Source organism: Paenibacillus sp. FSL E2-8871 (assembly GCF_038000345.1).
Taxonomy (GTDB): Bacteria; Bacillota; Bacilli; order Paenibacillales; family Paenibacillaceae; genus Paenibacillus_AQ.
Genome location: NZ_JBBOBV010000001.1, coordinates 3,690,551 through 3,805,893, shown reverse-complemented (window position 1 = coordinate 3,805,893; position 115,343 = coordinate 3,690,551). Strand labels below are relative to the sequence as shown.

The following is a 115,343-nucleotide window of genomic DNA, read 5'->3' as shown; positions in this document are numbered from 1 at the left end:
CACAGCTTGAGGATCAGCTATTAAGTCGTTCGTATGGACGAGATTGCTGTATTATTGCGATTGGAGGCGGAGCGGTAACGGATTTAGCAGGGTTTCTGGCAGGGACATTTGGCCGGGGAGTGCCGAGTTTGAACTATGCAACTACTTTATTAGCGGCAGCAGATGCATCCATTGGCGGTAAAACAGGCGTAAATACACCAGTCGCTACCAATCTAATCGGTGTATTTCATCAACCCAAAAAGGTGTACATCGACTTAGCGACTTGGAGAACTCTTCCGGTTCGTGAGTTTCGTAGCGGCTTGGCTGAAACGATCAAACATGCCTGCATCGCCGATGTAGGATTTTTCGAGTTTTTGGAGCGAAATATGGATAAAGTAGTTTCCGCCGAAGATGGACTTGTATTAGATCGCGAAGTTTGCGAACGGATTGCACTTTACAATTGTGAGATCAAATATGGTGTGGTGGAGAAGGACGAATTGGAGAGTAACCTGCGTCAAATTTTAAATCTGGGGCATACCGCAGGTCGTGCACTAGAGGCTTTAAGTGGTTATGAATTGTTACATGGCGAGGCCATAGCGATTGGACTTTCGATTCAGGTGCAGTTAGCAGAGCACTTGGGGTATGTAACTCCGGACCAAGCTCAGCGGGTGATTGCTTTGCTACAGAAGGCAGGTCTGCCAAATGAAATCCCAGCAACCATTACAGACCGAATGTTAATCGATAAAATGTACACTGATAAAAAAGTACGCAAAGGGCGCATACGTTTTGTATTCCAAGAAGGAATCGGCTCGATGAAACGTTTTGAGGATGGATCTTATTCAACTCCAGTTGAGGAACATGTCCTAACAGAGCTTTTAGATAAAATTCGCCACTAAACGGGCAGCTAACACATATTCTGAAATAAATGGCGGTTAGCTGAATAGATAGGCTTTACTTTTTAATTCCTGGTGGTATGATTAAAATATAAGTTGCACTAAGGAAATATAGTTGTACTATTGCAACAATGATTATCATTCTCACTACCTATAGTTTTCAATCATGCTGTCCCGGCTAAGCCGGGGCAGCATGTGTCATTTTAGGGGTCTTAATAATGGCTCTCATTCTCACTTGGCAGAAGTAAAACTCCACAAAACAAAGCGTATGCTCACGAAGCAAGTTTTGTTGCGAAGTAGAGTCAATGAAGTAAAACTCCACAAAACTTTAAAGGACGGCGATTATTATGCAAGCAACATCAAAACATTTACCCAAGCAGTCATCTATCTCTGGCAGCATGAAGAAGCCAGGCGCTCCAAAGCGCCGGTTCGATCCGCGTGCCATGCTCAGCAATTCTGAAATGCAGGCTGCTCTGGGCAGCGGACTGCTTATGCTTTTTGCTTGGTCAGTTAGTGGATGGTCAGAAATTCTTTCCATAGCGCTCTATGTCATTTCTTATACGATTGGTGGCTGGAACAAGGCAAAGGAAGGCGTAGAAACGCTCGTCAAAGAACGAGATCTCGATGTGAACCTATTAATGATTGCAGCCGCACTAGGCGCAGCTTCCATTGGATACTGGAATGAAGGTGCTATGCTTATTTTCATTTTTGCACTCAGTGGAGCATTAGAGAGTTATACGATGGAACGTAGTAAAAAGGATATTTCCTCGCTGATGGCACTCAAACCGGCTACGGCTATGCGCATTGAAAAAGGAAGTATGAATGAGGTTAATATTGACCAGTTGGTGATCGGAGATCTGCTGCTTGTGCGCCCGGGAGATTTAATTCCGGCAGACGGCAAGGTATATCGGGGGGAATCGGCAGTAGATCAGGCTTCCATTACGGGAGAATCGGTTCCTGTAGAGAAATGTGCCGGTAGCGAGGTTTTTGCAGGCACTGTTAATGGAGAAGGCCCCCTTTATATTGAGGTAACGAAAGCAGCTGAGAACACCCTTTTTGCTAAAATCATCAAAATGGTAGAAGAGGCAGAGACGGAAGTTCCTAACTCCCAGCGTTTTATTAAAAGACTAGAAGCCATCTATGCACGGGTTGTCGTAGCCTCGACAGTGGCGCTGATTATCCTTCCACCGTTTTTGCTGGACTGGAGCTGGAGCGCAACCTTCTATAAAGCGATGGTCTTTCTAGTAGTAGCATCACCTTGCGCTTTGGTCTCTTCCATTATGCCAGCGATGCTGTCAGCCATCTCCAAAAGTGCGCGAAAAGGGGTTCTGTTTAAAGGCGGGGTCCATCTGGAAAATATGGCTCGCACAACGGTTGTGGCATTCGATAAGACAGGGACGCTTACAGAGGGAACTCCTCAGGTAACTGATTTTATTGCAGGTGAAGGCTACAGTCGGCAAGAGTTGCTAACGGTTAGCGCATCCATTGAGCATATGTCCCGTCATCCACTGGCGGAAGCGATTGTGCGTAAAGCAGAAGAGGAAGGTTTAGCGCTACAGGGAGTAGAAGACAGTAAAACCATCACAGGTTGGGGAATTGAAGGTCAAATCGACGGACATCTCTGGAGAATCGGAAAGTCTAATTTGCTCGATGAGCTGACTCCATCTGCTATGAATCCTGAACTAGAGCATTGGAAACTTAAGCGGCAGCAGTTGGCTGAAGAAGGGAAGACCGTCTCCATCATTCTGGACGGTGAGCAAATTGCCGGAATGATTGCTTTACAGGATACGGTTCGCCCACAAGCAGAAGCCGCAGTGCGTAAGCTGCAGGAGCTCGGGATTAAAGTGGCAATGCTTACCGGTGACCGTGACGCTACAGCTCAGGTTATTGCAGGTACTACTGGAGTGGATATGGTATTTGCCGATCTATTACCGGAGGATAAAGTAAAGCATATCAAAGCACTACGTGAAAAGTATGGTCACGTTGTTATGGTAGGTGATGGTGTGAATGATGCACCAGCTTTGGCGACAGCAACCGTAGGCATGGGGATGGGCATGAAAGGAAGCGGCGCAGCACTTGAAATAGCCGATGTAGTGCTTATGAATGATAATATAGAAGAGATCGCTTCAACGATATCATTGGCGCGTCGTTCGCAGCGAATTGTGAAGCAAAATATGATTTTTGCTGTGACTGTGATTGCAGTGCTTATGATCAGCAACTTTGTGCAAGGGATCGCACTTCCTTTTGGCGTGATAGGGCATGAAGGCAGTACGATATTAGTGATTCTAAATGGACTAAGATTATTGAGATAATATTTTTTGAAATTAAATTGTTCACAAAATAGTTTCGGAACTTGGGAGTCTGGCATATTGACATATTTGCTTTCAGTTATCATAATTAACACTACATTATAATTATTTTAAATAAGAAGCGACGTCAATGCCGTTTAGCTCAAGGAGGACATAGATATGTATAAATCAATAATTGTTGGTACTGGACCGGCAGGATTAACCGCCGCTATCTATTTGGCTCGTGCCAATTTGAACCCACTAGTCATCGAAGGACCTCAACCCGGTGGACAATTAACCACAACTACAGAAGTGGAGAATTTCCCTGGATTTCCTGAAGGAATCATGGGCCCTGACTTGATGGATAATATGCGTAAACAAGCTGAACGTTTTGGTGCAGAATTCCGTACGGGCTGGGTGAACAGTGTAGAACTTGGAGAGCGCCCTTTTAAGCTGAATGTTGAAGGAATGGGTGTTCTTACTACAGATACATTGATCATTTCCACAGGCGCTACAGCGAAATACCTCGGTATCCCAGGGGAGCAAGATAACGTAGGACGCGGTGTGAGCACCTGCGCTACCTGTGACGGATTTTTCTTCCGTAATAAAGAGATCGTGGTTGTTGGTGGCGGAGATTCCGCACTTGAGGAAGCGGGTTTCTTGACTCGTTTTGCTTCCAAAGTGACTTTGGTGCACCGTCGTGGAGAATTGCGTGCTTCGAAGATCATGCAGGATCGTGTACGCGCTAATGTTAAAGTAGATTGGAACTTGAACCGTACTCCTCTGGAAGTGACTTCGAGCGAAAGAGGCGTCAATGGACTAAAAGTGCTTAACAATGAGACTGGTGAAGAAGAAATCATCGAAGCAAGCGGCGTGTTTGTTGCGATTGGCCACCACCCTAATACCTCTTTCTTAGGTGGACAGATCACAACCAATGCGGATGGCTATATCATGACGAACCCAGGCACTTCCGAAACTAATATCCCAGGTGTGTTCGCATGTGGTGATGTACAGGATACTCGTTACAGACAAGCGATTACTGCAGCAGGTAGTGGATGTATGGCAGCTATGGATGCTGAGAAATATATCGAAAGCTTGGAGCACAGTGCAGTTATTCTATAATTTGGTTTGAAAAACCCTCAATGCTACAATTGATATCATCACTGTATATCTTTTATAGGAGGTCATACCATGGAGAATGTAATTGTATATACCTCAACAAATTGCCCGCATTGCCGTCAGGTGAAGAGCTTTTTAAGCGAAAAAGGCGTATCCTACGAAGAACGCAATGTCGAGCAGAACGATGATTTTGCTCAGCAAGTATGGGACATGGGAGTGAGGGCTATTCCTGTAACTGTAATCGGTGAGCATAAAATTGTTGGCATGAACAAAACTCAGTTCGACAAAGCACTCGCGACTGTTTGAAAATATAAGAATTTATATGCTGTACAACTATAATATTCTTATATTTCTACGAGGAGCCGATGTCGTCTTAATAGGACGATAAAGTCGTTTCTTCTTGTTAAATAAGATTTCCATAAGGAAATTGTAATGGGCCGCTTCCGATCAGGAGGCGGTCTTTTTTGAAATATAAGAAAGTATAAAATACCTGCGAGCTTTAAGCATACAAAAAATAGTCTGACGCATCTGTGCGCAGACTATTTTTATGAAAGTAGATCTAGAAGTAGAGTTTAGGTTTGAGTGAAAGATGTAATGAGCTGAAATAGTACATATACAGCAGCGCCGCTGCCAATAAGAATAAATCCTGATTTCTTTTTAGCTTGAAAAAAACGGAGCACGCCGAGGCTGATCAAAGGGGCAATAATGAGCAGAAAAAGCAACACAGTGATGAACATCTGTGCCGAGATATCAGACGTATCAACATAGGTCATGGACTCGCTCTCCATTTCAAAAAAGGGGTTGTAGTGATAAATGTCACACTAGCTTGACCTTTATTATATAGGATTTCTGTTCTTTTTACTGCACTTTTGATTCACTCAAATGCGTCAATTTTACGTCAATTATTTCAAAATATAAGAATGTATATGTTCCACGCTATAAATTATTCTTATATTTCTCATATAAACGCTTCGCTTACCGTTATGGATTATAGGGTCACCCGAATATCGCCCAGGAAATGCATAACAGCAGAGAAACCTGCGCCGATCATCGTTCCACGGCTGCCGAGCTTAGAGAATGTAATTTCGAGTTGCTGCTTATGGTAAGGAAGAGTACGCTCAGCTACAACCCGACGCAGCGGTTCGCCTAGCCATTCTTCAGCCTCAGACAATGCCCCACCGATCACAATAAGCTCTGGATTGAAGCTATTGATTAGATTGGTCACCCCGATACCGAGATATTCACCCATCGTTGAGAAGTGATGCAGGGCGTCTTCTTGCCCGCCGGCTGCATAGCGAACCAGCTCTTGCGTAGTATGGGCAGGGAGGGAGAGATCGGGATTATCATAAGTTTTCTCAGAGGCATATAACTCCCAACATCCACGACTCCCGCAACTGCAAGGCTTGCCTTGGGCTTCAATCGTCATATGTCCGGTTTCGCCGGCATATCCTCTTGCACCCTTGTATAGTTCTCCACCAATAATAATTCCAGATCCGATCCCTGATCCCGCACTGATGTAAAGGAGATGCCTTACCTCTCGTGCCGCTCCAAAGTTGAGTTCACCCTGTGCACCCGCGTTCGCTTCGTTATCAATGGTGACAGGAACGGAAAATTCAGCTTCGAGGATCGCTCGCAGCTCGACCATTTCCCAGCCAAGGTTGGGAGCGAAGAGTACAACACCATTTTCATCCACCATCCCGGGGACACCTACTCCGATGCCGACGATGCCGTAAGGGGATTCTGGAGCGTTGATAATCAAGCCTGAGATAAGTTTTTTCATTTGTTCCAGAACGTAAGGGAAATCATGGTTTTCTAAAGAAAAGTCGCTTTCGTAAAGAATGCCCCCGCTCAGATCACATAAGACCGCTGTTAGCTGCTTTACCCGTAATTCTATGCCGATTACACTACCAGCCATCGTGTTAAAATGCAGCATTAACGGTTTGCGGCCACCGCTTGATTCCCCAGGTCCGACTTCAGTTACCAATTCTTGCGTGCACAGCTCGGCTACCAAATTGGACACAGTAGCTTTATTCAGTCCGGTCATCTCTGAGACCTTCGCGCGCGAGAGTGGAGAGTGTCTTCGAATGGTATGTAGTACAATCGATTTATTTATTTTTTTGACCAGCGCTTGGTCTCCAGTAACCTTCACAAATCACACATCCTTCTTAAATTATAAGAAAGTATAAGCTTCTCGGTATACTTTCTCCTTATAATTCTCGCATAAACGCTTACCGTCCTTAAAAGGACGCTAAAGGCGTTTTAGCTTGGCATAGTTCCCATTTGTTGTATGCCACTTAGTCTAGAGTGATGTGCTGCAAATTGCAATACGTAGCGTCCAGAGGAAATTTTCCAACAGGGATCTCCTATATTTGGGAAGAGGAGAGAGGAGGCTAGACAGGGTCCCAAAAAATGGACAAAAAAACTTATCAAAACTTTGTTTAACCAATATACAAAGTCTAAAAGATGTGTTAAGATGATCCTGTAAACGCTTGCGGGCGAAGCACAAATTGAGGAGGATTACACAATGGCTTATTTTGAGACAGTGAACAAAATCTCTTACGAGGGAAGCCGTTCCACCAACCCTTTCGCATTTAAATTTTACAATCCTAAAGAAGTCGTAGCCGGCAAAACTATGGAAGAACATCTGAAATTTGCAATGGCTTATTGGCATACATTAACTGCTGGCGGTTCTGATCCTTTTGGCGCTGAAACAGCAATTCGCAGCTGGAACAAATTGAACGGTCTGGACAAAGCTAAGGCTCGCGCTGAAGCAGCATTTGAATTTATGGACAAGATGGATCTGCCTTACTTCTGCTTCCATGATGTAGATATCGCACCTGAAGGCGCATCTTTGCGTGAATTCTACAGCAACATCGACACTATCGTTGATATCCTTGAACAAGGCATGAAGACATCCGGCAAGAAATTGTTGTGGAATACAGCTAATATGTTCACTAATCCACGTTACATGCACGGTGCAGGTTCTACACCTAACGCTGATGTTTTCGCACATGCAGCAGCACAAGTGAAGAAAGGTCTGGAAGTTGGTAAACGTCTGGGTGCTAGCAACTATGTATTCTGGGGCGGTCGTGAGGGTTACGAAGAATTGCTGAATACAGATATGGGTCTTGAACAAGACAACATTGCTCGTCTGTTCAGCATGGCTGTAGATTACGCTAAGGAAATCGGCTTTGACGGTCAATTCCTGATCGAGCCTAAACCAAAAGAGCCTACGAAACATCAATATGATTTCGATGCAGCAACAACGATCTCTTTCTTACAAAAGTACAACCTCGACAAGCACTTCAAGCTGAACCTTGAAGCTAACCATGCTACGCTTGCAGGTCATACTTTTGAACATGAGCTTCGTGTAGCTCGTATCAACGGCATGCTCGGATCGCTTGATGCTAACCAAGGTGATACATTGCTCGGATGGGATACAGATGAATTCCCAGTTAACATCTACGATGCAACACTTACACTGTATGAAGTACTCAAGAATGATGGTCTTGGCAAAGGCGGAATCAACTTTGACTCTAAAGTACGTCGTCCTTCCTTTGAGCCTGAGGATCTGTTCCTAGCACATATCGCTGGTATGGATACTTATGCAAAAGGCTTGAAAGTAGCTGCTAAATTGATCGAAGATCGCGTATTCGAAGATTTCGTTGAAAAACGTTACAGTAGCTTCAATGAAGGCGTTGGTGCGGACATCGTATCCGGCAAAGCAACTTTGGCTTCCTTGGCTGAATATGCTTTGAACAATGAGAACCCACGCCCTAACCAATCCGGACGTCAAGAATACCTGAGAGCTACCCTTAACCAATACATCTTGGCAGAGTAGTCTTTACAGGGAGCTTGAAGCTTAGGCTTTGAATCCAGTTTGAACAAATGCAACGGGGGTTGCTGAAGAGAGCATTCTTCGGCAGCCCCCTTTTTGTAGTAAAAACTAAGCGGATGCTTACGAAGTAAGTTTTATTGCGAAGAGAATCAAGTAGCTAAGCTCCATAAAACTAAGCGGATGCTTACGAATTAAGTTTTGCTCGAAGTAATTCAATGAAGCCTATGCTCACAAAACTAAGCAGGATGCTTTCGAAGCGAGTTTTATTCGGAGTATTTCAACGAAGTAAGCGCTCATAAAACTTTTAGGAGGTCAAAAATGAAATACGTTATAGGTGTAGATTTGGGCACTAGCGCAGTGAAGACTGTTCTAGTGGACCCACAGGGCAAGGTGGCTTTTGAGCATTCCGAGTCCTACCCGCTAAGCAGACCGCAGCCGAACTGGAGCGAACAAAATCCTGAGGACTGGGTAAAAGGCACGCTGGTCAGTCTTCGTCGTCTGATTGAAGTATCGGGCATAGACCCATCACAAGTTGATGGTCTTAGCTTCTCCGGGCAAATGCACGGATTGGTACTAGTGGATAAGGAAGGGCAAGTGCTTCGTCCGGCCATTCTTTGGAATGATACTCGTACTACTGCACAGTGCAGAAGAATAGAGAAGACGCTCGGAGCAAAGCTTATTGAGGTTGCTAGAAACCGTGCACTGGAAGGCTTCACACTTCCTAAAATTCTATGGGTACAAGAGAATGAACCTGAGGTATTATCACAAGCGTATCAGTTCCTGTTGCCAAAAGATTATGTGCGTCTCCGGTTGACCGGTGATTATGCGATGGATTATTCCGATGCTGCAGGAACGCTTCTATTAGATGTAGGTTCTAAAACGTGGAGTGCTGAAATTGCTGAAGCTTTTGAACTGCCGCTTTCCCTTTGTCCTAGACTGGTAGAGTCCTTTGAACAGACAGGAACGTTATTGCCGGATATTGCGGAAGCGTCCGGTCTTTTATCTTCAACAAAGGTATTTGCTGGTGGTGCGGATAATGCATGCGGGGCTCTTGGAGCAGGTGTCCTTGGTGAAGGCCGGACGATGTGCAGTATTGGTACATCTGGTGTAGTTCTTTCCTATGAGAGCAACAAAGACTTAAATCTCGAAGGCAAAGTTCATTTCTTCAACCATGGTGAAAAAGATGCCTACTATATCATGGGCGTTACTCTAGCGGCTGGTCATAGCCTTACATGGTTCAAAGAAACCTTTGCGTCAGACAAAAGCTTTGATGAATTGCTAAGTGGAGTAGCTTCCATTCCAGCGGGTAGCGGCGGACTGCTCTTTACACCTTATATCGTAGGGGAACGTACACCTCATCCAGATGCGAATATTCGCGGAAGCTTTATTGGTATGGATTCAGGGCATACGTTGACACATTTTACACGTTCCGTATTAGAAGGCATTACCTTTTCGCTACGTGAATCTATCGAGATTGTACGTGATTCAGGCAAAGAGATTACAGAAATCATTGCGATCGGTGGCGGGGCTAAAAATGAGGCATGGCTCCAGATGCAAGCAGATATTTTCAATGCATCCATCGTGAAGCTTGAAAGTGAGCAAGGTCCGGCTATGGGAGCAGCGATGTTGGCAGCTTACGGTAGTGGCTGGTTCACATCACTTAGTGCATGTGCAGAAGCTTTCATCCGTCCTGCGGATGTATATAAACCGGATCCGAAGCAAGCGGCAATCTATGACGGCTTATTTAACCTCTATCAGGAAGTCTACGGTCAGACCCGTGAACTGAATAACAAGCTGGCAGCGTACCGCCAATAATTATGGACGCCGAAGGGTTTATGCTTGATATGTCTGATAAAAAAGGTCTTTCGCATATGGCGAAGGACCTTTTTATGACCATCTCGTTTATTGATCTGAGGATAGGCTGTATTCGAAGTTGTTGCCGTTCCTATTGTTCTTCTGTAAAGTATGGGGTATCTCCAGGGCAGCGTTAAACTCTGCATGAGATAGTGAAGGTTTCGGGGGGCGGAAGGCCATGTTCCAATGGATTGTTAAGCTGTTGAATGACATCAAAATCCGCAATAAGCTGTTGCTTGCTTTTTTACTTACTACGTTACTTCCGGTATTACTGGTAGGCGGTTATCTTACGTTTGAGATGAGGACCATGGCGTTTCAGAGCGCACTGGAACAAGCTTCAATCAACGTAGATCGGGTAAAGAAAAGAACGGAAGAAGTCATCGGTGTATCTCAAGATATCGCATATCGCTTGAGCAATGATGCACGGTTGAAGAGACTTGCCATACGTCAGTATGTTAGCACTTATGATGTGGTGGAAGCTTACCGCGATTATTCGGATATGCGTGAGTATCTAAGGTTGTATAAAGATATATCCAACATTCGCTTATACACTGACAACGCTACGCTGCTTAACAACTGGGAGCTGATCAATCCTTCACCTGAGATTAAGGAGAGCCAGTGGTATCAGAGAGCACAGCGGTACGATAGTCTTGTCGGTTGGGAATATATCGAAGATGAGCGTGATAAGCGGAATTATTTAAGTCTTGTCCGCAAAATCGAGCTGGAGGGCTCCAGTAAGATCGGTGTACTCGTTATTAATGTGAACAGTCAGCAGCTTGCATCCATTCTAAGCCAGGAATCTTTTGATACCATGATCGTCGATGATCAAGACAATATCATTGCAGCGAACCGGAAAGATCGGACAGGTAAAAAGCTGGTGGATGTTTCTTTTGACACGAAGCTCTTGGGGCAGGGAAGTGGAAGCTATGAAGCAGTAGTAGATGGTGAAGCTTCCAAAATTGTGATCGAGGAGCTTAAACCACAAGCCAGCCGAAATGCACTACGAATTATATCTGTTTTTTCGATTGAAAGTATAGTTAAAGAACCCAATCAAGTGATTAAGCTTTCGATTACTGTGGTTGCGATAAGTGTTCTATTGGCCTTTTTAATTATATATAGCTTCTCCTCGTTGTTTTCACGACGATTGCTGCATTTAAGCAGACATATTAACCGAGTCAGTACTGGGGATTTTGATACGACATTAAAGATTGATGGCAAGGATGAAATCGCCCTGTTAGCTCGTCAATTCAATTCCATGGTACGCAGCATTAATGATTTGATGTATGAGGTACAGGAATCCAATGCTCAGAATAGTCTGCTGGAACAGAAACAAAATGATATACGATTCAAAATGCTGGCCAGCCAGATTAACCCGCATTTCTTATTCAATGCACTAGAAGCGATTCGGATGGAAGCTCACATGAAGGGGCAAATGGAAATTGCCCGTGTGGTACGTCTTCTAGGTAAAATGATGCGCAGTAACCTGGAGGTAGGCCGAAGTAAAATTTTGCTTAGTCAGGAATTAGAAGTGGTACGTTGTTACTTGGATATTCAGCAATTCCGTTATGAGGAGAGGTTGAAATATCAATTTACTGTAGACCCTGCCGTTGAATCTCTTTATATGCCCCCGCTTCTTATTCAGCCACTTGTTGAGAACGCAGTAATCCACGGACTGGATAATAAGATGGAAGGTGCATTTGTGACGGTGGAAGTTGTACAAGTTGGGGATCATGCTAAATTTACGATTACAGATAACGGAGTAGGAATATCTCCAATTCAGCTGGAGGAATTACTGAACACGCTTGAGCGTAAGGAAGAGCGTGAAGGTGAGCGAATTGGACTTCGTAATGTACATGACCGGCTAAAACTATCCTACGGCGCAGAATATGGGCTAACGATTGAAAGTAGACCTAATGTAGGAACGGTTATTTTCTTCTGCATACCAATGGAGGACAACAATCTATGATAAAAGTGATGATTGTCGATGATGAGCCGAAGCTACGGGAAGGACTTCGAAGTCTGATCCCATGGGAGAAGCTCGGTTATACGGTGGTAGCTACAGCAGCTAATGGCTTGCAAGCACTTGAAAAGTATCATACCTTCTACCCGGAGCTGATCGTTGCTGATATTCGTATGCCTGGAATGGATGGTCTGGAAATGATTAGTGAGCTTCGCAAAGAAGGCTCAGAAAGTCATGTGCTCATTTTGAGTGGACATGCTGATTTTGAATATGCTAAGCGGGCGATTGGTTATCGGATCGACGGCTATTTGCTGAAGCCAGTGGATGAGGATGAAATGATCGTATGTCTGGAACAGCTACATGAAACGATCGAGCAGGAGCAGCGGTTCAGTGACTGGAATGAGGAGGAGCCCGCTCGCAATAGGGAAACTTTACTCCGAGCGCTTCTGCAGCCAACCTCAGAGGAAGAACTGGAGGAGGGCCTTAGCAGACATGTGGATGCGCTAGGACTCGATCAGGGGAATTATGAAGTCATTCTCATTGAATTAAGAAAAACAGCTGGTGCAAATGATGAGGATCTCCGGGGAATCAAAACAGTAATGGAACAGCATTTTAGTAATCATCCTAGTGCATCATTCTTTACATTGTCACAGTATTTGGGCATTCTCATGAAGGATCCGGACCAGAGTGCGAGCAAGCGGGAAGAATTATATAAGGGATTATCTGCAGTGATAGAACCAAAGGGTTACGACTTCATTGTAGTAGCGGGGGGAGTAGTACCTCGACCTGAAATGGTGGGAGAATCGTTTAATTCAGCACGTGAGCTGTTAAGACGTTCCTTCTTCTTCAAGAAGGGGATCATCATCAGTACAGATCCTTCAGGATTTCTGATGGAGATGAAGGAGAAGACTGAAGAGGATCAGGAGACGGAGAGTCGTCTGCTGCTTGCAGTAGAAACCGGAAGTCTGAGCGCGATTCGACCGATAGTGCTAACTATCTGTGCTGAACTTATATCTGCGGGCAGTGATGAATTGCGAATTAAAGAGACCTTTGTGAGACTCCTTAGTACTGTTCTGGCTCGTCTGGAGCCTACGTATCCGGAAATTCGCACCTATGCAGCAGAGCATTCCCCTCCAATAGGGGAGCTTTATCAAAGTTATTATTTGTCTGATTTGCAGGATCAGGCTGTCTCATTTCTCGAAGAAATTGCGGGTCAGATGACCAGTGGGCGTGGAAATGAAATTAAGAAGATCACAGAAATAATCAACCGTCGCTACAATGAGAACCTAAAGCTGGAGACCTTATCCGAGTTATTCTGCTACAACAGCGCTTATCTCGGTAAAATGTTCAAGAACACCACAGGAGAATACTTCAATACGTACGTGGACAAAGTGCGGATTGAGAAGGCTAAGGAATTTCTGACGCAAGGGATGAAAGTATACGAGGTGGCCGAGAAGGTAGGGTATATGAACCCCGATTATTTCAACGCTAAGTTCCGTAAATATGTAGGAATCTCACCAACATCTTATCGAAAAAGCATCTAAGGATGGTGTGGTATTCTTGTCTTGTCTGTTATACCCGTGGCTGAGTTCAGGTGGTTTTCTGAACTTCAGTCCACGGGTCTTTTTTTTGTTTTCCCTACTCCCACCAATTGTACGTGGTGAAGTATTAATGTAGTTAAATAGACACCTGCTTAAGCTTATGCGGGTGAAGGGTTAATGCAGTTTCTTTTGATTTTTGGTTCAATAAAATCTGCTGGGAAAGGAGTTAAGAGGAATTTTTGAAACTGTAGAAGCGTTGAAATCTTCTAATTTTAAATTGGTGACTGGTAGAAGAACGAAGAGGAATATTTGGAACTGTAGAAGCGGAGCGTTCGCCTTTATCCTCGGATTTCTACCGCGAGAAGCGGTTCAAATCAGGAAATCTGAGGATAACAGCGATCGGAAGTCCAAATATTCCGCGTAGTGGCTGGTTACCAGAAGCCTAGTTAGAAATTTCGAAGAACCAGCGATCAAAAGTTCGAACATTCCTCGTAGTGACTAAAATCCAGCAAGCAAAGTGTTTTTAGGAGTCCAATCCAAAGAATAATGCAGACGCCAGCAGCATTAGCCTCTCTGTGTCGATGAGCCGAAATGAGAATTCACCCCGGACAAAAATCTCTAATTTTCACCTGATTTTAAGTCGAATTTATAGGGTACTGCAATCGCTTACAAAGTTTTAGAATTAAGGCATAGAGAGGAGGGGCTTTATGAAAGCGGACACAGTAACTGCTCAAATCCCGCCGGACACCCGAATGCGCAACAAAAAGCCTGCTTCAGGAGGACGGTTTTGGAGAAGCTTTAAGAATCAAAAGTATTTGTGGATGATGTCGATACCTTTTGTAATCTGGGCATTCGTCTTCAGTTATCTCCCATTATGGGGCTGGACGATGGCTTTTCAAAAGTACAAGCCCGCACGTGGCTTTTTTGAACAAGAATGGGTAGGTTTTGAACACTTTAAGACACTGTTCAGTGACTCGCAATTTCTTCTGGCGCTGCGTAATACGCTGGCGATGAGCGGAATGGGCTTGGTCGCAGGCTTTATCTTTCCGATAACGTTTGCAATATTGCTCAATGAATTGCGTCTTGGATTTTTTAAACGTTTTGCTCAGACCGTCTCGTATTTGCCTCACTTTGTATCATGGGTGGTTGCAGCAGGAATTGTAACTAAAATGTTATCTAGCGAAAATGGTCTTGTAAACGATCTCTTGTTAACAATTGGATTTATAGACTCACCTATCCAGTTCATGGCTCAGGGCCATCTCTTCTGGGGAATCGTTACTTTATCAGATGTGTGGAAAGAAACCGGATGGAATGCGATTATCTACCTTGCGGCCATCTCGGGTATTGGACCTGAACTGTACGAAGCGGCCCGAGTAGACGGTGCCAGCAGGCTCCGCCAGGTATGGCATATCACCCTTCCAGGTATCCGGCCGACCATTACAGTGCTACTCATTATGTCGATTGGTAATTTGCTGAATATCGGCTTTGAGAAGCAATTCTTGCTTGGAAACAACCTCGTTACCGACTATTCTCAGGTGCTGGATCTGTACTCTCTGAAATACGGACTAGGCATGGCGAGATATTCCTACGGTACCGCGATCAATATATTCAACTCAGTGATCAGTGTAATCCTGCTGTTTACGATTAATGGAATCTTCAAGCGTACAACTAAAGAGAGCCTTCTGTAACACAGAAGGCCCTTCTACCAATCGTGGCTGCAATATTGCCCTTTTCATGAAAGGAGAGCGTTACAGTGGGAAACACAGCTATCACCGGAAAGTCGTGGTCAGACCGGATCTTTGACTTCATAGTGTACTTTGTAATACTGTTCGTGGTTGTAATCACGATCTATCCGTTTCTGAATGTGCTTGCTATCTCGCTGAATGATTCAGTGGATAGTGTGCGCGGCGGCATCACCATTTATCCTCGGGAATTTACCTGGGACAATTACTTAAAAATCTTCAGTTTCGCAGGGCTGATCACCGGGTTTAAAATATCCGCTTTGCGGACAGTCGTCGGTACTTTGTTCGGTCTGATCAGTGCCTCGATGCTAGCATTTACGATCAGCCGTCCTGATTTTGCAGGCCGCAAGTTCGTCTCCACATTCTTGGCGATGACCATGTATATCTCTGGAGGAATGATTCCAATATACATGCTGATCAAGGATCTCCATATGATGAACAGCTTTGCAGTCTACGTATTGCCTGGATTGGTTAGTGCTTTTAATGTCTTCGTTATCCGCTCCTTTATTGACGGCCTGCCGTATGCACTGCAGGAATCGGCGAAGCTTGATGGAGCTAATGACTTTACCATCTACTGGCGTGTCATCCTGCCGCTGATGAAGCCGGCTCTAGCAACAATCGCGTTGTTCCTAGCGGTAGGTCAATGGAATGCATGGTTTGATACGTATTTGTATAATGGTTCAAGCCCTCATCTGACGACATTGCAATATGAACTGATGAAGGTTCTGCAGAGTACAACCAGTGGTAATGGTGGCGATTATCGCTCCAACATTGCTTCTCTAGCTTCGAATCAGGTCTCGCCAGAGTCTATCAAGATGGCGATTACGATTGTCGTAACCGTGCCAATTTTGTTGGTGTATCCGTTCATTCAGAAATATTTTGTTCAAGGTATGACACTTGGCGCTGTGAAGAGCTAATCACAGCTAACAGGGGAGCATAGTCTCCCCTAAGCTTTAAGAGTATTTTGTATCCGTTTTCTCTTCTTGTGGGAAGTTTTGGGATAAGTATTAACAGGATTTATCTGTGATACGATAGATAAACAATTTTAAGGAGGGTTTATGTAATGGGGAATAATAGAAAAATAAAAGCTAAAGCAACGGCACTTACACTTACTTCTATTATGATGCTCGGCATGCTCGCAGGTTGTGGTGGAAACAACGGCAATAACGCAGCTGGAGATGCAGCTGGAAATGCAACAAATAAGGGGAATGCAGCTAATTCGGCCAATGCGGTTGAGGATACTTCTCCGCTCACGATGACTTTCTTCAGTGCTGACCCTAACCCGAACTGGACAGGCATGCAAGATGAAGTAGGTAAAGTGATTACGGAAAAAACGGGAGTTACCTTGAATGCTGAATACGCGGTTGGTGACCCTGCTCAGAAAGTAGCGTTGATCGCAGCAAGCGGTGATTATCCGGATCTGATCAGTGCCAAGACCGACGTAAGCAAGCTGGTGGATGCAGGCGCAATGCTTGATCTGACAGATCTGATTGAAAAATATGCTCCGAACATCAAAAAAGTATTAGGCGAAGAAGGCATGAAACGCTCACGCTACAGTGACGATGACCACGCGATCTATGCTATCCCTACGTATGCAGGTGTGGATAACAAATACTTTGATGCTGGCGGCGGATTTGAATTACAGCACCGTGCTGTTAAAGAAGCGGGATATCCTGCAATTAAAACTGTCCAAGATTATGAGAACGTAATCAAGGCTTACCTAGAAAAACATCCAACCGATGAAAATGGTAACAAAAACATCGGTCTGACCCTAAATGCAGATGATTGGTACATGTACATTACAGTAACTAACCCAGCATTCACTACTACAGGATCTCCTGATGATGGTGAATATGCAATCGATATCGACACACAAGAAGTAACTTATCACTTCCGTCGTCCTGCTGAGAAAGAATATTTCCGCTGGCTCAACCATATGAACGATATCGGATTGCTTGACCCGGAAAGCTTCGTTCAAAAGTATGATCAGTACAAAGCTAAAATCGCTACCGGCCGTGTTATTGGTTTGATCGACCAAGACTGGGGTTATGGCGATGGAGAAAGAGCATTGAAAGCTGAAGGTAAGCTGGATCAAGGATACGGACACTATCCAGTAACCCTGTCTGAAGAGTACAAAGAAACTTCCTTCTGGCCTACAGGCTTTATGGGTGGTAACGGCATTGGGATCAGTGTAGATGCTAAAGATCCAGTACGTGCAATTAAATTCTTAGACTACTTAGCTTCCGATGAAGGTCAAGTATTGGTTAACTGGGGTATCGAAGGCAAGCATTACAACGTAGTTGACGGCAAACGCGTCATTCCTGAAGATGTGAACAACCGTAAATATAATGACACTACCAATTTCCAAAAAGAAACAGGACTTGGCAATGTCGGATCAAACTACGCTCTGCTTAGCGCTCACTATGGTGACGGCGTATTGGATCCAACTGGAAACTACTATACAACTCGTTTCCCTGAGCAAGTAACAGTAGGCTACAATGCAGTTGAAAAAGAAACACTTGCTGCTTATAAAGCAACAACTTGGAAAGACCTCTTCCCAAATGAAGATGAATTCAAAGTTAAACCTTGGGGCGCGGCATGGAACATCACGATTCCTGGGGATAGCGAAATTGTCGTTCTCGACAACAAGCTGAAGGATATCAGTTGGAAACGGATTCCTGAAGCCATCTTGTCCAAACCAGCTGATTTCGACAAAGTTTGGGATGCTTACATGGCTGAACTGGATAAAGCTGGTGTGACGAAAGCTGAAGATTTACGTGAAGAGCTGGTTAAACAACGCGTGAAACTTTGGAATGAGTAATTATTGAATTAAGGTTAATAAAATAAAAGCATGAAGATGGCGGGAAGTCCGAACGAAAGTCCGGGCTTCCCGCCGATTTCTTTTCATCTGTAATTATAGGATAGGAGGAATATACGTGGAAGAAAGTAAGAACACTGGGGTGCATGATCTCTGGTATAAGCAGCCGGCGGCTGAATGGGAAGAGGCACTGCCCGTGGGTAACGGCCGTTTGGGCGGTATGATCTTTGGTGGAACGGAAGAAGAACTAATTCAACTAAATGAAGACACCTTGTGGTCGGGCTTTCCGCGGGATACAGCTAATTATGAGGCGCTGCGCCATTTGACTCCGGCCAAACAATTAGTGGCAGAGGGGAAATACAAGGAAGCGGAAGCACTGGTAGATTCCAAAATGTTAGGCAGACGGACTGAATCCTATCAACCGCTCGGAGACTTGCGAATGAAGTTCAATCTTGGTGGTCCTGTAGAGGATTATCAGAGGGGGCTTGATTTGGATCAAGCGCTTGCTACGGTATCCTATACTGCTGGGGATGTAAGGATTGTGCGCGAAGTTTTGGCCAGCAGACCAGACGAACTTATGGTCATTCATATCCGTGCAGAGGGGAAAGAGGGGCTGGGTATTTTGCCGGATTTCTCAGTGGCTCTGACTTCGCCGCATCCTTTCCGACTAGAGATCACTCCGGATGGCTCGCTGATGATGACCGGTCGTGCTCCATCGCATGTGGCTGATAATTATGTAGGAGATCATCCGCGTGCCGTATTATACGAAGAGGGGCTTAGCATAAGTTTTGCCGCTGCAATGGAGATCCGTACAGATGGCGGCAAATGTAATGCTGAGAACGGCATGTTGTCGGTTTCAGGTGCGCGCTCCATTACGATCCGCCTAGCTGCAGCAACCGATTTTGTCGGGTATGACCGGATGCCAGGAAGCGGCGGTAAGCTGCCTTCGGAGTTGTGCCTAGAGCAATTGGCTTTGTCCTCTAATGGATATGCAGAGCTGAAGCAGCGCCATCTAGAGGATCATCAGTCCTTGTTCCGCCGCGTGGAGTTGACGCTTGCACCTTCGTCCTCCCGGATAGAGCTTCCCACGGATGAGCGACTAGCACGGTACCAGGAGGGGCAGGCAGATTCTGCGCTAGAAGCGCTGCTGTTCCAGTATGGCCGCTACCTGATGATTGCTGGCTCACGACCGGGGACGCAAGCTCTGAATTTGCAAGGGATCTGGAATCCCTATCTTCAGCCGCCATGGAACAGCAATTATACGACTAATATAAACACTGAAATGAATTATTGGCCAGCCGAGTTATGCGGGTTGGGTGAATGCCATGAACCTCTAATCGATTTTATTACGGAGCTTAGTATGGCTGGCAGCCGTACAGCAAATATTCATTATGGCGCACGTGGCTGGACGGTGCATCATAATACAGATTTGTGGCGTATGACGTCTCCGTCAGACGGCAAGGCGATGTGGGCATTTTGGCCAATGGGAGGCGTTTGGCTCTCTCGCCAATTGTGGGAGCGTTACGCTTTCCGTCCAGATGAGGAATATTTGCGAAACACAGCTTATCCTTTGTTAAAGGGAGCCGCGTTATTTTGTCTGGATTGGCTGGTAGAACTGCCTGATGGAAGCTGGACAACGGGTCTGTCTACCTCACCGGAGAATGTATTCTTGACTGCTGATGGCACGCCATGCAGTGTTTCAGCTGGCTCAGCTATGGATTTATCGCTGATCGCTGAGCTGTTCAAGCATTGCATTCAGGCTGCTGAGATTTTGAATACCGATGCCCAGCTGAGGCAGGAGCTACGCCAGAAACAGGAACGACTCGCTCATCCTGGGATTGCACCGGACGGACGTATTCGTGAATGGAACGAGGATTTTGCTGAACAAGAGCCTGGGCACCGCCATGTCTCTCATTTGTATGATTTATATCCCGGGAATGTAATTAGTCCTTCCTCCACACCAGAGCTAGCAGAGGCGGCAGCGTTATCGCTTAAGAAGCGCTTGGAAGGGGGGGGCGGACACACGGGCTGGAGTGCAGCCTGGCTACTTAATCTATATGCGCGTTTGAAGGATGGAGAGAGTGCGTATAGCTGTTTACGTCGTATTTTGCAGGATTCAAGTCTGCCGAATTTATTCGGTAATCACCCTCCATTTCAGATTGACGGTAACTTCGGAACTACGGCCGGAGTTGCTGAGATGCTCTTGCAGAGTCATCAGGAAGGGCTTGAATTATTACCCGCTCTTCCAGAAGAGTGGTCTGAAGGAAGTGTGAAAGGCTTGGTAGCCCGAGGCGGCTTTATCACAAATATAGAATGGCGTGAGGGACGCTTAACGAAGGCGGAACTGACCTCGACGCATGGACAAATATGCAGAATTTACAGTCACCAGCCTTTGCTCATTCAAAGTCCCGATGGTTCACGAATAGGGATAGAGATGGAATTTGAAACCGTTATAGGAGAGACCTATATCATTACACCGCAAAGCGAATAAAACACATCGTTCTAGCATATAGGCTGTTCTCAGAGTAGAATTATTCTACAGGGAGCAGTCTTTTTTTGCCTAAACGCTCATTATCTATTAAATGGTAGGGTTCATTACAAGTCTATAGGAGCCGGAGGAACGGAATATATATGTGGAAAAAACGCTTCACATTAGTAAAGATCATTCTGGGAGGAGTGATTATATTCGCTGCTATTCCACCGATGATTTATTGGGGCTGGGGTCATGCTTATGCGGCTTCGAGTTCACCCACCCTTCGTTCTGTAAATGAAGTAGCGCAGAAGCTAACGGGTGCAATGAACAACCGCAGGGAGACCATTACTTTTACTTATGAGAGCAAAGCTTCAAATTTGAAAACGAAAATACAAGCGGCTCTGGATCAAGCGATGGCTAGTGACCCTTATTTGTATTACATTATAGACAGCTACGGATATACTTATCGAGGAAGCGCAAGCTCTGTAAAAGTTACGGTGGAAGTGAAATATTTGGAGACGCTGGAGCAGACGGCTTTTGTAAACAAAGAAGTGAAGGCTGCGCTGAAGAAGATCATAACGCCGGGCATGAACAATCATCAGAAGGTGAAGGCTATCCACGATTGGGTTGTGCTTCATCTGAAGTATGACACTTCGTATCGTAAATATACGGCTTATGAAGGATTGAAGAGTGGCAGCGCCGTTTGCCAAGGGTATTCGCTGTTGACCTATAAGCTGTTAAAGGAGGCTGGATTCACGAATAAAATCGTTGAGGGTACAGCCAAACAGCCTGGAGGACGTAGCCAGTTGCATGCCTGGAATCTTGTGCTGTTAGATGGACGGTGGTATCATCTCGACACGACTTGGGATGACCCGACACCTGATAAAGCAGGTGTGGTTAGCACTGCATACTACTTGAGAACGGATGCGCAGATGCGTCAGGACCATAGCTGGACGAAGTCTTATCCGGCAGCTTCTGTAGGTTATCATAAGACCTTGTCTGCGCTTGTGGAGCGTGGAGGACAGAATGCGGCTGTCTATAAACAGCTTCAGAAGGATCTCAATTATGAGCTATATGCCGAGGAGCTAATTGTACGTTCGGTAGGAGATCTGACTCGGCTAGCAAATAAGGCAATTGCCTCCGGTGAGGTGTCTATATTATTCCGTTATCAAGGGAGTGGGACCAAGCTTAAGAATGACCTGCAGGAGCTATATAAGCTTGGACTAGAGGATGTATCTTACTCCAGTTCTGCTTTTGACAATACGGGCGATCTCAAAGTGTTTGTGACTTGGGAATAGATTTATATAATAAAAGGAATATCCCAGAAGCCTGAATGGCTGCGGGATATTCCTTGATTTTTAATGGTTCTTGTTTGTGAGTTTCTTTGTGTGTTACTTCATTGATGCCTACAAACTGGATTACTACCGATTAACAATTGGGGAAAATATCCCTAAAATTCAGCGATTTCAGCTCTTAAGACTAATAATCAGGGAATTCCTCCCTGAAATTCACCCTATTCGGTGGTAAATATAGAATTCACCCAATTATTAGGGAGGAATTCCCTAATTCCATTCAATTAAAGAGCTTTCCATCTACTTTTAGGGATATTTTCCCTAATTCCTCTCACCTAGCTTTGCTGCAGGGAACGCCAAAAATGAAGGAGCTAAGCGTCTACAGACTGCTTAGCTCCTTCATTTGCATTTTAACAATATTTTACCACTCAGGTTGCTCAAAGTTACTTTTGGGTCTATTTTATTCTGGGTGAGTACTTAGGTCGCATTTATCCAAAGGAATAATATTACTCTTCTGGAACCAGCGATAGCCGACCCAGATCAAGACAAACAGCGGCAAGCTGATATAGGAAACGGCGATACCATACCAGTCGATATTTCCACCTGAGAAGGCGCCCATATTCTGACCGAGGATAGCTACAATACAAAGTCCTAAGGCAAAGATAGGTCCGAATGGGAACCATCTAGCTCGGTAAGGTAGTTCATCTAGCGAATGCCCTTGTGCTATAAAAGCACGTCTGAAACGGTAATGGCAGACCGCAATACCCAACCAGTTAATAAATCCGCACATACCAGAGGCGTTCAGTAGCCAGTTATATACGGCACCGTCACCAAAGAATGAAGCGAGAAAGGCGAGCATTCCGACAGCCGTAGTTACTAGCAAAGCGCCAACAGGGACACCACGGCGATTGAGCTTACCCAGTGCGCGCGGAGCCATGCCATCCTTAGCCATTGCATACAGGACACGGGTGGAAGCATACATTCCAGAGTTCCCTGCCGACAGTACAGAGCTGAGAATGACGGCATTCATTACGGATGCAGCAATTGCAAGCCCGGCTTTATTGAACACGATCGTAAACGGACTGACTCCGATGTCATCGATGCCTCCACGTAGAAGATCTGGATTCGTATAAGGAATCAACATTCCGATTACAAATATAGCAAGGATATAAAAGATTAATATACGCCAGAATACTTGGCGGATCGCAATAGGGACGTTGCGGCGTGGGTTCTCGCTCTCACCAGCAGCAACGCCGATTAGCTCGGTACCCTGGAAGGAGAATCCGGCTGCCATAAAGACCCCGACGAAGGCGAAGAAGCCACCGTGGAAGGAGCTGCCCCCGATTTGGAAGTTACTGAAGCCTACGGCTTCTCCACCCATAATGCCGAATATCATGAGGACACCGACAACGAGGAAGGCGATAACGGTAATGATTTTGATAATGGCAAACCAATATTCTGATTCCCCGTAGCCACGAGCAGATAGGAAGTTTAGGCCGAACATCAGCAGTAGGAACACCAGACTCCAGAGAAAGGAAGGGCTGTCCGGGAACCAATATTTAATGATGACGGTAGCCGCTGATAGCTCTGCTGCAATCGTAACCGCCCAGTTATACCAGAAGTTCCAGCCGATGGCGAAGCCAAAGGCGGGGCTGACGAAACGAGTGCCGTAGGTACTGAAGGACCCGGAGTCCGGTAAATAGGTGGCGAGCTCCCCAAGACTAGTCATGAGAAAATAAACCATTACACCCACTGCCGTGTAAGCTAGAAGCGCTCCACCAGGTCCTGCTGAAGCGATCGCGCCGCCACTGGCTAGAAACAGACCCGTACCAATAGATCCGCCAAGCGCGATCATGGTCAAATGTCTTGCTTTGAACGATTTTTTTAGCGCAGGCTGATTTATGTTGCCTTGCGCTGGGTTTTGCTGATTGCCCTGCATGAATATGACACTCCTTATGATCTAATCTTACTGTTCATGAACGGGGAGTGCTGAGCTGCTGACTCCCGCAAGGCGGGAGGTATACTTCGTGATTTCCAGAAGGTTATGGATGACTGTACGAAACATACAAATTCTGTAAACGCAAAGAAGCCACAAACTATGTCTGCGGCTTCCATCTATACAGCTCCGCATCATACTCCCTGTGAAGATAGCGCAACACACTGCAGTCTGCTACTTACGCAGGCTGTACAATGTGACAGTTCCGTGCCTTTCGGCAACGGCCCCAGCCTGCACCGCTGTAAGAGCTACAGCGCAAGCTTCGGCGGATATTCCTTTCGTCGTGATTCATAGACGGCTCTAACGTCTCCACACGCGTACTCTTTATATCCGCGACCTCTACCTCATCTTAGTATGACGAGGCTATCTTTACTTCATTCATTTATAAACAACAGGAATTAGTATAAAGCAAGTTTACTTCTCAAAGCAATGACAAAATCAGGTACTTCCATGTTAATTACGACGGCGTTCTGACATCTGCTGCCATACGGTGCCTGCTGCGGCTTCACCTGAGGCGATACGCTCCAAAGCCATCTTGGCCTGAAGGCCAACCTCGAACTCTGGATCATCTGCTGCAAGTGTGAGCGCATCTTGAGCTTCGGATGTGCCAACTTCATAGAGAAAACGAGCTGCGCGCCAGCGGACAAGCTTGCTCTTATCTGTTAGCGCCGCCGTCATCACTGGCGTGGCGGCAGGATCGCCGATGTCGGATAGCGTATCGCCAGCCGTACGTCTTACGGCTGGGGCGCTGTCAGCCATCGCCTCATAGAGCAGCTCCATCGCCTCAGGCGTGCGAAGGTCGCCTAGATACACGACCGCAAGCCTGCGAATATGCAGCTTGGGATCGTGTAGCGCCGCCTTAAGCTCCGGCAGGAGCTCCGCCGTCGGCGTAAGATCCTCTAGCGCGGCGTAGCGCACGCGCCAATCCTCATGCTTCAGGTCTCGCAGCAGCTCATCCTGTGTGCGAGTTCGTCTTTGCTCGACGAACTCACCTTCGGCTCCGTGCGCAATGGCTTGCTGCACGAGGGAGTCGAGGCGTTCCTGCGGATACGCTGCCTCGATCTCTTGCTCGACCTCGCGTGCAATGTCCGCGGGCTCGCCATAACGCACACCGTAATCAGTGAGCTTGCGCTCTTTGATCATCACGGCGCTAGCCACATCCATAACCGCTTTAGTAAAGCGGTTAGCTAAGGATATGCGCTCTTCATTCGCGCCCGTTTTGACGCGAATTTGCATCGGAATTCCGCGGAATAATTGGACGAAGACTTGCGCTTCCCCAAAATGAGCACCGGCATTCTCGTCAGCTAGGCTCCAATCTCCAGTTACACCTTCGCTGTTAGCGAAGCGGCTTTGAACTTCTCTTAGAATGGCTGCCCAATCGGCATTGCCTTTGCGCTCAAGTGCTGCGAAGTCAGCAGCATGATAAATGCTAATAACGCCCGGTATCGTTAACATTTCACGTGCCCAGGCAGGTGCGGAACGCTCACTTTCTGGAGTATAGGTTCTGCGAATTCCGGGTTCTAAACTTTCGTCCAAATGTAGCTTCATCGTATTTGGACTTGGAGTCGGTTCAATAAAAGTAATCTTCATACGTAGCTCCCCCTTGAACGGTATATGCACCGCCATACTTTATACACATATTATCTCATTTCTGGTGTGAAACCAAAAGAACTCTTCTATTATTTCGCTAAAGTCTGCAATTGTGAGGAATAAAAGGGCGAACCTTTACCATGCTATTTGTATATTTTGCAAAATACGCTGCTGTTCAATATAGTTGTAGTATATTCGCTAAAGAAAGGTTTGCTCGGTAAACTTCTGTAGAAGAGGTGTTGTATGCCTAAAACTCGTTACCATAACGTCGATAATGTAAGTACCGATAAATCATTAAAGGAATTTCGCCAGTGGCGTGAGGAGCGTCGTCGCAAGAAGAAGGACTATTCATATGTTGTACCGAATACGCCGCCCAGATTATCTTATCTGTCTGAGAATCGATTGGAGTCTACCATTACGTGGATTGGGCATTCAACATTTTTCCTTCAATATGAAGGGATGAATATCATTACAGATCCCATCTGGGCGAGAAGGCTGGGCTTTGAGAAAAGACTGGGACAACCTGGGATTCCACTTAGCGAAGTGCCACCGATTGACCTGATTCTGATTTCGCACTCTCATTATGACCATTTGCATATTGCCTCTATCCGCAAATTATATCGGGCAGGGACAACGCTTGTAGTTCCAGTTGGTCTGAAGCGAAAAATGCTTCGCAAAGGGTTCCACAACTGTGTGGAAATGGAATGGTGGCAGGAGATTAAGCTAGGTAAGATCAAGCTTAGTTTTGTGCCTACCCAGCACTGGACGCGGAGAACGCCATGGGATACGAATACTTCTCATTGGGGTGGGTACATCTTGGAGCCCGCTGATTCCGGAAATCAGAAGTCTTCTCCGAATCTTTATTTCGCTGGGGACAGCGGTTATTTTCCTGGCTTTAAGGAGATCGGAAGTCGTTATAAGATCGATATCGCGCTTATGCCGATTGGGGCCTATGAACCGGAATGGTTCATGACCTCTCAGCATGTAAATCCTGAGGAAGCCATACAAGCTTTCCTAGATGTAGGGGCGGAGACCATGATTCCGATGCATTACGGTACCTTCAGACTTGCTGATGATACCGCCCGGGAAGCACTGGATCGCATGGAGAACGCCCGAGTTAAACACGCGATTTCGGAGGAAAGAATTCGTACACTCGGTTATGGAGAAACACTGGTCGTACAAAAGGAGAATCGCACATCTGGGGAATAATTGAAAAAATTCCTCCTTAAAAGTTGTCGCCGTAAAACAGTTGGAATAAGTTTCGTAGGAGAGAGATCAGCTTAAATGCCTATTTCACGGGATTTTTGCACTGATTTTATGCTATAATGAGCCGAAACCCTAAAGTGAAAAGGATGGTAATGCGTAATGATTAGCACAAGCGGCGTAACACTCCGCTACGGAAAACGCGCTCTCTTCGAAGATGTAAACATAAAATTCACCCCTGGTAACTGCTATGGTTTGATTGGTGCCAATGGTGCTGGTAAATCAACCTTTCTGAAAATTCTGTCTGGGGAGATTGAAGCGAACACGGGTGATGTTCATATAACACCAGGTGAACGCCTTGCAGTTCTGAAGCAGAATCATTTCGAGTACGATGAATTCCCAGTACTTGAAACAGTAATTATGGGTCACACTCGTCTTTATGAAATCATGAAAGAAAAGGACGCGCTTTATGCGAAGTCTGATTTCACGGAAGCAGATGGTCTACGTGCCGGTGAGCTTGAAGGCGAATTTGCAGAACTTAATGGCTGGGATGCAGAGCCAGATGCGGCGGCTATGCTGATCGGTCTTGGCATTATGCGTGAACTGCATGATAAGAAAATGGCCGAACTGAGCGGCAATGAGAAGGTACGGGTACTCTTGGCACAAGCCTTGTTTGGCCGTCCAAACAACCTCCTGCTCGATGAGCCTACCAACCACTTGGATCTAGAATCGATTGGCTGGTTAGAGAACTTCCTCATGGATTATGAAGGTACTGTTATCGTCGTATCCCATGACCGTCACTTCCTGAACAAAGTATGTACGCATATTGCGGATATTGATTTTGGCAAAATCCAGATGTACGTTGGTAACTACGACTTCTGGTACGAGTCCAGTCAGCTTGCTCAAGCTTTACAGCGTGATTCGAACAAGAAGAAGGAAGACAAGATCAAGGAACTGCAAGCCTTTATTCAGCGTTTCTCGGCCAATGCTTCCAAGTCTAAACAGGCGACTTCTCGTAAGAAACAACTCGAGAAAATTACGTTGGATGACATTCGTCCATCTAACCGTAAATATCCGTTCCTCAACTTCAAACCTGAACGTGAAGCAGGTAAGCAGCTTCTGACGATCAGCGGATTGACCAAATCGGTTGAAGGTGAGAAGGTTCTTGATGAAATCAGCTTTGTAGTTAACAAAGGTGATAAGATTGCTTTCGTGGGTCCTTACTCCCAGCCTAAATCACTTCTATTTGATGTGATCATGGGTGAGCAGGAAGCGGATGCGGGTGAATATGCGTGGGGCGTCACTACAACTCAAGCTTATTTCCCAAAAGACAACTCCAGCTATTTCGATGGCGTGGACTTGAATCTCGTAGAATGGCTGCGTCAGTATTCTAAAGATCAGGATGAGACGTTCCTGCGTGGATTCCTTGGACGGATGCTGTTCGCCGGAGAAGAAGCACTGAAGAAAGCGAGTGTATTGTCCGGGGGCGAGAAGGTTCGCTGTATGTTGGCGAAGATGATGCTGAACGGTGCGAACGTGCTTGTATTCGATGAGCCTACCAATCACTTGGATCTGGAATCCATTACGGCACTGAATAACGGACTGATTGATTTTGACGGGACTATTCTCTTTACTTCCCATGACCATCAGTTCATCCAAACGATTGCTAACCGTATCATCGAGATCACACCTACAGGTGTAATTGATCGCACGATGACTTACGATGAGTATTTAGAGAATCCTGAAATTAAGGAAATGCGCCAACGCATGTATCCTGTAGAAGTATAATATTTACTTTCCGTTATGCGGAAGGAACCCGTTAAGCAGCTACTCTAATCCTGATAGGATTAGGGTAGCTGTCTTTATAATTTCGATTTTGAAAAGGTAACGGTAGGTGAAGCATGTGGACAGAACTATTTTTATTATGCGGCATGGGGAGACCGAGTTTAATACGCAAGGTCGTTACCAAGGCCAATTGGACTCACCTCTGACTGAGCATGGAATGGATCAAGTCAGACAAATGGGTAGGCTGCTTCGTTATTCGGTGGAGCATCCCTCCGAATGGAAGGTGATTTCAAGTCCACTTGGGAGAGCGCTGCAAAGCACACAAATTTTGTGTGAAATCTTAGGTTATGATTTCAATGAAATAGAAACGGATTCTAGGTTAAGTGAAGTTTCCGTTGGTTCTTGGTCAGGGCTAACGCTCAAGGAAATTGAGCAGGGCTGGCCAAATAGTCTTGAAGATACGACTATGTATGATTGGTATTTTCGTTCACCAGATGGAGAGAGCTATGAAGTGGTTCAGGAGCGTGTCACAGACTGGCTGGATAGCTTGTCCTCCACTCCGCGGGTCATTGCGGTTACACATGGATTAACAAGTAGAATTCTACGGGGAGTATACGCTGGGCTTACAAGACAGGAAGCCTTATCACTTGAGGTTTCCCAAAGCGCATGTTTTCAGTTGTCTAATTGTACAATAAAGAGAATCAGTTATGAATTTGATGAGTTCTAGCCCATCCTTTAAGGCAGACGAACGCATAAAAGGCTGCGTTGTCCCTGAGGGATGCGCAGCCTTTAATGTTTATAAAATAGTACTAGGATCCGCCGGTACGACGGCGTTGGTTGTTAGGCTTTTTGTTATTCTGACTTTTTAGTGGTTTAGCGGATCCGGCCTGAAAAGTTGATCCAGGTTTGGAGGAAGATTGTTGTTTCTTCTGCTCCAGCTTTTGCCGGATAGCTTCAGCTAAATTGATTTTTCCTTTTTCATTGTTTTCGCTCATTATGATAACCTCCTTTGAAGCAAGTCCTTCACTTTATTCTAATTGTTTTTAAATGCTGCTACAAGGGCAAGAATAATTGAAAGAATTCTTTTCTAACAAAACAGAAAACGAGGAGATAGCCAAAATGGTTGATATTTACGAAGATATACGTAAAGGCGAGCGTGGCGCTTGGGTTAGCATAGCGGCTTACCTCATTTTATCGACTTTCAAGCTGGTTAGCGGTTATCTATTCGCCTCTAGTGCATTGGTCGCGGACGGAGTCAATAATTTAACTGACATCGTAGCATCTGCAGCCGTGTTGGTTGGTCTAAAGATTTCGCGGAAGCCACCTGACTCTGACCATGCTTATGGACATTTTCGGGCAGAGACAGTAGCTGCATTGTTGGCTTCTTTTATTATGGCGGTAGTAGGTATTCAAGTGATTGTGGAGGCGGTGCGGTCCTTTTTCGATCGTGCAAAGGAAACCCCGCAGCTATGGTCTGCTGGTGTGGCTCTAGTGTGTGCAGTAGCAATGATGGGAGTATACATATACAACAAAAGGCTGGCTAAGCAGATAAATAGTAGTGCACTCATGGCAGCGGCGAAAGATAATTTTTCCGATGCTATGGTTAGTATAGGTGCGGCTGTTGGGATTGTAGGTGCCCAGTTCGGACTGCCATGGATTGATTCTGCGGCGGCAGTAGTTGTCGGACTGATTATCTCTAAGACGGCATGGGATATTTTTCGTGACTCGACCTACCGGCTTACGGATGGCTTTGATGAAGATAGATTGATGGATCTACGTAGTACGATTGCTCGAACACCGGGAGTAGAGGGGATTAAAGATGTGAAGGCACGGGTTCATGGGAATCATGTACACGTGGATGTTGTAGTGGAGGTAGACGCGAATATTACAGTGGTGGAAGGTCATAGGATCAGTGACTCCATTGAAGAGAGAATGAGCAAGCTACACAATATTATGAATGTACAGGTGCATGTGGAACCTAAAGATTAAATTTGAAAAATTCTATTTTAAGGAAAAAACAAACATATTTAAGGAGGATTCAAGACTTTAGTCCTGTATTTTACCATAAAGTGGCATGATTATATGTGCAATTTGGAGCATGTTCCAAATCCCGGGCAAGCCTATAATGAGGGCATAAAGGAATGTAGTTCACACCTTTGTTGAAATCTCATCATGGTATTGGGGGAACGTATGATTAAATCACATAAGCAATTAACAGCATCCTTATTGGTTTCAGCTGCAATTGTTGCAGGTTTAGGAGTATCTGCTCCTGGAAATGCAGCAGCAGCCTCAAGTCCATCGAATTCAGTTATGGCAGCAGCAGCCGGTCAAACAGCGGTCATCGAGGCAAGTGTTCGCCTTCGCAGTACACCTTCTACAAGTGGAGAAGTAGTGAAGTATTTGCAAAAAGGAGATCAAGTGCAGATTGTGGCACAACCGAATAGCTATTGGTATCAGGTGAAAGCAGCGGATGGATCCGTAGGCTATACTAGTACAGATGATAAGTATATCAGCGTAAATTCATCTTCAGTAGGTACACCAACAGCACCATCAGCACCATCAGCACAAACGGGAACCATAAAGTACGGAGTGAATCTTCGAACTGCGCCTTCTACAAGCGGAAAAGTACTGAGACTTCTGAAGAAGGGGGAACAAGTACAGCTTCTGGCACAGCCTAACAGCTCCTGGTATCAAATTCAAACCTCTGATGGTAGCATTGGATATATAAGTTCAAGTGATCAATATACTTCGTTCGCTAATAATGGGGGGACTGGGACGGTAACGCCGACACCAACGCCGCCAGCACCAGTACCACCTATTTCTACACCTGGGGCTTCTGCCCAAATCGAGAGCGTAATCTCAGCAGGTATGGGCTATCTGGGTACACCTTATGAGTTTGGTTCCAGCAGATATGATACAAGCACTTTCGATTGTTCTGATTTTATCCGGCAAATTTTCATGGATGCTGTGAATTTGAAACTGCCTGCTGATTCCCGTCAACAGGGAGATTGGGTGAAATCGAATAGTACGGTAGTTACGTCTACTTCCGGTTTGAAGCGCGGCGATCTAATGTTCTTTATGGATTATAAAGGGAACTCCGCTTCAGCGTATGAAGGGATCGACAAATCTAAGGCAAGAATATCGCATGTTGCTATGTATCTAGGAGATGGACAAGTTCTCCATACGTATTCCGTAGCTTCAGGCGGGGTGAAAGTAGATAAATTAAGCGCTTCTTGGACGAATCGTTTCCTCTTCGGGGGATCGGTCATCCGATAATTATATAGGTATACAGAAGCGGCAGCATCGCATGTTTGTGACGGGTGAACAAAGGCGGCGTAAGCGCAAAAGCTACCCCCTCAGTAGAATGATCTACTGAGGGGGTAGCTTTTTGTAAATATAAGAATTTATATGTTCCGTTCTATAAATTATCTTTATATTTCTCGCTTAAACACTTGCCGTCCTTATAGGGACGCCGAAGGCGTTTATGCTTGTTATCATCTTTTTTATACTAATTACATAGTTACATTGGCAGCAACAGGAACCTTTACCCACGCTTTTCCTAGCCAAGTGTAGATTTCTCTCCATTCATTGCCCCAAGTATCCGTAATCACTTCACCTGTGGTATCAAGCGTTTGAGCGCTAAGCCAGCCTGCGGGAATCATACTGCCAACTGAAAAGTGGAAAGCTGTTTTTTCGGTTAGAACAATTTGTGGTGTGGCTGGAGTAATATCCGATGGGGTAATGATCGTTTCAAAAGATGTTGTGTAAGTGCTTCCAGTTCCGGGCGTAGAATCTGTAGTTGTCCCTGTTACCTCAGCGGCTGATGCTGTAGCTGCTATTGAAGCCATAAGTCCCAAGGCAAGTGTAATGCTGGCGAATTTTTTCATGTTAAGTTCCTCCTCATTATGATCTAACTTCAAAACTTTTTCTTATTTTCTCAAGTGACATCTGTGTGGGAATGACCTATACTTTCTGCATGATGAATAAGATATATGGATAGATATGGGAGGAGGCTACATCGATCTACCTCTGCGTCCCGTGAAGAGGGAAACAACAAACAGAACCAAGAATACGAAGAATAGTATCTTTGCAAGACCAGCAGCGGCTGCTACAAGATTGAAGAAACCAAAGATACCAGCGATTACAGCTACAACTAGCAGAATTGCGGACCATTTTAACATTACATATCACCTATCCTTTTTTTGATTTGTAGTCATTGTATAAACGGGGACTTTGATTCTGAAACAAAGGGGAGCAGGGAGTTTTGACAACGCTCGACAGATTGTTTCGGCATATGGTAGTAGGGGTAACTATGCAGTATACAAGGCTGATTAGCCACTATTTATGAGATTTGGAAGGGGTTATGAATATGATCATTGAACTTAGTGTAGCTCTCGTTGCTATCGCATTCGCAATACTTGTTTTCTTTCTAATTAAGACTTTGCAGTCAGCGAAGCAATCCCTCGACAAAGTAAGCCAGACCTTGGTGGAAGTGCAGAAGACGATGGATGAACTGACTTATGAAGTGAAGACTACAGTCAGACATGCAAATGAAATTACCGCTGATGTACAGAATAAAATTCAGAAGATTGATCCTGTCATAGATTCTGTGAAGAATTTGGGAGAAGTTATGAATGAGTTAACCTTAACCGTTAAGCAAGTTTCAGTAACTGTGATTGAGAGATATCGTAAATCACATGAACTGAGGGAGAAGCGTAAGGGGGTATCCATAAAAGAAGCTCCGCTGACTCCAGCTGAGGAACGTACGGTAAACTCTTATGATGCTGTTAATAACGAGAAAGCACCGGGGAAAATAGCTACTGTGTTAAAAAGTGTAGATGTAGCTGCAACTCTTTGGAAAAAATTCCGTCATTAAAGTTAAGGCAGCAAGTCCTCTGTAAATGGCGGCTGCAGATAAGAAAGGTGGGATAACAACATGAACATTATCATACTCTTGTTTAGTCTACTTTCCCCATACTTTGATGCGTCTCCACAGTTGACGCCTTTCTCGACTTTTAGTGATCAGCCTAAGACAGTTCTTACATTTGAACATTCCTCAGAAACGAGCCCTGCTATAAATCAGTTTGATTCACTGCAAGGTGTTGCTTTATATGCTACGAAGGAAGAATTGCTTCTGGCCAAGGGCAATCCGCTGGCGGTAACAAATGATCCATTGCAAGGGACAGAGGAGTACCAATACGCAGATGTAACAGTGGGTGTTGGTGAGGGGTTTGTACTGTATGTGCATGTCTCACCTTCTCAAGCACAGCAGTTTGGGCTACAGGTAAATGGGGTGGGAATTGATCCCGTGAAGGATAATGTGCAATCGACCTTGGGTAAACCGTATTTTATTGCCGAAGATGGTGATGTATATATGAGAGGAAACAATGCGCTCAAAATATATCGAAATTTGGCAGGTGAATTTGAAGGTATTGATTTATTTGATAGTATTTCTTCTTAATATGTTTCACTTTTGATCATTTTGGTTAATAAACAGAGGCTGTCTTTACCATAGAGTAACCTCCCGAACCACTACATGTAGTGGTTCGGGAGGTTACTTTGCTGAAGGCGTAAATGAACCTATTACTATATTTACATATATTAAAAATAGAAATAACACATTTAAATAGCGTATGATATAGGTAATGAGTCGCAGAATTTTACGTTCGTAATACTATTCGTGTGAGGTGAAGATGATGAGAATCTTAATCGTAGATGACAATCCGACTAATGTTATCATTATCCGTGAAATCCTGAAAAAAGAAGATTACCGAAATTTCGTAACCGCATCCTCTGCAAAAGAGATGCTTACACGGTTGGGTATCGGTTCTGTGAGTGAAGATGGACGTCCTCGGATGTCAGATATCGATCTGATTTTACTGGATATGATGATGCCGGAAATGGATGGAATCGAGGCATGTCGTGTTGTACAGCAATACGAACACCTAAAGGATATTCCAATAATAATGGTTACAGCTGTTGGCGATTCCAAGAAGCTGGCAGAAGCACTGGATGCAGGTGCAGTAGATTATGTTACGAAACCCATTAACAAAGTGGAGCTGATGGCCCGAATTCGGCTCGCGCTGCGGTTGAAGCGAGAGAAAGATTGGCATAAGGAACGAGATCAGCGAATTCAAGAAGAATTGAGACTGGCCGCACTTGTTCAGAATGCTGTGTTGAGCTTGCCTCTTCAGGAAGAGAATTTTGAGGTCAATGCCATCTATCAGCCATCCTCTGAGCTTGCCGGTGATTTATACGCGTGGTACCCCCTTGGTGATGGCCGATATGGCGTGATCCTGCTGGACATTATGGGACACGGAATATCGTCATCTCTTTTTTGTATGTTTCTTGCTTCTGTGTTGAAGGACACGGTAACTACGTATGTAGAGCCGGAAAAGGTAATTCAGGAGCTCAATCGAAGGTTTAATCAGCTCTATATTGAGAAAAAGCTGATCCAATACTACTTTACGACCATTTATCTTGTGATAGATACCCGTATGAAACGTATTGACTACGTCAACGCCGGGCATCCACCTGCGCTATTTTTTGAAGGTGTGGCTAAGACTCCAGTCATGCTGGAAAGTAACTGTCACCCAGTAGGTTTGTTTGAACGGATTGATATTCAGCCACAGAGCTTAACCTATGAAGATGAAGGGCATCTAGTTCTTTATACAGATGGTCTATTGGAACTGGTTGAGGGCGAACAAGAAGAGCAGCTGAAATTTATGATTCAACATTTAAATGTTGAACATGAGTGGAACGAAGAAGCTATTCGAGCTGCTTTTTTCAATGTTGAGGTTCCTAAAGAGCGTGATGATGATAAGTGTATTGTGTGGATCTCACTGAAGAAGGGAACAGATAGAGAATGAAGATAAAGGCTAAACTCTTAATTGGCTTCAGTGCCATGTTAGCGATTATGCTTGCACTTACGATGATAGGATACGACCGCTTAAATTATATGAATAACCAACTGGAAGGGTATCAGGATAGATATATGAAGGGGCGATCTTCTTCGGGGATGCGTGGAGAAGTCAATGATATGGCGCGAATATTGACCACGACCATGTTAAGTGCAGATGCATCATCGGTAGAATCTCAAAAGAATGAGATTAATAAAAAGATTACTAAAGCGAATGAGCACTACGAGAAAATAAAAGCATCGATGACTAGCGCTGAAGAAATGCAAATGGTTGGTCAAATAGATGATGCGTACACCACTTATTTAAATTATCAGGAAAAGGTATTGAAACTGCTATCGGCTGGTTATTTTCAGAATGCTAGCACGTATTCCAACACAGAGGGACAAGCGATTCAGAATGCCGTGTTAAACGCTCTGAACAGTCTCTCTGATTATAATGCTTTTATTATGAATGAAGAGAGTACGAAGGCCAACGAAGCTTATAAAAGTTCGACTCAGATGGTAGTTCTAATGATGATTATGGGCTTACTTCTCGGACTTGGAGTGGTTCTATGGATCATCCCAAGCATCACTCGGGGGCTTAATGTCGTTTCGATGATGATTACCAGCTTTGGCAACGGTAGAGTGAGGGCCATACGGCGTATAAAGGTTACTACTAAAGATGAAATTGGTGAGGTTGCTCTTGTCTTTAAGAAAATGGCTTTAGATCTTGAACAGAAGCAGGAAATGGAACAGGCCTATGCGCAAGCGCAGAATGACCAATCCTGGCTGAATGCGAATGTTGCTCGGGTGACGGAACTATTGCGAGGTGTTAGCTCCTTGGATCAGGTCTCACAGACCTTCATCAATGAGTTTACCCCTGTGCTGGGAGCACAGTTCGGAGCTGTATATTTAAAAGATGCCAATCGTCCTGATTTTTTACGAAGCAGTGGATATTATGCAGTAGATAATGATAAGAAACCTAAGGACGGGTTTGTGATTGGTGAAGGGCTTGTAGGGCAAAGTGCGCTCGATATGCACCCGATCAGACTGGAGAAAGCTCCTGAAGACTATTCATCCGTTAAGTCCGGATTCGTGGATGCACAACCTGGATATATTTCTATCCATCCGCTTATTTTTGAAGACGAACTGCTAGGCGTAGTAGAATTTGCTTCATTCCAACCTTTTAGCAGTTTGAAAAATGATTTGCTGCAACAACTCGCTAATAATTTAAGTATTATTTTTAATAATATTAGCCGTCGTTTGATCGTGGAGAAGTTGTTGCGTGATTCACAAGCTCTTACGGAAGAGCTGCAGTGTCAGTCGGAGGAATTACAGACTCAGCAAGAGGAATTGCGTCGTTCCAATGAGAACTTAGAAGAGCAGACGGATGCGCTTAAACGTTCGGAAGAACTACTCCAGCGTCAGCAGGAAGAACTGGAGCATTATAATACGGAACTTATTGCCAAGACCCGCGCTTTAGAGGAACAAGTGCAGGAGGTTGAAGAGAAGAAAGACGAAATTGAACATGCAAAAATTCAATTAGAGAAACAGGCCAAGCAATTATCCGTTACTAGTAAATATAAATCAGAGTTCTTAGCGAATATGTCTCATGAATTGCGAACTCCGCTCAACAGTCTCTTGATTCTGTCGCAGCTACTTACGGAGAATAAGGATGGCAACTTGTCAGAGAAACAGGTTGAATTTGCACATACGATTTATATGTCAGGTGCAGACTTGCTTAAGATGATTGATGAGATTTTGGACTTATCCAAGGTTGATGCTGGCAAAATGGAACTGAACCAAGAAGAAATTAAATTAACGGAGCTGAAGAGCTTTGTGAAGCAGAATTTTGCTCCGCAAGCGCTCAAAAAGGGACTTTCTTTAAAAATTACCTTTAACGAGCCACTGCCAGATAGTGTCATTGCCGATGGTCATCGGTTGAAGCAGGTGTTAAGAAATCTGCTTTCTAATGCCTTTAAATTTACGATGGAAGGATTTATTGAGTTCTCGGTTAGTCAAGCAGATGACAATCTTATTCCGCTAGATCTGCCAGGTGAAGTTGAATATATTGCTATTGCTGTAAAGGATAGCGGAATTGGTATTCCGGCAGACAAAACTGATATTGTGTTCGAAGCCTTCCAACAGGTGGATGGAACTACCAGCCGTAAATTTGGGGGGACAGGCTTAGGTTTGTCCATTAGCCGTGAGTTAGCACGTTTAATGGGTGGAGCTATTGTACTGGAATCCCGTGAGGGCCAAGGTAGTACCTTTACTATGTATTTGCCAGTTATAGGGAATTATATTAAGCAGCAACCTGCAGTAATAGAAGCTGCTGCTTCTAGAGAAGATGCAACCTTCGAGGGGTATATTGGAGATATACTTCCAACCCTTGTACCAACGCAGGCTCATGCACCTATCCCACAATTGGTGATCGATGATGATCGTGATCAATTAACTGCAAATGATAAGGTTTTACTTATTATTGAAGATGATGAGAGCTTCGCAAAAATACTGCTGGATATGGCTCATGGCCGCAACTTCAAAGGACTGGTAGCCCTCCAAGGGGATACCGGATTGCAGATGGCGAAGACTTATTTACCAGATGCGATTATTCTTGATATTCAGCTGCCGGTTATGGATGGCTGGACCATCCTTAGAGAACTAAAGAGTGCATCACAGACTCGCCATATCCCTGTCCATGTCATCTCTGTAAATGATGAAGTGAAGCAGGGGCTTATGATGGGGGCAATGGCTTATTTAAGAAAACCTTCTTCTAGAGAGGCGCTAGAACGGGCTTTCTCGCAAATCGAGAACTACACCTCCAGTACGTTGAAGTACTTGCTGATTGTAGAGGATGATGAGATTCAACGTCGATCGATCATGGAGTTGATCGGTCACGACGATGTGGCCATAACCGCAGTTTCAACTGGCGGGGAAGCACTGAATGAGCTGCGGAAGCAGAGATATGATTGTATGGTTCTAGATTTGATGCTTGAGGATATGACAGGCTTCGATCTGCTGGATCAGATTCGTGATGATGAGGAATTAAATGATCTGCCTATTATTATTTATACGGGTAAGGATTTGGATGGCAAAGAAGAGACGCAGCTGCGTAAATATGCGGAATCAATCATTATCAAGGATGTACGTTCTCCAGAGCGGTTGTTGGATGAGACAACATTGTTCTTGCACCGGGTAGAAGCAAATCTTCCGGAAGATAAACGTAAGATTCTGCAGAAGCTTCATAATAAAGAAGAATTGTTCGAAGGAAAGAAAATACTGCTCGTCGATGATGATATTCGCAATGTCTTTGCGCTCTCCAGTGTACTCGAAGAGTATCATATGGAAGTGAAGTTTGCGGAGAATGGACGCGAGGCGCTGGAAATGCTGGTAGAGCAAGAAGATTTCGATCTTGTATTAATGGATATGATGATGCCGGAGATGGACGGATATGAGGCTATGCGCCGGATCCGCGAGATGCCGCAGTATCAGAAACTCCCTATTATTGCGCTCACCGCCAAAGCTATGAAAGAGGATCGTGCCAAATGTATTGAAGCTGGAGCCTCCGACTATATGAAGAAGCCAATCGCAACAGGTCAACTTCTATCTTTAATGCGAGTCTGGCTGTATTCGTAACCTCAATATTGGGGTAATACTTTAAAAGAACTAACAAAAAGCCATTCTTCAAAAGTACGGCGTGTTGATAAGGGAGTCGGGATAACAATGAAAGCAATAGAACACGGATATGAGGAGCAGCCCGTTCTGGCGGGAAGTGACGAACTGGAGCAAATTGAGATTGAGCTGCTTCTTGATGGAGTACACCGTTTATATGGCTATGATTTCCGGAATTATGCGTTGCCTTCATTAAAACGACGCATCTGGCATCATGTTCATGCGGAGAATGTACTCACCATATCCGCGCTGCAAGAGAAGGTTCTGCATGATCGGGCTTGTTTTGAACGATTTGTTTACAGTCTCTCTATTCCTGTTACTGAAATGTTCAGGGATCCAGGATTATTTCTAACTTTTCGCCAGAAGGTAGTTCCTTTGTTAAGAACCTATCCCTATATTCGTATCTGGCATGCCGGATGTTCCACTGGGGAGGAAGTTTATTCTATGGCCATCCTGCTACATGAAGAAGGGCTTTATGATAAAGCTCGAATTTATGCCACAGATATGAATGAGCGTTCTTTACAGCAGGCTAAGGAAGGCGTTTATGATATTAGCAGAATGAAGCAATACACAAAGAATTATTTGGAGGCAGGAGGTACTCGGGCATTTTCCGAATACTACACTGCGAAGTATAACTCAGTCATTTTACAACCGTATTTACGCAAAAATATTATTTTTGCTGAACATAATTTAGCTACTGACACTTCTTTTAATGAATTTAATGTTATTTTCTGCCGAAATGTAATGATTTATTTCAATGATGAGCTTCGTGATCATGTTCACGGGTTGTTTCATGAAAGTCTAAGTCGCTTTGGAATCCTTGTTCTGGGCTCTAAAGAGTCTATTCACTTTACGAAATATAGCGATTGCTATGAATCTTTAGACAGAGTGGAGAAAATATACCGTAACATAAAATAACGCATGAAGGAGGGTGGTCCTATGGGGTTTCAAGAACCAATTCATATACTACTAGTCGACGACCGTCCTGAAAACTTGCTGGCGCTGGAGGCGGTACTTGAGAGCCAGCATTATGAGCTAGTCAAAGCCACCTCCGGTGAAGAGGCACTGCGGTGTTTGTTAAGGTATGATTTTGCTGTCATCGTACTGGACGTACAGATGCCAGGTATGGATGGAATCGAAACCGCAAAATTGATCAAAGCCAGAGAAAAAACAAAGGATATCCCCATTATTTTTATCTCTGCGAACAGCAAGGAAGCGGAGCACTTATTCGCTGGTTATTCGGCAGGGGCTATTGATTATATGGTCAAGCCTTTCATACCACAAATTTTGAACTCTAAGATACAAGGCTTTGTCGAAATGTACATCACGAGTAAGAAGCATCAGACTCAAACCATGCTGCTGCAGCAAAAGACGAAAGAACTGGAAATTATTAATAGTGAGCTTATTAAGGCAAAAGAAGAGGCGGAGATTGCCTCTAAAGCAAAGTCGGAATTTCTTGCTATGATGAGTCATGAGATTCGTACACCTATGAACGGCGTAGTTGGCATGATCGATCTGTTAATGGAGACGGATCTTACTTCTGAGCAAAAGGAATATTCGGAGATCATTCGGAAAAGTGCCGACACGTTGATTACGGTAATTAACGACATTCTTGATTTTACTAAAATGGAATCCGGAAAAATGGAAGTTGAAGAGCACTTATTTGAACTTCGAAATTTAATTCAAGAGATATTCAGCCTCTTCTCGATAGAAGCGGGAAAGAAGAACCTGGAGCTCGCTTATTTTATTGATCAGAAATTGCCTCGGCTTTTATATGGGGATATGGCTCGTTTACGCCAAGTTTTAATTAATCTGATCGCTAACGCAGTTAAATTCACAAATCAAGGTGGGGTCTATCTAGTCGCCTCGATCAAGAGCGTTGCGGATCATAAGATGGAAGTTGAATTCACAATTATGGATACGGGGATTGGTATTTCTCCAGAGAAATGTGACCGATTATTTGAGCCCTTTTCGCAGCTTGATTCTTCCATGACACGAAAATATGGGGGAACAGGTCTGGGACTAGCTATATGTAAATCTCTTGTCGGAATGATGGGCGGAGAAATTCGGGTAGAATCGATGGAGCAAAAAGGAGCCACGTTTATCTTTACGATTCAGGCATCTATGCCAGGAGAAGATTTGATAGGTGGATATCAAGAAGAGGAATCCACGCATCTTGTTCCCAATCAAGAGGGGAGAAGTAGAATCCTTGTTGTGGATGACCATCCGATTAATCAGCGTCTAATGGTCAGCATGCTGGATAAGCTGGGCTATGCGGCCGATATGGCTGAAGATGGTCAACAGGCTGTGGAGATGGCGATTAAACATCCTTATGATTTTATCTTTATGGACCTTCAAATGCCAGTGATGGATGGCTTGGAGGCGACCGCTCAAATTCGTCGAGAGGGTGGTCCTGCTGCGGAGAAGACCGTTATCATTGCAATGACGGCGAACGTTATGGAAGGGATTCAGAATCGCTGTAAGGCCTCTGGAATGGATGATTACATCAGCAAACCGCTGAAGATGAGTAATATAAAACAAATTATTTCTCGATATTCTAGCAACGACAATGTATTAGTAGAACCTGATATATCTATTTTCCAAGCGTAATCTAGTATTTACCAATCCGTTTTTTAACGTTATCTGATTCAAAGGTATATCATTAAGGTTATTAATATAGAAAATATTTGTTCAGGAGAGATCGTCTAATGAATACGCATAAAAGTAACAAGTTCCATGCTAAGACAGAAACCAAAGGGAATGTATGCACAGTTTTCCTGAGTGGTGAACTTGATTTATCAGTTGCTTCCGATTTCCGCCTGGTTATGGAGCCACTTGTGGGAGATACCAAACTAGATCTAGTTATTAATCTAAAAGAATTAAAATACATCGATAGCACAGGGATTGGTATTCTACTTTCGATCCTGAAATCAAGACAAGGAATGGACGTTAAGTTTATGGTTGAGGATGTTCCTCCACAAATTCAGAAGCTGTTTGACATGACTGGTATTTCCAAGTTTTTTGCCTCCCAAGAGAATTCCCACTAGGAAAGGATAGAACAAAGAATGAGTGATGATGTGCAAAAAGTAATTCTTCAGTTGCCTGCTAGCGCAGAGTATGTGGATATTGTTAGGTTGAATTTATACGGCATTGCCTCGAAAATGGGTTTCACCTATGAGGATATAGAAGACATGAAAGTGGCAGTGTCAGAGGCGTGTAACAATTCAGTATTATATGCTTATGGCCAAAAAGACGGAGTAGTAGATGTTATTTTTGAGGTAGAAGAAAGCTCCTTATCCATTACAGTCAAAGACGAAGGGGAGAGCTTTGACGGCTTGGACAAGTCTAATGAACGTATGACACTGCATGATAAGGAGTTAAGTGACGTTCAGGTTGGCGGGTTAGGGTTCTACTTAATGCAAGCGTTGATGGATGACGTTAGTGTCGTAAGTGAAGCCGGAAAAGGGACGGTGGTAACTTTGAAGAAGCACCTTAATTTTAGCGAGGAGAAAGTATGAGTGACAAAGTGACTCCCCCCGAGTCCATGAATGAAGCAGTCACTCAAATTTGGGAGTATCAGCAGACCAAGGATAACGATCAGGCGACGTTGCTGATACAGAAATATGAGCCTATGGTGAAAATGGCTGCTGGGAAAATTTCCCGTAATCGCCCCGACTTGTATGAGGATTTATATCAGGTCGGGCAAATGGCGCTCATCCGGTTACTGCAGCAATATGATATCAGTCTCGGAATCCCTTTTGAGCCCTATGCGATGAAAAGCATGATTGGACATATGAAGAATTATTTGCGTGATAAATCTTGGTACATACAGGTTCCTAGACGGATTAAAGAAAAAGGAGCGCTTGTTCAACACGCGATTGATGAACTTACAGTGAAGCTTGAGCGTTCTCCTGCGGTCGATGAGATCGCTCATTATCTTGATCTGTCTGTTGAAGAAACTGTAGAAGTACTGGCAGGCAGAGAATGTTACCATTACGTATCTCTAGATTCACCGCTTTCCCAAGAGGAGACTGGAGCTACGCTAGGGGAGCTTATCAGCTCTGATGCGAACGATTACGAGACTGTAGAGAAACGAATGGATCTGCAGCAAGCACTAGGACAATTGAAGGAGCAAGAGCAGCAAGTGTTGCTGCTAGCCTTCCAAGATGGTCAATCCCAGCGGGCAATCGCTCAGAAGCTGGGGGTTTCACAGATGAGCGTTTCACGGATACAGAAGCGGGCCACTGAGAAGTTAAAGCAGATTATGGCCAACTCATCCTATTGAGCTCCTTTATGTGTAATATACATTACTTGGATTTGAATTCTATTGTTCGACGATAAGGACATGCCTCTCTCCGTGTGGAGAATAGCATGTCCTTTATTTGTGTTCCGCAACGCTCTTACCCCGCTTGTCCGGCTAACCTTGAAGGATTAGCCGGACAAGCGGGGTAAGGGGGAGCGGTGATAGATGGGCGATAGGTAGCCCAGTTGTTAGCTGTTCGCATCGATGTATTTTTTGATCTCGCCAAGGTACTCACCAATCACGGGAACATCAAGAAATAGGCTAAGAATGTAGCCCAGAACACCAAGGACTACGAACGTTCCGAGAGATAGGCCGAGACCTCGGGATATACCGGCCATCAAGTTTGTGATAATTCTTTTTTTTGGATCTGAGTAGTTATCAAGGATGTCCTTAAATTCTGATTTTTCTAGTGAGTCAGCAATCTTATCCAGACGATTGTTTAAGCGTTTGACCTCATGCCGTAATTCGAAAGGATGTTCATCAATTTCATATGCTTTTGTTTGGCGATTTGATTCTCCCATGGCGCACCCCTGCTTTCTGTAGCCCGAACGGGCATTCATTAAGGATCTATTCAATCAGATGAAACTTTATAGAGGGTATAACTAAACAACAGCCAGCTGCGGACAGCTGGCTGTTGTCGGATGAAATGATAGCTGTATTATGCCGCAGATTAGTAACTGGATTTATAGGAGGATTTAACATCCTCTTTCGCATCTTTAGCCTCATCGGCGACTTCTTTAGAGGATGCTTTGGCTTCGTCAGCCACTTCTTTAGAAGCGTCTTTAACATCAGAGGCTACATTATTTGAGGCTTCACTTATAGTGTCACCAATTTTGCTGCCTGCGTCTTGAAGGGTAGCGGCAATTTGCTGCTTGCTGTCACTGACAGTAGTGTAGATATCAGAGGCTTTGACTGAAACCGTACTAGCCAGATCGGTTGCTTTTTCACCTACCGTTGTGGCAATGGCTTTGGTCTTGTCAGTTACGACACCAGCAACTTCTTTGGTTTTGTCAGTAGCAAGCGTAAGTTTATCGGACAGATCACTGCGCATTTCACGACCAGGCTTTGGTGCAAATAACAGGGCTGCTGCAGCACCTATTAAGCTACCAATAAAGATGCCTTTGAAAAAGTTGCTACCGTTTTCTACTTCATGCTCTACTTTATGTTCTACGTTACTCATCACCAATCACTCCTTATAAGTTATCTTACTTCGTATTTAAACTTTGGCGTATAGGCTGAAACAATTGATGAGCAAGGCGTAGATGGCGAGGGGCTCTTGTTATGGACTATTTATTAACAGCTTGGAATACCGCATAGCCGAATTCGGACAGATTCAGATGTAGTAATGATGTGAATTTTTCTGTTCGCTTCTGCGTCTCTAGGTTTACCCATATAGCATCCATCCCGGGTACAGGAATGGTGGCGTCGACTAACACCTCTTCATTGTTGAGCACGATTAAGAAGCGGTTATGTTCGTCCCACCGTTCATATACAAGCAGACTTGGGTGGTCCGGGATCTCCAGCGATTTAAAGCCGCTACTACGGAACGCAGTATGCGACTTACGAAGACCGATCGTCCAACGATAGTATTCGAACAGTTCCCTGTTCTGTTTCCGGATGTCCCACTCCATACATTTACGATTATCTGGGTCATATTCACCTTCCATACCGATCTCATCGCCATAGTAAATACATGGTGCTCCCTGAAAGGTCATTTGGAACAAAACGGCCAGTTTTAATCTTCGGATGTCACCACCGCAAAGGGTCAGGAAACGAGTTGTATCATGGCTGTCTAATAGATTAAAAGTGGCCTCTGTAATTTGCTGCGGGTAATCCGCTAGCATAGAAGCAATCGATAGAGAGAATTGTGAAGCATTAATTTGTCCGTGAGCGAAGAAATTAATCTGAATATTGGTTAGTGGGTAATTCATAACGGCATCAAATTGATCGCCAAGTAGCCACGGCAAGGAATCATGCATAATTTCGCCTACAAGATAGGCTTCTGGATTAATGCTTTTGATCGTATTACGGAATTGTCGCCAGAACGTATGAGAGACTTCATTCGCCACATCAAGCCGCCAACCGTCTACACCGATTTCCTCAATCCAATAACGACCAACGTTCAACAGATAATCTCTAACTTCAGGATTCTCAGTGTTGAATTTTGGCATGATAGGCTCGAATGCAAATGTGTCATAGGTGGGAATTCCGTCGATGACTTGTGGTGGCCACTCACGCACATGAAACCAATCGGCATAACGGGATGAGCGCCCGTTGGTGAGCAGATCAACAAATGGCGGAAAGGTATGGCCGCAATGATTAAAGACACCGTCTAGAATGACGCGGATACCTTTGGAATGACAGGCGTCGACAAGTTCTTTTAGCAAAGCGTTGGTTCCCAAATGAGGGTCCACCAAGAAATAATCCTTTATATCATATTTATGATTGGTGGTTGCCTCAAACAGAGGATTGAAATAGATGGCGGTAATGCCCAATTCACAGAGATAATCCAAATGATCTAGTACACCTTGCAAGTCTCCTCCGAAGAAATTCCGGGGACTCGGCGTACCGCCCCAATCTAGCACATCTGCCGGATCGTTAGTAGGATCGCCATTTGCGAAACGCTCCGGAAAAATTTGATAAAATACTGCATCCTTCACCCATGCTGGAGGGGAGTGTACATCTTCACGGTTCAAGAAAGGAAAGTCGAATAAGCCCTCATATATTATGACTGGAGGCTCTGAGAAGAAGCCTTTTTCCAAATAATAAAGGACCTCATCTTTGTTATAAAGTGCAAAATAGTAAGTGAGTCTGCGATAAACAGGACGGACCGCAGCCTGCCAATAATCGAATAAGCTGTCAGAAGCCATGTGCTGCATGGGAATAACCTCATGGGTTTTGTCCCAACCGTATTTATCTCCGCAAAAAAGATCAATCTTTGACACGTTATCCCGTTTAGTTCTTATGCGAATATGCAGTGTAGACTCATCGTAGGCATATGACCAATTCTGCCCCATGCGATGATAAACAGCTTCTTGTTGAATCATAATCAATTTCCATCCCTTCGCGGCATGTAAACGCAAAAAAGGGCCAACCTCATGATAATCAGAGGTTGAACCCTTGGCGGTTTCATTGCCTTTAAATTTTGTCTGAATCTTAACATACCCCTCAAGATTAAAGCAAGAGATTATTTCACATGAATTCACAATATGGAATATTTAGTATGTAGCTAAAAAAAGGAGAAAATATAAGAAAAAACAAGAAAAGTGCTATTAAATCACCCCGTTTGGATCTATACTCTGATTGCAATCCAAATTATGGGTATTATAGAATGAGGGCGAACGAACTTGATTTTTCTTAATACGCAAACAAATTAAAGGCACTGTTACCTAAAAGGTACAACCTCGGCACTTTGTGCAAATGAGGTTGTACCTTTTTTGCATGCTCTTTTTCTATGCGTGTTAGGTCTAATCACTTATGAATAAAGGGGAGATGAGCAAATGAAGAAGAGTAAACGATTTAAAATGCAAGCGGTATCATTTAGTTTGACCCTAAGTATGCTGTTGGCATTGACCGTTACGGCTTGCGGTTCAGGCAATGGGAACTCTACGGCTCAGCCGAATTCAAGCCCGAATTCCACAGTGAACGAGCCGGGGGGAACTACAAATGAGACGAATCCCGCCGAAGAGGAGCTGAAACCGGAAGCTGGGGCCGAATTAACGGTCTGGGAAGCCAAGGAGCAGGTTGAGTACATGAAGCAGGTAGCCGCTGAATTCGAAAAAGAATACGGCGTTCCTGTCACGGTTGAGGAAATGGCGGGCGGCGATCAGGGAACAAGGTTGGCGACAGATGGCCCGTCCAAACTAGCCGCCGATGTGTTGACTCTCCCGCATGATCAGATCGGTCAGGCTGTCAAAGCGGGATTGCTTTTGCCAAATGATGTGTTTGAGGAAGAAACGAAATCAACTATGGTGGAGACAGCTATTCAGGCATCGACTTATGACGGTATCCTGTACGGTTATCCTAAATCGGTGGAGACCTATGCGCTGTTCTACAACAAGGATCTGATATCCGAAGCTCCAAAAACCTGGGATGATGTGATCGCTTTTGCCAATACGTACAATAAGCCGAAAGAGAACAAATTTGCGATCATGTGGGAATTCGTCGGGTATTACAGCTATCCATTCATTGGCAGCTTCGGCGGATACATTTACGGTGACAACAATACGAATGTCAAGGATATCGGCTTGAATAATGAAGGCACCGTCAAAGGATTTACTTTTCTCCAGAGCTTAAAAGGAATTCTGCCATTGAATGCAGGAGATATCACCTATGACGTTAAAACCCAATTGTTTCAGGAAGGCAAGCTGGCAATGAACATCGACGGGCCTTGGTCCATAGCGATGTTCAAGGATCATGTTAACCTTGGAGTGGCGCCTCTTCCTAAGGGACCTGATGGTCAAGACAGCATTTCTTTTTCCGGTGTTAAATCGTATTATGTCAATTCCTATACGGTATATCCGGTCGCTAGCCGCTTGTTCGCACATTTTGCAAGCAGCAAGGAGAATCAGCTAAAGAACTTTGAAATGACGGGTGCGATTCCTGCGAGCATTGAAGCCGGAGAAGCGCCGGTAATCAAAGATGATCCGATTATAAGTGGATTCTTCGAGCAGTTCCAACACTCCGTGCCGATGCCTTCTCTATCGGAAATCAAATCCGTCTGGGAACCGCTAAAGGCAGCTTTTGTATCCCTGTGGAACGACCCGGGTCTTGATGTTAAGCAGACGCTCGATAAGACTGTATCAACGATTCAGGCCGATCTGGATTCGAAGTAAAGGACAGGTGACTTGAGCTATGCACAAAAAAACAGGTGCAGCGCTACTCTCGGCTATTATTCCGGGACTGGGCCAGTTCTTCAATCGACAGTGGCTGAAAGGATTAGTATTCCTGCTGGTGGGGTCTGCTGGAATCTATTTTATTGCTCATGATCTAATGGGTTATTTGCGGGGATTGATCACACTTGGTGAATTTCCAAGCCGTATGGTCAAGGTAGGTAAATTAACCCGGATGGTGGAGGGCGATCACTCCATTTTTATGATGATCAATGGTCTGATGTCATTGCTGGCGCTGCTGTTTTATACAGCTTTTCATTTACTGAATATCAGGGATGCCTTTCTAGTTGGAGCTGCGCGGGACCGGAATGAGCCCATTCATTCATTCGGTGAATCGCTCAGACATATGGGGCGTAGAAACTTCGCCTATCTTGTACTAGCGATTCCTTTTGTGGCAGTGGTTTTTCTGACGATATTGCCGCTTGTTTTTTCGGTGCTACTGGCGTTTACGAACTATGCCGACCCGATTTTACCGCCTGCGCATCTAGTAGAATGGGTGGGGTTCGGTAATTTTAATAAAATGCTAAGTTTGGATGTATGGAGTTCAACCTTCGGCGGAGTGCTGACTTGGACACTGATCTGGGCGATTATTGCTACTGCGACGACTTACATTGGAGGTGTGCTCATCGCTGTACTTATTCACCAGCCCCGTGTTCGGTGGAAAAAGCTTTGGCGTACACTGCTGATCGTTCCCTTTGCTATTCCTAATATGATTTCTCTGCTCGTCATGCGTAATATGTTCAATAATCAGTTCGGACCGATCAATAGTTATGTAAGAGCTTTGGGATTGGAGGGGGTGGCCTGGCTGACTAATCCTTTCTGGGCAAAGGTCACCGTAATTCTGGCTAATATGTGGATCGGAATTCCGGTTACCATGATTCTGGCCTTTGGGGTACTGACAACGATTCCAAGGGATATGTACGAAGCTGCTGAAGTGGACGGTGCTGGGGCATTCTACAAATTCCGCATGGTTACACTGCCTATGGTACTGTTCGCGACTGCTCCAATCCTGATCATGCAGTTTGCCGGTAACATTAATAGCTTTAACGTCATTTACCTGATGACCAACGGAGAACCGGTTAATCCGGATTACCAGTACGCGGGCCATACCGATCTGCTGGTGACTTGGCTCTACAAACTGGCGCTTAACCAATCGCAATACAGCTTTGCTTCCGTAATCGGGATTGTCATCTTCCTGCTGGTCGCGACCTTCTCCATCTGGAGCTACCGCCGAACGCGATCCTACAAAGAGGAGGATATGATTGCATGAAGCCAAAACTGACAGAAGCGTTTAAAACGATTGGAAGCCATTTGCTACTGATTGTGCTCAGTTTTATTAGTCTTTTTCCAGCGTTTTGGATTATTATGTCTTCATTCAAGACGGGAAACAGTTTGTTCAGCGACTCGTTGATTCCTAAAAATTTCACGTTCATTCATTACAAGGAACTGTTTGAGCAAACTAAATATTTGATTTGGTTCATGAATACACTAAAGGTTGCAGCGCTGTCTACGCTACTTGGCACTTTTCTGCTGCTGTTGACTTCGTATGCCATCTCTCGCTATCGGTTCACGGGCAGAAAAACGACACTGACCGCGCTTCTAGTTCTGCAAATGTTTCCGGGATTCATGGCTATGATTGCAGTTTACGTGCTGCTGAACACGCTTGGGCTACTGAATTCCCATTGGGCACTTGTGCTTGTATACAGCAGTGGCGCCATTATCACCAATGTGTTTGTGGCTAAAGGTTTTTTTGATACTATTCCTAAAAGTCTGGAAGATGCTGCGCGGATGGACGGGGCGAGTCATATGAAAGTTTTTCTCTCTATAATGATCCCGCTGTCCAAACCGATGCTTACCTATGCCAGTCTTATGATATTTAATGGCTGCTTTGTGGATTTCATATTCGCGGACCTTGTATTGCGTACGGAAGAGACGAGAACGCTCGCTGTCGGGCTTTTCCGGATGGTGAATCAAAGCAATTCGACCGAATTCACATTGTTCGCCGCCGGAGCGGTGCTGGTTGCTCTCCCGGTCACGCTACTGTTCATTTTCCTTCAGCGTTTTCTGGTGGACGGTCTGACCGCGGGTGCAAGTAAGGGTTAATTCGATTTGCGCTCCCACTCTACAGCAGTCCTGAATTCCATAAAAACCACTTCCTTTTCAGAAGAGCAAGAATCTGAAGCGGAAGTGGTTTTTTAATTTAAAAGCTTCATTTATGTTCCTGTCATTCAGGATTTATTGCTGATGGAATTGTTTTTGTGTGGTTTCTAAAATCTTCTTGGTGCGGAGAGGATTGAAGAATGATGAAAATAGGAGTAGAATTCCTCATGGAACTAACACTTAAGGGAGTTTGTGATGTATAAAAAATCCCCGGAGCACGGGGTTATTTTCTAGCATTTATTAAATGTAGAATCCTAATAAATCCTTGTGAGTTATAGAGCAGCAAAGAGAAAAGAGGAGAGTTACCATGGAAACAGTATTAGTACGAGAATATCGGTCAGATTTGCTGGAATGTGTCCATAGCGGACATATTGCTATCGTAGGAGAAAACGGGAACGTAAAGGGCTATGCAGGTGATCCTGAGTTTGTATCCTTTACCCGTTCTGCGGCCAAGCCACTTCAGGCTATCCCAGGCATTCGTGGAGGAATCGTGGAGCATTATGGTTTTACACCCGCAGAGGTTGCCCTAATGACTGCTTCTCACCGAGGAGAGAGCTACCATGTTGCCGCGCTAGAGAGTATTTCCACCAAGATTGGAATCGATGAGCAACAAATGATATGTGCCACTAGCTATCCACTGGATTATACGAGTAGAGAGAATGCCATTCGCGGCGCGGGCAAAAGAAAGTTCTATCATAACTGTGCGGGCAAGCACATGGGGATTTTATCGTATAGTAAGCTCAAAGGACTACCACTTGAAGAATACTCTCAGCCGGAGCAAACGGTTCAGCGTGAAATTATAGATACGATTGCTTATATGTCTGGTGTAGCACCAGACAGTATTGGTCTAGGTACGGATGGATGCGGTCTGCCGGTATTTGCCATGCCTTTGACAGCCTTGGCGACTGCGTATTTGAAATTAGCCAATCCTGATTTAATTGCTGACGAGGCAACTCGTAGAGCGGTCACTACGATCACTGCGGCCATGAATGCTCATCCGGAGATGGTTTCTGGGTCTGGACGCCTTGATTCAATCCTTTTGGAAGATGAAAATATTATTGCTAAGGGTGGATTTAAAGGCGTATATTGCTTCGGGTTGCGCCGCGAGCGACTGGGCATTGCCTTCAAGATTCTGGATGGATCAGAAGAAGAGTGGGGACTTATTGTACAGGGGATTTTAAATAAGATTGGATACAGTCAGAAAAATACTTTGGAAAAGCTGCGTAATACATTTTCAGGTGTGATCTACAATGATGGTGGTACACGGGTAGGTCATGCAGATACAGAATTTCAGCTTCATTTCATGAAATAGGAACTTAAAAAGGAGCCCCTCGCTGCGCATCCATCTCGGATTCGCAGCGAGGGGCTCCTTTTGTAAACGAAGAACAATTATTTCTGACGTAGACGGCCGAGTTCGGAGACGAGCGCTTCTACCTGAGAAATACTGAGTCTATCGCTGCCCATGGCTACCTCATAGACATCGAAGATATCTTCATATTTATCTACTGAAAAAGCGGAGGCTTGCATTGCAGCAGCACTTGCCATCTTCAGTTTGTTCTTGATGGCCTCGATCATATATTCAACATTTTCCTGACTAGGTTGTGTTAAATCCATAGGGTTATTAACATCCTTTCTGTACACTGATTCATGTATTTTACCATGATTGTGAGCTTGATCACCATTTTTTTGTCGAGCTCACAGAAATCATGTTAAATTAAAGGCATGAAATCAAAAATATCATCGAAAGGAGGAAAGGTATTGGCAATTAGAGAACAGGGAAGCGGTAAACGAAGCAAAATGGACGATGTAGGATTGGTGTCCTTTTTTATGGATATTGCAGCGCTGCATTCAGCTAAGAAAGTTACCTTTCTGTGTATCGGAACGGATCGATCTACAGGTGATGCTCTCGGTCCACTAACAGGCAGCAAACTTCTGGAATATGGCTTCCCGCACGTAATCGGTACGTTGCCATCTCCTTGCGATGCAGATAATTTGGTGGCCAGAGTCGCTGAGATTCCATCTGAGCATATCATTATTGCTGTGGATGCTTGCCTAGGACCTCCAATAGCTCTTGGATATTACTTCGTTTCGAATGAGCCGCTTCAGCCAGCACAATCGGTGGGGGTATGGCTTCCTGCAGTGGGGCATTATAGCTTGGCGGCGATTGTAGATATCAACGGTCCCAAGCCCTATCGGACGCTGCAGACGACTCCACTACATAGAGTTATGGTTATGGCTGAACAAATTGCCGCCGCAGCAGCAAAAGGGTTTGGAATTGGGCGTTAAGAATAGGATGCCGGTTTCAAGGAGAGCTGTTTTGCTTAATAATAGATATTAGTTAATATATCTTAGTATTTTGGAAAGAGGGAAGCAGCCATGGAAAGAGTACGTTGTGACGGAAGCAATATTTGCTACAGTGATCAGGGGAAAGGCGAGGTTATTGTATTACTGCATGGCTTTTGTGGAAGTGCTGAATACTGGGAACAAATCATTCCCATCTTAAGCAGCGACTACCGAGTGATTGCTCCCGATTTACGTGGTCATGGAGCTTCAGAGGCTCCACTAGGCCCCTATACTATTGAACAAATGGCAGACGATGTTCTGGGCTTGTTAGATACACTAGAAATTTCTGAATGCACCATGCTGGGACATTCTCTTGGTGGGTATATTACACTTTCGTTCGCGCAGCGGTATGCCTCTCGATTGAAGGGCTTCGGATTAATCCATTCTACTGCATATCCGGATAGTGAAGAAGCTCGGGAGAATCGATTGAAAAGTGTCAGCAGGATTCAAAATGAAGGCATTACTCCTTTTGTGGATAGCTTCGTCCCAGGAATTTTTGCTAAAGCAACCGCTTCTGCATCACCGCAGCTGCTGGAGCGAGCTAAAGAAATTGGTTACAAAACGCCTCCACAAGGAGCAGCGGGAGCTGCACTGGCGATGCGCGAGCGTCCGGATCGGCGTGATGTGATCACAGCTACCACGTTGCCGGTACTACTTGTTGCTGGCGAGCAGGATGAACTGATTCCTGCGGAGCGCATCTTTACTTCGGATAAACCAAATATAACGCAAGCTACGATTTCTGGAGCGGGCCACATGAGCCTCTTTGAAGCTCCTGAACGGTTAGCTGAGGTTATCAAGGAATTCACCCAAGCTACGGTTAGTATTAACAGCCATTCGTGATCGCTGAAATAATAATTCAAAAAGAGGCAGCTCCGCGTCAAAGTAACGCGTGGGCTGCCTCTTTTTTAGGAGCCTATTGAAACTTGCGGATTCCCAATCCGGCAAAGATAGCTATGGTTGTTACGCCGCCAATGAGGAAAGGCATTTAATGTCAATAAGTAGAAGGATTCTAGTCATTATTTTTCCCGGAATTGCTTTAGTGGCATAGCGTAGTGCAATGGTTTAAGATAAATGAATAAAACACATATAATACCTAGATACAAAAGCTTCACAGTTACAGTATGGAAAAGGGGGAAGTTCATGTTCCGAAGAGACTATATTGTCCGAATGATCGAAGATATGACGGCGATGGTTGCCAAGGTTCTAACGCTGAAGCAAGAGCGAAAGACAACGGAAGCCTTATGGGAAATTGATGAGCTATTGAACCGACATTTTCCGCTGAACTCACGTCTTTTAAATTCACTATCTGTAGAAGATATTATAGATATGTTCCGGTTTAACGGTGTATTGGAGTCAGATAAGCTTCAAGGTGTAGCTAAGCTGCTTAAGGAAGAGGGCAGCATTTATGCTGCAAATGGCGATCATGACGCGGCACTATTCAGAAGTATGAGAGCACTGCATTTATATTTGTACGCAGATTTGTGCGGCGCTGATCGAGAAATGCTGCAGATGACGGAGGATATTAATGAACTTCTGGAGGAAGTCAAAGCGTATCGGCTTCCAGCCAAGACGGAACGGCTGCTTCTAGATTATATGGAGTCAATCGGACATTATAGTAAAGCGGAGGACAGTCTGTATCGACTATGGGAGCAGGGAGAAGATGTCTCACTGGAAGGTGATGAATTGTACAGACGGCTGCTGCTTAAATCGCCAGAAGAATTGGAACAAGGCTCGCTTCCTATCCATGAAGTGGAACAAGGATGGAAAGAGTGGCGCCGGATCACAGAAGTTCGGAGGGAGTCGGAAGCCTAATGAATACCCCTTTATTTATTATCGATGCCTTTGCAGGAAAAGCATATTCAGGAAACCCGGCAGCAGTATGCTTGCTGAAGCATCCAGTCGACGAGGCATTTATGCTTAAGACAGCAGCAGAAATGAACTTGTCAGAGACGGCATTTCTCTGGCCGGAGAATGATGGATATCGTCTGCGCTGGTTCACGCCCAAGGTTGAGGTTAATTTATGTGGCCATGCTACTCTAGCGAGTGCACATATATTATGGGAGGTGGGATTGCTGGATCCAGAGGTGGAAGCTAGATTTTATACACGCAGTGGGTTGCTTAGAGCTTCTCGTGCGGATGACCTCATCTCACTGTACTTCCCGCCTTATGAGCTTAAGTCTTCTCCTACAATTCCGGCTCTTATAGAAGCACTTGGTATTACAGAAGCAAATGTGGTAGAAACTATGCTCTATGCTGACAATGTACTTGTACGGCTCGATCAGGAATCCCTAGTTCGCGAACTTAGTCCAGACTTCGGGGCTTTATCCCGGCTTGAAGAGCGAGCCTTTGCGGTTACTGCAGAAAGCTCCATCGAAGGCATTGATTGTGTGTCACGGTTCTTTGCACCGAAGATGGGGGTAAATGAGGATCCGGTCACAGGCTCAGCGCATACTGCGCTAGCACCTTTCTGGGCTAGTCGACTTAACCGTACGCAGTTGACCGCTTATCAAGCTTCCGAACGAGGAGGCTTACTTCAACTTGAGGTAAGCAAAGATCAGATTAAGATGTCTGGCCGGGCAATAACTATTGTTAGTGGAGAGCTGCATGTGAAGCCCTGATAGGCTACCTCTTGTAGAGCCGTGATATAATGGAACGATGATGGTTAGGAGACATAGATTCTCCATTTTTAATCCCGAAAGTGAGATGTGCGTTGTGGAATCTTTAAAAGCTCTTATTGAACAACTGATTAATGACCGTACCTTGATTATGGCTACCTTAAGCCAAGTACGTAACAAAGGGGAGACCTGTACGAAGGTACAGATTAAACCTGTCGAACTAAAAGGTAAGTTGCATTATCAGTTTGCGTCCTATATTGGTACAAAGGTTGAACATCGCAACGTACCGGCAGAATTAGCAGCGGAGGACATGACTCTTTTATTTAGAGAATCATATCGCCAAGGCTTGTTATGCACGGTGGAAGCGGATTATCAGGTGCTGATTAGCAAAAAATTCAAAGTATCCATCCTTACCAAGTCTCCAAGTAAAAAAGAAGAGCCGGATCTGGCACACAACCGCCGCAAGCGTTATGTGCTGGAGGATGGAGAACCTGTGCCATTTCTTGTGGAGCTTGGCATAATGAACAGAGAAGGAAAAGTGCTGGCCAAGCGATACGATAAGTTCCGGCAGATCAACCGTTTTTTGGAGATGGTTGAGGATGTGCTTGCCGATCTGCCAACGGGACGGCCATTAACGATTGTTGATTTTGGATGTGGTAAATCGTATTTGACCTTTGCTCTTTATCACTATCTGACCGTCCGCAAGAAGCGGGAGCTTAATATTATTGGACTTGATTTGAAAGCGGATGTAATTGAGCATTGTAATGAGCTTGCTGCGAAAATCGGTTATGATCACCTGAAGTTCCTTGTGGGTGACATTGCCGAGTACGATGAGCTGGATCAGGTAGATATGGTTATAACGCTTCATGCTTGTGACACAGCTACAGATGCTGCACTCGAAAAAGCAGTACGTTGGGGCGCCTCCGTCATTTTGTCTGTGCCTTGCTGTCAGCATGAATTGTTCGCGCAGATTGAGAATGAAGTAATGAGTCCGATGCTTTCACATGGGATACTTAAGGAACGTTTCTCTGCCTTGGCTACGGATGCTATCCGTGCCAAATTGCTCGATATGATGGGTTATAGCAGCCAGCTGCTGGAATTTATCGACCTGGAGAATACACCGAAGAATATTTTAATCCGCGCCGTTAAAAGCTCGGGTGGTGATAACTCCGTCAAATGGCGTGAATACACCGCATTTCGTGATTTTATAGGGGCGAAACCTTACCTTGAGCGCGTATGTGCTGACCTGCTTCCGAGTGGAATTTCGGTGGAGGGATAATAGCACGGCATTTTAGGAGCGGTAAGTTGCTTTAGTAGTATCTTGTGCAGCTATATATGCTTTGAAGATGCTTTTTTTGGACTTAATTGTACTCTGTACACTTAAAAATGAACAATTCTCCGCATATGGCGGAATTCTCGAAAAATAGTTGTACATTATGCAATTACATTAGGACGCAGTAGCGAATATCAGAGGTTAGTTGCACTTTTTGCAACTATAAAGCTTTTTTGATGAGAATTGGGACGGTACAGCTCCTTCGTGGAGAGGTATCGTCCTTTTTGCATTCTAGTTTTGCGAAGGGGAAATGTGGAAAGGATAGATATAACTTAACGAATATAGGGGTATCTAAATGGGGAGCGTTAACAGAGAGCGGAGTCTGGATTCAATAATCGTATATTTTAGTGCAGCCTTAGTCATCACAGCCGGAGTAGGAGCTTGTTTGCTGCGTGGATTTTTTTTTACAGAGGAGATGTATCTCTTTCTGACCCTATGGTTTGTGATGTGTTCTGCGGCTTTGCTTTATTTGTACATTGGAGTAGGCAAGTGGAGAAGTAGCGCAGGGGGAGCAAGTGGAGTACGTAGAGCTTTGAAAATAATGTTGACTGCACCTTTAATAGTTCTATCACTCTATCTGATTCATTGGCTAAGAGATCCTCTTTCGGCACAGGGAACAATGAATGAAATATTACGGTGGGGCTTGTATGCTAGCTTTGCATTTTTGGTTTGTTTTTGCGCGTTGAATCGGGTGGGGCGTCAGCTTATCATTGCTGCGTGGTCTATTTTGGGCATATTCTTAAGCATAAGTGCTTTGCTGGCAGTGTGCGGGGTGGTAGAGTTACCTTTCGCTATAGCCTACAGTAATTCATCGGAAGTAAGCATTACAGGTGCCAGATTAGCAGGGGTGATGGAATATCCTAATGCCTTTGGTGCTGTGATGGCTGTTTTTCTACTGGAGCGGCTGTTTGCTGTCGCTGCTTATTATGTAAGACCTCAGAAGAGTGTGGATGGATGCGATAGATTGGAACGGCGAGAACCGCGCAGCACGGCCGCCGCGCTGCTGCGCTTGCTGCCGCTGTTCCCGTACGCCGCCGCGCTGCTCCTCAGCGAGTCGCGCGGCGCGTGGCTGACGGCGGCTTGCGCCTGCGCCGCCGTCTTGCTCTGGAAGCGGCAGCTCATCGCGCCGCTTCTTGCCGCTGGCGCCGCGCCCGTGGTCGCCGCGGCGCTGATCTACCGCCAACTGGCCCGTGCCGGGTTGGCGGTAGAGCCTTTGCCCGGCCTGCTGTTGCTGGCCGGGCTTTGGGCCGGCGCGTTGCTAGCCGGCCTATGGCTGTGCCGCCGCCAGCGCAGCGCGGCGGGCATTGCCCGAGCCGCCATGCTAACATTGGCGGCAGCAGGTTGGACGGCGGCGGGCACCGCCGTCCTCCTGCACGTGCGCGAGCGGATCACCGGACCGTCATCGACGGTATCCGCGCGTGGTCTGTTCTACCGCGACGCCTGGCGGCTGGCGGTAGAGGCACCTTGGCTGGGGCGCGGGGGCGAGACTTGGCGGAGTTCATACCTCGCCGCCCAATCTCGCCCTTATGTTGGCAGCCAAGTGCATAACGGTTATCTCGACATCCTGTTGAACCTAGGATTTGTCGGCCTGGCAGCCATACTGCTTATGCTGCTAGCAGCAGGCTGGCTGCTGGCTCAGAGATCGCCGCGTCTGCTGCCGCCATTTTTGGTTATCGTTATGCATAGCGCAGTCGATTTTGACTGGAGCTACGGATTAATCTGGCTGCTGCTTTTTTGGCTGCCAGCACTTGCCCTGTCTGAATATGAGCAGAAACATCAATCTGCGAATACTCGCTTTACGTCCATAAGTTTGCTCACAACTCATTTCGCGTCCGCGAACCTCAGCGCCCCTATCCCTGCATTCGCGAGCATGTCACCCCCATATTCCCGCCGACTATTCATCACTGTCGCCTGCTGCCTTTGTCTCATGCTATCTGTATTGTCCCTTCACGCCGCACAAGGAGAGAGGTACTACCGGCAAGCAGTTCAGACGGTTGATCCCTCGGTGAAGGTAGATTTGCTAGAGCAATCACTAGCGTGGAATCCCCAGTCTCCCAAAACAGCTGTAGCATTATCCAGGCTACTTACGGGTGAACAAAGCGTGAGTATACTCCAGCAGAGTTTGCAATATTCTCCGGATAATGCAAGTTTAAACTGGGAAATGGCTAGACGATGGATGTACAGTGATGATCCGGGAGCTGCATTATATTGGATACGTCGAAGTATTCAGCTTGATAAATACAACTCTGTTAAGTGGGTCAAAGGGATTGAAGGCATGCTTATGATGGGCCGGAAAAAGTTAGCGGAAGGGAATCGAATGGAGGCCATAAGCTGTATTGCCTCAGGGAACGAGCTTCTGCGGGAGTATAGAGTGTTGGCAGAATACGAGGGAAGTAAAGGTGAGCAGCATAATGACCGGAAGTTCCAAATAACAGAACAAGCCGACGACCTGAGTCGACGGCTTAGTGTATTGGCTTCACGATTTTAACTGACGTGAAATGATCCAAGAGTATAGAACAGGAACGAGAATAACAAGTACAAGAGCTGTAATAATAAGGGTCTGAGACAAGACGCCGCTCAAAAAGGCTCCCCCAAAAATAAGCAACCCGCCGATCATCCACATTCTTCCGGAAAGACGATGTGTTTTTCGCCACACCTCTGGGCTAGAGAGCGTCCATGCTGTGCGAACACCGAACAAATAATTATCTTTTACCTGTGGCATGTAGTTGCCGAGCGCAATAAACATCACTCCTATGGCTCCTATAGCAATTTTACCCACATTGATATCTTTACCCAGACCGTAAGCAACCGTGAGCACGAGCATGAGATTAAAAAGCACCCCAATGGCGAGTCTGCTCATAGCATAGGCATTTTCGAACTTCTTATAATTTTCCCGTTTAGGATCGATGCTACGTGTGAATTGCATGATCAGCGGAAGCACAATACCCAGGATTCCGAACATAAAAATAGCTATGTTTTTATCCCAATACCGATTGACTTTACCCGAAATTCCCCACTGCGCGGGCAGCTCCTGTGGCAGCTTGCCATAATTGATTAAAGCATAAACTAATGAAGCTAAACCTAATATCACAATCAGTGTATCTTGCCATCTCCATTTAAAATCCTTCATCTTCAATCAGCCTCCTTCTCAGAATCCATACCACGGCTTTGTTTTCCGTCCAGTGATTTGCTTTCCGTCTCCGTTTGCTTTCCCGTACCTGCAAGCTCGAGCAACCAGCCAAGAACCTCTTCGAGAACCGTCGTATTTAATGAATACATAATGAATTGACCTTTTCGTTCATCCTGTACGAGATCGGCATGCTTCAGTGCATTCAGATGGTGAGAAATGCTTGGTTTTGACATGTTGAAAAAATCAGCAATTTCACCTGCGGTTCGGTCCTTCTCCCTTAGTAACCGAATGATTTGGCGACGGGTAGGGTCAGCTAGTGCTTTGAAAGACTCATTCATATTCTTATCTGTCAATGCGTATTCTCCTCATTTTAATTGAGAAAGAAATTGTCACCGAATCTTTGGATTTACCGCCGTTTGAGGCTATGCCCTTGCTAATACTAACTGTGGGCAAGTACTCGATGAATGGTTCGAAACATAGAAGCGGAGGAGAGGATATATGATGCTGACGAATAAGGTTGCAGTTGTTACAGGTGCGGGTTCTGGGATTGGAGAAGCAATTGCTCTTCTTTTTGCCCAGCAGGGGGCTAAGGTTATTGCAGCGGACATCCATCTGGGGGGTGTTGAAGCGGTGGCCAAGAAGGCAGAACAAGGTCATGGCAACGGGGTGGTGTATCCTGTAAAAGCAGACGTTTCGAAGGAAGAGGACACTCAGCGAATGATTGATATTTGGTGGACTTCATATTCTCGTTAATAATGCGGGGATCATGGATAAAATGACCCCGGCTCATGAAATCACAGACGACTTATGGGAGAACGTAATTGCAGTGAACGTCACCGGACCCATGAGAGCCATTCGTAAGGTCCTACCGATTTTCATGGCACAAGAAGGTGGATGTATCATCAATGTAGCATCGATCGGCGGCTTAGAGGGATCACGTGCAGGAGTGGCCTATACTGCCTCCAAGCATGCTGTCATCGGTATGACTAAAAATGTAGGGTATCAGTACTCGAAGCTTGGAATTCGCTGTAATGCTATAGCACCAGGTGGGGTAAAGACGAATATTGATTTGTCTAATCCGAGTGCTTTTGGTAGTCAAAAGGCAGGAGATGGTATGGCGTCAATGCCGCGAACAGGGGAAAGCAGCGAGATCGCATCGATAGCTTTATTCCTGGCTTCAGAAGCTGCGAGCTTCGTGAATGGAACGGTAATAACGGCGGATGCCGGATGGACCGCTTATTAAACAGCTTTTACATTTTAGACAAAAAGGTGTACATTTCCATCTTCATTGCTGGAAGTGTACACCTTTTCTGGTTATACAGGTTGTTCTAACTCTTTTTAAGAGAGGGTCGATATAGGGTAATGGCCTCGCCGCTGTAAGTAGATGTGATAAGGTTGCTTGTGCTAGAATAGGCTAAGAGAAACTGGAAAATAGAGCAGAGCGGCAGAGCTTTTAAAAATATAAGAAAGTAAAAGTTTAGCATCTATACTTTATGTTCTTATATTTCTCGCTTAAACGCTAAGCGTCTTTATATAGACGCCAAAGATGTTTATGCTAGATACATAGCCATATTCTGCGAAAAAGGGAGGAGGAGTACGGTTGCATGTTATTTCTGATCTGATCTCAACATTGTTTGAATGGATTCAGAGTCTTGGTTATTTTGGGATTATGATCGGACTTATGATTGAAGTTATTCCGAGTGAAATTGTACTGGCTTTCGGTGGCTTTTTAGTATGGAGTGGAGATATTAATTTTTTTGGCGCCGTATTATTCGGTACGATCGGCGGAGTCATTGCACAGATTTTTGTATATTGGATTGGCCGTTATGGTGGCAGACCTGTTTTGGAGAAATACGGGAAATATATTTTCATTCAAAAGAAGCATATTGACCATTCGGAAGAGTGGTTCAATAAATACGGGACTGGCGTAATCTTTACAGCTCGTTTTATTCCGGTTGTTCGTCATGCCATTTCCGTTCCAGCTGGGATATCGAAAATGCCTTTAGGTAAGTTCACTTTGTTGACTACGCTTGCTGTTATTCCATGGAGTGCTCTGTTTGTATATCTGGGTATGACCTTGGGGAATAAATGGGAAGATATTGACAAAGTAGCAGCTAAGTATACCAACGAAATTATACTTGTAGCGATCGCTCTGATCATCATTTACTTTGTGTTTAAATGGTACAAATCCAAGAAAAAGGGGACTACAAAATGAAGCAGAATGTAGCTCAAAAGTTTGGAAAAGGCCTAACACCGCGCCAATTCGTAGAAAGTATGACGAAGAATCAACAGGCTTTTGAATCCTGGTATGAGAAGTTTAATTGGGAAGATGAGAGCGATAAGGAATATTTCGAAAGTCTGAACCATCGCGACGATTTGCGGGTACTTATCCTAGCAGCGGATTGGTGTGGAGACGTAGTACGCAATGTTCCTGCTGTATTCCGTATTCTGGAGACGGCGGGAATGAAGACAGAGGTATTTATTTTGGAAGAGAATCCGGAGCTTATGGATGATTTCTTGACCATGGGTGGCAGATCTGTCCCAGTCGTGATTTTTGCAGACACTGGAGGATATGTGCTCGGACATTGGGGTCCTAGACCAGAGCATGTGCAGAGTATAATGAGAGAGTTCAAACGTGAGAATCCTGATCGTGAGGCCGCTGATTACGACAGCAAAATTGCAGAAGCACGTAAGGCCATGGGGCAAGCCTATGGGGAAGGAACGGAATATCAGGCAGTTATCGCAAAAGAACTGCGTAGTCTGATTTCCGGATTCTAAACCGATGCTAAATATACGTTCATTTAATCTGGGTCCACTTCAAACGAATGCCTACTTACTGACAGGTGCGGATCCTGCAAAGGGTATCATCATAGATCCTGGTATGAATCCTGCTGCATTAGTGCGGAGTATCGAAGGAATGGAAATCGAAGCTATTTTGTTAACACATGCACATTTTGATCATATGGGCGGTGTAGACGAAATTCGTAAAGCTAAGAAATGCCCTGTTTATTTACATCCACTTGAAAGTGAATGGCTAAGCAGCCCCAAGCTGAACGGTTCACTAATGTGGTCGGAGGTGTCACCTCCTCTAGCTACAGATCCTGCGGAATATGATCTGGCAGAAGGGCAAGTTCTGCAGTTCATTGGACACACCTTCCGTGTGTACCATACACCTGGTCACTCTCCAGGCAGTGTAAGTTTCCTTTGTGGAAATGATCTATTCTCCGGAGATGTACTCTTTAAAATGGGAGTTGGACGCACAGATTTGCCTGGTGGTAGGGAACGGGATCTGTTCGATTCTATTCGTGGCAAGCTATACAAAATGGATGATGAAGTAAAGGTTTATCCAGGACATGGTCCACGGACAACCATTGGATTTGAAAAGATTCGCAACCCTTATGTTCCTCAATAGACGTTGGTTCTAGTAGAACCGACAAAAACCGAGGAAGTTTTAATAGACAAAAGACTACAAAAGGACTAGAATGAGGTTAATTAAATGTAACATTTACCTCGCGAAGCACGCAGACTGCGGAATTAATCCCGGTTTGCGTTCTTTTTTTGTCTTCATATAGGCTTAAAAGCATGGAGGGAAGTAGAATGGAGAAGAATATATACTACCCGCTGGACTACGGTTGGTATGACTCCAAGGAGAAATGGAACCATTTTTGCAGCAGTAAATGCCGATTTTTTTCGGAGTGTTCAGGAAAGGGTGGCTTTTGTTCATCCATAGAACGTAGAGACATACAATTTGATAATAAGGAACTTCGTAAGAGCTTACTTCAGGAGACCTGTGGGGTTTACGGGGGAGTACCAGTGGTTTCAGGAGGCGAGCTCAGAAGAACGCCTCTTTTTTGGCATTTTCCGGCAAGGAAAGGGATAATTCAGCCCTGGCGGCGCAAGTTGTGGGATCTCAAAAAATAATTATGGAGTGGAATGAACGATTCATAATACATATTCGTACTACAAATAGAAAAGAAATCTTGAATGGAGGGGCAGATGAGCGATCAGTCGCTGGAGAGAATCAGACGGGCTCAGCAGGGAGATACTTCAGCACTGTCTTCACTGCTGCGAGAACACTATACTTTTTTATTCAAATATTTAATCAAGGTGACCATGGACCCGTTGCTGGCAGAGGATCTTGTACAGGACACCATGGTCAGATGTATGGAGAAGATCAACACCTATAACGGAACTTCTTCCTTTTCCTCTTGGTTAATCACAATTGCTACCAGAATATTTATTGATCGAAAGCGGCGCTGGAAGCGTGAAGCGGAATGGAAACAGCGGGAGCAACAGGAACAGGGGATCCGTTCGATTCGTTGGCGATTTGAGAGCAGGGGGGAAGAGTGGAGTGAAGTGCTGGATTCCCTCTCCAGATTACCTTCTGCGCAAAGAGTGGCCGTGCTACTGAAGCATTACTATGGCTATAGTTATGACGAAATTGGCGAAATCCTGCGAGTTCCTTCAGGTACAGTCAAGTCGCGTGTATCCCTTGGACTTAACCAACTACGAAAGGAGCTGAATGAGGATGGAGAAGGATAAAGATAAGGAGCCTGAGTTTTATTTGCATAAGCTTTCAGATGAGCTTGACCGGTTAGATGCACAATATAATGACATCACACCACCTTCATTACAGGAACTGGAGAGGTTAATAGTTGATGCCTCTGTGCATAGAAAGAGCATGGAACGTAAAGAGCTGCTGTTATTCTGGGGCATATCGTTGATTCTGATCAGCGTATTTCTATCCATTCTCGGTTCTGCACCGATGATCTATTGGATTATTCAAGCGCTTATTCCTATTGCGGGACTCAGTGCTCTAGGAATAGCGAGGATCAGGAGGAACAGAGAAGGTGCGCAAGAATGAATGAGCTGCAGGATGTGCCTCTATGGTTATGGTTTTGCATAGCGATAGCATTATTGCTGCAAGGGACATTGCTGTTCCGGGACGCAAGACGACGCGGAAGAAAAGCTTGGTTCTGGGGACTGTGGGCTATTACTACAGTTCCGTCACCCGCATTAGTCTACTTACTTGTTGTCATTCTTCCTGACCGACGTAGAAGGAAGAAGCAGTTGTAAAGCTTTAGTAAGAAGCTCGTTCCTTTCATCCTATTACAAGGAGTGGTACTTCATGGAAGAGGTAAAATGGGGTTTAATCATGCCGTTAATCATTCTGCAGGCTTTGCTTGCTATTATTGGACTGATATCTCTGGCCAAAGCGGATAACGTTCGTGGTCCAAAATGGATGTGGATTATTATCATTATTTGCGGAAATATATTAGGCAGCGTAGCTTATTTCACAATAGGAAGGAAAGATGTCTGATGTCACTCCTTCAAGTTACGAATTTGCGCAAAAGCTATGGGGCGCATGTTTCCGTAAATGATATAAGCTTTGAAATTGAGAAAGGACGGTGCGTCGCTTTACTTGGGCCTAACGGTGCTGGGAAAACGACCACACTTCGTATGCTGGCAGGGCTGTTAGAACCCACCTCCGGAATGATTTCATTTGAGGGGAGCCGTCCGGGAGCAGGATATCGCAGGGGATTAGGATATGTGCCACAGTCTCCAGCTTTTTATGGGTGGATGACTGGATATGAATATGTTATTTTCGCTGCAAAGCTTAGTGGAATGGGAACTAAAGACGCTACCAGCAGGGCATTGGAATCGCTTGAGCGAGTAGGGCTTAAAGGTGATGCTCGTCGCCGGATTGGTGGATACTCTGGCGGGATGAAGCAGCGGCTGGGTCTGGCTCAGGCGCTTGTGCATCGGCCTCGTCTACTATTGCTTGATGAGCCTGTATCTGCACTTGATCCGATTGGTCGCAGAGAAGTAATGGGACTGATGCGGGAAATACGTGAAGAGACAACTGTAGTTTTTTCTACACATGTGCTGCATGATGCAGAAGAAATTTGTGATGATATTATTTTAATGAATCAGGGCTTGATTGCTGAGAAGGGGTCTTTATCACAGCTTCGTTCACAATACAGCCTTCCTGTTATTCGTGTACGTACGGAGAAGCAAGAAAAAGCTATTCAGTGGCTGGAGTCTCTTGCTGCCAAACCGTTTGTACTAGAGACTCAGTTGTTCGGAGATCAGGCCATTTTTAATGTGAACGATGTAGACATGGCTCGTTGGACGATTCTGCAAGAAGCGGCGCAGCTTGAAATTCCATTGCTGCAATTTGAAGCGGGTTCTTCCACGTTAGAGGATTTATTTATGAAGGTGGTGGGAGTATGAGAAGCGCCTGGGTCCTTTATCGCAAAGAAATGCTCGAAATGACTCGCAGTTATAAGTTAATCTGGATACCTGTCGTTTTTATCATATTAGGCATTATGCAGCCGTTAACTACTTATTATTTGCCGGAAATATTAAAAGCTTCAGGTGATGTTCCCCCAGGACTGCTAGAGGGGTATGAAATACCGAGTGCCGCAGCTGTGATGGCGCAATCTCTGGGACAGTACGGAACGATCGGAATGTTAGTATTGGCGCTTGGCGCGATGAATGTTTTAGCTGGTGAGCGCTATAGCGGAACTATGGAATTAATTCTGGTAAGGCCGGTTTCTCCGGCCGCAATAGTGTTCGCTAAATGGGCAGCGCAGCTGACCCTGTTGATCGTTGCTCTTGGATTGGGTGCAGCGGGCGCGGCTTACTACACGGAGCAGTTGATTGGTTCACTATCTTGGGGCGATGTTATCGCAGCTTCTGGAGTATATAGTTTATGGTTATTATGTGCTGTCTCGGCTACGTTGTTGTTTAGTGCCTTTTTAAAACCTCCAGTAGCCGCATTTTTAGCACTGGCGTTAATGGCTGGCTCGTCATTAGGCTTAAGCTTATTGCCTAGATGGTTTGACTGGACACCCGCAGGACTTTCCGGGCTGTCAGCAGGAATTCTTACAGCTGGAGAGGGCTTTAGAGCAGGTCCATATCTTTCTGCCGGTGTATTGATCATAATTTGCCTTGTTGGGGCTTCGCTTTTGACAAGGAAGAATAACTTTCCCGACTGATTATTATCCTGTGCTGTATCGAATATAGTATATTTAAAAATATAAGAAAGTATAAGTTTCACACTATACATTTTCCTTCTATTTCTCGCATAAACGCATATCGTCCTTAGGGGACGCCGAGGCGTTATTGCTTGGTAGAATTCTCAGGATCGTCCGGCCTGCCGCTAGACAGTTCTATCTTTTTTTAGTAGACTGTTGAAATAAGCAAAATCATGATAGATTTTGGGGTCAGGAGGTAGGGCGATGCTGCGTTTAGGAGAAAAGATTGTCATTGTTGCGGACGCTTTTGAGCAGAGTCTTCCTATCGGGGAATACGGCTACCTAATTGCTTACGACCGCAATCCCGATAATGCGTTTGACTATGTTATACGTGTACCGGAAGCCAACAGGAACTTTTATGTTCCGGCTGAAGACATTGAGGCGGAAGAACATTTATTAGTAGCTGAGGCTGAAAGAGCAACGCATGAAGCGTTAATTGATTATGCTTTGTCCACGTACAATGAGAAGCTGTTCCATCATTTGATGAACGGTGAAGATATGGATACAGAAGAGACGGAAACAACGTCAACCGAAAGCATGTCCCAAGCAGATTTCATCAAACAAGTGAATCTTAGAGCTTGGATTTAAGGAAGGCCGGCGAAAGCCGGCTTTTTTGTTATAACCCCATCATTGAATTGTCCAAGCTTCTACAATATAATTAAAAACGTTATCCGGGCGCTTTAGCCCTTTAAACAGGAGGGATTTATCTTATGAGCATTACCGTTAAAGATGTGCAGCATGTGGCCAAGCTGGCTCGTCTGCAATTGAGCCCGGAAGAAGAGGCAACCTTTACAGAACAAATGAATGCTATTTTACAATATGCTGAGAAGTTGAATGAGCTAGATACGGAGAATGTGAAGCCGACCACGCATGTACTGCAGGTCAGTAATGTGATGCGTGATGATGTTGTGAAGGAAAGCCTAACGCAAGAGGAAGCACTTCTTAACGCGCCGGACGATGAAGACGGACATTTCAAGGTTCCAGCTGTTTTGGAATAACTACATAATTAGAAAGGGGGAAGAATCTTGAGCCTGTTTCAAAATCGATTGCCTGAAGTACATCGCATGTTAACTGCTAAAGAAGTATCGGTCAGTGAACTGACTGAAGAATCGCTGGCGATTATCGCTGAGCGGGATAAGAAAGTAAATGCATTTTTGACCTTGAACGAGGAGGGCGCTCGTAGCACCGCACGCGCTTTGGACGACAAACTGGCATCTGGAGCAGCACGTGGATTGCTGTTTGGTCTTCCTGCCGGAATTAAGGATAATATTGTAACTAAGGGACTACGCACGACCTGTGCCAGCCAATTTTTGAAAGATTTCCAGCCGATTTATAACGCTACTGTGGCTTCTAAACTGCAGCAGGCAGATGCCGTAACGATCGGTAAATTGAATATGGATGAATTCGCAATGGGTGGATCTAATGAGAATTCAAGCTTTGGTCCTGTACGCAATCCTTGGGATTTAGAGCGTGTGCCCGGCGGTTCCAGTGGCGGATCTGCTGCAGCAGTAGCTGCAGGCGAAGTGTTCTTCTCACTAGGTTCGGATACTGGGGGTTCCATCCGCCAGCCTGCTTCCTATTGTGGTGTTGTAGGTCTCAAACCTACTTATGGTCTTGTATCACGATATGGACTGGTAGCCTTTGCTTCCTCACTCGATCAGATTGGACCATTAACACGTAATGTAGAGGATTCTGCATATGTGCTTCAAGCGATTGCTGGTTATGATGCCCAGGACTCTACTTCAGCTAAAGTAGAAATTCCTGATTATTTGAGTTCTCTGACTGGTGATGTTTCCGGACTTCGCATTGCTGTACCTAAGGAATACTTGGGAGCAGGTGTCGATGCTTCTGTGCGTGAGACAGTCTTGTCCGCACTTAAGGTGCTGGAAGGAATGGGTGCTGTCTGGGAGGAAGTTTCGTTACCACATACGGAATACGCAGTAGCAGCTTATTATTTGCTGTCCTCTTCGGAAGCTTCATCTAACCTCGCGCGTTTTGACGGTGTGCGTTATGGTGCACGTGTAGATGAAGGCGGAGGATTGCTTGATCTATATCTTAATTCCCGCAGTCGCGGCTTTGGCCCTGAGGTCAAACGTCGTATTATGCTAGGGACTTATGCGCTTAGCTCCGGGTATTACGATGCTTATTATTTAAAAGCACAAAAAGTGCGTACTTTGATTAAACAGGACTTTGATGACATCTTTAAAAAATATGATGTGGTCATCGGGCCTACAGCGCCTACGACAGCATTCAAATTAGGTTCACAGACGGAGGATCCGCTGACCATGTATCTGAACGATATTCTCACGATTCCTGTGAGCTTGGCAGGTATTCCTGCTGTTAGCGTTCCTTGTGGCTTTGCGGAAGGCATGCCAGTAGGTTTGCAAATTATCGGTAAAGAATTTGACGAGAGTACGATTCTGCGTGTTGCTCACGCGTTTGAACAAAATACTGATCATCACAAGCAGCGTCCACAGCTGTAGTAAAGGAGGGAATGGGATTACTTATGTCTAAATACGAAACGGTCATCGGCTTAGAGGTTCACGTAGAACTTCATACCAACTCCAAAATCTTTTGCGGATGCTCCACTGAATTTGGAGCTCCGCCTAACACACATACCTGTCCTGTCTGCCTGGGTCACCCCGGCGTATTGCCAGTTCTTAACAAACAAGCGGTAGATTACGCTATGAAAGCAGCGATGGCGCTAAATTGTACCATTGGTGATGTTAGTAAATTCGACCGCAAGAACTATTTTTACCCGGATTCACCGAAAGCTTATCAGATTTCGCAGTTCGATCAACCTATTGGTTTGAACGGCTGGATCGACATTGAAGTGAATGGAGAAACGAAACGGATTGGTATTACTCGTCTTCATTTGGAAGAGGATGCGGGTAAGCTTACGCACGTAGATGGCGGTTTTGCGTCGCTCGTCGATTTCAACCGGGTGGGAACACCGCTTATCGAAATCGTATCTGAGCCAGACTTGCGCTCGCCAGAGGAAGCTCGTGCTTATCTGGAGAAAATCCGTGCCATTATGCAATACTGCGACGTATCCGATGTCAAGATGGAAGAGGGATCGATGCGCTGTGACGCGAACATCAGTCTACGTCCAGAAGGACAAGAGGAATTCGGTATTAGAGCAGAGCTTAAGAACATGAACTCCTTCCGCGGTGTGCTGCGTGGACTGGAGTATGAACAATATCGTCAGGCTGAGATCCTGGATGATGGTGGAGTAGTTGTACAAGAGACTCGCCGCTGGGATGAAGCCCAAGGGAAAACTTTATCTATGCGTGGAAAAGAAGAAGCGCACGATTATCGTTATTTCCCAGATCCAGATCTGATCGTGCTGCATATTGACGATGCGTGGAAAGAATCCATTCGTTCGACGATCCCGGAACTACCGGATGCAAGGCAAGCTCGCTACAGTGAAGAACTGGGTCTTACAGCTTATGATGCTGGCGTGATCACTTCCTCTAAACCGCTAGCGGACTTTTTCGAAGGATGCCTTACTTATACGCAGGATGCCAAGGCTGTAGCTAACTGGATCATGGGTGATCTGCTTGCTTATTTGAACAGTAATAACCTGGAATTGTCTCAGGTCAAAATTACGCCGCAAGGGCTCGGGGAAATGATCGGCCTCATTGCAGGTGGAACCATCAGCAGCAAGATCGCTAAAACGGTATTTAAAGAAATGCTAGAGAGCGGTAAATTGCCTGCTGCAATCGTTGAGGAAAAAGGTCTGGTACAAATCAGCGATGAAGGTGCCATTAAAGGAATTGTGGAAGCTGTCGTAGCTGCCAATCCACAATCAGTGGAAGATTATAAAGCAGGTAAACAGAAAGCCATCGGTTTCCTCGTAGGACAAGTTATGAAAGAAAGTAAAGGTAAGGCAAATCCAGGTCTTGCGAATAAACTTCTGATCGAGGTATTGAGCAATTAAAACGATTATCGTCTTTAGTAGTCGATAACGTTGTTTATACTTGGGGTAATATACTTATGTAATAAGCTAAGGGCTTGTCGGCAACGGCAGGCCCTTAGCGGCATATAAGGGGACTAGTAGGGATGAATACAATTATTAAGCTAAACCTCCAGGATGATAGTACCGTTAATGAACTATGGAGCCTCCAGCATAAGGCCTACCGGCTAGAAGCGGAGTTAATAGGGTTTCGTGAGATCCCACCGCTTATGGAGACGAGAGAGATGCTCAGCCGCTCTAAAGAGGATTTTTACGGCTGCTTTGATGAAGATGAAGAACTGATGGGTGCTATTGCTATAGAAGAAGAATCCCCGGGCAAACTCACGATTACGCGGATGATGGTGGGACCGGACTTTTTCCGCAGAGGTATTGCAAGCTGTCTCTTGGAATATGTATTTGAACATTTTTCAGGGATGGAGCAATACATCGTATCTACGGGGAAGCTAAACCTGCCTGCCGTTTCTTTGTACAGCAAGCATGGTTTTGTACCTATGGGATCGCAGGAAGTTGCTCCCGGTGTGGAATTGATTGATTTTTATCGGAGTGGTTCACTTTGAAGAAGCATATACACAGACCCATGTTTACGAAAGGAGGAGCCGAGATATGACAAATGATTCTGCAATACTCACAGCGCAGGAAGAGCAGCGGGGTTCAGCCGATCTTGAGACTACGGAGAGTGAGATTCAGAAGAAGATAATCCCTCCACGTCCAAAACGGCGCCGCCGCAAACGCAAATTTATCGCTGGACTATTGGCAGCTCTCATCCCAGGAACTGGGCACTTATACTTTGGGCTTCTCCGCAAAGGAATTACCTTTATCTTCTTGATACTATTGGATATCTCAGCTTTAATTTATTTCTCATCCATTGGAATGCAGATTAATGTTCCGTTGCTTATTTTACTTGCACTGATTATTCCGGCGATATATTTCTATAATGTGTATGATGTACTGCAATCAGCGGACAAGATTCTCCGTTACCCTGAAGATCAAGAGCTTGATGATCCTGTGGCAAAAATAACTACACCTCCTAAGCGTCGTAGTATCGTCAGTGAACCTGGCGTATCCTTTGGATTTCTACTTCTTTTAGGGGGAGCGCTTCTCATTCTGTTTCGCCAAAAGCCAGCATGGCTGCAATTTTTTATTGAGCATTACTCCGAAGTGGCCGTGTCTGCAGTTTTATTATGTGGTGGTATATATGTAGGAGCGAGAGAAATTGTCAGAGGAATCGTTTCGCGCAAGAAAAATGAGTCTCATAACCGGCGTGTAGGAAGATATACGGCATCGGTCTTGCTTATTGCTATGGCCATCCCGTTGTTTCTGGATTGGAGAGACGGGTCGGATTATATGCTTTTACTCTTGAAGTGGTGGCCGGTCATCCCAGTGTTGTGGGGGATTGAGTTCCTGTTCATGTATTTCTTCTCTGGTCGTTCAGGCTCTGTACAAAAGGGAACAAGAATCAGATTGGATTTACGCGGCCTTTTATCTACTATATTGCTTGCTGCGAGTGTGTTTATCGTTGCCGAACAAGAACATTACTTATATCTGTGGAAAAATGTGAGTCTCAACCTTACAGCAGCTGCAGTCGACTATGGCGAGGCGAAGGGAAGTAAATTTCAGAAGGCTCCACTTATTGTTCCAGTGAAGTTAAATACAGCCAAAATATCCGTTGATGGTATTAATGGAGATATTTTATTGCACCGGGCTCCCGTAGATAATATTCAAATTACTACTACAGTTTGGGTAGATCAATTGGAAGGTCCGATGGCTGAGGCCATTTCGGAACAGTCCTTTGTGGATGTTGTTGAAGGACCAACTATAAAAATCACTTCAAACAGCAAGGCGTACGGAGAATCAGGTAAGCGTCAGCCGCGAATGGATTTGGACATTTCTTTGCCGGAAGACCGCCGTTTTAACCTAGATGTTCGCACTATGAATGGTGGGATCACCCTGCAGAACATAGAAGCGATCGAAGATATTTCGCTGGAAACGGGAAATGGAGAACTTATTCTTCATCGTATCTTTGGTAATGTGAAAGGGAAAACACTGAATGGAGCTGTGCGTGCGAGATCCGTCCAGGGCAGCGTTGATTTATCAACGAGCGGTGGCAATATGAATGCTTGGAATGTCACAGGAGCCTTGAAATTATCAACGGCAGTTGGCAATATCGGTGCAACCGGGAATGAAGCCGAGATCGATATTTCTAGCAAAAATGGTAATTTAGAGATTGATGGAGCCAGATCGAAGCTGCATGCAGAATCCTTGAATGGCATCATTGATGTTCGTTCACATGAAGTCGGAGGAGACTGGGACATTTATAGTGCAGTTGGCGATATTCAATTGTATTTGCCGCAGTTAGGGAACTATAAGTTGAATGGCTCAAGTGGATATGGCGATATTATTTCAGATTTACCTACCTTAACCATTGATAAGAAGAAGATATCTGGTGAAGTGGGCACAGGTGAGTTCAAGATTCAGGTTGAGGGAAACAGCAACTTAAATGTGAGAGGTTATTGAAAAAAGTAATTTTTCTTATATAATAATGAATATAATGTATCGACTTCGTTGACAAGATTGAAAACCCAGTCTTACAATTATAAGAAATATTTCTTTTATTTTTAAATTTAAAAGGCGGTGACAGTCATGGGGAGTGGCGTACAACATGCATTGGAACAATTAAAAACAACAGGTGTCCGTATAACGCCCCAGCGTCATGCGATTCTTACGTATTTGATGGAAGCAATGAATCATCCTACAGCTGACGATATATATCGGGCATTAGAGCCTAAATTTCCGAGCATGAGCGTGGCAACCGTATATAATAATCTCAAGATGTTTATGGAAGCTGGCATGGTTCGTGAGTTGACCTATGGGGATAGCTCCAGCCGTTTTGATGCCAATGTGTCTGATCATTATCATGTTATATGTCAGAAATGCGGTAAGATTGAGGATTTCAGTTATCCTTCGCTTAGGGATGTAGAGCTGCATGCTGAGCAAGCTACAGGCTTTAAGATTACAGGATTGCGTATGGAGCTGCATGGATTTTGCAAAAGTTGTAGAGAGAAGCAGCATTAAGACTAGAATAGAACGGTATCAAGGCGATCTACCAAGTTATCACTAAACGTGCGAAATCCGAAAGCGGAGGACTCACGTTTTTATTTTTTTACAAATATAAGAACGACAACGTCATTTCTTCATGAATATAACAATTTGTAGGATAAATGACTATTTTCTACTGGTTATACGAAACCAAGTGGATGTTATAATCGTAATGTTAGACTCTATTAAAAATCATATTATTATCTGGAGGATATATTTTGGACAGAAGACTGGGACAGAGGCGCGTCAAAAAGCGCGGAGGTTTTTTTAGGCGGTTATTTGGACTTTTAATCATTGTAGCAGCAGCATATTGGGTAGTGTTTTATGTATTGCCAAATCGTCAGCACATAGATGTAGATTGGAAAGCTCAAGCGCACCCCATCTTTGTAAAAGGAGAGCATACAGGTTATTCTGCCTCGGGGACTGGAGATAGCATGCTATTACCATTACCATTGTTGCAAGAGTATGTGGATCCTTCCATTCGTTATGAAGAGAAGACGAAATCGGTCATCCTATCAACGGATAGTGAGCTCCTTTACATGCAGGAGGATAAAACCGATGCTAGTCTGAACAATCGTCCGCTGCAGCTGCGGTTAGCGCCTGAAGTAAAGGAAAAAGTGACCTACCTTCCTGCGGATGTATTAGAAGATCTATATGGGTTTGAAATACAGGAGGATACGAATACCGGAGCAATACTGCTAATGACGGCAGGAGAGTCTGTCTCGCTAGGAAAAGTTAAAGGTGAAAAAGGCGACAAGGCAGTAGCTCTACGAAATGAGGCATCCATCCACGCACCTATAGTTGCGGATATGTCTCCTGGGGCAGTCGTGAATATTTGGAATGAAGAAAATAAGGACTGGCTGTTTGTGCAATTAAGCAGCGGGTATGCAGGTTATGCCAAGGCAAGTGATATTGTTCGGGATGGTCAAAAGACAGTGGAACCGAAAAAATCCACGCCAACACGCGCTGAACGTAACTGGAAAGGGAAGTCAGTGAATTTGTATTGGGAGGCTGTTTACCAACGCAAACCTAACCCAGAAACCTTCGGTGAGCTACCAGGCGTTAACGTGGCTAGCCCAACATGGTTTAGTATTATAGATGGTGATGGCAATGTGCGCAGTCAGGCCGACAGTGCGTATGTGCAGTGGGCGCATGGGCGCGGGTTAGAGGTATGGGGGTTGCTTAGCAATAGCTTCGATCCAGACATGACTACTGAGGCATTGTCCAGCTATGAGAAACGGATGAATGCAATCGTACAGATCTTAGAATATTCGGATCTATACAATTTGGATGGAATTAATATCGATTTTGAGAATGTGTATACGAAAGACGGAGAGAATGTCACTCAATTTATGAGAGAGCTAAAACCGATGGCTCAGGCTAAGAATCTAATCGTCTCCATAGACGTGACACCTAAATCCAATAGCGAGATGTGGTCAGCATTCCTTGATCGTAAGGCTCTTGGGACATTAGTCGATTATCTAATCGTGATGGCTTATGATGAACATTGGGCAGCTAGCCCTATCGCGGGCTCTGTTGCCTCCTTACCTTGGGTAGAGAATTCAATAAGCCGGATCATAGAGGAAGACAATGTGCCGCCTGAGAAGGTGATTTTGGGGATCCCATTGTACACCCGCATCTGGACTGAGGCTCAAGTAGATGGCAAGACAAAGGTAAGCTCCAAATCCGTTAGTATGAATGCCGTTGAAAAAATTATCAAAGAGAAGAAGCTAACTCCTACATTTGATAAGGCTGCTGGGCAGAATTACGTAGAGTACAAGGAAGATGGCGCTCTTAAGAAAATATGGATAGAAGATAAGGTGAGCTTAAAATCAAGAGTTGAGCTTGCTAAGTCCATGGGGCTTGGAGGCATCGGATCATGGAATCGCAGTTTTAGCAATCCATCAGCATGGGAAGCATTACAAGAGATTCATAAGTAATCATAATTTCATTTATAACAAACAAAGAGGCTCCCATATCGGGGGCCTCTTTGTTGTATTAGCAAATATTTGAGTGCACTTTAACTAGTTAGTAATGAGCCTCTGTAAGGGGTGTTTAGTGGTTTAGTTGCTGATGCTCAAGCTGATCTGCAGTAATAGTGGCCTCAGCCCGATCCATAGTAAGAATGGTGTGGCAGAACATACAGCGGTCTGTTTTACCGAGCATCTTGGTCAGCTTGTGACACTCAGGGCACTCTATCTGAACTGCACTCGTTGAGAGCATGCCAGCCCAGAAATAGATCGCAAGACTTGCCATCATGGAAATTAAACCGATTACAAGTCCGATTCCAGCGAATACTTTCCCAGTTGATCCCCAGAATACGATGCCTGCTGTACCCAAAACCATAAGTCCCATTCCGAGCATTGTGAGCAGTAATCCCCATGTGCGAAAAGCGTTGATCTTAGCCGTTTTAAACTTCATGAGTGTTTGCTCCTAACTAAATATAGTTGGGTTGTCCAGAAGGAACTGTCTTTCATATGTAGAATAATAATTATAACTGAATTATAACTGACTGGACGCAAATTCGCCAAATTTAATGGAGGGAAGCATGGAATTATCCAATGTAACTTTGTTGAGTGGAGAAACGTTTGAAGAAAATGTTTTAGGAGCTGTCGCTTTGCGGCAGAAAGGGAGTACTCCTTTTCAAAGCGCGCTACTTCACGATTTTGATATGGTTGTGTTAGTTTTACATGAGGAACAGGATTTAGAACATATTGTTCGCCACACCATTGCCGGTGACACACGGACCCAGTCAGTCCATATTGGCCTTTCCGCTTTGGAGCGGGCTGTCATGGCGGGAGATAATAACGAGCTCCTTACTAGTTTGATGATTGGGGAAGTGATCTGGGATCCCAAAGGAATACTAGGGGATATGCGCCGGGAGATTTTACAATTTGAAGGGCCTCTTAAGGAACGAGTTGAGTTCATGGAGTTTGCGCGATTCTTGCATTTGTATGTGAAATCTAAACGATATATAGAAGCTGGCTACATTATGGATGCGTATAACTGTGTATTGATGGCTCTATATCATTGGGCAAGAATAGAAGTGAGTGAGTCTGGTTCATTTCCAGAGCCGGCTGTTTGGGAGCAGGTTAAAAGTATGAACACTTCTGTCCATAAACTATATGAGGAACTAACCATCAGCACGGAGACCTTAGAGCAAAGAGTAGAGCTTGTTCTTCTAGCATGTGAATTTGGGATCATGTCCAAAATGACGGATTGTTGTGCATTGCTTTTCAATATTCTGAATAGCCGTAAGGAAGCGTGGAGTATAAAAGAATTACTACAGCATTCTGGCCTGTGTCAATTAGAGGCTGAGTTGCCCCTAGTTTTACGAAAGCTTGTTTCTCGTTCGCTAATCCGTGAGATTACTTTATGGGCTGACGGTCATGGGGGAGAGGGTCATGCAATCCGATATACCTTATAGAGAAGAAATTAGATGCAGGATATGCCGGTAATCTATAGATAAAATAAGTAGGGATAGGGAGAGGCTGAGCACTCTCTTTTTTGTTTGCTCGCTATTATGATGCGCTCATATTTATTCTAATAAATTTATGGTTGACTCTTTCCTAGTTCATGTGTTAAATTATAACTCGTCCCTCTGACACAGAGATGTGCTTACGAAAACATTCGAAAGACAACCGAAAAAAGAAATTAAAAAAAGGTTGACTAAAACGAGGGCGCTGTGATATATTATAAAGGTCGCTGCTGAACAACACAACGACGAAATAAACAGCTTGATCTTTGAAAACTGAACAACGAGTGAGTAGGAAATCACGAAAGTGAAATCCAAAATTAGAGAATTAATTTTCTCGTCAGATGTTTCAAAATGAGCATATCGCTCTTTTCAATACTAATTGGAGAGTTTGATCCTGGCTCAGGACGAACGCTGGCGGCGTGCCTAATACATGCAAGTCGAGCGGAGTTATTTTGAAAGCTTGCTTTCAAAATAACTTAGCGGCGGACGGGTGAGTAACACGTAGGCAACCTGCCCCTTAGACTGGGATAACTACCGGAAACGGTAGCTAATACCGGATAATTTCTTTTTTCTCCTGAAGAAAGAATGAAAGACGGAGCAATCTGTCACTGAGGGATGGGCCTGCGGCGCATTAGCTAGTTGGTGGGGTAACGGCCCACCAAGGCGACGATGCGTAGCCGACCTGAGAGGGTGAACGGCCACACTGGGACTGAGACACGGCCCAGACTCCTACGGGAGGCAGCAGTAGGGAATCTTCCGCAATGGACGAAAGTCTGACGGAGCAACGCCGCGTGAGTGATGAAGGTTTTCGGATCGTAAAGCTCTGTTGCCAGGGAAGAACGTCCGGTAGAGTAACTGCTATCGGAGTGACGGTACCTGAGAAGAAAGCCCCGGCTAACTACGTGCCAGCAGCCGCGGTAATACGTAGGGGGCAAGCGTTGTCCGGAATTATTGGGCGTAAAGCGCGCGCAGGCGGTCATTTAAGTCTGGTGTTTAAACCTTGGGCTCAACCTGAGGTCGCACTGGAAACTGGGTGACTTGAGTACAGAAGAGGAAAGTGGAATTCCACGTGTAGCGGTGAAATGCGTAGATATGTGGAGGAACACCAGTGGCGAAGGCGACTTTCTGGGCTGTAACTGACGCTGAGGCGCGAAAGCGTGGGGAGCAAACAGGATTAGATACCCTGGTAGTCCACGCCGTAAACGATGAGTGCTAGGTGTTAGGGGTTTCGATACCCTTGGTGCCGAAGTTAACACAGTAAGCACTCCGCCTGGGGAGTACGGTCGCAAGACTGAAACTCAAAGGAATTGACGGGGACCCGCACAAGCAGTGGAGTATGTGGTTTAATTCGAAGCAACGCGAAGAACCTTACCAGGTCTTGACATCCCTCTGAATCCACTAGAGATAGTGGCGGCCTTCGGGACAGAGGAGACAGGTGGTGCATGGTTGTCGTCAGCTCGTGTCGTGAGATGTTGGGTTAAGTCCCGCAACGAGCGCAACCCTTAACTTTAGTTGCCAGCAGGTAAGGCTGGGCACTCTAGAGTGACTGCCGGTGACAAACCGGAGGAAGGTGGGGATGACGTCAAATCATCATGCCCCTTATGACCTGGGCTACACACGTACTACAATGGCCGGTACAACGGGAAGCGAAACCGCGAGGTGAAGCCAATCCCATCAAAGCCGGTCTCAGTTCGGATTGCAGGCTGCAACTCGCCTGCATGAAGTCGGAATTGCTAGTAATCGCGGATCAGCATGCCGCGGTGAATACGTTCCCGGGTCTTGTACACACCGCCCGTCACACCACGAGAGTTTACAACACCCGAAGTCGGTGGGGTAACCCGCAAGGGAGCCAGCCGCCGAAGGTGGGGTAGATGATTGGGGTGAAGTCGTAACAAGGTAGCCGTATCGGAAGGTGCGGCTGGATCACCTCCTTTCTATGGAGAATCGTCTTCTGCAATGAAGACATTCAAATCGGAAGTTAAACTTCCAAATCTCAGGTTTAGGCCTGTTACTCACTCGTTGCTCAGTTTTGAGAGTTTAAGCTCTCAGTAAGACTTGATCCTTGAAAACTGGATACCGAAACGAATTTGCGTTTTAGAACATCTTTTAGCAACTTGTGCAAACAAGTAAATGTTATTAGTGAGATGATTCCAAAGAGAATGTCATTGTATGATATTTTCCTGCGGAAAAATCAAGGTTAAGCTAATAAGAGCACACGGAGGATGCCTAGGCGCCAGGAGCCGACGAAGGACGTGGCGAACAACGAAACTGCCTCGGGGAGCTGTAAGCAAGCTTTGATCCGGGGGTGTCCGAATGGGGAAACCCAGCTGTGGTAATTCGCAGTTACTCATCTCTGAACACATAGGAGATGTAGAGGCAGACCAGGGGAACTGAAACATCTAAGTACCCTGAGGAAGAGAAAACAATAGTGATTCCGTCAGTAGCGGCGAGCGAACGCGGAACAGCCTAAACCTAAGAGCTTGCTCTTAGGGGTTGTGGGACGTCTCACATGGAGTTACAAAGGAATATGGTAGGCGAAGAGGTCTGGAAAGGCCCGCGATAGAGGTAAAAGCCCTGTAACCTAAACTGTGTTCTCTCCGAGACGGATCCCGAGTAGTGCGGGGCACGTGAAACCCCGTATGAATCCAGCAGGACCATCTGCTAAGGCTAAATACTACCTGGCGACCGATAGTGAAACAGTACCGTGAGGGAAAGGTGAAAAGCACCCCGGAAGGGGAGTGAAATAGAACCTGAAACCGTGTGCTTACAAAAAGTCAGAGCCCTATTAATGGGTGATGGCGTGCCTTTTGTAGAATGAACCGGCGAGTTACGTTTAACATGCAAGGTTAAGTCGAGAAGACGGAGCCGCAGCGAAAGCGAGTCTGAATAGGGCGAATGAGTATGTGGACGTAGACCCGAAACCGTGTGATCTACCCCTGTCCAGGGTGAAGGTGCGGTAACACGCACTGGAGGCCCGAACCCACGCATGTTGAAAAATGCGGGGATGAGGTGGGGGTAGCGGAGAAATTCCAATCGAACTCGGAGATAGCTGGTTCTCCCCGAAATAGCTTTAGGGCTAGCCTCGGTATAAGAGTAGTGGAGGTAGAGCACTGATTGGGTGCGGGGTCCGCAAGGATTACCAAGCTCAGTCAAACTCCGAATGCCATATACTTATTGCCGGGAGTCAGACAGTGAGTGCTAAGATCCATTGTCAAAAGGGAAACAGCCCAGACCATCAGCTAAGGTCCCCAAGTGTGTGTTAAGTGGGAAAGGATGTGGAGTTGCACAGACAACCAGGATGTTGGCTTAGAAGCAGCCACCATTGAAAGAGTGCGTAATAGCTCACTGGTCGAGTGACTCTGCGCCGAAAATGTAACGGGGCTAAACACACCACCGAAGCTATGGCTAGATACTATGTATCTGGGGTAGGGGAGCGTTGTATGTGGGTTGAAGGTGTACCGTAAGGAGCGCTGGACAGCATACAAGTGAGAATGCCGGTATGAGTAACGAAAAGATCAGTGAGAATCTGATCCGCCGAAAGCCCAAGGTTTCCTGAGGAAGGCTCGTCCGCTCAGGGTAAGTCGGGACCTAAGGCGAGGCCGAAAGGCGTAGTCGAAGGACAACAGTTTGAAATTACTGTACCACCGTAATCCGCTATGAGCGATGGGGTGACGCAGGAGGGTAGTGACGCGGACTGATGGATATGTCCGTCTAAGCAGTGAGGCTGATGTGTAGGCAAATCCGCACATCGTTAAGGCTGGGCTGTGATGGGGAGCGAAAATTACAGTAGCGAAGGTCATGATCTCACACTGCCAAGAAAAGCCTCTAGCCAGGAGAAGGTGCCCGTACCGCAAACCGACACAGGTAGGCGAGAAGAGAATTCTAAGGCGCGCGGAAGAACTCTCGTTAAGGAACTCGGCAAAATGACCCCGTAACTTCGGGAGAAGGGGTGCCCCGGTAGTGTGAATAGCACGAGGGGGCCGCAGTGAAAAGGCCCAAGCGACTGTTTAGCAAAAACACAGGTCTGTGCGAAGCCGCAAGGCGAAGTATACGGGCTGACGCCTGCCCGGTGCTGGAAGGTTAAGGGGAGTGGTTAGGGGTAACCCGAAGCTATGAACCGAAGCCCCAGTAAACGGCGGCCGTAACTATAACGGTCCTAAGGTAGCGAAATTCCTTGTCAGGTAAATTCTGACCCGCACGAATGGCGTAACGACTTGGGCGCTGTCTCAACGAGAGATCCGGTGAAATTTTAATACCTGTGAAGATGCAGGTTACCCGCGACAAGACGGAAAGACCCCATGGAGCTTTACTGCAGCTTGATATTGAATTTGGGTACGATCTGTACAGGATAGGTGGGAGCCGTAGAAATCGGAGCGCAAGCTTCGGTGGAGGCGCCGTTGGGATACCACCCTGATCGTATCTAGGTTCTAACCTAGTACCCTAATCGGGTACGGGGACCGTGTCAGGCGGGCAGTTTGACTGGGGCGGTCGCCTCCTAAAGAGTAACGGAGGCGTTCCAAGGTTCCCTCAGAATGGTTGGAAATCATTCGAAGAGTGCAAAGGCATAAGGGAGCTTGACTGCGAGACCTACAAGTCGAGCAGGGACGAAAGTCGGACTTAGTGATCCGGTGGTACCGCATGGAAGGGCCATCGCTCAACGGATAAAAGCTACCCTGGGGATAACAGGCTTATCTCCCCCAAGAGTCCACATCGACGGGGAGGTTTGGCACCTCGATGTCGGCTCATCGCATCCTGGGGCTGAAGTAGGTCCCAAGGGTTGGGCTGTTCGCCCATTAAAGCGGTACGCGAGCTGGGTTCAGAACGTCGTGAGACAGTTCGGTCCCTATCTGTCGTGGGCGCAGGAAATTTGAGAGGAGCTGTCCTTAGTACGAGAGGACCGGGATGGACGTACCGCTGGTGCACCAGTTGTTTCGCCAGAAGCATGGCTGGGTAGCTACGTACGGACGGGATAAGCGCTGAAAGCATCTAAGCGTGAAGCCCCCCTCAAGATGAGATTTCCCAATTAGTAAGACCCCTTGAAGACGACGAGGTAGATAGGTTGGAGGTGGAAGTGCAGTAATGCATGGAGCTGACCAATACTAATCGGTCGAGGGCTTATCCTATACTTAAGACGCAAATTCAATTCGGATTCAGTTTTCAGGCATCAAGCCTGGTATGAATATTCCCTGATAGCTCAGTTGGTAGAGCACTCGACTGTTAATCGAGTTGTCACAGGTTCGAGTCCTGTTCGGGGAGCCATATGGAGAGGTGTCCGAGTTTGGCCGAAGGAGCACGATTGGAAATCGTGTAGGCGCCACAAGCGTCTCGAGGGTTCGAATCCCTCTCTCTCCGCCACAAATTTTACTTAGTATGGCCCGTTGGTCAAGGGGTTAAGACACCTCCCTTTCACGGAGGTAACATGGGTTCGAATCCCATACGGGTCACCAAATTTTCACTTGATTTTACATAGTGGACTTTGGTACAATAACAATTGTTGTTTACGGAGGCTTAGCTCAGCTGGGAGAGCATCTGCCTTACAAGCAGAGGGTCGGGGGTTCGATCCCCTCAGCCTCCACCATATTCATTTAAGAACGACGCGGGGTGGAGCAGCCCGGTAGCTCGTCGGGCTCATAACCCGAAGGCCGCAGGTTCAAATCCTGCCCCCGCAACCAATTTTCATCAAGTAATTATATATTTTGGAACCGTGGTGTAGTTGGCCTAACATGCCTGCCTGTCACGCAGGAGATCGCGAGTTCGAATCTCGTCGGTTCCGCCATTTTCTTGGCTCGATAGCTCAGTCGGTAGAGCAGAGGACTGAAAATCCTCGTGTCGGCGGTTCGAATCCGTCTCGAGCCACCATATAGTATACAACTTAATATGCCGGTGTAGCTCAATTGGTAGAGCAACTGACTTGTAATCAGTAGGTTGGGGGTTCAAGTCCTCTCGCCGGCACCATCTTTGGGGGATTAGCGAAGTGGCCAAACGCATCAGACTGTAAATCTGCTCACGTACGTGTTCGGTGGTTCGAATCCATCATCCCCCACCATTTTTTTTAGGGGCATAGTTTAAAGGTAGAACAACGGTCTCCAAAACCGTTGGTGTGGGTTCAATTCCTGCTGCCCCTGCCAATCTTTATCTAAAGTCTTTCTCTAAAGTTTAATATGGCGGTCGTGGCGAAGGGGTTAACGCACCGGTTTGTGGATCCGGCATTCGTGGGTTCAAGTCCCATCGGTCGCCCCATTTACTTTAAGAAGAACAGCAACAATATTAGTTTAATATGGCGATTGTGGCGAAGTGGTTAACGCACCGGATTGTGGTTCCGGCATTCGTGGGTTCGAGACCCATCAGTCGCCCCTTTTATTTTAAAATGTTATTGGGGATTAGCCAAGCGGTAAGGCAACGGACTTTGACTCCGTCACGCATAGGTTCAAATCCTATATCCCCAGCCATTTTATGCGGACGTGGCTCAGCGGTAGAGCATCGCCTTGCCAAGGCGAGGGTCGCGGGTTCGATTCCCGTCGTCCGCTCCAAAGTTTTCATATGGCGCCATAGCCAAGTGGTAAGGCAAAGCTCTGCAAAAGCTTTATCCCCAGTTCAAATCTGGGTGGCGCCTCCATTAAGTTCATATGTGCCGGCGTGGCGGAATGGCAGACGCGCTCGACTCAAAATCGAGAGGGAAACCGTGGAGGTTCGAGTCCTCTCGCCGGTATATCAAAAAGGTTTGTAAAGTCGCTTGTATAAGCAACTTTACAAACCTTTTTTCTTTGTCTTTGAGCTTTTATTCTTAAGCCGTTGAATTAGAGGCGTCTCTAATCAACGGCCTTTTTGTGTGGAGTGTTATTTTATTGACTGCTTAGTCGGAATGCTCGTGGGGTGAGACCAATTTCACGTTTAAACATATTGCAGAATTGGGCGTCATTCACAAACCCAGCAGCAGCTGATACTTCAGAGATATGCATTTGGGTATGTTGCAAGAGAGACTTTGCATAATCCAGACGTTTCAATAGTAGATAGCGCAGAGGTGAAGAACCGAATCGTTCTTTAAATAAATGGCGGAAACGATCATAGCTGTATCCAGACATCTCAGAAAGTGTTGCGACCGATAGCTTATGGCGGTAATGCTCATTCATATAGTTTAGAACATATTGGACTCTGTCTTCCGTTGGTGATTGAAACCCAGAGGCGCTAAGAAGCCGTATCAGATGAACAGTGATTTCGCTCATTTGAAGGTTCAATAGTTCAGAGAATCCATCTTGTTTGCGCGTAAACTCTGCTTTCATTCGAAGCAAGATCTGTAGAACAGTATGGTCTTTATCATCTTCATATACGCCTTGCAAATTCTCCATATTTGGGTGATTTGAATGGAAGCCTACAAATAGTATAGTAGCATCCTCGCGATGATTCTCGTCATGTTTATGATTGGGTGGTATCAGCGCGAATGAAGAAGAACGAAAATGATAACTTCGCGAACCTACATTGGTAGTTCCTAAGCCGTTTAAATAATAGACTAGTTCATAACATTCATGCTGGTGTGGTGGAATATAGGTATTAACCTCATGCGCTGCATTTACAATATATAGAACACGATCCATGATGAGCCTCCAATAATTATGTTTTAGCCGAATCGTACAAAATTATGACCGAAATCATATAATTATTTTCATTAATATTTGATATGATCGTATCAAGAAATCCGAAGATTAGCAACCTGACTGGCCATCTCGTTCGGAAATTAGTCGGATTAATCGTAAAAATGATAATTTTCTCTCTATTTTCGAGTGTATTCGTTAAAATCGTTAAAATTTTGACAATGTTACATGAAATATGAGAGTTTCCATCTAAATCGTGAAATATACAACGAACTAAGAAGGAGAACCTCTCAAATTACTAACCAACTATAAATAGGGGTGGAATAGAAAAATGAAAAAGAAAGTTCTTTCTTTGTTGTTACTAGTAGTAATGGTAATGGTCACAGCCTGTGGAAATAATACGTCGAGTAATGGATCTTCCGAGAATGCAGGATCTAACGCAGCTGAAGGTGGAGAAACAGGTTCAGGGGATAAACTCAAAGTTGTACTTCTGATTCCAGGAACGCTTGGAGATAAATCTTTCTTTGACTCTGCGAATAGCGGTTTGCAAAAGGTTAAGGATGAGCTGGGTGCAGAAACAAAAGTTGTAGAAATGGGTATCGATAAAACGAAATGGGAGCCTACGTTTAACGATATCGCCGCTGAGGACTGGGATGTTATTATTTCTGGCGGATCGGAAATTACAGAGATGTTTAATGCAACGGCTGAATTATATCCTGACAAAAAGTTCATTAACTATGATACCGATATAGATGAAGCACCAGAGAATATGTACAACATGTCTTATGCAACAAATGAAGTATCTTTTCTAGCAGGTGCTGTAGCGGCGCTAGCTACACAATCGGATATGGAAAATGCTAATCCTGAGAATGTGATCGGTTTTGTAGGCGGCATGGACATTCCAGGAATTAACGCTTTCTTGGTAGGCTACATTCAGGGCGCTCAATATGTTGATCCTGATGTGAAGGTCGCTGTATCATATGCTGGCGATTTCGTTAACCCGGCTAAAGGCAAGGAGCTTTCGCTGATTCAATATAACTCCGGTGTGGACGTTATTTTTAACGTGGCTGGGGGTACAGGTCTTGGGATCTTTGATGCAGCTAAGGAGAAGAAGAAATATGCTATCGGTGTAGACTCCGATCAGGCGATGTTGCTTAACGATACAGATAGCGAAAAAGCAAACTTGATCGTTACTTCTTCTATTAAAAAGATTGATAGTGCTATTCTGGGTGCCGTGAAGAGATTACAAGACGGTACACTTGAGATGGGTAAACGTGATGTGTTGAGCTTTGTAGATGATGGTGTAGGCATTGCAGAGAATGAAATCTATAAAAATATCTTTCCTGCCGATCTTCAGGCTAAAGTTGAAGAAGTGAAGCAAAAGCTGATCAATAAAGAAATTACAGTAGATAACGCGATGGGAATGGAAACCTCTGAAGTAGAAGCCATTCGTAACGTAGTTAAGCCTTAAGTATAGCTATAAAGTGATAAACCTACAGTTGGAGATTCTTCTTTTAGAAGAATTCCAGCTGTATATTTTTGCAGACCTCCAAGTCGAAAGGCGTTGAGACCTATGAACAAAGCTCTGCTGGAAATGCGGGGAATTACCAAGGTGTATCCCAATGGTGTCGTTGCAAATAAAGACGTGCATTTTTCTTTACGTGAGGGAGAAATTCATGCGATTGCGGGCGAGAACGGCGCTGGTAAATCAACTTTAATGAAGATCATGTTCGGCATGGAAGAGCCTAGTGAAGGTGAAATCTTTATCAAGGGTGAAAAGGTGAAGCTGCAATCTGCTCAGGATGCCATTGATAGAGGGATTGGTATGGTTCACCAGCATTTTATGCTGGTCCCTTCTTTTACAGTAGCAGAGAACATGGTGCTGGGCATGGAACCTCGTAAGGGCGTCGGCATCAATTATGCAGAAGCTGTACGCATGACCGAAGAGACTGCGAAGAAATACAATCTGGCAGTGGATCCAAAAGCAAAAGTGGAGGATCTCACGGTTGGTATGAAGCAAAAGGTTGAAATTCTGAAGGCGCTGCTGCGTGGTGCAAAAATCCTCGTTCTGGATGAGCCGACCGCAGTGTTGACCCCACAGGAAACAGAGGAATTGTTCCGGGAGCTTAAGCAGTTAAGAGAGCAGGGTCATACGATTGTTTTTATTTCACACAAGTTGAAAGAAGTTAAAGCGATCTGTGACAGAATTACGATCATGCGTAGTGGACGTAGTGAAGGTGTCTTCCAAACGAAGGATGTCACGGAGCAAGAAATCTCACGCCTTATGGTGGGCAGAGACGTCGTGTTGAAATATGACAAGGAGATTCTGTCTATTGGGGAGCCGGTACTCACTGTGCAGGGCTTAGGTGTAAATGATGCACACGGCAAAGCGTTGCTAACAGATATCAACTTTGTAGTACGCGGGGGACAAATTATCGGGATTGCTGGTGTAGAAGGGAATGGGCAGACACAGCTCATTGAGGCTCTTACGGGTAGCCTAAGTGGGGTCTCAAGCCAAGGCTCTGTGCTAGTGAAGGGAAAAGATATTCGTGAATCGGATATTTTAGATATTCGTAAGCTAGGCGTTTCCTATATCCCAGAGGATCGGATGCATCAAGGGATAGCCAGTGATGCGAGCATAGCGGATAATCTGCTGTCCACTCAGTATCGTACAAAAGCTATGAATAAAGGTCCCTTTTTAAATGGATCACGAATTGCCAAGCTTGCAGTATCACTTGTAGAAGAATTTAAAGTCCGTTGTTCGGGACCTTCTCAGCCAATAGGTATGTTATCAGGTGGTAACATGCAGAAGGTTGTCGTAGCTAGAGAGTGTTCTACAGAACCGCAACTGCTTATTGCAGAGCAGCCGACACGGGGCGTGGATATAGGCGCGGCGCAGTTCATACATCAAAAGCTGTTGGAGCTGCGCTCAGACGATTGCGCTATTTTGCTAGTGTCAGCAGACTTAAATGAGATCTTGGAGATCAGCGATAGTCTACTAGTGATGTATGAAGGAAAGATTGTTGCCTTTTTCGAGGAGCCTTCCAAGGTTAGTGAAGAAGAATTAGGGCTTTATATGCTAGGGATTCATCGACAGGACGAGGAGCAAATCAGGAGGGCCGTAAATCATGTTTAAAGTAAAATATTTTGAATACATTCGAACATCGGCAGTAATCGTAATTGCACTCGCTATTGCTTTTCTGATCATCTCATTGGTCAGCAATCAGCCGGTGAAGACGATTGGGATATTCCTATTTGAGCCGCTATCCAGTAAAGGTCATATCGGTAATGTGATTGAGATGGCCATTCCGCTCATGTTCACTGGGCTAGCAGTTTCCTTGTTGTTCCGGGCAAATATGTTCAATTTGGGAGCTGAAGGGATTTTCTATTTCTCCGGTGTTGTAACTTCCGTGTTGGCTATTCATTTAACGCTGGACGGGTGGCTTCATCCGGTCGTAGCTATTGCTGCGGGTTCTATTGTTGGTGCGTTGCTCTCGGCAATACCCGGGATCCTCAAAGCCAAATGGAATGCTAATGAGCTGGTTACATCCTTGATGTTCAATAATATTTTGTTTGGAGTAGGTTTATATCTACTGAACTATCACTTACGTGATGCAAAAGCATTTGCCAATGTATCCTACAAATTCGAGAAAACGGCACTGCTGAGTAAAATGGTACCTGGCACCCGTATTCATACCGGACTTATTATCGTTATTGTGCTTATTATTGCAGCGCATTTATTCCTATACAAGACTAAATGGGGATATGAGCTGCGAATGACAGGCATCAACCGTAACTTTGCACGTTATTCAGGCATGAAGACTGCGAAGGTTATTATACTGGTTCACTTGATTGCTGGTTTTATCGCGGGAATGGGTGGTTCCGTAGAAGTGCTAGGGATGTACAATCGATTCCAATGGACATCGTTACCAGGTTATGGCTTAGATGGTGCTCTTGTAGCGATGTTAGCCAAGAATAATCCGCTATCCGTAATCGGCGCTGCATTGTTCCTTGCATATATCCGGATCGGAGCCGACATGATGGCACGTCTATCGGATGTACCTTCAGAGATGATTTCTATCATACAGGCGATTATCATTCTTCTGATTTCGGCTGAGCAATTTCTGAAGTTCTGGAAAAATCGGATGCTCTTGAAGGAGGCGAAGGAAGCGTGAACAGCTTGTTTGATGTAATTTTTACGACTGACTTTGCGTTTTCTGTTCTTCGAGTGACGACACCGATTCTATTCGCCGCATTGGGAGCGTTAATCTCTAATAGGGCTGGTATTATCAACATTGGTATGGAAGGCATCATGCTTGTTGCGGCGTTAGCCGGTGTCATTGTAAGCAGCTACACGCATAGTGCGTGGGTAGGTTTACTTGGGGCCGTGATGTCCGGAACACTGATCGCTGGAATATTAGCTTTTTTCACACTGAAATTTAAAACACATATCATTCTCGGCGGCGTAGCTATTAATATGTTCGCTTCAGGAGGAACCGTGTTTATTCTTTATCTGCTGAGTGGAGACAAGGGTTCTTCTACTTCTCTGGCGAGTAAAGTGCTACCTAGTGTAGAGATTCCTTTGCTGAAGGACATTCCGGTGCTGGGGCCTATTCTATCAGGACATCACATTTTGACGTATGTATCTATTATTGCTGTGTTTGTTGTCTACTATCTCTTAAACCGTACACCGCTTGGTCTGCGCATTCGTTCAGTGGGTGAAAATCCACATGCGGCTCAATCTGTGGGAGTAAGTGTTGTGAAAATACAGTATATGGCTTTGCTGCTTAGTGGATTTTTCGCTGGTTTGGGTGGAGCTTACATGTCGATGGGTTACCTGTCACTGTTCACTCGCGATATGATCGCTGGTCGGGGCTGGATTGCGATTGCCGCAGAGTCTATGGGGAGAAGTACGACAGTGGGTACGGCGCTGACCTCTCTATTATTTGGTACGGCAGACGCCTTGTCGAATGCGCTACAGGTCTTGAAGATTCCTGCAGAACTGATCGCGACGCTTCCTTATGTAGCAACGGTAATTGGACTAGTGATCTATGCCGTATCTGAGACACGGAAAAAGAATAAAAAACTTAAAAGCCCGCTAGTGAAATAGCGATAAGAGTAACGAGGATTTATACAACTAAGGAGTGAATGACTATGCGAACACCTATTATTATTGACTGCGATCCAGGGCATGATGACGCAATCGCTATCTTGCTTGCAATAGCAAATTCGGAGAAGCTGGATCTGCGCGGGATTACAACGGTTGGTGGAAACCAGATCCTCGATAAAATCACAGAAAACGCACTTAAAGTGATCAGCTTTGTGAATGCTGATATTCCTGTAGCCAAAGGGGCTGCGGGTCCGCTGTTCGGCAAGCTTGTTACAGGTGAGGAAGCGCATGGTGAATCTGGCATGGACGGCCCACTATTGCCACCAAGTAAATTCCGGCCTGTAGAAGAAGGCGCTGTGGAATTCATGCTGAATATTATCCGTTCTTCGGAGGAGAAGATTACGCTCGTACCGATGGCTCCTTTAACAAATATCGCCCTGCTAATCACTGCTTATCCAGAGATTAAGGAAAGAATTGAAAAGATTTCACTGATGGGCGGAGGAATTTCTTATGGAAATGTAACCTCTACTGCGGAGTTTAACATCTATGTAGATCCTGAAGCTGCTCGTATCGTGTTTGAATCGGGTATTCCGATTACCATGAGTGGTCTGGATGTGACCGATAAGGCAGCCATTTTCGAAGATGAGATCGTAGCATTGAAAGAGCGTGGGCCAGTGTCCACTATGGTCGGAGAACTGTTAGATTTCTATTCGATCTTCGGAAAGAAAATGGGCTATGTCGGTAGTGCACTGCATGATCCATGCGCCGTAGCTTGGCTCTTGCACCCAGAACTGTTCGAATCCGAGCATCTATATGTAACGGTAGAGACAGAAGGCAAGCTGACGCGGGGAATGACAGTTGCAGACAAACGAAAGAAGACGGATCGCCCAGCGAATGTAGAAGTCCTGGTGGGAGTAGACCGGGAAGCATTTATGAAGTTGATTTTTGATTCACTGGAAAAGCTAGATCAAGAGCTGCTTGCGGCTGAAGGGAACTAACCTATGGCAGGATGGGAGAGACTTCAGGAGACGGTTCAGTTTGAATTGGTTCAGCGTGGAGAAGAAGGCTGCAAGATTGAAGGCTTCGCGGATAAACTAGCTGCTGCAGGTGCCGATGAGATTAAGCTGATGCAAGTATACAACGAGTTGATGGAGCTCACAGTTGCTGAGGACTTTCCTTATGAAGAGCCGTCTTCACTGGAGGAGATTCGTCGTCTTCGTCCAGAAGGTCCACGCAAGCTTGAGGCTGACTGGAGCGAAGCAGAATGGAGAGATAAGTTCTACGGAGCTTGGCTAGGTAGAAGCGTCGGTTGCGCACTTGGCAAACCATTGGAGTATTGGGACTACCTCTACGGTAAAGATGGACGTCCGGGTTGGGAGAATATTGAGCTGTGGTTCCGTGGTGCCGATGCATGGCCTATTAGTGGCTATACGCCTGGGCATTCACGGGCAGAGGCAGAATATGGTCTTGGTTTAAGTGATTGGACGTATGCGAGTACCAGCGAGACTATTAAGTTTATGGAGAGCGATGATGATATTCGTTACACGGTACTGGGCCTTATGCTGCTGGAGCAAAAGGGGCTGAGCTGGGATTCTTGGGATATCGGGAAGCTCTGGCATAAACATCTGACATACGCTCAGGTATGTACGGCAGAGACACAGTCGTATATGAATTTTGCGCAGGAAACGTCTCATCTGCATGGTGAGAAGCCTGCGGATTGGCTGGCGCGGCAGGAAAGAGTGCGGATGCACTTGAATCCCTACCGGGAGTGGATTGGTGCGGCTATACGCGCAGATGGACTGGCTTATGGTGCAGCAGGCCATCCTGAACTTGCAGCGGAGTTAGGCTGGCGCGATGCTTCTTTTTCACATGTGAAGAACGGAATCTATGGTGAGATGTTTAATGCGGCGATGATTTCGGCTGCTTTTGCTGAAAAAGATAACGAGCGTATTCTTGAGATTGGTCTTAGTGAGATCCCTAGTACTAGTCGCCTGGCAAGTGACGTTCTACGAGGTATAGATATTGCGCAGAAGGCCAAAAGTGAGCGGGAGTTGGTAAGTAAGATTTGGGATACATTCAGCCACTATGATGCGGTGCACACCAATAATAATGCTGCTCTTGTAGCTGCTTCGCTGGTCTATGGCGGGAATGATTTTGAAAAAGCGGTCATTACATCCGTTTACGGAGGAATGGATACAGACTGTAATGGTGCTACAGTGGGTTCTATTATGGGAGCGAAGCTTGGAGCAAGTGTGTTGCCGGCTTCGTGGATTGAACCGCTCCATGATACGCTATATGCGGATCTACCTGGTTTTCATCCGATAACGATTTCGGAATGCGCGGAGCGCAGCTATCAGGTCTTCTTGAAGATTCGAGGAGAGCTTGGCGAAAAGTCTTAGATCAAGGATTACGAAAAGAATGAAAGGATGTCTTAAGCTATCGAGCTTAGACATCCTTTTTTTCGTGGCGATCTAGTTCTTGAAATAGATGTAACAGCGGGTTTAGGAGTTAGGTAACAGGAGAATCCTGATTTGAAGAGGGATTAAGCTCAGTCATTTATTGGGAGATAAGCACGTGAAAATAGTCCGATATAATGGGCTTTTATTCTTTAATCCTTTTAATCTGATATATTACTAAAATAAAAATGATGACACAGAACATAAAATGCCTTATTATTTAAAGAGATTTTTAGTAAAACAGTTTTTAAATAATTATAGTACAAACCTTGGCTTAGAAGGTTTCAGAATAAACGGAAAGGAAGGGGGAGTTTGCAATCCTATCGCTGAGTCGGGTGAGTAAAGGATTCAAGCTGAAGGACGGCACATATCAGGCGGTAGATGATGTATCGCTTGATGTGAAGAAGGGATCGATTCACGGGATTATTGGTGAAAGCGGGGCAGGGAAATCCACGCTGCTACGATTGATTAATCTGCTGGAAAAGCCGGATCAAGGGACAGTTACCGTAGAAGGGCATAATTTAACCGAAATGCCGAGTAAACAGCTACGGAAAGCTAGGGAAAAGATTGGGATGATTTTTCAGCAATTTAATCTGGTCAATAACGTCACGGTAAGCCGCAACATTTCGATCCCTCTGGAACTGGCGGGGGTGCCGAAGCGTGAACGGATGAAGCGGGTGAAGGAATGTCTCGATTTTGTCGGATTGGCTGATAAGGCAGAGCAATATCCCGCACAGCTAAGTGGAGGACAGCGACAACGTGTGGCGATCGCCCGGGCGCTTTCGAACAGTCCAGGACTATTGCTATGTGACGAACCAACATCCTCACTAGATCCAGGAACAACTGCGGATATTCTAGACGTCCTGAAGCATATTAATGGGGGCCTTGGGGTTACGGTAGTGATTGTTACGCATGAGATGGATGTTGTCAAAAGCATATGCACTCACGTATCGGTGATGGAAAATGGTCGAATCGTAGATTCATTCTCACGCCAAGATGGTGATTTCCGGCCTGCTGCAGTCCGTACTGGATCTTACCGGGATCAAATTCTGGGTAAAGCGGGGGAAACGCATGTTTGATAGTGTACTTCAATATCAGGCACAGATGTGGGAATCGATCGGAGAAACTTTTATAATGGTCGGTATTTCTGTTGGTGCCGCACTGCTGCTGGGGCTTCCACTCGGGACGTTGTTGTTTTTTTGCCGAAAAGGGCAGCTCTATGAGAATAAAACATTGTCACTGGTACTCAACAGCATCGTAAATATTATCCGTTCATTTCCATTCCTGCTGCTTGTGGTTGCACTCATTCCGGTCACTCGTTTCCTCGTCGGAACTGCGATTGGAACAATGGCTGCCACGGTTCCGTTATCCATTGTTGCCATTGCTTATTACTCTCGTCTGGTGGAGCAGTCTTTGCTGGAGGTTCCTAAAGGAGTCATAGAAGCGGCGTTGTCTATGGGAGCCTCGAAGCTGGGGTTGATCTTTAAGTTTCTGTATGTAGAGGCTCGTTCGGGTCTAGTGCTCGGACTTACTACCTCCACCATTAGTTTTATCTCTTACTCGACCGTAATGGGGGTTGTTGGAGGGGGCGGGGTTGGTGATTTTGCGATCCGTTACGGATATCAGCGTTTTGAGACTGAAGTGATGATCTATGCGATTGTTGTGATGATTGTATTGGTTCAGTTGGTTCAATTCACAGGAGGTACGATCTCACGGCTGTTAGATAAACGTTAATCGTTCAACCCGTACATCAAATTTTGTAATACAAAATGATTGAATATATAAACTGGGGGTTAGTTGTAGTAATGAAAAAATCAATGATAGTTGTGCTTATGTTAATGGTATTGGTCGTAGCGGGTTGTGGCTCTAATAAAGCAGCCGAGAACAATTCTGCAAAAGGTAGCGATGAGCTAACGAAATTAAAGATTGCTACTTTGATTCCACCAATGACGGAAATTCTGGATATTGTGAAGCCACTTCTGAAGGAAGATGGCATTGATCTTGAAATCGTTGTGCTGTCTGACAATGTACAGCCTAATGAGGCTTTGGCGAATAAAGAGGTAGATGCTAACTTTTTTCAACATGTTCCTTATATGAAGCAGTTTAATGAAAGCAAAGGCTCCAATCTAGTAGAGGTACAGCCTGTCTACGACGCTATTTACGGTGGATACTCCAAGCGTTACAAGAATGTTGCGGATCTGCCGGAAGGCGCAACACTAGTAATGGCTAATGACCCTTCAAATATCGGCCGTTCTTTACAAATGTTCGCTGCAGCTGATTTGATTAAGCTAAAAGAAGGTGTAGGCATTAAGGCTACACAAGCAGACATTACTGAGAATCCAAAAAACTTTAAGTTTGAGGAAGTGGATCTATTGATGTTGGCCCGTATGCTGGATGATGGAGATCTAGTGGCAATGACTCCGGCTTATGCCAGCCCGCTTGGATTGACACCAAAGAAAGATGCACTGATTACTGAAGGCGCGGATTCTGAATTCACGATCACCTTGGTTGCGCGTGAAGACAACAAGGACTCTGATGCGATCCAGAAGCTAGCTAAACGGATTAGCGGACCAGAAGTGAAGAAATTCCTTGAAGATAACTATGCGGATATTGCATTGCCTGCTTTTAAATAAGCTTAAATAGTTAGATTAGTAATTCAACGAGACTTGTCCATTATGGGCAAGTCTTTTTTACATATCAGAAAGTATGTATTGGGAGGCCCCGCTTTGTGGGGATATTTTGGTGTGTCACTAGAATGTAAGAACTGCTCTATATAATGGGTTGTAGAATAACAAAGCGGAATGGAGATGGGAAATATGTCTGTACTCAGTGCAATTAATCTCACAAAACATTACGGTAAGGGTACTAACCTGGTCAAGGCACTGGATGGTATTAACGTAGAGGTACACAACGGTGAATTTATAGCGATTGTCGGGACTTCAGGAAGTGGCAAATCAACGCTCTTACATATGCTAGGCGGGCTTGATCGGGCGACAGAGGGTCAGGTGATCATAGATGGTAAAAATATTTTTGGGATGAAGGATGATGAGTTGACGGTATTTAGAAGAAGAAAGATCGGATTTGTGTTTCAGAACTATAATCTAGTGCCGATTCTTAATGTATACGAGAATATTGTGTTGCCCATAGAGCTGGATGGAAACAAAATAGACAAGGATTTCGTGGATCATATTGTGAATACGTTAGGTCTTTCGCAAAAATTGGACAACCTCCCTGGTCAGCTTTCAGGCGGTCAGCAGCAAAGGGTAGCCATCGCACGGGCCTTGGCAGCTAAACCTTCCATTATCCTAGCAGATGAACCTACAGGGAACTTGGACAGCATCACTAGCCAGGAGGTCATTGGATTACTCAAAGTAACAAGCAGACAGTTTAATCAGACGATTCTAATGATTACTCATAATGAAGAGATTGCTCAGCTTGCAGACCGGACCATCCGGATAGAGGACGGTAACATTACTGGAGGGGCATTGTGATGATGTTTCCAAACAGTAATAAGCCCGTTGTTAAAAAGCTGACGAGCAGAAGCCTGAAAGCCAATCGGACCCGAAATCGTTTTGTGATTCTGGCCATCGTGCTTACTACCTGGCTCATTACCTCTTTTTTTAGTATTGGACTGAGCAACTATAAGACCTTCGAAATGCAGCAATTGAAAATAAACGGAACCATGGCTGATGTCTACTTAACCTCCCCGTCAGAACAACAAATGAACAAGTTAAAGGAACTCTCCTATATTAAGACCATCGGACTCCAGTCCAGAGTAGGTAATGTGATCAATACGCCAGAAATAGGAGATCTTAATTTAGCTCTGCTCTGGTATGACTCTACAGAATGGACAGAGATGCGTAAGCCAGTGATCGATGGTCTAAAGGGAACTTATCCAGATAAGGAAAATGAAATCGCCGTTCCTTTATGGATATTACAGTCAATGGGGATGGATGATCCACAGATTGGTATGAGCTTGCCGTTAACTTACTCTTTTACCCGTGATGGGGTGAAATCTCAGCAAAGTAGCAATTTCGTACTAAGTGGATGGTTTACCGATTACAGTCATGTTCGTACCGGAAATTCTGGAGCTATGCTGGTATCGGGGGCTTTTGCTACAGCTCATGGCGTAGATCTTAAGAATCCCAAAAATGCCACTATTCTATTTAATGAGAAAAATACGGATGGACTTATCTCACGTTTGCAACAGGATATTCCTTTGGGAAAAAATCAAAAACTTGAACCTGTCTCTAACCAATCGTCTACCTCTTCGGATAGAACAGCAACTTTGATTGGTTACGCTGGAATTATATTATTTGTTATGTTGAGCGGATATTTATTGATTTATAATGTGCTTTATATTTCTGTCTCACGGGATACAAGGTTCTACGGTCTGCTTAGAACGCTAGGAACTACACAACTGCAGATTAAAAAAATAGTTAGGGCACAGGCTTCACGGTTAGCACTTATCGCTATCCCACTGGGACTTGCCGCAGGAGCTGTGACTTCCTTCGTAATGGTGCCGCTGGCTATGAGTACAATGGATTTGGATACGGGCGTGGTGATTTCTTTTCACCCGTTAATCTTTATTGGAGCTGCGTTGTTTGCTTGGTTGACCACTATGTTTAGCGCTATCAAACCTGCCTCTATCGCTGGCAAAGTTTCTCCAATAGAAGCGGTGAGATATACAGGGACGATGGTTAAAGCTAAGACGAAGCGGGGAACTGGCGGATCTAAGCTGCACCGACTGGCTTGGCGTAATATTTTTAGAGTGAAAAAACGGGCGATGGTTGTGTTTCTCTCTTTATTTCTGGGACTGACAACTTTTCTGGTGATCAATACACTTGTGCTTAGTATGAGTACAGATCATTTTATTGCTGAATACATGGATAACGATTTCACGCTGTCCAATCAAACGATGTCCTTTGGATTTGAGGGGGAAGAGAAAGCCAAGATTACAGGGGATATGATCAAGGAAATTCAGGATATAAAGGGAGTAAAAGAGGTCTTTAAAGCTTATACTGGGATAGGTCAGATCAAGTATGATCCTGAGGTGTTCAGTAAGTATGTGGATGAATTCGCAAAATCATATCACACAGATCGCCCTACCGACGAACAATTGGCTGAGCCTCAAAGCATGTTCTCAATGACCCATGTTGTTGGGGTAGATTTAGATCAGGTCAAGAAGATGGAAGAAAAATTAGGAATCACTGTGGATAAGGAACGTTTTGAAAAGGGTGAGATTGCCTTGCTGGACAATTTTAGTCTCGCTGGTATTAAGATTGGAGATAACTTTCAAATCAGTCCTATAAATAGCGATGCAGCACAATCTTTCGAAATTGGAGGGCTTGCTGATTTCAGCTCTCTAGGGTCGTCACATTTTGTAGCTCCGAATGTATACATCAGTCATACTGCTATGGAGAAATACATGAAAAACCCACTTATAAGTAAAGTGTATATTAATGCTGACCCAAAAGACTGGAAGCAGATTACCGATCAATTGGAAGGACTCATCGGCGGAGATGGTGAGCTGAAGCTGGAGTCGAAGCTGTATATGGAAAAGTTCATGGAATCGGCTAAGCTAACCTTTTACATTATGGGTGGCGGAATTGCGCTCATTCTAGCGCTGATTGGAATTTTGAATTACGTTAATATTATGTATACAGGGGTTGTAGCTCGGAAGCTGGAGTTCGCAGTGATGGAGAGCATCGGGATGACCTCTAAGCAGATGAGAAAGCTGTTGCTGTTTGAAGGGGCAGGTTATGCGATCATATCGACACTGCTAATCTCAACAATAGGCACATTAATCAGTTACGGTGCTTATAGCCTGTTCAGCCAAGAGGCTACTTATGCAGTATTTAGCTTTCCAACCCTTCCGCTTTCTATTGCGATTGTACTCGTTTTTGCGGTTTGCCTGAGTGTTCCGCTTATTGCTTATAAGCAAATCAAAAAGGACAGCATTGTGGAACGTCTGCGGCAAATGGAATAGAGCTAATTAATTAACAGCGTAGCCTTCCTCTGCTTGTTACAATGATAAGTATAGAGGTGAGTTTAATGACAACCATTCTAATTGTAGAGGATGACCGTCTCTTAAACGAGGGGCTGAAGTTCATGCTTGAAAAAGAAAACTATAATATTATTCAGGCCTATTCTTTTCAGGAGGCGGCTTCTAGAATTCAGGATCAGACCATCGGTCTGGTCCTTTTGGACATTAACCTCCCAGACGGGAGTGGTCTTGCACTGTGCCAGGAAATTCGGCAAACGAGTTCCATTCCGGTTATATTTCTAACTGCCAACGATACTGAGCAGGATATGGTAGCTGGATTTGGGCTAGGAGCTGATGATTATATTGCGAAGCCATTTAGCATGGTCGTACTTTTGCAGCGTGTTAAGGCTGTTCTTCGACGAACAGGCACTGATGGGGGCTCAGAGCTGTTTCAATACAAGGATATTACAATTAACTCAGCCAAAATGAAGGTTTACAAATATGGACAAGAAATAAAACTAACCACCAATGAGTATCGTCTCCTTGCCATCTTAACCGAGAATAGCGGTCAGGTTCTTACTCGGAGGTTAATGCTGGAGAAGCTATGGGATATAGAAGGTAATTTCGTGGATGAGAATACGCTAAGCGTAAATATTCGTAGGCTTCGGGCCAAAATTGAGGATGACCCTAAAGATTGTCAATACATTAAAACTGTATTCGGTATTGGCTACACATGGGGAGAGTAAGGATGAAGAACCCTTTTAGAAAAATTATTTGGAGCTCGTTCACCCTTTTGGCAGTAGTCGTTGTGTTGTTTGTATCTATGCTTATCTATTATATGCCTGAGAAGCATGTAGTTATTGGATGCGTGGTGTTTATTAGCGTGATGGCTCTGCTGTTTATAAGTTTTGTGCTCGCGCTTCGTAAAGAAATGCTAAACACGCTATCTTCATTGTCGGGATTGATTCAAAATCTTATCAATGGACAAATGACTCAGATGTTCCCGGTGCAGGAGGATACACTCCTCTCTAAATTACAGCATCAGGTTATTCAATTATCTGAGCTGTTGTCTTCGCAGAAGCAGCGCTACCGTGAAGAGAGTCAAGAAGTCAAAACATTGATCTCTGATATCTCTCATCAACTGAAGACCCCTTTAGCCAATTTAGGGATGTATAACAGTCTTCTTATGGATGAAGGGCTCCCCGCTGAAACACGCAGTGAATTTACTCGCCATATGGGTAGTCAGATTGAGAAGCTGTCTTGGCTTATGGAGAATCTGATCAAGTTATCACGGCTCGAATCCGGTATTATAGAGCTTCATGCTGCGGAGAAGCATAATCTTGAGAATACTGTGCTGTCAGCCATCAAACAGGCATTTCCAGCAGCCGAGCAAAAGAATATAGAGATCTTACTGGAAATGGATCAGGAGATTACGCTGCAACATGATCCCAAGTGGACGGGAGAAGCTATCTATAACATCATCGATAATGCTCTGAAATATACGCTCGGGTCCTGCAGTGTTAGAATTACGATTCGCAGATATGATCTTTTTGCAAGGATTGATATTGCTGATGGTGGAATAGGAATTCCTGTCGCTGAGATGAATGACATTTTCAAACGATTTTACCGAGGAGCGGGTTGTAATGGAACAGAAGGTGTTGGTATAGGCCTTTATTTAGCTCGTAAAATTGTGACCGAGCAGGGTGGATATATAAAAGTGAGATCGGAGTTAAGTAAAGGCAGTGTTTTTTCTATATTTTTGCCGTTACGCTGATTCTGAATGTACTCGAAGCTTAGCCCCCTAAATTGGAGGTTTTTCTCATTAAAGTCGCTATTTCATTGAGGAAAAGTGCTTTGCTAGCCCTATAGTGGTCTGCAGTCGCACAGCTACCTCGACTTAGGTCCAGTAACAAAAACCGTCGTTGGTCTGTTTTGAAAGTCTGCGAATTGCTCTAGAATAAGGCTATAAGGTTAAGGACAACGAAAGGCGGTGAGAAAATAATGCAAAGAAGACAAGGAAACGGATTGGCGGTTGTGCTGATTGTGATTGGTGCGGTAATGCTGCTCGGTTTAGCTCTTCCTCTGATTCACGGTATTTTCAGACTACTGTTCCCAGTATTGCTGGTTGTTCTCGGGTACTATGGGATTAAGAGTGGACGCAAGGTTATCGGTTGGGTACTAATGTTCATTGGTGTCATGTCCCTGATCGCGAAGCTTTCCTGGATCATCGGACCACTTCTAGGTGTGGCGTTGATCGTATGGGGAGTGTCAGCTTTAAAGGGTAGAAGAAATGGTACTTATTAAGAAGGATTGTACTTAAACAAGAAGCAGGGAGGGAGCAGGAGATTATGAGTGTTTTTCGTCGCATGAGGGATATTACAGTAGCTAATCTAAATGAACGTCTAGAGCAAAGCCAAGATCCTGTGAAGCTAATTGATCAATTTCTACATTCAACTCGCGAGGAAATCAGTGAAGCTGAAAGATTGTATCAGCAATACGCTTCCCATACGAAGCAATTGCAACAGCAAGTGAACCAAGCGACTGCCATGAGAAATAAACGTGAGGAACAGGCGTTACTCGCATTAAAGGCAGGGGAAGATCATCTTGCAAAGCTGGCTTTGCAAGAAAAGATCATTCACGAGGAAAAGTTGGAGCAGTACAGCGGGCTACTTGAACAAAGTAAGCAATCCTTATTTGAACTTGAAGGACAGCTGAATGAGCTGAAAATAGAGTATCAGACAGTTTATAGCAAACGTCAGTATTACGCAGCACGTATGGAGTCGCTGAGACTGCAGCAACGTATGAACCAAAGAGCAAGTGCTTATGGTAACGGCGGTGATGTTCCCAAAATGTTCGGACGTCTGGAAGATCGGATGTCAGATTGGGAATTAGAAGCGAAGAGCTTGCGCGATGTGCGTCGCATGGGACAGGAATATGCGGTGCAAGCAGGTGAGACTGTAGCAACCGTACTCGAAAGAGAAATGGCTCGCTTAAAGGAGAAACTGAACAATGGTGGAAAGGAGTAGCGCTATGAGTCGATTATATCGTTCAACCAGAGATAAAGTGATGACGGGTCTTGCAGGTGGATTATCTGAGACACTTGGTATTGATTCCACGCTATTCCGGATTCTGTTACTGGTCAGCATTCCGTTTACAGGAGGTGCCGTGATTCCAGTGTACTTCATTGCAGCGCTGGTCATTCCGAAGGAGCCTACGCATTATAATCCTTTCGGACCAGGCCCTGGTGCGCCGGGTGGCCCATTCGATGGTCCTTACTCAGGTAGACCGGAACATGGACACGGACCGCATGCTAATGGCGGACATGGACCTTATGGACGCCAACCTAACTACAATCCTAATTTTGAGAAGAACAATGCATATTCAGCTCCGGATTCCGGTTTGGATGCGATGATGAAGGATATCGAGAAGAAGGCTTTGCAAAAAGAAGTAGAAGAACTCAAACAAAAACTGTCTAAATATGAGAAAGGGGAATTGTAAATCATGGGAGTATTTCAAAGAATTAAAGATATGACTAAGGCGTCGGTAAATGACTTGTTGGATAAGGTAGAGGACCCAATCGTAATGCTTAACCAATATCTGCGCGATATGGAGGCTGAAATCCACGAAGCAGAAGTTACAGTTGCCAAGCAAATGGCGAACGAACGCCGCATGAAACAACGCGTGGAAGAAGCAGCAAAAATGTCCGCACAACGTGGAGCACAAGCTGAATTGGCACTGAAAAACGGCCAAGAAGAAGTGACTCGCAAGCTGTTGGAAGAAAAAATCTACTTCGATCAAAAACAAGCGGAATACAGCGATCTTCATGCTCAAGCTGAAGTGCAAGCGAAGGAATTGGTTGGGCAGCTGCATGATATGAAGGATGAATTCTACAAGTTGCGCAACAAGCGTAACGAGCTCGTATCCCGTGCTCAAATGGCTAAAGCGAAGAAACAAATGACGCAAATCAGCAGCGTACATTCCATCGAAAGTGGCAGTGCGTCACTCGGATTCCACCGGATGGAAGAGAAGATTATGCAGCTTGAAGCAGAAGCAGATGTAATGCGTGCACCTTACAGCCCATCCGCTGCCTACACTAAACCAGTCGATGTTGAGAAACAACTGAAAGTGGATGAGCAACTGGCTGCACTGAGAAGCAAGCTGAATGATACACCGGCTGCTCCTTCTTTAAACAAAAAAGAAGAATAAATCCTGTTCCTAAAACTTAAGTAGATATGATATGCTGGACAAGAAGAAGCCATACGGTATGGATCTCCATACCGATATGGCTTTTGTAGCGGCTGGCTATAATATATTGATGGTTGTAGTTTTGCTTACGAAGTTAGTTTTGCTACGCAAAACTTTTGGGAGGTGCGAAATGGATAAACGAAACCGTTTGATTGCCATCGGACTGATCGGTGTTGGCTGCATGATGATTTTTGGTAGATGGCTCGGCTTTTTCTCCATTGTCGCGCTTCTATTCCTGTTCCTAGGGGTCTACCGCACGACATCAGGAAAAGTGAAGCAGGGTTATAAGCTGCTCGGGATTGGCGCTATATTACTTTTGCTGGATCATTTGGTGCTCGTGCTGGGGATTTGTTTGATTTCATTGGGGATGTTTTTTACTAAATCCAAAAGAGTTCAGCGTAAGGAAGGGTTTATGCAGAAGCAAAACTTTTCGTCTAGATTTGACTGGGATCGCTCACCCTGGGTGATGCATAGCCTCAGCTCATGGCATATCCTTGGAGAGGCCGATCTTGATCTTTCACTGGCTATGGCGGAGCAAAAGGAAACAGTTATGCTGTTTCAAGGAATCTTTGGTGATATGGACATTCAATTGTCAGATGATTATGGTGTGGAAATAGAAGCCTTTGTGCTTTTTGGATCGATTGAATTCGGTAATGGGCGCGATACTGGTATGCTAAACCGTCTGAATTGGAAGTCCCCTAACTATGAGAGCAGTGAATATAAGGTGAAGTTTAGTGTGTCTTATTTGATGGGAGATTTGGATGTGCGATTATCCTGATTAGTTTGATACAGAAGGGAGGGTCCCCGTATGGATAAAAAGAACAAAAATATGATGTCACGCAGTATGGGTGAGGGGGCTCTGTTCTCTTTTGTCATGCTGCTTGTGATATTGTACACCATGTATACATATGGCTATTTAAAGCCTTTTGAAAGCTGGATGATTGGATTACGCACGGCATTTACTCTAATTCTGCTGCCCATGGGGTTCGGGGTTGGCTTTGGTTTCTATCAGAGCTTCCGAGTAAAGCGAAAGTTGGAACGCCTGAGAGAAACTCTCGTATTGTGGGAGAAGGGAAACTTAACGCTATCTATGCCTGACTTGGGTGACGATGAGCTGGGAAGGCTCGGAGAACAATTAGGCCGAATTAGTGGAAAATGGGAAAACCAAGTGACAACACTGCAGCGATTGTCTACAAATAACGCGAAGCTCGCGGAGCAAGCACGAGTATCTGCTATTATGGAAGAGCGCCAGCGGCTTGCGCGTGAATTGCATGATGCAGTCTCACAGCAGTTGTTCGCGATCTCTATGACCGCCACGGCTGTAGGCCGGACGTTGGAGAAGGATTTTGACAAGGCGCAACGGCAAATTGCACTTATCGAAGAAATGTCTGCTGTAGCCCAATCAGAGATGAGAGCACTATTGCTTCATTTAAGACCTGTTTATTTGGAAGGTAAGGGATTAGAGCAGGGGCTGCAGGAGTTGATCAAGGAACTTAAGGTTAAGGTTCCGATTGAAATCGTGTTCGAGATGGACCCTGATGTACAATTGCTAAAAGGGGTAGAGAATCACTTATTCCGTATTGTGCAGGAGGCAATCTCCAATACGCTTCGTCATGCGAAAGCAGAAAAGATGGAAATCAGGCTGCATCGGCGAGGAGATACAGTTCGTTTGACGCTCCGTGATGATGGGATTGGTTTTGAATTGGATGATAGTAAACAAACTTCCTACGGTTTGTCGAATATGCAGGAGCGGATGAATGAAATCGGAGGTTCCATTCAGTTTATTACCGCTCCGGGTAAAGGAATGCGGATTGAAATTACCGTTCCGTTAGTCAATGAATAATAGGAGGAAAGAGTGACCATGGAGATGGAGGAAGCCATTAAGGTATTGCTTGTAGATGATCATGAAATGGTGCGAATCGGACTAGCTGCTGTTCTAGGTACTGAAGACGGAATTGAAGTCGTAGGGGAAGCTGGAAGTGGGGAAGAAGGTATCCGCCTGGCACAAGAGTACAATCCGGATGTAGTCCTGATGGATCTCGTAATGGATGGGATGGATGGGATTGAAACGACCAAACACTTAATGAAGCAGTATCCCGAAATCAAAGTTATTGTGTTGACAAGCTATCTGGATGATGAAAAAATGTATCCGGTGATTGAAGCAGGTGCGTTCAGTTATCTACTAAAGACCTCACGAGCTAGTGAAGTGGCAGATGCCATACGCGCTGCGGCAAGAGGCCAGTCTGTACTGGAGTCACAGGTCGCTTCTAAAATGATGAATCGTTTTCGAAACAATGCAAAGGGTGAATCCCCTGCTTATAAAGAGCTTACGGAGCGCGAGATGGAAGTATTACGTCTGCTAGCGCAAGGTAAATCGAACCAGGATATCGCGGACCAACTAATTATTGGGATCAAGACTGTGAAATTTCATGTAACGAATATTCTCGCGAAGCTGGGTGTGGAAGACCGGACCCAAGCAGCAATTTATGCATATAAAAATGGACTAGCTGAATAATTGGATATCCCAATTGGTGTGAGTACAAGAACTGGCCAGAGTAAGAAGGGCTGGTTTTTTTGTGTGCACGAGTATATGAAAATACTTGTCTCCGTATAAAATCTTGTAAAGTGGACATCCTGTTTAGTAGATTAATAGACCGGATTGAGAGGGTGTTGGATTGTGGGGTATGTGGAAGAAAGTAAGGGAAAGAGACACGGTGCAGGCCGAAAAAGCGGTATTAAAGGAATGTTGCTGGTATTGATTCTATGCTGTACTGCGTTACTTTTGGCAGGTTTTCGGGGCGAAGGTGAAAAAGAGAGCAGCCAGATCGCCCAATTGAAAAAGTCACTTCCTCTCCTGACCTCCCTTGGTAAAAGTGTTACAGTACCCGGCTCCCCTCTTCGTTTAGTTTTAAAATGGCAGGGAGAATTCAATGGTGATGGTCTAGAGGCTGGCCTCACTGCAACTAACCTATCCGATGATCTTGGGTTGGGAGAAACAAGCCGGGAAGACGGGGGGGAACATCTTACTTACCGTTCGGCTGCCGACAGAGCCGGTTTGCAAACCACCATGTTCTGGAGTGAGCTGGGAAACGGACGTAGTTATGTGATTGTAACCCTGGAGACACCTGATTTGTTAAATACTCCGGATCTGCAAGCTGAAGCAGAAGAAGCTGGCGCGAAACTTCGGAAGATCGGAATCGCAGCGGAATGGAACACCTCACTTCAGGGTGCTGCGAAGGAGCAGGAGGACCCTCAGAAGGCTCTATTGTTAACGGAGCAGAATATGTTCGCACAGCTGCCCGATCTTAAAGTTGAGGAAAGCTACGAAGATCAAACAACAGCCAGCCATACTTATAGTACATCGGCATTGCTGCATTCCGTAATCAGCGGAAACCACGAGGTAGTCCTACAGACAGCTATTCATCAGGATGCAAAAGAGGGCAGCAGCCGCGTTACGATTGGATTTCCATTAATAACAATAGAATATTGAAAAAAGGGCCGATCAAGGATCTATTGTAGAATGCCCGTACTTACAATTTTAACATCAACCTTGGTATGGAATTTTACTTTCCGGTAATCCTCAGACCAATTTTTGTTGCTCCAGACATTGTGATGATAAGCAATAAGTGTTCTTCCTACACCAAAGATATCACAGTTTGCCTTTTGGATTTCATTAACAACTGTCTTGGCTTCCTTTGTAAGCAAAATCGAAAGCTCTTGACTGACTTTTTTAAGTTCTTTCTCGTCGAGTACATCTGTAAACTCTTCTACGACGGCTTGCAGCTCCAAGCCCAAATTCACATCAATGCTTTCATCATCAGCAATGGTTACCTTGAATTGCCGCTTTATTTTTTTTGAACCCACATTAATAGTAATGAAATTCCGAATATCATTGGAATGTCCCAAATCAAGTTTCTTAGTGAAGCGGGCATTTTTCCCCTGTTGTCCCATCAGCAGAACCATCATGATTGACTGATCGGGGTTCAACATTCCGCTATAATTCTGGTCATGAAAGAGAGCTACCCCTTTCGTGATTATTTCGCCCCCATCTTTTCCTAGATATGGAAGAGCAAAGTCATGCCCTGGATCCATCAGGGATCGGAACACGGTATCTGCCGTTTCTTTTGGAAAAATACTCATTTCTTCCAGACTATCGATCTTTTGCTTAATGAATTCACCGATCTTTAATTCCCCAACCTTTTTTTGTTCAAGAATTTGGGCAGCTTCTCCTTCCGTAATAATTAGCCGAACGTTGGATGTTGGATTGCTTGGATCCCTGTAATTCACATCCAGAATAGGGTACAGGCCACGCTCAGCCGTAGTCCTTCCCATAAGCTCAAACCCATATTTAATAAATCTAATGTTTCCCCTAACTTTATTTCGCAATTGATTGCTCGCATTGCGCACAGTCGATCCGAAACTCGAATGGATTTCATTCTTGGTAGCTTTCTGCTCAATATCGGGGGGAATGATTAGTTCGATGGTTTCTTTGATCTCTCCGTTCTCTGTATAATCAATTGCAGCACAATAAGCCAGATGCAGGTCTTTCAAATATTCCCGGTCCCAACATCCAGTAAGACAGATGGAAACAAGGGCAATTAAAAGTAAATGCGACTTGAATTTCATGTCAAACTTCATGCAAGACCACCTGGCTTTCTCTTCATAAATAGGGAAATCATCAGCAATACCATCGATAATCCGGCAATAAACACATAGGCCGCATAGTTAGCGGCTGTATCAAAAAGATCTACACCTGCAGGAGTTACAGGTGCAAGTGCGATCATAAAAGAAATGATTTTTACAAACGGAGCAAAATGTTTATGGCTTTTTCGACTAAATAAAACACTGAGTCCAATGGATGCTGCGTAGCAGTAGCTAACAATAGAACAAACAAGCGTGATAGCCCAAATTGGCAGAAACAGGATATCTGCACGATCCACGATATAAAAGTTAAGAGATTTTACTAAGTAGATGACGGGTTCGGGCATGATTTTGATTTGCTCAGAGTTAAATACCATCAGACAGGTGGATACCACGAAGACATAGAGCAGGGTTACGAACCAACTGGCTAGACTAATGGTCATTAATTTTTGTTTATTTGTACCTTTGGAAAGCGGGTAGATGATCATCATCATTTCGAAACCATACATAGACTTAGTTGATTCCTGTGCTCCCTTCACGACATTCCAGAACCCATTCTCCAGAAGGGGGAGCATAAATTCAAAATGAGCTTGAGTTAAACCATAGCTGACAAATAGTATAAGCGGAACAAAAAGAACTGTTGCCAATGTATAGAATCTGGCCAACACTGTAAGCTTCTCCCTTGCCAAATAGAGAGTCATGATCGAGAAGAGGGTTAATATAGCCCATCTTGGTGTAGATTGCAGGATCCACCTCTGCAGCACCTCTACCGCACTGAACATAATATTGGAGCCAAGTAGAACAAAGTAACAGATGTAAGCGATTATTAATATCCTGCCAATAATCGGACCTCCGAGCTTTAAACATATAGAAAATAAGTTGAGTCCGGGGAAATTTTTCAGCAGAACCCATAGAAGAAGGATAACAAGTTGGGTAATGATGCCCGCAATCAAAACAGAGAGCCCTCCCCCTCCCTTGGCCGCTTCGTTAAGCTTGAAGGGAAGAGACAGAATGCCAACCCCAATTTGGGCTTGAATCATAAAGCAGAAAAGCTGCCCCCTTGTTATCATTTTTTCTTTTTGAGTCATTGTTATAACTCCTGTCAGTTCAGATTAAATGATTATTCTTCTTCAGCCTCTGATTTGCTTGTATTCTTGCGGATGGACCATATCGGAAGGCGCAAGAAGGTGTCTTTCAAGCTTTGAATATTTACCGGGGCTAGGGGTGTAAGGTAAGGTTGTCCAAAAGATTCAAGCTTACACAAATGTACAAAAATAAGTGTCAACCCAAAAGATATCCCAATATACCCGAACAAAGAGGCTGCAATCATAAGTGGGAACCGCATAAATCGGATTGCGGAGCTCATCTCGTTAGAAGGGATGAGAAAGGATGATATGGCAGTCAATGCGACAACGATGATCATTGCGTAAGAGACCAATCCAGCCTTAACAATGGCATCCCCGATGACCAAACCACCTACAATCCCAATGGTTTGACCTACACGGCTGGGCAGACGGAGCCCTGCCTCCCGCAGCAGTTCAAATATGAGTTCAAGCAGCATCGCTTCTACCAATGGGGGGAATGGGATCCGGGTCAGTGAACCTTGAATTGTGAAGAACAATTGCAAGGGAAGGACGCTGGAGTGAAAAGAAACGGTGGCAATATAGAGTGCGGGCAGTTGGAATGCTGTTACAAAACCAATCAGACGGATAAAACGGACAAAGGAAGCAATCAGCCATCGATTGCTATAATCATCCGGCGTCTGATAGAAGGTGAAGAAGCTGGCAGGTACAATCAGAGCTGTGGGATCTCCATCCAGCAGGATTGTGACGTATCCTTTCAGCAAGTAGAAGGAGGTATGGTCTGGGCGCTCTGTATTGATATGTTGTGGAAATATAGAGTACGAATTATCTTCCGTTAATTCCTGAATAAAGCCGGTGGAGAGCACCGAATCAAGAGTGATTTTTTTTATTCTAGATTCTACTTTTTTTACTAATTCAGGTTTGGCAAGGTTCTCCATATAGATTAAAGCTACCTTTTTGGGAGCGATTTTCCCAAGGGTGAAGTAGCGAACAGTAAGGTTTGGAGTGGTGATTTGTTTACGGATCAGGTATAAGTTAACCGTCATATCTTCAATAAAACCGTTATGCGGCCCCCGAATAACTGCTTCATTCAGAGGTTCGGTTATAGTTCGTTCGTGTTTGGCAGGAGTAGAGAGGATATAAAATTCAGATATTCCTTCAACAAAGTAGAGGCAGCCTCCGTTAATAAGTCCCTGAATGCCTTTATTTAGTTCTGTTTCCACACCGAAGCTGAGCGTTGTAAATAGTTTGGAAAGCTCTTTGTTTTTGCTATTGTGAAAAGGAGCAATCACATTCTGCTCAACCAGTTCCATGTCTGCCATGGACTCTAGATAAAAGAGAATTCCTTCAGTTCCGTTAAAGGATATTCTTCTTTTTTTGAGATCATTTGAATAGAACAAGGCTGCTTCGATGAAATCGGCGTTTTGATCTACAGTAGTGAATGAGATCTGTGTTTGTTCAGTCATTAAGGGAGCTCGACTTTCGAGTTATTTTCCTTTAACGTTCCCGAATGATTTGCAGAATATTCCTGAATGAAAGTAACTAATTGGTATAGGTGTTTGTCTGCACAGCTTGAGAAACAAAACGATTCACTTATATTAATGGATAAAGTGACAAACACTTCGTCAATATAGATAGTTCTATAAGGTGAAGTATTATTAGTAATAAGAAATTTTAATTGAAATTTGCGAAATCCCGAGAGTATTTGTCAGGAATCTGATAGCATCCTTTTTAGGAATATGCTAAAATGACATAACGTCGTTTTCTCGACGCTGAGAATGTCAATAAACTATATTACATACAGAAAGATGAGGAGCCATGGCTGAAAATCAAACCCTTGATGCACTGCACACACCCGGTGCTGTCTTTTTTATCTTTGGGGCAACCGGAGATTTAGCCCGGCGTAAGCTTTTCCCGGCGATTTACAGCTTGTACCGTGAAGGTAAGCTGGCACATGATTTTGCGGTAATTGGCGTGGCGCGGCGCCCGCGTACTCAGGAAGAATTTAGAAGTGATGTGAAGGAATCCATCCTTGAATTCTGCCGTTATAAAGCGGGAGAAGAGAGTGAATGGAATGAGTTTGTACAGCATTTTGAATACAAATCTCTGGACATCAACGATATTGATGGCTTCCGTGAATTAAGAGCTCAAACAGAAGCTCTTGAAGAGAAGTTTAGAATTCCGGGCAATCGGATGTTCTATCTTGCGCTGGCACCTGAATTGTTCGGCAGTGTCTCGTTCAACCTTAAGGCTGGCGGCATGCTGGATAGCACAGGTTGGAATCGCCTCGTCATCGAGAAGCCTTTTGGATATAATCTGGAGTCAGCTGAGCAGCTGAACGAGCAGATCCGTGAGGTGTTCAAGGAAGAGGAGATCTACCGGATCGATCATTATCTTGGTAAAGAAATGGTTCAAAATATTGAAGTCATTCGTTTTGCAAATGCTTTTTTCGAGCCGCTTTGGAATAATAAGCATATTGCCAATATTCAAATTACACTTGGCGAAACCGTAGGTGTTGAAGAGCGCGGTGGTTATTATGACCATGCTGGAGCGTTACGGGATATGGGCCAGAATCATATATTGCAACTGCTGACTATGATTGCAATGGAACCACCAAGCCGTCTGCTTGCAGAAGATATTCGTGACGAGAAGGTGAAGGTACTTCGTTCACTTCGTCCTTATGGTACATCTGACGAAGTTCGTGAGAACGTCGTGAGAGCACAGTATATTCAAGGCTTGCATAATGGAAAGACCCTTCCTGCTTATCGTCAGGAAGATAAGGTTGATCCTGAATCGAGTACTGAGACGTATTTTGCTGCCCGTGTGTTTGTAGATAACTTCCGCTGGGCTGGAGTTCCTTTCTATATTCGTACAGGTAAACGTCTACCGGTGAAGACAACGGAAGTGGTAGTTGAGTTCAAGGGAATGCCAACCAATGTTTATTTGGGACAAAAGCATACGCTGGAGCCTAACCTGCTTGTTATCCGTGTGAACCCTATGGAAGGCATTTATGTAAAGATTAATGCCAAGAAGCCGGGTTCCGAGTCTGAAATTCAACCATTAGCTATGGACTTCTGTCAGAGCTGCTTGGTTGGAATCAATTCCCCGGAAGCTTACGAGCGCTTGCTTCATGACGCGGCACGCGGAGATTCTACTTATTTCACTCGTTGGGATGAGGTATCGTCGGCATGGTCGTTCGTGGATCGTATTGCGAAGGCTTGGAAGGAAGAGTCGAGTGATCTATCTGCTTATCCTGCCGGCACTTGGGGTCCGGTTGAAGCGGATCAATTGCTTGCTCAGGATGGCTTCCATTGGTGGCCGGTAAACGGTCAGGAAGAAGATAATGTAGTATGGCTGAAGAATAACTAAACTTTGCTTTAATGCTATCTCCCTGCAGAGGATGCAGGGAGATTTTTTGTAATGGTGAGATTAGAGAACACTCAGCCTCCCCAGGCCACTCTGGCTCCAAATGCCGCTCGGGCGACAGGAGCATCTTTTAAATAACTGCACTTTGTACAATTAAAATCACATATTGGGTGGAAATTAGTCTTTTAAGTGTATCCTCTGCAACTATTTTCTCCGCATAAGGCCGAAAAGCTAGCACATTGAGTTTTTAATTGCATCAAATACAACTAAAGGCGATTGGAAATGCTAATACTTCTTATAAGTGTAGGAAATACAACTATTTTACTATAAGAGACTGCGGAGAAATGTGAAACGAAATCAAGGGAGGGGCCTATATTCAACGGGGGGCCATGGGGAGCCCTGTTTTCAATTAACACACACCTCTTTGGGACGATCGAACGGACCTTATCCTCCAAAATGCATGTTTTAGTCGAGCTTACGGACAAATGTATGCGAAAAACCTAATACAATGTGCCGCCAGTAACGTAAACGAGCCGAATGTATGCGAAAAACCTAATACAATGTGCCGCCAGTAACGTAAACGAGCCGAATGTATGCGAAAAACCGAATATAATGTGCCGCCGGTAACGTAAACGAGCCGATTGTATGCGAAAAACCGAATACAATGTGCTGCCAGTAACGTAAACGAGCCAAATGTATGCGAAAAACCGAATACAGTGTGCCGCCAGTAACGTAAACGAGCTAGCGCTGTTAACTACCCTGAATCACCCGGGAATGGGCTTGTTATTAGGGAATAAGTGCAATAAGGACGCAGTCAGGCGTTTTTCTTGTTGAGCTACGGGAACTGGCGAACAGGATATAGACCTGATTTGGGAGATATTTTGCTGCAAAAGCTTTTTAGTAGATAATGTCTGCCGGATTTTGATATACTTTAGAGGATGCTTTCACTTGAAGCGGACTGGAGCTAGACCTAAGATAGCTATTCATTCAGAAATGAAGGGGTATGAACGATGAGCAGAGCACCGATTTGAAGATAACCTCAGTGTAATTGAAGCAGAAGCAGGAATTTTATATATGAAGGGATATGTGTAATGAACAAAGCAATAGATCAGAAGCTGCAAAAGGAAGTGGACAGACGCAGAACCTTTGCGATCATTTCCCACCCGGATGCGGGTAAAACAACTTTAACGGAAAAACTACTGTTATTCGGTGGTGCTATCCGTCTGGCGGGAACGGTTAAGGCCCGTAAGGCGAACAAGCATGCAACGAGTGACTGGATGGAAATTGAAAAGCAACGGGGGATTTCTGTTACTTCCTCTGTGATGCAGTTTGATTATTTGAATCACCGCGTGAATATTTTGGATACACCGGGTCACCAAGACTTTAGTGAGGACACCTACCGTACACTAACAGCAGCGGATAGTGCGGTCATGCTTATCGACGTGGCAAAAGGTGTGGAGACCCAAACGACCAAGCTGTTTCAGGTATGTGCGAAACGTGGGATTCCGATCTTTACTTTTATCAATAAGCTGGACCGTGAAGGACGTAGTCCGTTTGATCTAATGGAAGAGCTGGAGCAAGTACTGGGTATTCGCTCTGTGCCTATGAACTGGCCGATTGGTAGTGGACGTGAGCTGTGCGGCGTATATGACCGGATGAAGAATCAGGTGGAGCTGTTCCAAGGTGACGATCACTCCGTAATCAAGGTGCAAAAGGTTGACGGATATCGTGATCCAATCATTCGTGAAATGGCTGGGGAATATCTGCATGATCAACTGTGTCAGGATCTGGAGCTGCTGGATGTAGCAGGCGATGCTTTTGACTATGAAAAAGTACTAAGTGGTGAACTCACACCTGTGTTCTTTGGTAGTGCGATCAATAATTTCGGCGTACAGACTTTCCTCGATAATTTCTTGGATCTGGCACCGAAGCCTGAACCACGCCGTAGTACTACAGGTTTGGTAGAACCAATGAACGAGAAGTTTACTGGCTATGTGTTCAAAATCCAAGCCAATATGAACCCGGCTCACCGTGACCGGATTGCTTTTCTACGTATTGTGTCCGGGAAGTTCGAACGAGGGATGAGCGTGAAGCATGTACGTGCGGGTAAGGACATTAAGCTAGCCCAGCCGCAACAATTCTTAGCGCAAGACCGTGATATCGTAGAGGAAGCTTATCCGGGAGATATTATCGGGTTGTTTGATCCAGGTATTTTTAGAATTGGAGATACACTGAGTCAGGCCGGAGATTTGGAATTCGATGAGCTGCCAACATTCTCACCAGAGATTTTTGCTAAAGTGAGTATTAAAAATGCTTTGAAATCGAAGCAGTTCCAAAAGGGTGTCGATCAGCTGACTGAAGAGGGTATGATTCAAGTATTCCGTACGGTTAACTTTGACGATATTCTGCTCGGCGTAGTTGGACAGCTGCAGTTTGAGGTGTTCGAGTACCGCATGAAGGGTGAATATGGTGTGGATGTTCAGTTGCAGCGTATGCCATACCAGTTCGCGCGTTGGATCGTAGATGAGGCTAAACCGGATGCGAGTAAGTTCCGTATTAACTCTACGCTCGTTACAGATAAGAAGGGCAATTTTGTCGTGTTGTTCGAGAATGAATATGCTATGCGGACAGCGATGGATAAGAACCCGACAGCTACATTCCTAGAGATGGCTCCTAAAGCATTGCTATAGTAAGGAAGCACGACTTCCTGATTATTAATAAAAACCTCCGCCTTCAGCGTGCAACTGCACAATGAGAAAGCGGAGGTTTTTTACTAGTTGCGGCTACCTATGACGTGATATTCCCGGGAGTAATCGTCTCCAGGTGATCATGCAGCATAGAAACCAAATTATCTTGCTTAGCGGTGTCTAAGTCCTTCCATATCATTTCAAACACGGCGCCAAGTCCCGGGAGTGCTGCTTCCGGTCCGTCTACCGAGCCTTCGATCATATGCCGCAAATCTTCTTCAGATTGACCATGCACTTTATGAATAATCGCCTGGCGTAAGTCAATAGTAACCGGCATAAAGTACCTCCTTTTTGAAATATAGTGATATTCACTTCGTTTTAATGTACCCTGTATAGGTGCTGGAAATTCAAGTTTTTGTTCGTGTATGCTATACTGTTTTAGATATAGAAATGCTACGGGAGGTACATAAGACATGGCCAAAAAACAATATGCCATCATTGGCATGGGGCGTTTCGGATCCAGTGTTGCGAGAGCACTCAGCGGTATGGGGTTTGACGTACTTGCGATTGATGCGGATGAGCAGCGGACACAGGAGATTTCAAATATAGTAACACACGCCGTATCTGCAGATTCAACGGATGAAGAAGCGCTACGCGCACTTGGTATTCGCAATTTTGATGTGGTGGTTGTGGCTATTGGAGAGGACATTCAAGCAAGCATTCTTACAACTTTAATCCTGAAGGACCTTGGTGTACCAGCAATTATCGCAAAAGCAAAAAGTGAGCTGCACGGCAAAGTATTAGGAAAAATTGGTGCAGACAAGGTGATTTATCCTGAACGGGATATGGGAATGCGGGTTGCGCATCATTT

Annotated in this window: 99 protein-coding genes, 16 tRNA genes, 2 rRNA genes, 1 pseudogene and 1 riboswitch (2 of these 119 running past the window's edge); of the genes and pseudogenes, 99 read left to right on the top strand and 19 right to left on the bottom strand. The window is 45.0% G+C overall.

What is annotated here, in order from left to right; genetic code table 11:
• The 4 genes from aroB to NYE25_RS17270 all read left to right on the top strand — a co-directional run.
• Positions 1-875, top strand: the 3' portion of a protein-coding gene (gene aroB / locus NYE25_RS17285; RefSeq protein WP_341146464.1) for a 3-dehydroquinate synthase. 265 nt of this gene lie to the left of the window's left edge; the window shows 875 of its 1,140 coding nt (coding positions 266-1,140); its start codon lies off the left edge, out of view; its stop codon occupies positions 873-875.
• A 344-nt stretch (positions 876-1,219) separates the two neighbouring features.
• Entirely contained in the window at positions 1,220-3,184 is a 1,965-nt protein-coding gene (locus NYE25_RS17280; protein ID WP_341146463.1) for a heavy metal translocating P-type ATPase, read from the top strand.
• 156 nt (positions 3,185-3,340) lie between these two features.
• Complete coding sequence (gene trxB, locus NYE25_RS17275) at positions 3,341-4,282, top strand: thioredoxin-disulfide reductase (protein WP_042191901.1); 942 nt, start codon at positions 3,341-3,343, stop codon at positions 4,280-4,282.
• A gap of 69 nt (positions 4,283-4,351) precedes the next feature.
• A complete protein-coding gene (locus NYE25_RS17270; RefSeq protein ID WP_042191899.1) occupies positions 4,352-4,585 on the top strand; it encodes a glutaredoxin family protein in 234 nt (77 codons plus the stop codon).
• Between the two features lie 266 nt (positions 4,586-4,851).
• On the opposite strand, the gene NYE25_RS17265 is transcribed toward NYE25_RS17270, so the two are convergent.
• Both NYE25_RS17265 and NYE25_RS17260 read right to left on the bottom strand, forming a co-directional pair.
• Positions 4,852-5,052: a hypothetical protein gene (locus NYE25_RS17265; RefSeq protein ID WP_042191897.1), complete on the bottom strand. Its 201-nt coding sequence runs from the start codon at positions 5,050-5,052 to the stop codon at positions 4,852-4,854.
• Positions 5,053-5,267: 215 nt separating this feature from the next.
• On the bottom strand, positions 5,268-6,428 hold the full coding sequence (locus tag NYE25_RS17260; protein ID WP_341146462.1) for an ROK family transcriptional regulator: 1,161 nt from the start codon (positions 6,426-6,428) through the stop codon (positions 5,268-5,270).
• Between the two features lie 375 nt (positions 6,429-6,803).
• On the opposite strand from NYE25_RS17260, the gene xylA reads away from it, so the two are divergent.
• The 9 genes from xylA (at position 6,804) to NYE25_RS17215 (ending at position 21,803) form a co-directional block, all read left to right on the top strand.
• Positions 6,804-8,120: a xylose isomerase gene (gene xylA / locus NYE25_RS17255; protein WP_042131068.1), complete on the top strand. Its 1,317-nt coding sequence runs from the start codon at positions 6,804-6,806 to the stop codon at positions 8,118-8,120.
• Positions 8,121-8,435: 315 nt separating this feature from the next.
• Positions 8,436-9,932 carry a xylulokinase gene (xylB, locus tag NYE25_RS17250; RefSeq protein ID WP_341051633.1) on the top strand — a complete coding sequence of 499 codons (1,497 nt, stop codon included), beginning with the start codon at positions 8,436-8,438 and terminating at the stop codon, positions 9,930-9,932.
• Between the two features lie 217 nt (positions 9,933-10,149).
• On the top strand, positions 10,150-11,937 hold the full coding sequence (locus NYE25_RS17245) for a sensor histidine kinase (protein WP_341146461.1): 1,788 nt from the start codon (positions 10,150-10,152) through the stop codon (positions 11,935-11,937).
• Entirely contained in the window at positions 11,934-13,475 is a 1,542-nt protein-coding gene (locus NYE25_RS17240; protein ID WP_341146460.1) for a response regulator transcription factor, read from the top strand. The genes NYE25_RS17245 and NYE25_RS17240 overlap by 4 nt, the downstream gene beginning before the upstream one ends.
• Positions 13,476-14,224: 749 nt before the next feature.
• Positions 14,225-15,160: an ABC transporter permease gene (locus tag NYE25_RS17235; protein ID WP_256716397.1), complete on the top strand. Its 936-nt coding sequence runs from the start codon at positions 14,225-14,227 to the stop codon at positions 15,158-15,160.
• A 65-nt stretch (positions 15,161-15,225) separates the two neighbouring features.
• On the top strand, positions 15,226-16,131 hold the full coding sequence (locus NYE25_RS17230) for a carbohydrate ABC transporter permease (RefSeq protein WP_042191881.1): 906 nt from the start codon (positions 15,226-15,228) through the stop codon (positions 16,129-16,131).
• Positions 16,132-16,277: 146 nt separating this feature from the next.
• A complete protein-coding gene (locus NYE25_RS17225; RefSeq protein ID WP_076285489.1) occupies positions 16,278-18,035 on the top strand; it encodes an ABC transporter substrate-binding protein in 1,758 nt (585 codons plus the stop codon).
• 115 nt (positions 18,036-18,150) lie between these two features.
• On the top strand, positions 18,151-20,523 hold the full coding sequence (locus NYE25_RS17220) for a glycoside hydrolase family 95 protein (RefSeq protein WP_341146459.1): 2,373 nt from the start codon (positions 18,151-18,153) through the stop codon (positions 20,521-20,523).
• 140 nt (positions 20,524-20,663) lie between these two features.
• On the top strand, positions 20,664-21,803 hold the full coding sequence (locus NYE25_RS17215) for a transglutaminase domain-containing protein (RefSeq protein WP_339243509.1): 1,140 nt from the start codon (positions 20,664-20,666) through the stop codon (positions 21,801-21,803).
• Between the two features lie 454 nt (positions 21,804-22,257).
• On the opposite strand, the gene NYE25_RS17210 is transcribed toward NYE25_RS17215, so the two are convergent.
• Together NYE25_RS17210 and NYE25_RS17205 are read right to left on the bottom strand one after the other, a co-directional pair.
• Complete coding sequence (locus tag NYE25_RS17210) at positions 22,258-23,736, bottom strand: amino acid permease (protein WP_341146458.1); 1,479 nt, start codon at positions 23,734-23,736, stop codon at positions 22,258-22,260.
• 201 nt (positions 23,737-23,937) lie between these two features.
• A riboswitch (Lysine riboswitch) is annotated at positions 23,938-24,143 on the bottom strand.
• A gap of 103 nt (positions 24,144-24,246) precedes the next feature.
• Positions 24,247-25,383 carry a virulence factor gene (locus NYE25_RS17205; protein ID WP_042191874.1) on the bottom strand — a complete coding sequence of 379 codons (1,137 nt, stop codon included), beginning with the start codon at positions 25,381-25,383 and terminating at the stop codon, positions 24,247-24,249.
• A 243-nt stretch (positions 25,384-25,626) separates the two neighbouring features.
• Between NYE25_RS17205 and NYE25_RS17200 the strand changes: the two genes are divergently transcribed.
• From NYE25_RS17200 to NYE25_RS17190, 3 genes are all read left to right on the top strand, one after another.
• Positions 25,627-26,592, top strand: coding sequence for an MBL fold metallo-hydrolase (locus tag NYE25_RS17200; protein ID WP_076285485.1), 966 nt, complete (start codon positions 25,627-25,629; stop codon positions 26,590-26,592).
• Positions 26,593-26,748: 156 nt separating this feature from the next.
• Positions 26,749-28,374: an ABC-F family ATP-binding cassette domain-containing protein gene (locus NYE25_RS17195; protein ID WP_042131056.1), complete on the top strand. Its 1,626-nt coding sequence runs from the start codon at positions 26,749-26,751 to the stop codon at positions 28,372-28,374.
• Positions 28,375-28,489: 115 nt separating this feature from the next.
• Complete coding sequence (locus NYE25_RS17190; RefSeq protein WP_076285588.1) at positions 28,490-29,098, top strand: histidine phosphatase family protein; 609 nt, start codon at positions 28,490-28,492, stop codon at positions 29,096-29,098.
• Positions 29,099-29,180: 82 nt separating this feature from the next.
• Here NYE25_RS17190 and NYE25_RS17185 read toward each other — a convergent pair whose 3' ends face one another.
• Complete coding sequence (locus NYE25_RS17185) at positions 29,181-29,366, bottom strand: hypothetical protein (protein WP_042191867.1); 186 nt, start codon at positions 29,364-29,366, stop codon at positions 29,181-29,183.
• A gap of 124 nt (positions 29,367-29,490) precedes the next feature.
• Here NYE25_RS17185 and NYE25_RS17180 point away from each other — a divergent pair, with 124 nt between their 5' ends.
• Positions 29,491-30,360 carry a cation diffusion facilitator family transporter gene (locus tag NYE25_RS17180; protein ID WP_042191865.1) on the top strand — a complete coding sequence of 290 codons (870 nt, stop codon included), beginning with the start codon at positions 29,491-29,493 and terminating at the stop codon, positions 30,358-30,360.
• A gap of 201 nt (positions 30,361-30,561) precedes the next feature.
• The gene (locus tag NYE25_RS17175; RefSeq protein WP_341146457.1) at positions 30,562-31,647 is read left to right on the top strand and encodes a C40 family peptidase; all 1,086 of its coding nucleotides are present in this window, start codon (positions 30,562-30,564) and stop codon (positions 31,645-31,647) included.
• Positions 31,648-31,883: 236 nt separating this feature from the next.
• Here NYE25_RS17175 and NYE25_RS17170 read toward each other — a convergent pair whose 3' ends face one another.
• Together NYE25_RS17170 and NYE25_RS17165 are read right to left on the bottom strand one after the other, a co-directional pair.
• Positions 31,884-32,258, bottom strand: coding sequence for a hypothetical protein (locus NYE25_RS17170; RefSeq protein ID WP_076285483.1), 375 nt, complete (start codon positions 32,256-32,258; stop codon positions 31,884-31,886).
• 126 nt (positions 32,259-32,384) lie between these two features.
• Positions 32,385-32,552, bottom strand: a complete 168-nt coding sequence (locus tag NYE25_RS17165; protein ID WP_042131050.1) for a DUF1328 family protein — start codon at positions 32,550-32,552, stop codon at positions 32,385-32,387.
• A gap of 188 nt (positions 32,553-32,740) precedes the next feature.
• Between NYE25_RS17165 and NYE25_RS17160 the strand changes: the two genes are divergently transcribed.
• From NYE25_RS17160 to NYE25_RS17120, 9 genes are all read left to right on the top strand, one after another.
• Positions 32,741-33,247 carry a DUF948 domain-containing protein gene (locus tag NYE25_RS17160; protein WP_076285482.1) on the top strand — a complete coding sequence of 169 codons (507 nt, stop codon included), beginning with the start codon at positions 32,741-32,743 and terminating at the stop codon, positions 33,245-33,247.
• Between the two features lie 60 nt (positions 33,248-33,307).
• A complete protein-coding gene (locus NYE25_RS17155) occupies positions 33,308-33,832 on the top strand; it encodes a hypothetical protein (RefSeq protein WP_341146456.1) in 525 nt (174 codons plus the stop codon).
• A 235-nt stretch (positions 33,833-34,067) separates the two neighbouring features.
• The gene (locus NYE25_RS17150; protein ID WP_076285480.1) at positions 34,068-35,240 is read left to right on the top strand and encodes a SpoIIE family protein phosphatase; all 1,173 of its coding nucleotides are present in this window, start codon (positions 34,068-34,070) and stop codon (positions 35,238-35,240) included.
• A complete protein-coding gene (locus NYE25_RS17145) occupies positions 35,237-38,908 on the top strand; it encodes a response regulator (RefSeq protein WP_076285479.1) in 3,672 nt (1,223 codons plus the stop codon). The genes NYE25_RS17150 and NYE25_RS17145 overlap by 4 nt, the downstream gene beginning before the upstream one ends.
• Positions 38,909-38,995: 87 nt before the next feature.
• Positions 38,996-39,862 (top strand): CheR family methyltransferase, encoded by an 867-nt coding sequence (locus NYE25_RS17140; protein ID WP_076300661.1) that lies wholly within the window; start codon positions 38,996-38,998, stop codon positions 39,860-39,862.
• Positions 39,863-39,883: 21 nt separating this feature from the next.
• Positions 39,884-41,554 (top strand): response regulator, encoded by a 1,671-nt coding sequence (locus NYE25_RS17135; RefSeq protein WP_341146455.1) that lies wholly within the window; start codon positions 39,884-39,886, stop codon positions 41,552-41,554.
• A 98-nt stretch (positions 41,555-41,652) separates the two neighbouring features.
• Positions 41,653-41,991, top strand: coding sequence for an STAS domain-containing protein (locus NYE25_RS17130; RefSeq protein WP_042131044.1), 339 nt, complete (start codon positions 41,653-41,655; stop codon positions 41,989-41,991).
• Positions 41,992-42,009: 18 nt separating this feature from the next.
• Entirely contained in the window at positions 42,010-42,462 is a 453-nt protein-coding gene (gene rsbW / locus NYE25_RS17125) for an anti-sigma B factor RsbW (protein WP_042191848.1), read from the top strand.
• Positions 42,459-43,229, top strand: coding sequence for a sigma-70 family RNA polymerase sigma factor (locus NYE25_RS17120; RefSeq protein WP_042131042.1), 771 nt, complete (start codon positions 42,459-42,461; stop codon positions 43,227-43,229). The genes rsbW and NYE25_RS17120 overlap by 4 nt, the downstream gene beginning before the upstream one ends.
• A 206-nt stretch (positions 43,230-43,435) precedes the next feature.
• On the opposite strand, the gene NYE25_RS17115 is transcribed toward NYE25_RS17120, so the two are convergent.
• From NYE25_RS17115 to NYE25_RS17105, 3 genes are all read right to left on the bottom strand, one after another.
• Entirely contained in the window at positions 43,436-43,768 is a 333-nt protein-coding gene (locus NYE25_RS17115) for a DUF5665 domain-containing protein (RefSeq protein ID WP_234538930.1), read from the bottom strand.
• Between the two features lie 149 nt (positions 43,769-43,917).
• The gene (locus NYE25_RS17110) at positions 43,918-44,427 is read right to left on the bottom strand and encodes a YtxH domain-containing protein (protein ID WP_076300659.1); all 510 of its coding nucleotides are present in this window, start codon (positions 44,425-44,427) and stop codon (positions 43,918-43,920) included.
• Positions 44,428-44,533: 106 nt separating this feature from the next.
• Complete coding sequence (locus NYE25_RS17105; RefSeq protein WP_341146454.1) at positions 44,534-46,294, bottom strand: glycoside hydrolase family 13 protein; 1,761 nt, start codon at positions 46,292-46,294, stop codon at positions 44,534-44,536.
• Between the two features lie 453 nt (positions 46,295-46,747).
• On the opposite strand from NYE25_RS17105, the gene NYE25_RS17100 reads away from it, so the two are divergent.
• The 4 genes from NYE25_RS17100 to NYE25_RS17085 all read left to right on the top strand — a co-directional run bounded on the left by NYE25_RS17100 (position 46,748) and on the right by NYE25_RS17085 (position 51,611).
• Complete coding sequence (locus NYE25_RS17100) at positions 46,748-48,082, top strand: sugar ABC transporter substrate-binding protein (RefSeq protein ID WP_341146453.1); 1,335 nt, start codon at positions 46,748-46,750, stop codon at positions 48,080-48,082.
• A gap of 19 nt (positions 48,083-48,101) precedes the next feature.
• Positions 48,102-49,409, top strand: a complete 1,308-nt coding sequence (locus tag NYE25_RS17095; RefSeq protein ID WP_042191843.1) for a sugar ABC transporter permease — start codon at positions 48,102-48,104, stop codon at positions 49,407-49,409.
• Positions 49,406-50,242 carry a sugar ABC transporter permease gene (locus NYE25_RS17090; protein WP_042131038.1) on the top strand — a complete coding sequence of 279 codons (837 nt, stop codon included), beginning with the start codon at positions 49,406-49,408 and terminating at the stop codon, positions 50,240-50,242. Before NYE25_RS17095 ends, NYE25_RS17090 begins: the two co-directional genes overlap by 4 nt.
• A 364-nt stretch (positions 50,243-50,606) precedes the next feature.
• Positions 50,607-51,611 (top strand): asparaginase, encoded by a 1,005-nt coding sequence (locus NYE25_RS17085; protein WP_341146452.1) that lies wholly within the window; start codon positions 50,607-50,609, stop codon positions 51,609-51,611.
• A gap of 77 nt (positions 51,612-51,688) precedes the next feature.
• Here NYE25_RS17085 and NYE25_RS17080 read toward each other — a convergent pair whose 3' ends face one another.
• Positions 51,689-51,913: a DUF1128 domain-containing protein gene (locus NYE25_RS17080; RefSeq protein WP_042191840.1), complete on the bottom strand. Its 225-nt coding sequence runs from the start codon at positions 51,911-51,913 to the stop codon at positions 51,689-51,691.
• Positions 51,914-52,057: 144 nt separating this feature from the next.
• On the opposite strand from NYE25_RS17080, the gene yyaC reads away from it, so the two are divergent.
• From yyaC to NYE25_RS17050, 6 genes are all read left to right on the top strand, one after another.
• The gene (yyaC, locus tag NYE25_RS17075) at positions 52,058-52,585 is read left to right on the top strand and encodes a spore protease YyaC (RefSeq protein ID WP_341146451.1); all 528 of its coding nucleotides are present in this window, start codon (positions 52,058-52,060) and stop codon (positions 52,583-52,585) included.
• A gap of 90 nt (positions 52,586-52,675) precedes the next feature.
• Positions 52,676-53,482, top strand: a complete 807-nt coding sequence (locus tag NYE25_RS17070) for an alpha/beta fold hydrolase (protein WP_341146450.1) — start codon at positions 52,676-52,678, stop codon at positions 53,480-53,482.
• A gap of 300 nt (positions 53,483-53,782) precedes the next feature.
• Positions 53,783-54,454 carry a DUF6483 family protein gene (locus NYE25_RS17065; protein WP_341146449.1) on the top strand — a complete coding sequence of 224 codons (672 nt, stop codon included), beginning with the start codon at positions 53,783-53,785 and terminating at the stop codon, positions 54,452-54,454.
• Positions 54,454-55,260, top strand: coding sequence for a PhzF family phenazine biosynthesis protein (locus NYE25_RS17060; protein WP_340972852.1), 807 nt, complete (start codon positions 54,454-54,456; stop codon positions 55,258-55,260). The genes NYE25_RS17065 and NYE25_RS17060 overlap by 1 nt, the downstream gene beginning before the upstream one ends.
• A gap of 85 nt (positions 55,261-55,345) precedes the next feature.
• Complete coding sequence (locus NYE25_RS17055; RefSeq protein WP_341147740.1) at positions 55,346-56,536, top strand: class I SAM-dependent methyltransferase; 1,191 nt, start codon at positions 55,346-55,348, stop codon at positions 56,534-56,536.
• Between the two features lie 349 nt (positions 56,537-56,885).
• Positions 56,886-59,078: an O-antigen ligase family protein gene (locus NYE25_RS17050; protein ID WP_341146448.1), complete on the top strand. Its 2,193-nt coding sequence runs from the start codon at positions 56,886-56,888 to the stop codon at positions 59,076-59,078.
• Here NYE25_RS17050 and NYE25_RS17045 read toward each other — a convergent pair.
• Positions 59,067-59,720, bottom strand: a complete 654-nt coding sequence (locus NYE25_RS17045; protein WP_341146447.1) for an SdpI family protein — start codon at positions 59,718-59,720, stop codon at positions 59,067-59,069. The genes NYE25_RS17050 and NYE25_RS17045 overlap by 12 nt on opposite strands.
• Before the next feature lie 2 nt (positions 59,721-59,722).
• Entirely contained in the window at positions 59,723-60,058 is a 336-nt protein-coding gene (locus NYE25_RS17040; RefSeq protein ID WP_341147739.1) for an autorepressor SdpR family transcription factor, read from the bottom strand.
• 160 nt (positions 60,059-60,218) lie between these two features.
• On the opposite strand from NYE25_RS17040, the pseudogene NYE25_RS17035 reads away from it, so the two are divergent.
• From NYE25_RS17035 to NYE25_RS16945, 19 genes and pseudogenes are all read left to right on the top strand, one after another.
• A pseudogene (locus tag NYE25_RS17035) lies at positions 60,219-60,963 on the top strand (SDR family oxidoreductase).
• 357 nt (positions 60,964-61,320) lie between these two features.
• The gene (locus NYE25_RS17030) at positions 61,321-61,935 is read left to right on the top strand and encodes a DedA family protein (RefSeq protein WP_042191826.1); all 615 of its coding nucleotides are present in this window, start codon (positions 61,321-61,323) and stop codon (positions 61,933-61,935) included.
• Positions 61,932-62,498 (top strand): thioredoxin family protein, encoded by a 567-nt coding sequence (locus NYE25_RS17025; protein ID WP_149644897.1) that lies wholly within the window; start codon positions 61,932-61,934, stop codon positions 62,496-62,498. The genes NYE25_RS17030 and NYE25_RS17025 overlap by 4 nt, the downstream gene beginning before the upstream one ends.
• Before the next feature lie 4 nt (positions 62,499-62,502).
• A complete protein-coding gene (locus NYE25_RS17020) occupies positions 62,503-63,132 on the top strand; it encodes an MBL fold metallo-hydrolase (RefSeq protein WP_094872421.1) in 630 nt (209 codons plus the stop codon).
• A 185-nt stretch (positions 63,133-63,317) separates the two neighbouring features.
• Positions 63,318-63,641 carry a hypothetical protein gene (locus NYE25_RS17015; protein ID WP_341146446.1) on the top strand — a complete coding sequence of 108 codons (324 nt, stop codon included), beginning with the start codon at positions 63,318-63,320 and terminating at the stop codon, positions 63,639-63,641.
• 75 nt (positions 63,642-63,716) lie between these two features.
• Positions 63,717-64,262 carry an RNA polymerase sigma factor SigY gene (gene sigY, locus NYE25_RS17010; RefSeq protein ID WP_149644899.1) on the top strand — a complete coding sequence of 182 codons (546 nt, stop codon included), beginning with the start codon at positions 63,717-63,719 and terminating at the stop codon, positions 64,260-64,262.
• Positions 64,249-64,584, top strand: coding sequence for a YxlC family protein (locus NYE25_RS17005; RefSeq protein ID WP_341146445.1), 336 nt, complete (start codon positions 64,249-64,251; stop codon positions 64,582-64,584). Before sigY ends, NYE25_RS17005 begins: the two co-directional genes overlap by 14 nt.
• Positions 64,581-64,796, top strand: coding sequence for a hypothetical protein (locus tag NYE25_RS17000; RefSeq protein WP_339267200.1), 216 nt, complete (start codon positions 64,581-64,583; stop codon positions 64,794-64,796). Before NYE25_RS17005 ends, NYE25_RS17000 begins: the two co-directional genes overlap by 4 nt.
• A 52-nt stretch (positions 64,797-64,848) precedes the next feature.
• Positions 64,849-65,040 carry a PLDc N-terminal domain-containing protein gene (locus NYE25_RS16995; protein ID WP_036680175.1) on the top strand — a complete coding sequence of 64 codons (192 nt, stop codon included), beginning with the start codon at positions 64,849-64,851 and terminating at the stop codon, positions 65,038-65,040.
• Positions 65,040-65,954 (top strand): ABC transporter ATP-binding protein, encoded by a 915-nt coding sequence (locus NYE25_RS16990; RefSeq protein ID WP_341146444.1) that lies wholly within the window; start codon positions 65,040-65,042, stop codon positions 65,952-65,954. Before NYE25_RS16995 ends, NYE25_RS16990 begins: the two co-directional genes overlap by 1 nt.
• A complete protein-coding gene (locus NYE25_RS16985; protein ID WP_339267196.1) occupies positions 65,951-66,721 on the top strand; it encodes an ABC transporter permease subunit in 771 nt (256 codons plus the stop codon). Before NYE25_RS16990 ends, NYE25_RS16985 begins: the two co-directional genes overlap by 4 nt.
• 243 nt (positions 66,722-66,964) lie before the next feature.
• Entirely contained in the window at positions 66,965-67,348 is a 384-nt protein-coding gene (locus NYE25_RS16980) for a hypothetical protein (protein ID WP_042131017.1), read from the top strand.
• Positions 67,349-67,470: 122 nt separating this feature from the next.
• Positions 67,471-67,758 carry an Asp-tRNA(Asn)/Glu-tRNA(Gln) amidotransferase subunit GatC gene (gene gatC / locus NYE25_RS16975; RefSeq protein WP_042131015.1) on the top strand — a complete coding sequence of 96 codons (288 nt, stop codon included), beginning with the start codon at positions 67,471-67,473 and terminating at the stop codon, positions 67,756-67,758.
• A gap of 27 nt (positions 67,759-67,785) precedes the next feature.
• A complete protein-coding gene (gatA, locus tag NYE25_RS16970; RefSeq protein ID WP_042191806.1) occupies positions 67,786-69,243 on the top strand; it encodes an Asp-tRNA(Asn)/Glu-tRNA(Gln) amidotransferase subunit GatA in 1,458 nt (485 codons plus the stop codon).
• Positions 69,244-69,254: 11 nt separating this feature from the next.
• Positions 69,255-70,700, top strand: a complete 1,446-nt coding sequence (gene gatB / locus NYE25_RS16965; RefSeq protein ID WP_076300655.1) for an Asp-tRNA(Asn)/Glu-tRNA(Gln) amidotransferase subunit GatB — start codon at positions 69,255-69,257, stop codon at positions 70,698-70,700.
• Positions 70,701-70,822: 122 nt separating this feature from the next.
• Positions 70,823-71,293, top strand: a complete 471-nt coding sequence (locus NYE25_RS16960; protein ID WP_339243492.1) for a GNAT family N-acetyltransferase — start codon at positions 70,823-70,825, stop codon at positions 71,291-71,293.
• A gap of 46 nt (positions 71,294-71,339) precedes the next feature.
• Positions 71,340-73,250 (top strand): DUF4097 family beta strand repeat-containing protein, encoded by a 1,911-nt coding sequence (locus NYE25_RS16955; RefSeq protein WP_341146443.1) that lies wholly within the window; start codon positions 71,340-71,342, stop codon positions 73,248-73,250.
• A gap of 126 nt (positions 73,251-73,376) precedes the next feature.
• Entirely contained in the window at positions 73,377-73,808 is a 432-nt protein-coding gene (locus NYE25_RS16950) for a Fur family transcriptional regulator (RefSeq protein WP_042191799.1), read from the top strand.
• A 242-nt stretch (positions 73,809-74,050) separates the two neighbouring features.
• Entirely contained in the window at positions 74,051-75,772 is a 1,722-nt protein-coding gene (locus tag NYE25_RS16945) for a glycosyl hydrolase family 18 protein (protein WP_042191797.1), read from the top strand.
• Positions 75,773-75,887: 115 nt separating this feature from the next.
• On the opposite strand, the gene NYE25_RS16940 is transcribed toward NYE25_RS16945, so the two are convergent.
• A complete protein-coding gene (locus NYE25_RS16940; protein ID WP_341146442.1) occupies positions 75,888-76,253 on the bottom strand; it encodes a DUF2614 family zinc ribbon-containing protein in 366 nt (121 codons plus the stop codon).
• A 127-nt stretch (positions 76,254-76,380) separates the two neighbouring features.
• Between NYE25_RS16940 and NYE25_RS16935 the strand changes: the two genes are divergently transcribed.
• From NYE25_RS16935 to NYE25_RS16845, 19 genes are all read left to right on the top strand, one after another.
• Complete coding sequence (locus tag NYE25_RS16935; RefSeq protein WP_042191792.1) at positions 76,381-77,259, top strand: nucleotidyltransferase-like protein; 879 nt, start codon at positions 76,381-76,383, stop codon at positions 77,257-77,259.
• A 427-nt stretch (positions 77,260-77,686) separates the two neighbouring features.
• Positions 77,687-79,244: ribosomal RNA gene (locus NYE25_RS16930) — 16S ribosomal RNA — on the top strand.
• A 261-nt stretch (positions 79,245-79,505) separates the two neighbouring features.
• A 23S ribosomal RNA gene (locus NYE25_RS16925) occupies positions 79,506-82,433 on the top strand.
• The 16S and 23S rRNA genes sit together here with 16 tRNA genes alongside, the layout of an rRNA operon.
• A 60-nt stretch (positions 82,434-82,493) precedes the next feature.
• Positions 82,494-82,569 (top strand) — tRNA-Asn (locus tag NYE25_RS16920).
• Positions 82,570-82,572: 3 nt separating this feature from the next.
• Positions 82,573-82,665 (top strand) — tRNA-Ser (locus tag NYE25_RS16915).
• Positions 82,666-82,682: 17 nt separating this feature from the next.
• A tRNA-Glu gene (locus NYE25_RS16910) sits at positions 82,683-82,757 on the top strand.
• Between the two features lie 55 nt (positions 82,758-82,812).
• A tRNA-Val gene (locus NYE25_RS16905) sits at positions 82,813-82,888 on the top strand.
• A 17-nt stretch (positions 82,889-82,905) separates the two neighbouring features.
• Positions 82,906-82,982: transfer RNA gene (locus NYE25_RS16900), tRNA-Met, on the top strand.
• A gap of 26 nt (positions 82,983-83,008) precedes the next feature.
• Positions 83,009-83,086 (top strand) — tRNA-Asp (locus NYE25_RS16895).
• A 7-nt stretch (positions 83,087-83,093) separates the two neighbouring features.
• A tRNA-Phe gene (locus tag NYE25_RS16890) sits at positions 83,094-83,169 on the top strand.
• A 20-nt stretch (positions 83,170-83,189) separates the two neighbouring features.
• Positions 83,190-83,265: transfer RNA gene (locus NYE25_RS16885), tRNA-Thr, on the top strand.
• Between the two features lie 5 nt (positions 83,266-83,270).
• Positions 83,271-83,356, top strand: a tRNA-Tyr gene (locus NYE25_RS16880).
• An 8-nt stretch (positions 83,357-83,364) separates the two neighbouring features.
• Positions 83,365-83,438, top strand: a tRNA-Trp gene (locus NYE25_RS16875).
• A 36-nt stretch (positions 83,439-83,474) separates the two neighbouring features.
• A tRNA-His gene (locus NYE25_RS16870) sits at positions 83,475-83,550 on the top strand.
• 40 nt (positions 83,551-83,590) lie between these two features.
• Positions 83,591-83,663: transfer RNA gene (locus NYE25_RS16865), tRNA-His, on the top strand.
• A gap of 21 nt (positions 83,664-83,684) precedes the next feature.
• Positions 83,685-83,759: transfer RNA gene (locus NYE25_RS16860), tRNA-Gln, on the top strand.
• A 6-nt stretch (positions 83,760-83,765) separates the two neighbouring features.
• Positions 83,766-83,840 (top strand) — tRNA-Gly (locus NYE25_RS16855).
• Between the two features lie 12 nt (positions 83,841-83,852).
• Positions 83,853-83,926: transfer RNA gene (locus tag NYE25_RS16850), tRNA-Cys, on the top strand.
• Between the two features lie 14 nt (positions 83,927-83,940).
• Positions 83,941-84,019: transfer RNA gene (locus tag NYE25_RS16845), tRNA-Leu, on the top strand.
• 133 nt (positions 84,020-84,152) lie between these two features.
• Here NYE25_RS16845 and NYE25_RS16840 read toward each other — a convergent pair.
• Positions 84,153-84,902: an AraC family transcriptional regulator gene (locus NYE25_RS16840; protein WP_042191790.1), complete on the bottom strand. Its 750-nt coding sequence runs from the start codon at positions 84,900-84,902 to the stop codon at positions 84,153-84,155.
• A gap of 328 nt (positions 84,903-85,230) precedes the next feature.
• On the opposite strand from NYE25_RS16840, the gene NYE25_RS16835 reads away from it, so the two are divergent.
• The 21 genes from NYE25_RS16835 to NYE25_RS16735 all read left to right on the top strand — a co-directional run bounded on the left by NYE25_RS16835 (position 85,231) and on the right by NYE25_RS16735 (position 106,186).
• Entirely contained in the window at positions 85,231-86,370 is a 1,140-nt protein-coding gene (locus tag NYE25_RS16835; protein ID WP_341146441.1) for a BMP family ABC transporter substrate-binding protein, read from the top strand.
• Positions 86,371-86,472: 102 nt separating this feature from the next.
• Positions 86,473-88,035, top strand: coding sequence for an ABC transporter ATP-binding protein (locus tag NYE25_RS16830; protein ID WP_341146440.1), 1,563 nt, complete (start codon positions 86,473-86,475; stop codon positions 88,033-88,035).
• Positions 88,028-89,074, top strand: a complete 1,047-nt coding sequence (locus NYE25_RS16825) for an ABC transporter permease (protein WP_341146439.1) — start codon at positions 88,028-88,030, stop codon at positions 89,072-89,074. Before NYE25_RS16830 ends, NYE25_RS16825 begins: the two co-directional genes overlap by 8 nt.
• Positions 89,071-90,009, top strand: a complete 939-nt coding sequence (locus NYE25_RS16820; RefSeq protein ID WP_042131005.1) for an ABC transporter permease — start codon at positions 89,071-89,073, stop codon at positions 90,007-90,009. The genes NYE25_RS16825 and NYE25_RS16820 overlap by 4 nt, the downstream gene beginning before the upstream one ends.
• 44 nt (positions 90,010-90,053) lie before the next feature.
• Complete coding sequence (locus tag NYE25_RS16815) at positions 90,054-91,007, top strand: nucleoside hydrolase (RefSeq protein ID WP_076285325.1); 954 nt, start codon at positions 90,054-90,056, stop codon at positions 91,005-91,007.
• Positions 91,008-91,010: 3 nt separating this feature from the next.
• Positions 91,011-92,408, top strand: coding sequence for an ADP-ribosylglycohydrolase family protein (locus NYE25_RS16810; RefSeq protein WP_341146438.1), 1,398 nt, complete (start codon positions 91,011-91,013; stop codon positions 92,406-92,408).
• A 374-nt stretch (positions 92,409-92,782) separates the two neighbouring features.
• Entirely contained in the window at positions 92,783-93,544 is a 762-nt protein-coding gene (locus NYE25_RS16805; RefSeq protein ID WP_076285323.1) for a methionine ABC transporter ATP-binding protein, read from the top strand.
• The gene (locus NYE25_RS16800; protein WP_042191779.1) at positions 93,537-94,199 is read left to right on the top strand and encodes a methionine ABC transporter permease; all 663 of its coding nucleotides are present in this window, start codon (positions 93,537-93,539) and stop codon (positions 94,197-94,199) included. Before NYE25_RS16805 ends, NYE25_RS16800 begins: the two co-directional genes overlap by 8 nt.
• A 71-nt stretch (positions 94,200-94,270) precedes the next feature.
• Complete coding sequence (locus NYE25_RS16795; RefSeq protein ID WP_042191777.1) at positions 94,271-95,098, top strand: MetQ/NlpA family ABC transporter substrate-binding protein; 828 nt, start codon at positions 94,271-94,273, stop codon at positions 95,096-95,098.
• A 183-nt stretch (positions 95,099-95,281) separates the two neighbouring features.
• Positions 95,282-95,956, top strand: coding sequence for an ABC transporter ATP-binding protein (locus tag NYE25_RS16790; RefSeq protein WP_341146437.1), 675 nt, complete (start codon positions 95,282-95,284; stop codon positions 95,954-95,956).
• Entirely contained in the window at positions 95,956-98,454 is a 2,499-nt protein-coding gene (locus NYE25_RS16785; RefSeq protein WP_341146436.1) for an ABC transporter permease, read from the top strand. Before NYE25_RS16790 ends, NYE25_RS16785 begins: the two co-directional genes overlap by 1 nt.
• 65 nt (positions 98,455-98,519) lie before the next feature.
• Positions 98,520-99,197 (top strand): response regulator transcription factor, encoded by a 678-nt coding sequence (locus NYE25_RS16780; RefSeq protein WP_341146435.1) that lies wholly within the window; start codon positions 98,520-98,522, stop codon positions 99,195-99,197.
• 2 nt (positions 99,198-99,199) lie between these two features.
• Complete coding sequence (locus NYE25_RS16775) at positions 99,200-100,225, top strand: sensor histidine kinase (RefSeq protein ID WP_341146434.1); 1,026 nt, start codon at positions 99,200-99,202, stop codon at positions 100,223-100,225.
• 227 nt (positions 100,226-100,452) lie between these two features.
• Positions 100,453-100,755, top strand: a complete 303-nt coding sequence (locus NYE25_RS16770) for a LiaF transmembrane domain-containing protein (RefSeq protein WP_076285318.1) — start codon at positions 100,453-100,455, stop codon at positions 100,753-100,755.
• 44 nt (positions 100,756-100,799) lie between these two features.
• The gene (locus NYE25_RS16765) at positions 100,800-101,477 is read left to right on the top strand and encodes a PspA/IM30 family protein (RefSeq protein WP_042130994.1); all 678 of its coding nucleotides are present in this window, start codon (positions 100,800-100,802) and stop codon (positions 101,475-101,477) included.
• A 4-nt stretch (positions 101,478-101,481) separates the two neighbouring features.
• Entirely contained in the window at positions 101,482-101,949 is a 468-nt protein-coding gene (locus tag NYE25_RS16760) for a PspC domain-containing protein (RefSeq protein WP_042194525.1), read from the top strand.
• Positions 101,950-101,952: 3 nt separating this feature from the next.
• Complete coding sequence (locus NYE25_RS16755) at positions 101,953-102,657, top strand: PspA/IM30 family protein (protein WP_042191765.1); 705 nt, start codon at positions 101,953-101,955, stop codon at positions 102,655-102,657.
• 169 nt (positions 102,658-102,826) lie between these two features.
• Positions 102,827-103,474: a cell wall-active antibiotics response protein LiaF gene (gene liaF, locus NYE25_RS16750; RefSeq protein WP_042191763.1), complete on the top strand. Its 648-nt coding sequence runs from the start codon at positions 102,827-102,829 to the stop codon at positions 103,472-103,474.
• Between the two features lie 30 nt (positions 103,475-103,504).
• A complete protein-coding gene (locus tag NYE25_RS16745) occupies positions 103,505-104,539 on the top strand; it encodes a sensor histidine kinase (RefSeq protein WP_042191761.1) in 1,035 nt (344 codons plus the stop codon).
• 18 nt (positions 104,540-104,557) lie between these two features.
• Positions 104,558-105,211 carry a response regulator gene (locus NYE25_RS16740; protein WP_179085807.1) on the top strand — a complete coding sequence of 218 codons (654 nt, stop codon included), beginning with the start codon at positions 104,558-104,560 and terminating at the stop codon, positions 105,209-105,211.
• Positions 105,212-105,373: 162 nt separating this feature from the next.
• Entirely contained in the window at positions 105,374-106,186 is an 813-nt protein-coding gene (locus NYE25_RS16735) for a YwmB family TATA-box binding protein (protein ID WP_341146433.1), read from the top strand.
• 20 nt (positions 106,187-106,206) lie between these two features.
• Here NYE25_RS16735 and NYE25_RS16730 read toward each other — a convergent pair whose 3' ends face one another.
• The 3 genes from NYE25_RS16730 to NYE25_RS16720 are packed head-to-tail and all read right to left on the bottom strand — an operon-like array spanning position 106,207 to position 109,885.
• Positions 106,207-107,334, bottom strand: a complete 1,128-nt coding sequence (locus NYE25_RS16730; protein WP_341146432.1) for a Ger(x)C family spore germination protein — start codon at positions 107,332-107,334, stop codon at positions 106,207-106,209.
• Positions 107,331-108,425: a GerAB/ArcD/ProY family transporter gene (locus NYE25_RS16725; RefSeq protein WP_341146431.1), complete on the bottom strand. Its 1,095-nt coding sequence runs from the start codon at positions 108,423-108,425 to the stop codon at positions 107,331-107,333. Before NYE25_RS16725 ends, NYE25_RS16730 begins: the two co-directional genes overlap by 4 nt.
• Positions 108,426-108,457: 32 nt before the next feature.
• Positions 108,458-109,885, bottom strand: a complete 1,428-nt coding sequence (locus NYE25_RS16720; RefSeq protein WP_341146430.1) for a spore germination protein — start codon at positions 109,883-109,885, stop codon at positions 108,458-108,460.
• A gap of 352 nt (positions 109,886-110,237) precedes the next feature.
• Here NYE25_RS16720 and zwf point away from each other — a divergent pair, with 352 nt between their 5' ends.
• Together zwf and NYE25_RS16710 are read left to right on the top strand one after the other, a co-directional pair.
• Positions 110,238-111,788: a glucose-6-phosphate dehydrogenase gene (gene zwf / locus NYE25_RS16715; RefSeq protein ID WP_341051698.1), complete on the top strand. Its 1,551-nt coding sequence runs from the start codon at positions 110,238-110,240 to the stop codon at positions 111,786-111,788.
• 1,088 nt (positions 111,789-112,876) lie between these two features.
• Positions 112,877-114,475, top strand: coding sequence for a peptide chain release factor 3 (locus NYE25_RS16710; protein ID WP_042191749.1), 1,599 nt, complete (start codon positions 112,877-112,879; stop codon positions 114,473-114,475).
• Positions 114,476-114,572: 97 nt separating this feature from the next.
• On the opposite strand, the gene NYE25_RS16705 is transcribed toward NYE25_RS16710, so the two are convergent.
• Positions 114,573-114,809 carry a small acid-soluble spore protein SspI gene (locus tag NYE25_RS16705; RefSeq protein ID WP_042130985.1) on the bottom strand — a complete coding sequence of 79 codons (237 nt, stop codon included), beginning with the start codon at positions 114,807-114,809 and terminating at the stop codon, positions 114,573-114,575.
• A gap of 136 nt (positions 114,810-114,945) precedes the next feature.
• On the opposite strand from NYE25_RS16705, the gene NYE25_RS16700 reads away from it, so the two are divergent.
• A protein-coding gene (locus tag NYE25_RS16700) for a potassium channel family protein (RefSeq protein ID WP_076285312.1) crosses the window boundary here: on the top strand, positions 114,946-115,343 show its 5' portion. Its footprint extends 262 nt past the window's final position; the window shows 398 of its 660 coding nt (coding positions 1-398); the start codon lies at positions 114,946-114,948; its stop codon lies off the right edge, out of view.

What these genes read in the sequence shown, in the direction of transcription:
- NYE25_RS17280 (WP_341146463.1), top strand. Translation starts at nt 1,220, where the DNA reads ATGCAAGCAACATCAAAACATTTACCCAAGCAGTCATCTATCTCTGGC.
- trxB (WP_042191901.1), top strand. Translation starts at nt 3,341, where the DNA reads ATGTATAAATCAATAATTGTTGGTACTGGACCGGCAGGATTAACCGCC.
- NYE25_RS17270 (WP_042191899.1), top strand. Translation starts at nt 4,352, where the DNA reads ATGGAGAATGTAATTGTATATACCTCAACAAATTGCCCGCATTGCCGT.
- NYE25_RS17265 (WP_042191897.1), bottom strand. Translation starts at nt 5,052, where the DNA reads ATGACCTATGTTGATACGTCTGATATCTCGGCACAGATGTTCATCACT.
- xylA (WP_042131068.1), top strand. Translation starts at nt 6,804, where the DNA reads ATGGCTTATTTTGAGACAGTGAACAAAATCTCTTACGAGGGAAGCCGT.
- xylB (WP_341051633.1), top strand. Translation starts at nt 8,436, where the DNA reads ATGAAATACGTTATAGGTGTAGATTTGGGCACTAGCGCAGTGAAGACT.
- NYE25_RS17245 (WP_341146461.1), top strand. Translation starts at nt 10,150, where the DNA reads ATGTTCCAATGGATTGTTAAGCTGTTGAATGACATCAAAATCCGCAAT.
- NYE25_RS17240 (WP_341146460.1), top strand. Translation starts at nt 11,934, where the DNA reads ATGATAAAAGTGATGATTGTCGATGATGAGCCGAAGCTACGGGAAGGA.
- NYE25_RS17235 (WP_256716397.1), top strand. Translation starts at nt 14,225, where the DNA reads ATGCGCAACAAAAAGCCTGCTTCAGGAGGACGGTTTTGGAGAAGCTTT.
- NYE25_RS17225 (WP_076285489.1), top strand. Translation starts at nt 16,278, where the DNA reads ATGGGGAATAATAGAAAAATAAAAGCTAAAGCAACGGCACTTACACTT.
- NYE25_RS17215 (WP_339243509.1), top strand. Translation starts at nt 20,664, where the DNA reads ATGTGGAAAAAACGCTTCACATTAGTAAAGATCATTCTGGGAGGAGTG.
- NYE25_RS17210 (WP_341146458.1), bottom strand. Translation starts at nt 23,736, where the DNA reads ATGCAGGGCAATCAGCAAAACCCAGCGCAAGGCAACATAAATCAGCCT.
- NYE25_RS17205 (WP_042191874.1), bottom strand. Translation starts at nt 25,383, where the DNA reads ATGAAGATTACTTTTATTGAACCGACTCCAAGTCCAAATACGATGAAG.
- NYE25_RS17200 (WP_076285485.1), top strand. Translation starts at nt 25,627, where the DNA reads ATGCCTAAAACTCGTTACCATAACGTCGATAATGTAAGTACCGATAAA.
- NYE25_RS17195 (WP_042131056.1), top strand. Translation starts at nt 26,749, where the DNA reads ATGATTAGCACAAGCGGCGTAACACTCCGCTACGGAAAACGCGCTCTC.
- NYE25_RS17185 (WP_042191867.1), bottom strand. Translation starts at nt 29,366, where the DNA reads ATGAGCGAAAACAATGAAAAAGGAAAAATCAATTTAGCTGAAGCTATC.
- NYE25_RS17180 (WP_042191865.1), top strand. Translation starts at nt 29,491, where the DNA reads ATGGTTGATATTTACGAAGATATACGTAAAGGCGAGCGTGGCGCTTGG.
- NYE25_RS17175 (WP_341146457.1), top strand. Translation starts at nt 30,562, where the DNA reads ATGATTAAATCACATAAGCAATTAACAGCATCCTTATTGGTTTCAGCT.
- NYE25_RS17170 (WP_076285483.1), bottom strand. Translation starts at nt 32,258, where the DNA reads ATGAAAAAATTCGCCAGCATTACACTTGCCTTGGGACTTATGGCTTCA.
- NYE25_RS17165 (WP_042131050.1), bottom strand. Translation starts at nt 32,552, where the DNA reads ATGTTAAAATGGTCCGCAATTCTGCTAGTTGTAGCTGTAATCGCTGGT.
- NYE25_RS17160 (WP_076285482.1), top strand. Translation starts at nt 32,741, where the DNA reads ATGATCATTGAACTTAGTGTAGCTCTCGTTGCTATCGCATTCGCAATA.
- NYE25_RS17155 (WP_341146456.1), top strand. Translation starts at nt 33,308, where the DNA reads ATGAACATTATCATACTCTTGTTTAGTCTACTTTCCCCATACTTTGAT.
- NYE25_RS17150 (WP_076285480.1), top strand. Translation starts at nt 34,068, where the DNA reads ATGAGAATCTTAATCGTAGATGACAATCCGACTAATGTTATCATTATC.
- NYE25_RS17145 (WP_076285479.1), top strand. Translation starts at nt 35,237, where the DNA reads ATGAAGATAAAGGCTAAACTCTTAATTGGCTTCAGTGCCATGTTAGCG.
- NYE25_RS17140 (WP_076300661.1), top strand. Translation starts at nt 38,996, where the DNA reads ATGAAAGCAATAGAACACGGATATGAGGAGCAGCCCGTTCTGGCGGGA.
- NYE25_RS17135 (WP_341146455.1), top strand. Translation starts at nt 39,884, where the DNA reads ATGGGGTTTCAAGAACCAATTCATATACTACTAGTCGACGACCGTCCT.
- NYE25_RS17130 (WP_042131044.1), top strand. Translation starts at nt 41,653, where the DNA reads ATGAATACGCATAAAAGTAACAAGTTCCATGCTAAGACAGAAACCAAA.
- rsbW (WP_042191848.1), top strand. Translation starts at nt 42,010, where the DNA reads ATGAGTGATGATGTGCAAAAAGTAATTCTTCAGTTGCCTGCTAGCGCA.
- NYE25_RS17120 (WP_042131042.1), top strand. Translation starts at nt 42,459, where the DNA reads ATGAGTGACAAAGTGACTCCCCCCGAGTCCATGAATGAAGCAGTCACT.
- NYE25_RS17115 (WP_234538930.1), bottom strand. Translation starts at nt 43,768, where the DNA reads ATGGGAGAATCAAATCGCCAAACAAAAGCATATGAAATTGATGAACAT.
- NYE25_RS17110 (WP_076300659.1), bottom strand. Translation starts at nt 44,427, where the DNA reads ATGAGTAACGTAGAACATAAAGTAGAGCATGAAGTAGAAAACGGTAGC.
- NYE25_RS17105 (WP_341146454.1), bottom strand. Translation starts at nt 46,294, where the DNA reads ATGATTCAACAAGAAGCTGTTTATCATCGCATGGGGCAGAATTGGTCA.
- NYE25_RS17100 (WP_341146453.1), top strand. Translation starts at nt 46,748, where the DNA reads ATGAAGAAGAGTAAACGATTTAAAATGCAAGCGGTATCATTTAGTTTG.
- NYE25_RS17095 (WP_042191843.1), top strand. Translation starts at nt 48,102, where the DNA reads ATGCACAAAAAAACAGGTGCAGCGCTACTCTCGGCTATTATTCCGGGA.
- NYE25_RS17090 (WP_042131038.1), top strand. Translation starts at nt 49,406, where the DNA reads ATGAAGCCAAAACTGACAGAAGCGTTTAAAACGATTGGAAGCCATTTG.
- NYE25_RS17085 (WP_341146452.1), top strand. Translation starts at nt 50,607, where the DNA reads ATGGAAACAGTATTAGTACGAGAATATCGGTCAGATTTGCTGGAATGT.
- NYE25_RS17080 (WP_042191840.1), bottom strand. Translation starts at nt 51,913, where the DNA reads ATGGATTTAACACAACCTAGTCAGGAAAATGTTGAATATATGATCGAG.
- NYE25_RS17070 (WP_341146450.1), top strand. Translation starts at nt 52,676, where the DNA reads ATGGAAAGAGTACGTTGTGACGGAAGCAATATTTGCTACAGTGATCAG.
- NYE25_RS17065 (WP_341146449.1), top strand. Translation starts at nt 53,783, where the DNA reads ATGTTCCGAAGAGACTATATTGTCCGAATGATCGAAGATATGACGGCG.
- NYE25_RS17060 (WP_340972852.1), top strand. Translation starts at nt 54,454, where the DNA reads ATGAATACCCCTTTATTTATTATCGATGCCTTTGCAGGAAAAGCATAT.
- NYE25_RS17055 (WP_341147740.1), top strand. Translation starts at nt 55,346, where the DNA reads ATGTGCGTTGTGGAATCTTTAAAAGCTCTTATTGAACAACTGATTAAT.
- NYE25_RS17050 (WP_341146448.1), top strand. Translation starts at nt 56,886, where the DNA reads ATGGGGAGCGTTAACAGAGAGCGGAGTCTGGATTCAATAATCGTATAT.
- NYE25_RS17045 (WP_341146447.1), bottom strand. Translation starts at nt 59,720, where the DNA reads ATGAAGGATTTTAAATGGAGATGGCAAGATACACTGATTGTGATATTA.
- NYE25_RS17040 (WP_341147739.1), bottom strand. Translation starts at nt 60,058, where the DNA reads ATGAATGAGTCTTTCAAAGCACTAGCTGACCCTACCCGTCGCCAAATC.
- NYE25_RS17025 (WP_149644897.1), top strand. Translation starts at nt 61,932, where the DNA reads ATGAAGCAGAATGTAGCTCAAAAGTTTGGAAAAGGCCTAACACCGCGC.
- NYE25_RS17020 (WP_094872421.1), top strand. Translation starts at nt 62,503, where the DNA reads ATGCTAAATATACGTTCATTTAATCTGGGTCCACTTCAAACGAATGCC.
- NYE25_RS17015 (WP_341146446.1), top strand. Translation starts at nt 63,318, where the DNA reads ATGGAGAAGAATATATACTACCCGCTGGACTACGGTTGGTATGACTCC.
- sigY (WP_149644899.1), top strand. Translation starts at nt 63,717, where the DNA reads ATGAGCGATCAGTCGCTGGAGAGAATCAGACGGGCTCAGCAGGGAGAT.
- NYE25_RS17005 (WP_341146445.1), top strand. Translation starts at nt 64,249, where the DNA reads ATGGAGAAGGATAAAGATAAGGAGCCTGAGTTTTATTTGCATAAGCTT.
- NYE25_RS17000 (WP_339267200.1), top strand. Translation starts at nt 64,581, where the DNA reads ATGAATGAGCTGCAGGATGTGCCTCTATGGTTATGGTTTTGCATAGCG.
- NYE25_RS16995 (WP_036680175.1), top strand. Translation starts at nt 64,849, where the DNA reads ATGGAAGAGGTAAAATGGGGTTTAATCATGCCGTTAATCATTCTGCAG.
- NYE25_RS16990 (WP_341146444.1), top strand. Translation starts at nt 65,040, where the DNA reads ATGTCACTCCTTCAAGTTACGAATTTGCGCAAAAGCTATGGGGCGCAT.
- NYE25_RS16985 (WP_339267196.1), top strand. Translation starts at nt 65,951, where the DNA reads ATGAGAAGCGCCTGGGTCCTTTATCGCAAAGAAATGCTCGAAATGACT.
- NYE25_RS16980 (WP_042131017.1), top strand. Translation starts at nt 66,965, where the DNA reads ATGCTGCGTTTAGGAGAAAAGATTGTCATTGTTGCGGACGCTTTTGAG.
- gatC (WP_042131015.1), top strand. Translation starts at nt 67,471, where the DNA reads ATGAGCATTACCGTTAAAGATGTGCAGCATGTGGCCAAGCTGGCTCGT.
- gatB (WP_076300655.1), top strand. Translation starts at nt 69,255, where the DNA reads ATGGGATTACTTATGTCTAAATACGAAACGGTCATCGGCTTAGAGGTT.
- NYE25_RS16960 (WP_339243492.1), top strand. Translation starts at nt 70,823, where the DNA reads ATGAATACAATTATTAAGCTAAACCTCCAGGATGATAGTACCGTTAAT.
- NYE25_RS16955 (WP_341146443.1), top strand. Translation starts at nt 71,340, where the DNA reads ATGACAAATGATTCTGCAATACTCACAGCGCAGGAAGAGCAGCGGGGT.
- NYE25_RS16950 (WP_042191799.1), top strand. Translation starts at nt 73,377, where the DNA reads ATGGGGAGTGGCGTACAACATGCATTGGAACAATTAAAAACAACAGGT.
- NYE25_RS16940 (WP_341146442.1), bottom strand. Translation starts at nt 76,253, where the DNA reads ATGAAGTTTAAAACGGCTAAGATCAACGCTTTTCGCACATGGGGATTA.
- NYE25_RS16935 (WP_042191792.1), top strand. Translation starts at nt 76,381, where the DNA reads ATGGAATTATCCAATGTAACTTTGTTGAGTGGAGAAACGTTTGAAGAA.
- NYE25_RS16840 (WP_042191790.1), bottom strand. Translation starts at nt 84,902, where the DNA reads ATGGATCGTGTTCTATATATTGTAAATGCAGCGCATGAGGTTAATACC.
- NYE25_RS16835 (WP_341146441.1), top strand. Translation starts at nt 85,231, where the DNA reads ATGAAAAAGAAAGTTCTTTCTTTGTTGTTACTAGTAGTAATGGTAATG.
- NYE25_RS16830 (WP_341146440.1), top strand. Translation starts at nt 86,473, where the DNA reads ATGAACAAAGCTCTGCTGGAAATGCGGGGAATTACCAAGGTGTATCCC.
- NYE25_RS16825 (WP_341146439.1), top strand. Translation starts at nt 88,028, where the DNA reads ATGTTTAAAGTAAAATATTTTGAATACATTCGAACATCGGCAGTAATC.
- NYE25_RS16815 (WP_076285325.1), top strand. Translation starts at nt 90,054, where the DNA reads ATGCGAACACCTATTATTATTGACTGCGATCCAGGGCATGATGACGCA.
- NYE25_RS16810 (WP_341146438.1), top strand. Translation starts at nt 91,011, where the DNA reads ATGGCAGGATGGGAGAGACTTCAGGAGACGGTTCAGTTTGAATTGGTT.
- NYE25_RS16800 (WP_042191779.1), top strand. Translation starts at nt 93,537, where the DNA reads ATGTTTGATAGTGTACTTCAATATCAGGCACAGATGTGGGAATCGATC.
- NYE25_RS16795 (WP_042191777.1), top strand. Translation starts at nt 94,271, where the DNA reads ATGAAAAAATCAATGATAGTTGTGCTTATGTTAATGGTATTGGTCGTA.
- NYE25_RS16790 (WP_341146437.1), top strand. Translation starts at nt 95,282, where the DNA reads ATGTCTGTACTCAGTGCAATTAATCTCACAAAACATTACGGTAAGGGT.
- NYE25_RS16785 (WP_341146436.1), top strand. Translation starts at nt 95,956, where the DNA reads ATGATGTTTCCAAACAGTAATAAGCCCGTTGTTAAAAAGCTGACGAGC.
- NYE25_RS16780 (WP_341146435.1), top strand. Translation starts at nt 98,520, where the DNA reads ATGACAACCATTCTAATTGTAGAGGATGACCGTCTCTTAAACGAGGGG.
- NYE25_RS16775 (WP_341146434.1), top strand. Translation starts at nt 99,200, where the DNA reads ATGAAGAACCCTTTTAGAAAAATTATTTGGAGCTCGTTCACCCTTTTG.
- NYE25_RS16770 (WP_076285318.1), top strand. Translation starts at nt 100,453, where the DNA reads ATGCAAAGAAGACAAGGAAACGGATTGGCGGTTGTGCTGATTGTGATT.
- NYE25_RS16765 (WP_042130994.1), top strand. Translation starts at nt 100,800, where the DNA reads ATGAGTGTTTTTCGTCGCATGAGGGATATTACAGTAGCTAATCTAAAT.
- NYE25_RS16760 (WP_042194525.1), top strand. Translation starts at nt 101,482, where the DNA reads ATGAGTCGATTATATCGTTCAACCAGAGATAAAGTGATGACGGGTCTT.
- NYE25_RS16755 (WP_042191765.1), top strand. Translation starts at nt 101,953, where the DNA reads ATGGGAGTATTTCAAAGAATTAAAGATATGACTAAGGCGTCGGTAAAT.
- liaF (WP_042191763.1), top strand. Translation starts at nt 102,827, where the DNA reads ATGGATAAACGAAACCGTTTGATTGCCATCGGACTGATCGGTGTTGGC.
- NYE25_RS16745 (WP_042191761.1), top strand. Translation starts at nt 103,505, where the DNA reads ATGGATAAAAAGAACAAAAATATGATGTCACGCAGTATGGGTGAGGGG.
- NYE25_RS16740 (WP_179085807.1), top strand. Translation starts at nt 104,558, where the DNA reads ATGGAGATGGAGGAAGCCATTAAGGTATTGCTTGTAGATGATCATGAA.
- NYE25_RS16730 (WP_341146432.1), bottom strand. Translation starts at nt 107,334, where the DNA reads ATGAAGTTTGACATGAAATTCAAGTCGCATTTACTTTTAATTGCCCTT.
- NYE25_RS16725 (WP_341146431.1), bottom strand. Translation starts at nt 108,425, where the DNA reads ATGACTCAAAAAGAAAAAATGATAACAAGGGGGCAGCTTTTCTGCTTT.
- NYE25_RS16720 (WP_341146430.1), bottom strand. Translation starts at nt 109,885, where the DNA reads ATGACTGAACAAACACAGATCTCATTCACTACTGTAGATCAAAACGCC.
- zwf (WP_341051698.1), top strand. Translation starts at nt 110,238, where the DNA reads ATGGCTGAAAATCAAACCCTTGATGCACTGCACACACCCGGTGCTGTC.
- NYE25_RS16710 (WP_042191749.1), top strand. Translation starts at nt 112,877, where the DNA reads ATGAACAAAGCAATAGATCAGAAGCTGCAAAAGGAAGTGGACAGACGC.
- NYE25_RS16705 (WP_042130985.1), bottom strand. Translation starts at nt 114,809, where the DNA reads ATGCCGGTTACTATTGACTTACGCCAGGCGATTATTCATAAAGTGCAT.